The sequence below is a fragment of the Microcoleus vaginatus FACHB-2002 genome (genome assembly GCF_040004035.1).
GTDB classification, from domain to species: Bacteria; Cyanobacteriota; Cyanobacteriia; order Cyanobacteriales; family Microcoleaceae; genus Microcoleus; species Microcoleus vaginatus_C.
Map to the genome: position 1 here is coordinate 173015 of NZ_JAMPLN010000002.1, position 115343 is coordinate 288357.

The following is a 115343-nucleotide window of genomic DNA, read 5'->3' on the forward strand; positions in this document are numbered from 1 at the left end:
AATCAAATCAGCTTCGCCGTTGGCAGCAATCTGCATCACCTCTTCAACATTTTCCGTGTGTTTCACGGCTAAGCCCCCCCGCTTAGTCAGAATTTTGGAAAAAACCCGAGCATTAACCAAATCGTCCTCTACAATCAGAACGGTTTTCATAAATAAATATGGGAAGTATAGAAACTTTGTGACTTTAGTCCAAAGAGGAACACGACACGGGGAGTACATTCCCCGTCAAAAATGCAGAGTTTTTAGCGCCATTAGCCGGGAACCCTGCAAAACCCGTATGTATATCCTTGAGCCACTAGCTGTGAGAGGGTTTACAGATGCCTAGAAGCATCCAGTACCATCATTTAGACTACTACACACAGACAGTTTAGTTGTTTTTTATAACTAGACCTGGCACTGGTGAGAGTCTCAAGATTCTCCGGTAGCAGGTTTCTAGTACAATCCAGGACGCATGGACGACGCCTCGAAACCGGGTTTTTGCTCATTTTGGCGGGCTATAACGAACTATTGCTATGAAAAAACCCGGTTTCTGACTACCCGTGCGTCCTGGACTTATAGTATCCTCTCTTTCGGTTAAGCCTCCGGCTTCTACCATTTTAGATTTTAGATTTTAGATTTTATATGGGAACTGATTGACTGGATATCAGTTTGGAGCACGGGCCTACAGTTGCATTATTTTTGGAACTGGTATTAGAATCGGGAATGTGGGATAATTATTTCCTTCCTCGCGTCGCCACAGCAGTCGAAGTAGCGAATCTAGCGGGGATTGTTGGAGATTCCTAATTCTCAGTTTTAACCCATCAAAACGGCTTAAAATATCGACGCTTTCTTTGCTCAAGCGGATGCCAGACTAGGAGATATCGCCAGGAAAGCTCTTGAATGATGAATTCATCGATATCGGCATTTTTGACACTTTCAGCGAGGGGAGCATCTGATAATTTGTACAAACACTTCTTCTGGCTCCTTCCTTCTGACTCTTTCCTCCTGGCTCCTGTCTCCTGCCTCCAATTTTGGGCTTGGGTGCTTTCATTGAGATTCTCCCTCAGCGAGTCACGGCCACGCTCTATTGTTGAATAAGCCCAAAACTTGGACTTTACTCATAGTCCAGTCGCCTCTACACGATCAGAACAAGTACCACTACCAGGGGTATTCCAATTGCCCTTACTTTTCTTTTTTAATAGTTTCGGAGTCCATCACGCTTGCCAAAATACGGTAAGCTCGATCGTCTACCATTGCTGCTTGATCCACGCTACGACTGTACTGAGACCAGATCAATCTGGGGTTTCTCCTGAATAGAATATTTCTTCGTGTAGATGGTTATTCCTAATTGCAATTAAATTCTATCATAGATTGACGGGGACTCAAGTCCCTCGTGATGCTTTCCTAGGAAGAGCTACAGCCTCACTACGTTCTGAGTTTCTGGCATTCCGTGTTCTCTCTGTGAATCAACCTTCTCACGGCAGAAGGTAAATAGACAGGTAGGCGCAAATGAAGGCAACATAGAGGTTAGGGTAAGAGTGGAGAGTAAGAGGCAAGTGTTGCCCGTCTTCGGGACTCTGATTCTGCTTTCACAAGTTAAGTTTATTTTTATTCTTCAACTGGGCGGTTGGGTCGAACTTTCGGTTCGCCTGCGGCAAAGGCTTTTAAATCGAGACAGGGAACCTCGGCATTATTGACAGAGGCTGTTTTCACTCAGGAATTAACGGACACAAGGACTCATGGCTAAACAACTCAACCTACTTTCCGGGCAAGTAATTTCTACGCCTCTGCACGCCGAGATGCAGCAATCGTACCTCGAATATGCCATGAGTGTGATCGTCGGGCGAGCTTTGCCTGATGTCCGCGACGGTTTAAAACCAGTTCACCGTCGAATTTTATATGCGATGCACGAACTCGGTCTGACGCCAGACCGACCTTACCGTAAGTGCGCCCGGGTAGTTGGAGATGTTTTGGGAAAATATCATCCCCACGGCGACCAATCGGTTTACGACGCTCTGGTACGCATGGTTCAGGAGTTTTCGAGCCGCTATCCTTTACTGGCGGGTCACGGCAATTTCGGTTCGGTGGACAACGATCCGGCGGCTGCTATGCGCTATACGGAAACTAGGCTGGCACCGATCGCCCACGAAGCTATGCTAACCCAAGTCGGCGAGGCAACTGTTGATTTTACTGGTAACTTTGACAGTTCGCAGCAGGAACCGACGGCGCTGCCTGCTCAGTTGCCGTTTTTGTTACTCAACGGCTGTGCTGGCATTGCTGTGGGGATGGCAACTAATATCCCGCCGCACAATTTGGGGGAGGTGGTAGACGGTTTAATTGCTTTGATTGAAAACCCGGAACTATCCGACGAGAAGTTGATAGAACTGATTCCGGGCCCGGATTTTCCAACTGGAGGGGAAATCGTCGCTACAGAGGGCATTGTTGACGCCTACACTAAGGGTCGAGGCAGCATTGCGGTCAGGGGTGTGGCAGGGGTGGAAGAGGTGCCTGGTAATCGCAAGGTGCGTACTAAAACGGCGATCGTGGTGACGGAGTTTCCGTTTCAGGTAAATAAGGCGGCTTGGATTGAAAAGGTGGCGGAGTTGGTCAATGCTGGCCGCCTCGACGGTATTTCTGATTTGCGTGACGAGAGCGATCGCGAAGGGATTCGAGTTGTGATTGAACTCAAGCGGGAATTTACCCCAGAAGCGGTTCTCGCTCGCCTTTACCAACAAACTGACCTGCAAACCAATTTTGGGGCGATTTTGCTGGCAATTGTTAACGGTCAACCGCGACAGTTGACGCTCAGACAATTGTTGCAGGAATTTCTGGATTTCCGGGAAGTGACTCTTACCCGCCGCTACAATTACGAGTTGCAAGCTGCAGAACGCCGCTGTCATATTGTCCAAGGCTTAATGTTGGCTTTGACAAATCTCGATACAGCGATCGACATTCTCAGAAATTCTCCTGACGGCTCTACTGCTAAGCAAACTTTGCAAGTTCGCCTCAATTTGAGCGAAAGTCAAGCGGATGCGATTTTGGCGATGCCTATGCGTAGGCTGACGGGTTTGGAAAGGCAAAATTTGCAGTCTGAGTTTGATGAGTTGATGGCTAATATTCAAGAATTGCAGCGGTTGTTGAGCGACAGACGCGAACTTTTGAAGGCTTTAAAGAAGGAATTTCGATCGCTCAAACGCAAGTACGCCGACCCCCGCCGCACTAAATTCGCCAATGGAACTGCACGCGCAGCAAACGCCGAATCACAATTTTCTGGTAAGAAAAATGCTGGGGTGAAGCAATTGTCGCCAGCAACGATTCAGCCGAACTTATTGCCCGTTCTAGAGGCAGAGGAAACTATTGTTGAATTTTCGCACAAGCAGTACGTGCGGCGCTTGCCAACTGGGGAAAAGCCACGCTCGAAAAGTCGCGAAAAATCGGTTTCAGCTTTAGAAAAAAATGAAGATTTTATTGTGACGGCAAATCTGACGAAAACCGATCGCACTTTGGTCGTCTTAACTCCTAACGGCAAAGCTTACCCGCTGAAAGTGGCCGATATTCCTAGTAGTAGCGCCAAAGACCGGGGAACGCCGATCGTTAGTTTGTTGTCGCCGAGTGCTACTAAAGACAGTGCCGATCGCGCTTTGTCGGAAATCACAGTTGCACACTTTATTTTGCCGGAAAATTCGGAAGCCGCAGATTTAGTAACTCTGACTCAGCAAGGAAAAATTAAGCGCTTGGCGATGCAGGAATTTGCTGATTTGACTAATCGTGGCGTTACTGTTGTTAAACTCAAGGAGGACGATCGGCTGCGCTGTGCGAGTCTGGCTAAAGTCGGCGAGCAAGTGGCGATCGCAACTTCAGGAGGCCGAGTCCTCCGGTTTGAGATTGATGACGAACAACTGCCACCAATGGGCCGCGCGGCCCAGGGATCTCAAGTAACCAGGTTGCGGAAGCAGGAACAGTTGGTGGGCTGCATCACTCTCGACCCGAACGACAGTCTGGTGCTATTTTCCGAGTTGGGTTGGGCAAAACGAATGCCTGCAGGTTCTGTCAGACTTACTAACCGCGGCGAAATTGGCACTCAAGCTTTTCGTTTCTCAGAGCCTAAAGATGCTTTAGTTGGCTTGCTGCAGGCTGTTCCGGGTACGGATGTCAAACTTTTTACTAATTCTGGCCGCCTGCTGCGATCGGCTATGGATGCTATAGCTTTTTGGGGGAAAGATGCTGCGGGCGATCGAGTTTTTGACCTGAATCCAGGTGAAAGAATCATCAAAGTTATCAGCAGTCAATAGTCATTGGGCATTGGGCATTGGGCATTGGGCATTGGGCACTGGGCATTGGGCATTAATCTGATTTGTGACCTCTGACTTCTGACTTCAACATCCATCCGTTAAATCATTTAAATCCCGTATACTGCTGGTTGCCGAACTTCCTCCTTCCTTGAATACCCCAATTACCAATGCCCCATGCCCCATACCCCATACCCAATCTAAAATCTCAAATCTAAAATTGTTTGATGGCGAAAGTTGTATTAGAAAATATCTACAAAAGTTTTCCTCTCCGCCAAGGAGAACAGGAAAAAGAAGCAAACACCGTCGCAGAAAGTGTCTCGCCTGCGGCCGATCGCCCTTCGTCTAACAGCGTTTTGCGGCGCATTAACCTGACGGTCGAAGACGGGGAATTCATGGTGCTGGTGGGGCCTTCGGGCTGCGGAAAAAGCACTTTGCTGCGCTCGATCGCCGGTTTAGAAGTTTTGACTGCCGGTAATATTTGGGTTGGCGATCTGCTGGTTAACGATTTGCCTCCTAAAGACCGAGATATCGCTATGGTATTTCAAAATTATGCTCTCTATCCTCACTTAACAGTTTACGATAATCTCGCCTTTGGATTGCGTCGCTCGGAAAGGGAGAAAGCAGAAGGAAGAAGGAAGAAGGAAGAAGGAAGAGGGAAGAAGGAAGAAGGAAGAAGGGGGAAGATACAAGGAGAAGAAGGAAGCATCCAGAAGATAGAAAAAATTAGGAATAAGGTAGAAGAGGTTATTAATGATTTAGCTTCTAATTATTCTAAAGATCCTCTAAGTTATCCTTTGTTTGAGGACTTTTTAGGAGGAGCGACTCGCAAGTTGCCTCCGGGTTTGCGCTATTTGTCGGAACGGGAAAAGGCTGTAGGGAAACGAGTGCGGGAGGTAGCTGAATTATTGCAAATAGAATCTCTTTTAAATCGCTTGCCAAAACAACTTTCGGGAGGGCAAAAGCAGCGCGTAGCTTTGGGTAGGGCGATGGCTAGAAATCCGGAAGTTTTTTTGATGGACGAACCGCTATCGAATCTGGATGCGAAATTGAGGGCGGAAACTCGATCGCAAATTGTGCAGTTGCAGCGACAGTTGGGAACTACAACTATTTATGTAACTCACGACCAAACTGAGGCAATGACTATGGGCGATCGGATTGCTATTATGAAGGTCGGCCAGATTCAGCAAGTAGCTCGACCTCTAGAGCTTTACAACAAGCCGGCTAATCTGTTTGTTGCTGAGTTTATCGGTTCTCCGCCGATGAATTTCTTGTTGGTGGAATTTAGTGCTCCACTGTTGATTTCTCACCCGCAATTTCGCTTTACTTTACCCGATATTTGGGCAAAAAGTCTACAACAATATGACGGGCGAGGGCTAATTTTGGGCATTCGGCCGGAACATCTGAGCATTAACCCTCCGGCTACCAAAAATCTTTCGGTACAAGTGGAAATTGTAGAGGCTTTGGGACACGAAACTTATTTGGGGGTTTGTTTGACGGATGCTCCGGCGGTGCGGATGCAAGTGCGGGTTCCTCCTGAGCGCTCGATCCGAGTTGGCGAGGAGCTTTGGTTGGCCATCGCCCATGACAAAATTCACTTGTTCGACCCTGATACCGAGTTGGCTATTTTTCCTGTTAGGTAAAATCATCAAGGTCGAGCGACCGTTATGACCGATATCACTAATCACAAGCTTGCATTTTGATCAAGGAATGTTATATTTATTCACATAAGCCTTACACAAGTTAACGAAAGGAGTTCGCACTATGCAAGAACAAAAACGCAACGCTTGGAACTGGGGCTTCAGCGAAGGTGCCGAAAATTGGAACGGTCGTTTCGCTATGATTGGTTTTTCTGCCGCTGTCATCATCGAATTGGTTTCCGGTCAAGGCCTGCTTCACTTTTGGGGCTTGATGTAATTTTCTAGTTAAGACTTTTGTGACACTGCAAAGCTTGGGAGTTCGGTAACGGACTCCCTAAATTTTGGCAGCGCGATTTGGGCAGCAAATAGCCACTTGCTCCGGGCAGTTAGCAGCACAGAATTTAACAGCTATAGCCCAAACCGGGGCGGGGGGTCTCCCCCCCAAAAAAAAGAGTGCGAATCACTCTTTTGGGTGATGCTAGCAAATTACTCTAGCGGATATATTCTTTTAAGATGCTGTTGCGGTTGGGATGGCGCAACTTCCGCAGGGCTTTAGCCTCGATTTGGCGAATCCGCTCACGAGTGACGTTAAAGATTTGACCAATTTCCTCCAAGGTCTTCATCCGTCCGTCATCTAAGCCGTAACGCAGCCGCAGTACATCCCGTTCTCGGGGGCTGAGAGTATCCAAAACGCTTTCCAAGTCTTCCCTGAGCAAGTTTTTCGAGACTTGATCTTCTGGCGTTTCCCCGTCAGATTCAATAAAATCTCCCAGACGTGAGTCTTCCTCTTTGCCGATCGGAGTTTCTAGAGAGATGGGCAACTGTGCGGACTTAGCAATGAACCGCAACTTCTCGATCGTCATCTCCATGCGGGTAGCAATTTCTTCTTCCGTAGGCTTGCGACCCATTTCCTGAGACAGGAGCTTGGTAGTTTTCTTGATCCGCGAGATGGTTTCGTAAAGGTGAACGGGTAGGCGGATAGTGCGGGATTGGTCGGCGATTGCCCGGGTAATGGCTTGACGTATCCACCAAGTTGCGTAGGTAGAAAACTTGTAGCCTTTTTCGTGATCGAATTTTTCAGCGGCCCGGATCAGACCCAAAGAGCCTTCCTGAATCAAATCTTGGAAAGACAAACCGCGATTCATGTATTTTTTGGCGATCGACACCACCAAACGCAGGTTTGATTGCACCATTTTTTCCTTTGCCCGACGGCCGACGTGGAGTCGGTGACGGAATGCAGGAAGTGCCATATCTACAGCATTAGCCCATTCGCTGTCTTTAGGTTCGCGGTTATACTCTTCGAGCAGTTGTTCTCGAACTCGCTCTAATTCCAGCAAATCTGCAATCTTGCGTGCTAGTTCAATCTCTTCGTCAGCTCGCAGCAGTCGAATCCGACCGATTTCTTGCAGGTAAAGACGAATAGAGTCTTCAGTATAATGCTTTTTCTTTGCCTGTGCCCGACGGCGGGCTTTGGCGCCTTTGCCAGATTTAGGATCTTCCTCCGATTGAGAGTCTAAGAATTCTTCTCGATCGTCTTCTTCGTCGATAAAGAGTTCTAACTCGTTCTCAGGTAGAACGCTTTCGGCGCTGCGAAGCAACTCGATTGTTTCCATTTCCGGTGTAATTGTGGTTTCGAGTACGGTGTTAGCTGGGATCATGCCGTCTTCCTCATGCTCCTGAATTAAAGAATAAATAACAGTGGAATAGTGTCTGTTTGTAGTTTAGACAAGTTAGCCAGTATTGACATTCCCGCAGGAAGAAATAGTGGGATTTTTGGTCTGCTAGCTGAATTTGTTACCGAAACTGCACCTGTTTTATGAGTCACGGTTCGAGTTCTGGTTTGAAGCAGTCAGCGCATTCTATCGATCGCAGATTTTAACATCGCGACCTTAAATTGAGCTAGCGGCTTTTTCTTTCGGAGCGAGTTACCACATCATCTGCAATACCTTGCCCAGAGAAGCAAACCATGAAGTGCGATCGATCGCACTTCCAAAAATACTGGCTTTTTTACTCGGTACTTCGAGCTTTTACCCGTACAAGTTTTCCCGCACGGAACCCTCTAACTTTTGTATTGGAGGTGTCGAACTTTTGATTCGCCTTGCTTTCACTCTGGTTGTCAGACATGACAGTTGCACGGCAAGTTTTCGCCACCTTCGATGCCGGTCTGCTGCCTCAAATGCAACAGCAGAGGGTTGAAGCACCAAACGGGGAGAATCGGATCTTGCAAAGACCTTCCCGATTGTAGCCTTTCTCACAAAAAATGGAAGTTGTTTTCCATTGTTGGTCAAGAACTAGGAAAACTCTGTCAGCTTAGCTTGACAATACTAACTCATGTCCGGCTCTGCTAAATCCTGAGAACGGCCCGCAAAAACTTTGGCACGATCGAACGGCCCTGTTTTCTGCGTATATCTGGGTGAACGGCTGCGGCGTAGTTGGCCAGACAGTTAGCAGACAATTTTTGAGTTGCCCAAATTGGAACCAATACAATCCGTGTAGATACACCCATCATTACCCTGTTTCCCTGAATTGAATCATACGCAATCTGCGATTGAATAAAGCTCGTAGCTTTAGTTTTAAGTCGGTAACTCTGGATTAGAGACCGACTCTGACCCCCAATGAAGCGTTGCGGGTTGAGTAGTGCAACAGGGGCTTTCATTGTTAAGTTAGCTCAAATCTCAGAAATTGGGTTTAATTTTTACGTTAAATCACATTAAGTTCTTAACGTCACATTCTTATTTAAGCAGTTCGACACGAGTTTGTCGCGTCAATGGCAAAAACCACCAGGATAAATTCTACTGAGAGTTAACCCGCCGCGCAACTCTCGGCTGCGGATTTCTCTAATTTTTTTTTGCTTTCGGTTCGCACTTGCGCGATCGCACACTCTCACAAACAACACAATTCGCCATCTCCCGGAAGTATAACTTCACGATTCCTTTAAATATATCGTGACCGTGTGAAGATCCGATAAAGCCCCTCAATCAATTTTAGGTAGCATTCCCGAATTGTCTTGACAATTTCAAGCAGACGAAACAAAAGCCACAGCGGGCGTTGCTGCAACAGTCGGCCGACGATAACTCTGCCAGGGAAGAAAAAATTACCCAGTTAGCGATGTGCTTGTTATTGTTAGAGAAGGCATGAGCTGCAGGATGCACTTAAAGCAATCGAACGGTAGGACGTTGGTGCAATGCTCAAAATTTTGTTATTATTTACAGCGTGTCATCAGAAAGCACAGAGCCTTGCTTTATCCTCTACTCTGGTTTAAATTATGTGGCTTGACCTTTAGGGGATGAAGCTATCAAGAAAAATTTCAGATCCGTGTCTATACAGACAACCCAAAGAAGGTTTATTAGAAAGAATTCACCTTCTTGAGAGAAAGATTTAGTAATTAATCTGGCTGATATTACGATCTCTTTATAGCGCCTGTTTGTAGTCAGGACTTCAGTTTTTTGTATATTTGTGAATAAGCACTAAAGTCCTGACTGCGAACTTAATTTAACCGCGAGACAAATTACTGCTGATTCCGCAGGCGAGGGTTCACAAACTCGTTTAATCCTTCCCCCACCAAAGACAGTCCCACCACCATTAAAGTCATCGCCAAACCGGGAAACAAAGCCGTCCACCAAATGCCAGTAGGTAGCGCATCTAAAGCTAAACGCAAGTCGTGTCCCCATTCAGGAGTTGCTTCGGGAAGCCCTAATCCGAGAAATCCCAAACCTCCTAATGTTAAAATTGCATCGGCAGCGTTGAGCGCAAACAGCACAGGTACGCTCTGAATCACATTTAGAAACAGGTAGCGCGAAAGCACTGTCCAAGTGTCAGCCCCCATTGCTCGCGCGGCTTCAACAAACAATTCGGTTTTGACGCTGACGGTGTGATTCCTGACGACGCGGTAGTATTGAGGGATGTAGGAAATGCTCAGGGCGATCGCAGCATTCAAAACTCCTTTTCCCACTACAAACGCTAGCGTCAAAGAAAGCAGCAGCCCCGGCAAAGTATAAATTGTATCCATTAAAAATAACAACACTCGATCGAGCTTACCGCCCAAATAACCGCTAACCAAACCCAGCGGCACACCTATAAACAAACTCAAAGCAGTGGCTAAAATTACCACTTGCCAAGCCGCGCGAGAAGCAAACAGCGTGCGGGAAAAAACATCGTAGCCGCTGCGGCTAGTACCAAACCAATAATTCGCCGACGGTGGTTCGTGGATGGGGTTAATCAAAGCCTCGGTAGGATTTTGCAGCCATCCCCAAGCTTGCATAGCTGGAGACAAGATGGCTACCAATACAAACACGGCAGTTATTGTCAAACCTGCCCACATCATTTTCATTGACAGGCTTGAGGGCGAGGCACTGTTGAGAAATCGCGGCAGTCGGAGGCGGCTTTGAGCCATAATGACGATCGACCTATATAAGACTTTTCGATTTTAGTAGCACTCAGGCGAAAAAACCCGGAACAGTCAAAAATCCTCTTTCTCATTCGCCAAACACTCGCGACAAACCGGGTTTTTTCGCGCGATGGGGCTAAAAAAAAATCGGTTTCTTCCCTGCACGGGACTGGCGCGCAGGGGAGAAACCGGGTTTTTGGCAGGTGGGACGCAAGTCGAGTTTAGGTTAAATCTCTCTTGGCGAACCTCAAATCTAAAATCGATGGAATTCCTACAAATTACTGGCAATTAACTCGCGGTACTGGCTTTTCGGCTTAACTCCTTTGAGCTCAGCCACCAAATCTTTGTCTTTGAAATACTGAATCGTCGGCGTACCAATCACGCCTGCATTTTCAGCAATTTCTGGATCTTCTTCGATGTCAATTTCCACGTAGTGGATTTTGCCCTCGAACTCATCTACTACTTTGCTCAAAATCGGCTTGAGGCTGTGGCAAGGCCCACAACTCGGAGAGGCATATTTAACCACAATCAGTCGATCGCTATCGTGGAACAACTTCCGCAAAGCATAACCTCCTTCGTGGCGCGTGTCTTGGATATCAAAGTTCGCGCTGGTTTTGCGTACTTTTTGAGCTTCCGGCGCTGCGACGGGTTGCTCGGATTCCTCGGTTTGGCGGAATTCCTGAGCTAAACCATTGGACGACAACCACCTTTCTGCCAGCATCGCCCCCATACAACCGCTACCGGCGGCGGTGATGGCTTGGCGAAACTCGTGGTCTTGCACGTCGCCGACGGCGTAAACTCCATCAACGCTGGTTTCTACCGAACCGTGTTTGGTAACGATATAGCCTACTTCGTCGAGTTCTAACTGACCTTGGAACAGTTGAGTGTTGGGGGTGTGACCGATCGCGTAAAACAATCCTTTCACCAGCAAATCGCTTTCGGCGCCGGTCTCGATATTTCTAATTCTCACCCCGTCCATTTTGCCGCCCGCTTCGCCCAAGATATCCACTGCTTCGGTGTTCCAGTGCACGGTAATTTTGGGATTGCTCAGCACTCGGTCTTGCATGGCTTTGCTGGCGCGCATTTGATCGCGCCGCACCAGCATATGTACGTGAGAGCCGTATTTTGTCAAATAAATAGATTCTTCCGCTGCTGTGTCGCCTGCGCCGATTACAGCTAAGTCTACTCCTTTAAAAATTGGGGTAGCGCCGTCGCAAATCGCACAGGCCGAAATGCCGTGACTCCAAAATACGTGTTCGCTAGGCAGCCCCAGCCTTTTCGCCGTCGCGCCTGTAGCGATTACTATCGTGTGGGTTTTTATTTCTCGGTCTTCCGATCGCACTGTAAACGGACGCTTGGTCAAATCCACCGAAATTACATCTTCTGTGTATAATTCGGCACCCCAGCGCACTGCTTGAGCTTTCATCCGATCCATCAGTTGCGGCCCGGTGATGCCTTCGGGAAAGCCGGGGAAGTTTTCTACCTCTGTTGTGGTCATCAATTGACCGCCGGGGACGCCTCCGGCTTGGTAGCCTTCAAAGACTATGGGTTTCAGATTTGCCCGACCTGCGTAGATTGCTGCTGTGTAGCCTGCAGGGCCTGAGCCGATAATTACTAGGTTTTCTACGGTTTCGTTGGTCATAGTTATTTACTTAAACTCATAACGACTTCGTTTTACTAATTCTAGCAGAGTTCGATCGAGTTTGGTTGGATGCCATTGTGCGATCGAGCATCTGTATCTATTGTTGAGGGTCGATCGGTCTTAGGGGCAATTCCAACTTGTTTTATAAGCAAAAACAATCTAAAAGTTGATTTAGTTTTAAATGTTCGATCTATTTTGAGTCCTCAATTCTTAAGAAAATCTAAAGACAACTCAAATTATTGACTTCATTCTCAATTATTTTACCTATTTACTTGCTTTGAGGCTTGTGGTACGATTTTCACAATCCAGGGGCATTATGACTAATTTAAATTTTTGACGCTGAAAGCTTTTTAAATCGTAAAATTAACGAGCTCTGCAAATGTAACAAGTACAATTGTTTATGCAAAATTCGCATTTGATGGTTTAAGAATTGTAACGGAGATTGGGGTCAGTTTGACAAAGTACATGATTTGTGGTATGGAAGGTGCGATCGGGGGGAAATTTAGAAGGAAATTTTTAACCGATTCGGAAGCACAGGCGGGACGCCCGTGCCACGATTAACATAGCATTTGGTATTTGTGCCTGAATGGATAAAATCAAGATATTGTTTGTGTGCAGTCAGAATAAGTGGAGGAGTTTGACTGCCGAGAAAATATGCCAAAAAGTTAGCGGCTACAGTGTGCGATCGGCAGGAACGGAAAAAGGTGCAAGAATTAGAGTAACTGAGGGTCTTGTCGGTTGGGCAGATTTGATATTTGTGATGGAGAAGAAGCATGGCGATCGACTTCGCAGCAAATTTCCCGAAAGTCTCGAAGGCAAGAAAGTTATTTGTCTGCAAATCCCGGACAATTACCAATATATGGAACCGGAGTTAGTGGAGCTTTTGCAGGCAAAACTGAACCCCTATATGGAAATGCCAGAGAACGAGATAAATTTTATGCAGCGAGTTTTGGAACCGGAAGTGATGGATTCCTTGGAAGAGGCGATCGAATACGATTCGATGGACTTTACTGAGGTTAATGCTGCTTTTGCTCAAAGTGCTGCGGCGTTGGGACCGGTTTTTGGAAACGTTTTGGATGCGGGGACGGGTACTGCGAGAATTCCGATCGCCCTTTGTCAACTCCGGCCAGCATGGAAATTGACTGGCATCGATTTGTCGGCAAATATGCTGAAAGTCGGGGCCCAAAATGTGGAAAAGGCGGGCGTGCGATCGCAAATTAGTCTCGAATTAATCGATGCTAAAGCCATGCCTTACCCTGACAGTTATTTTGACATGGTGATTTCCAACAGCATTATCCACCATTTGCCCGATCCGCTGCCGTTTTTGCAGGAAGTCAAGCGGGTGTTGAAGCCGCAGGGAGCAATTTTTTTGCGGGATTTGCTGCGGCCGGAAAAAGCGGAAATCAGGGATAATTTAGTCAATCTGTATGCGGGAGATTGCAACGCGCATCAGAAACAGTTATTCAGCGATTCGTTGCAAGCAGCATTTACGCTGGATGAAGTTGAGGAGATGATCCAAAATGCCGGGTTGGATGGGTTGAGGATTTATGAATCTTCAGACAGACACTGGACGGCAGAACGTGCTTGGTGCGAGTCTTTTTAGGCACGGGACGATCGCCCGATAAAATTTTATAGGCAGTATTGCACACCTTCAAGCTAAATTCTTGTCCAAATCCGACCAATTGCGAAACCGACCCACGACGCTTTTATTGTCAATTGGGAAGCAGGCGAACAATAACCTAGGAATTTAGACGCTGGTGGTAAGGCATAATCGATTCATGCTCCTTTCCAAAATTGTCTAATCAATTTATGGTTTAGTCAAGATGTTTAAGCATTTTATCGAAAAAATGTGCGATCGAGGTTATGCCGAAAAAGCCCGTTCCGCGACCAGAAAATGAAGAGTCGCATTTGAAGAAGCTCAGGGAAGAACTGGAGATGAGTCAGGAAGATTTGGCGCGAGAGCTTGGCGTTTCGTCGCAAACCATCAGTCGTTGGGAGTTGGGGAAGAACGTACCCACGTTCACCGTCAAGCAGATGAAAGCTTTGGAGAAATTGCTGGCTAGCATCGGCAGGTCGATCGGCGACTTGCCAGATAATCTGTAATGGAAACCATTAAACAAGCCCACGGATAGATCCGTGGATCACTTTTTCCAATCTAAAATCTAAAATCTAAAATCTAAAATTACTCGATCGCGCCCTCGGTCTTTAGCTTGATAAAGCGAACGGTCTGCCGCTGCAAGTAGGTTTTCCTGAGAAGTTTCGGGCTGAGGAAACGTGCTCGCTACCCCCAAACTCAGCGTCACGAAAGAACACACCGCTGAATTAAGGTGTTCGATTTGTAGTTCTTTTACCCAAACTCGAATTTGCTCTGCAATCCAAACAGCTATTTCAGAAGAAGTGCGGGGTAAAATTACCGCAAATTCTTCACCTCCGTAACGAGCTACCAGAGTCTCAGCCGAAACTGCGCCTGCTGAGTAATGTACAGCCTCAACAATAGTTTTGGCTACCTGTTGCAAACAAGCATCTCCCGCCTGATGTCCGTAAGTATCGTTGTATGTCTTAAAAAAGTCAACATCGCATAAAATCAAAGATAGTTCTGCTGCTGCTTCTCCCAATTCTTGCCATTCTTTCTGTAAGTATTGGTTAAAACAGTGGCGGTTGGCAATCTGAGTTAAGCCATCTAAGTTAGCAAGGCGATACAATTCGGAATTAGCTGCTTTTAATTGAGAATTAGCTGCTTCTAACTCGGATTGCGTGAGCGATAAATTGTAATAAAGTTCGCTCATAGACCAAGTAGCTTGTTGGTGAATTTGGGATAAAGCTACCCAGAGTTGATGCACGTCTAAAAGTCGGTAAACTTGAGGTTCTAACTGCACAACAATCGGCTCGTAAAGCAGTTCCGGTGGTCGCTGCACGGAGCGCTGAGCTGCCATAACAATTAAGGCTACTCCTGGTAAAACCAAAATATCTGTTTGAGCTATTTGATACAAGGCTATAATCGGTCTGCAAGCAAATATATCTACTCCGTAAGGGCGGCTCATGCGTTCCATAAACCGCCGACGGGATATCATCCCTAAAAATTCCCCATTTACGGTCAAGATAACTCCCGGAAGCAGTGGGTGAGATTGAAACAACCGAGCTACTTCTTTGGCGAGATATGAGGAGTCAACCTGAAAATTGAATAGAGCCAGATCCTTAAGAGTAGACTCTAAAGATAAATTTTTGGGTGAGTTTTCTTGCGAGTTAGACGGCTCAATAAATTCAACAGACACAGCGCAGATCCGAATAAACAATAAACCAGCAACAAAGCTAGTGTCAGCTATTAAATTATATAATTATTTATTTATTACCAGTCGCTGTATTCTTTACTACACTATTTATTTAAGGGGATAAGCTGCTGCGTTAGTTTCGACCGTACCTGCATTGCATTGATTCATCCTCACTCAATTATAGATTTATTGAATTATTCTCAATTTTTTAGTAGGGGCTTTTTACGGCGTAAAAAAAAGGATTTCGGCGCCAGTCATCCGATGATTGACGGTGCACACAAACTCAAGAAACCTGGTTTTTAAACCTGGTTCGAGGCTGTAACGAGGTTTTGCATAAAAAAACGTGGTTTCTGCCCCTGTTCTCAACTCAAAATTCAAAACTCAACCTTCCCTCACCACCCCCAAGTTCCTGGCCCTCCCTTAAACGGGCCGACAATATCTTTGGTAATCCAGCCGCCGTAAAAATCCCCTGGTTGACATTGCACTAATTCCCCGTCCACATAACAGGCATCCATCTTGCTCGGATAAAAAGCTACATAATTTTTAATAGCTGCAAAAACCTGATTAGGATTGGGATAAAACCAAGCCGCATTTACTACTTCTTTCGACTCTACCGTCACAGTGTAATAACCGGCTTGTCCCTTCCACTCGCACCAAGAACCCCGTAAAGTTTTGTGCAAATATTCCATTTTGATGTCATCGGGGCAGATATAGTAGACAGGAGGGTGACTGGTCTCCAATACCCGCTGAGGACGGCGCGTGTCGGCGATCGTCACTCCATTAAAAATTATCTGTACGTGTTTGGTCGATTCCTCAAGTCGAGGGGGACGTGGGTAATCCCAAACAGACTCTTCACCAGGGCCGGGCTCTATTCGATCGAGGTTCATTCGCACCATCTCTCCTGCAAAAAAACACTTAGCGACTAGCATTACAATTTAATGTACCCTTAATCGAGTCGCTGCTTCAGAGCAAACCAGCTTTTCTCAACTCTTCGTAATATGAGTATTCGCGGTATAGATGTTTCCGACTACCAGCCCAATGTCAATTGGCAAGCAGTTGCCCGGGATGGTATTACCTTTAGTTTTGTCAAATCGACCGAGGGTGCAACGTTAGTTGCCCAAACTTTCGCTCGCAATTGGGCGGCGATGAAAGCGGCGGGGATTCAACGCGGTGCTTACCACTTTTTTCGACCTGCAAGCAGCATTCAAGGACAAATAGATTTGTTCTTGAAAACTGTAAAACTCGAACCGGGGGATTTGCCGCCAGTCTTGGATGTGGAAACTACAGGCGGTTTGAGTGCGGATCAATTGTGCGATCGAGCCGCAATTTGGCTAGAAGCAGTCGAAAAAGCCACGTTGATGCGGCCGATTATCTACACTTACCCCGGTTTCTGGGACAACCTGGGGACAAAACGGTTTGCCGATTACCCGCTGTGGATTGCTCACTATACCAGTGCTGAGAAACCTTGGGTGCCCGGTGGCTGGAAAACTTGGACTTTTTGGCAGTACAGCGACACCGGCAGCGTCTCCGGCGTCTCGGGCAATGTAGACACCAATATTTATGAAAGCGTCCGAGAAGGCGCCCAAAGTTATAAAGTTGCAGACATCCAGAGGGAATTAAGAATTAAAGGTTTCTATCAAGGCGCGATGGATGGTAAATTTGGAGCCACCACCACAGCGGCGCTCATCTCGTTTCAGAAATCTCAAGGTCTGAATGCAGACGGTATTGCCAGCCTCAAAACCTGGGCCGCTTTGATGCGAAAATCTCCCAAAGTAGTTGTCCCCCCTCCAGCGCCGACACCCGCCCCGCAGCCGACTCCTCCTCCCATCTCAGACGTGCGGCTGACTCAGATATTTTCGTCTTATCAAGCTAAGGCTAGCCAAGATACTGCCTTAATTTGGCTGCAAAGTCAGGTTCCTCCCTCTGTTTTAGGGGCATTTGCTCAAAAATGGCGGGCAACTGCCTTACCTCAAGACAGTAATTTGCGATTGATAGATGTGGGCAAATTTTATCGCGGTTTAGCACAACAAGACCAAGCTTTAGATTGGCTGCAAAAACAAATTTCTCCGGCTATTATTACCGAGTTTGCACAAAAATGGCGCTCTCAATCTATTGTCACTAATTCTCCGATTCGGCTGATAGATGCGTGCAAATTTTATCGGGCCGCACCCCAGCAAAACCAGGCTTTAGATTGGCTGGAAGGGCGAATTTCACCGGCCATTCTATCGGAGTTTTTTCGGAGGTGGCAGAATGCCACTCGATTATAGATTTTAGATTGACTCTACAGATGAATCTGGCGATTTGACGAATTTTGATGGGAACTCTACTCTAAAGATGAGTCTGGGGGCGATCGATTTGAGATGTGAGCTTTTTAATTGGAGATTGACTCCACAGATGAATCTGGGGTTGAAAGGCTCTATAATTAATGAAAAAGCTGGCAAATCTGGCTATTTGAGATTTGAGATTGACTCCCCATCAAAATTCGTCAAATCCTCTCCCTCTGTGCTCGCATCCCCATCCGACTCTCTAACATAACAGACAATCTCTCGCTGAGCTACAGCTTACTCCCATCTTTGACGCCAAGAGAATTATCTGATAAAGTTATAGCGACTATCAAGTTTTTTTAATCTTATTGGGAAAAATCCAGGGCCGTGCCGAGTTTGTAAGCTGCGCCGAAAATAGCGCCTGCACTCCAATTACCCGCGATCGAACATTTAAAACTAAGCGGGCAGCCTGTAACAATTATATCTATGGAAATCCCCTTTAACATCACCCTGTTGATGGTCATGACCGTCATCTGTGGCATCAGCGCTCAAGTTCTGGCCGCCTATCTGAAAGTTCCGGCGATCGTCTTTTTGCTGTTGTTTGGCATTTTAGCCGGCCCAGACTGCTTGGGAGTGCTGCACCCGAATCTGCTGGGCAGCGGTTTGGAAGTTATGGTATCCCTTTGCGTAGCGTTAATTCTGTTTGAAGGCGGCTTGAATTTGGAATTGCGAGATTTGGGCAAACTTTCCGGCAGCATCCGCAATTTAGTTACCGTAGGCACTTTAATTACCCTAATAGGCGGCGGAATGGCCGCCCACTGGTTGGGGGAATTTCCCTGGCCGATCGCATTTCTGTATGCTTCTCTAGTAGTCGTCACAGGCCCGACAGTAATCGGCCCTTTACTCAAACAAGTATCTGTTGACAAACAAGTCGCCGCTTTGCTAGAAGCTGAAGGCGTTTTAATCGATCCTGTCGGAGCAATTCTGGCGGTATTGGTGCTGAATATTATTTTAAACGGCAATGCTGATTTGCTGGTTTTGTTCCGAGATTTAATCGTGCGACTCTTCGTTGGCGCACTCGTCGGAGTTGTGGGAGGTTGGCTGCTGGGATTCATTCTCAAGCGATCGCAATTTCTATCAGAAGACCTCAAAAACTTAGTAGTGTTAGCCAGTTTGTGGGGATTTTTTGGCTTAGCAGAAGAAATCCGCAGCGAATCGGGACTGATGGCAACAGTCCTATCCGGCATCGTCCTCAGAGCCGCTGCTGTCCCGGAAGAAAGGCTGCTGAGGAGGTTTAAAGGTCAACTGACAGTCCTGGCTATTTCCATGCTGTTCGTGCTGCTGGCGGCCGATTTATCGCTCGCTAGTGTGGTCGCCCTCGGTTGGGGAAGTTTGTTTACAGTTTTAGCTTTAATGTGGGTAGTGCGGCCGATCAACGTTTGGGTGTGTACTTGGAACAGCGGACTGAATTGGCGGCAGAAATTATTTGTTTGTTGGGTAGCGCCGAGGGGAATTGTCTCAGCGTCGATCGCATCTTTATTTGCAATTTTGCTCACCCAGCGGGGAATCAACGGCGGCGACTCGATTAAAGCCTTAGTTTTCCTAACAATTATTATGACAGTTTTCGTCCAGGGACTAACGGCCGGACGGATGGCTCAACTTTTGGGCATCACCTCAAAATCGGCAACCGGTGCTGCAATTGTGGGGTCCAATGCTTTGAGCAGATTAATTGCTCGCTTGTTTCAAGAACGGGGAGAATCGGTGGCAATTATCGACACCAACCCGGAAGCTTGTGCACAAGCAGAACGAGAGGGTTTGCGGGTGTTTTTGAGCAGTGCTCTAGACCACAGCGTGTTAGAAGAAGCCGGACTGGAATCGATGGGAACTTTTTTGGCAATGACTAACAACGGCGAGGTAAACTTAGTGTTAGCTCAGCGAGCGGCCGAGGAGTTTGCACCGCCGAGGGTTTTGGCAATATTCCCCAAAGATCCGCAAGCAAATACGCCTGCAAATCAGACTAAAATCAATCAAGCCTTTGTGTCAGATTTGTCGCTGAAGGATTGGAACGAATATTTGAGCGACGGCGAAGTGAAATTGGGGGAAACTGAGTTAAAAAGTGAGGGATTGCAGTTTCAGATTGCTCACTTACAAGCTTTGGTTAAAGCCGGGGAGTTGGCGCCGCTGCTGGTGGAAAGGCAAGGATACTTGCAAGTAGTGTCGGCGACCCAGATTTGGCAAGCAGGCGATCGCATAATTTATTTGCTGTACGATCCGACACCGAAATTGTTGAAAAGATTGTCGGGTTCGTCGCAGTCTCGTTTGACTTTGGAAAAGCATCAGGTAGTTGAGAAAGTCCCGATTCCTTCTCCGGTTTTAGAGGAAGTTTTGGAGTCAGCGGAAATAGCAAAGGATGCTGAAATTTTGCAGCCGCCAGTTTCGCGATAGGAGCAGTATCCCCGATCGTACTCTGTAATCTGCTTGTCGCGATCGTCCTTACTCTGCCTCCCCAATCAAAGTAAATGCCGCCCAATTTCGCGGCTGGGGATGAGTTTTCATCGTGGTTAACATTGCCTGCCGTAATGCCTGTGCTTTGTCGGGATTATTTTGCAAATTTTGATAAAACGACTGCATCAATTCGGATGTCGGCGCATCGGGAACCGCCCATAAAGAAACAATCACACTCGGCACTCCTGCCGAAATCAAAGCGCGCGACAAACCAATCACCCCATCCCCAGTAATTCTTCCTTCTCCGGTGTTGCAGGCACTCAAAACGACTAAGCTTGCTTGCAGTTTCATATCGAAAATCTCTTCTGCGGTCAATAAGCCGTCATCGCTACCAGAAGGAGCAAGGGCGATCGCACTTCCCAATCCGCGCACATCATCCAGCAATCCATGCGTTGCTAAGTGAATAATCGATGCTTGGGGCATTTTTTGGACGATCGCAGCTTTTGTCCCTTGAGCGCCTAAGATCGCTTGAGTATTGAGCAGAGGCGCGATCGCTCTAGCTTCAGCTTCGGCCCCTGGTAGAGGAGACAATTGCCGTTTGGGAGCTCCGAGAGAGAGAGATACACTAGGCATCGTGGGATTGCCCAATACTAGACCCGTGCCGCTGTTGGATTGCTTCTGTGCTAGCTTCTGTCGTTGCTGTCGGGTTAAATCCAATACTTGAATCGAGGGGGCAGTGAGAATCGTGTGTTTTTGGATTAAGTAAGTGCCGCTGGCATCTTGCAGGGCGGGGAAGGGTACTTGAAAGAGCGAACCTTGGGGAATGAAAATGACATGGGCATTGGGATCTTTTGGCAAAAGCGTTTCAATTGGGTCAATCAGCAGTTGATGCAGTGTCGGTAAGTTGGGTTGCGGTTGAACAAAACCCGTACTGCTGCGACTGCGAACGGCAAGAAACTCCTGATTGCCAATAATTAGATCGGTTAGAGAGGCGTTGTGCTGTTGCCAGAGGGGTTTGAGGTCAACCTCGCGGAACGCGATCTCGCCTGTCGGTTGAATCACCCAGATGTAGAGCGCGGATTCTCGCCCTACTTCTCTGCCCTGAATCTGAAACCCTTCGTAGATGATGGAATACTGCACCAAAGTGGCATTCTGTGCTTTGGCAATTTGGCGGATTTGCTCCTGATCGGGAGCAGAGGCGATGACCGGATTGGCATTACCAGTTGATAAGCGCTCTGTCAGGAGATCGACAAAGGCACGAGCACGTCCCCGTTCCGCAATTTCTAAAGCGGCGATCGGGTTATTCTGAGCCACCCGGACTCTTTGCAGAAGGCGATAGGTGCGAGTTTGTTCTTCAAAGATGGAGACTTTATTCGCGTCGTTGGAGCCGAGCATTTGACGCATCGATTCCCAAACTGGAATCCCATTCACGAGCATTTTTTCAGCTTCTGTTGTGTTGCCAGCCTTTAAGAACGCCTCTCCGAGGTTGTTGAGTGCATTACCCTCTCCTTGGCGGTCTTTAATTTCGCGTGTGATCGCTAAATATTGCTGTAAATACTCAATGGCTTTGACCAAGTTGCCCAGATAGCGGTAAGCGTTTCCCAAAATGCCCAGGCTCATCCCTTCCCCTCGGCGGTCTTTAATTTCGCGGGCGATCGCTAAACTCTGCTGTATATACTCAATGGCTGTGGCCGAGTTGCCCAGCTTGATGTAAGCGGCACCCAAATTGCCCAGTGCTGTCGATTCCCCTTTGCGGTCTTTAATGGAGCGGGCGATGGCTAAATATTGCTGTGTATACTCAATGGCTTTGACCAAGTTGCCCAGCTTGATGTAAGTGGCACCCAAATCGCCCAGTGCTGCCGATTCCACTTTGCGGTCTTTAATGGAGCGGGCGATGGCTAAACTCTGCTGTATATAATCAATGGCTTGAGCCAAGTTGCCCAGAGAGCGGTAAGCGATTCCCAAATTGCCCAGTGCCATACTCTCGCTTTGGCGATTTTTGATTTCGCGGGCGATGGCTAAACTCTGCTGTATATACTCAATGGCTTTGGCATAGTTGCCCAAAGAGAGGTAAGCGAGTCCCAAACTGTTTAATACCGTACCTTCCCCTTCGCGGTTTTTGAGTTCGCGGGCGATGGCTAAACTCTGCTGCCCATACTCAATGGCTTTGGCCGAGTTGCCCAGAGATTTGTAAGCACCTCCCAAAATGACCAGTGCTGCCCGTTCCGATTCGCGGTTTTTGAGTTCGCGGGCGATCGCTAAACTCTGCTGTATATACTCAATGGCTTTGGCCGAGTTTCCCAGAGAGTCGTAAGCACCTCCCAAAGTGGCCAGTGCCACACCTTCTCCTAGACGGTCTTTAATGGAGCGGGCGATGGCTAACAGTTGCTGTGAATACTCAATGGCTTTGACCGAGTTGCCCAAAGAGAGGTAAGCGATTCCCAAAATGCCCAGTGCCCTACCTTCCAATTCGCGGTCTTTAATGGAGCGAGCGATGGCTAAACCCTGCTGTGAATACTCAATGGCTTTGGCCGAGTTGCCCAGAGAGTCGTAAGCGATCCCCAAATCGCGCAGTGCCATACCTTCAAGGTAGCGGTTTTTAATTTCGCGAGCGATAACTAAACTCTGCTGTGTATACTCAATGGCTTTGGCCGAGTTTCCCAGCTCGCGGTAAGCGATTCCCAAAATGCCCAGTGCCATACTCTCCCTCTGGCGGTCTTTGAGGGCGCGATAAATTTCCAGTGCCTGTTGCCAGGAATTCAGCGCTGCTCTTAATTGGCTAGTCTGAAGCTGTTTAAGCCCCTGCTGCATTAGCCGATCGCCCTCTACTTGACGAGCATCCGTAGTTTGAGCGATCGCTGGGAAGAGAGAGTCAGGAGTAGTTAATAGGGGGATAGTGGCAAGCAGGAACAGGGAAATGGAGGCTAGGAAAATATTAGTGAGCCTAGAGTTGGTTGATTTGAGTCGCTTAAATGGGGAATACAGCATAGAATTCTAGAGTTGGAATTTAGAGAATTAGCCCGATCGCTCTTTCTGCTGTCGTCGTGCGATCGCCTCAATCTGCCACAGACGATCGACCTTCATAGAAGTTTACTCTGCCCCCCCAATCTCGCCGGAGGGATGGGAACTCTAATCTGAATTAGACGACAATTTTAGCGATCGCCCGATCGGTTTGAATCAAACCATTACCCACTGGCATAGTCAAGTCCAAAATCAAAACCTGGGGTGTTTAGATCGTCCATATCCAGAGCCGTCTGCTCTAATGCTCGATTAATGTCCGCAGGACTTAAGTCGGGATTTGCAATGCTATCCTGTCAACCCATTCCGATTAGCTGTTGTCGTCAAAATTTGCTCAACTTGAGCTGGAGTTAAAGTAGGATTGGCATTCAAAACTAAAGCCGCTACACCCGCTACTTGTGGCGTTGCCATAGATGTGCCAGTTAGGGTGTCATAGGTGCTATAGGGAGTTGTAGAATAGATGTCTACTCCCGGAGCAACTACGTAATCCAAAGGTGTGGAACCCGCACGGTTCGAGGTGTCAGGCATCCTGCCGTTTATATCAATGCTGCCAACTGCAATTCCCAAGCGATCGGCATTACGAGCTGGGTAATCAGGTTGGTCAACACCCGAATTTCCCGCTGCTATCACCACAACAGAGCCTTTGTTATTTGCATACTCAATTGCGTCATTCACCAGGTTGGAAGGGTAAAACTCATTTCCCAAGCTGAGGTTAATTACATTGGCTCCATTATCAGCAGCATACCGGATTCCAGCAGCAACATTATTCAACTCGCCGTAACCAAAGGTGTCTAACACTCTGACAGGCATAATCTTAGCATTGGGCGCAACTCCTGTGATGCCAAAATCATTTCGTTGGGCCGCGATCGCACCTGCTATGTGAGTCCCGTGACCGTCGAAATCCTGATCCATTGGGTTGTTGTCGCTAGCCACAAAATCCCAACCCCGAATATCATCAATATATCCGTTGCGATCGTCATCGATGCCATTTCCAGCAATTTCACCAGCGTTCCGCCAAATATTGTCATTTAAGTCAGGATGGGTGTAGTCAACACCACTATCCACGACAGCTACAACAATCCCATTTCCTGTAATGTTTTGATTCCAAACTTCCGGTGCGTGTATGACATCTAGCGCCCAATTATTCTCGCCCAAATCGGGAAGGTCAGGGAAAGGAGTGGAGCGGTTTAAAGTAATGGAAACTGCTGCATTTGCATTCACCAAACCGTAGCCGTAATTACTATTAAAAGTGCCGCTAGGTGTGGGAATATTTAGTTCAGGAATAGAGGTTGCAGAAAGATTCAGGTTGTAATTGGTAGAGTTGTTTAAGAAGCTAGAGACTTGGACATAGTATGTTCCTGGAGCCAGATTGGATACATTAATGACATCGGGGACGATGCCACTCTCAAGAGAGTAGCCAAGAGTTTCCCCAAAATCAACTACACCGTTGCGGTTTCTATCTTGAATTAGCTTTACGTCAGCATCCGCTCTCAAACCGTCTAGACGCAGGCTAAAATTGCTTTTAGTGTTGATATCGAATCGATAGAAATGGTTGGAATCTCCAACTCCGACAAAATCAGTTAAGTTGATGCTACCATTTTCAACACCAACAATATTACGAGCTATCGAAAGAGAGTTCCCTGGATCGGCGAAATTCAACTGGGAAGCAGATATCGTTCCTGTTAGCGGATCTGCGTTTATATTCGCCGATTGTGACTGTGGTTTGAGTTGAGCATCGGCGACATCGCCACTAACTCGATCGCTCGCAGAGTAACTGAAGCCAGCGCCTGCATTAACTACAATAAAATCTGCTATCTGTGTGTGTTGGTCGAAGCTAGATGCTGTGGGATTAGTCAAGCTAGATTCAGCACTATAACCAGGAATATTCAATGGATCGATCGCTCGGCTGAGCAAGTCGCTGTTAGCCGGAAATGTGGATTGGGCTATCGCGTTTTGCTGTTGATTTAAATAAAGGCGATCGTTAGGATTTGTTGTGATGTCTAACATAATTTAAAACCTCAGATATTTAGATTCATTCTTGATTTAAATCTTACGCAGCACAGATCGAAAAATCATCCGTTCTACCCACAGACTTGATCGAGTACGGGGTGCAAAAGAGATTGCGGGAAAGTGCAATGTAGGTGAATATGTAGAGTAGATGGTTCACTTCCATCAGTTTTGAGATTGAGACGCGACAGCCAACAAAGATTCATTCCACAGTCCGCCAGGGAATTAATTCCCTGTCTCATAGCACAAGTCCTCTAAAAGAGGACTAAAGAATATAACTCATTAGTCCTCTTTTAGATATAAATTTCGCTTTTAGGCGCTGAAGTTTTCAAGAGCCATTTATGAGGAATTTATTCCTCGCTCCGAAGCTATAACAAGTGATTATAATCCCTGAGCCGAGATAATACTACCTTGAAGATCGGCCACTCTTACATTTGACACAAAGCCTACTATGTCGCCGGAATTCCTAACTTTAATTAGAGTGCCTTGACTCTGGATCGGTTGAAGATCGAATGAACCTGGCGGGGTAAGTATTTTGAAACTTTCTGGTGCATCATACCCAAATAAAACTGTGACGTTTGTCACGTATTGCAAGTCTACATCGCTAGCAGTCAAACCGCCTGCCAATCCAATTCGATCGAAAGCGGGTCGGAAACCTACAATCAAATCGGCATTATTGACATCTGTAACTCCGGGTTCTGCTTGGAGGACGTACAAATTGCTGCCCCCGATTTTGAGTGAACTATTATTATCATCCAAAGCTCCTAAAATGTCGCGACCCAAACCTCCCACCAGAGTGTCATTTCCGTTACCGCTGACTAAAAAATCATTGCCTCTACCGCCCAAGAGAATATCATTTCCCCCACCACCTATCAGAAGATCTGCATCTTGACCGCCGCTGAGAGAGTCATTTCCCTCATCTCCAGTCAGCAAGTCTTTACCTTTTCCTCCGAATAAAGAATCGTTGCCAAAATCCCCGCTGATAACATCTTCTCCTTCATTGCCATAAACCAAATCATTAGCTGTTGAGCCAGTGACGAAATCGTCACCTGCAAGCATCCAAGCTCCCAAAGGAAAATTAGTTGCATCTGCGATCGACAAAGTAACAAATTCGGATGTATTGTCGCCAATTAATCGTTGAGAGCCTGACGGATCGGGTTGTAAAGACATAAAAAAAATCCTCTTAACACTTGACTTAAATCTTAAGCAAGCCAGATGTGAAAATCATTCGTTATACCCACAGACTTGATTAAGTATGAGGTGCAAAATAGATTGCGGGAAAGTGCAAAGTATGTGAATCTGTAGAGCAGATGGTTCACTTCCATCAGGTTTGAGATTAAGAAGATCACTCGGCGTTTGAAACCGCGTCTACACAAACAAAGCCGGTCTGCGCGGACTAAAGAATAAAGATCGTTTCCGATATCATCGGAATTATTAGTATCCGAAATTAGGAGACGGCAGAGCCGTTTCCCTACAATGTTATTTTGGGTAGGGAAACGGCTCTGCCGTCTGCTCCATCATTCCGGTACAACCGGAATTGAGATAATTTAGGATAAAATTTAGGAAAAAAACATTGAGCCAATTCGCTATTAATAAAAACTTACTCTGCCTCCCCAACCAGAGTAAATGCCGCCCAATTTCGCGGCTGGGGATGAGTTTTCATCGTGGTTAACATTGCCTGCCGTAATGCCTGTGCTTTGTCAGGATTATTTTGCAAGTTTTGATAAAACGACTGCATCAATTCCGATGTCGGCGCATCAGGAACCGCCCATAAAGAAACAATCACACTCGGCACTCCGGCCGAAATCAAAGCGCGCGACAAACCAATCACCCCATCCCCGGTAATCCTCCCTTCTCCGGTGTTGCAAGCACTCAAAACAACTAAACTTGCTTGCAGTTTCATATCGAAAATCTCTTCTGCGGTCAATAAGCCGTCATCGCTACCAGAAGGAGCCATAGCGATCGCACTTCCCAATCCGCGCACATTATCCAGCAATCCATGCGTTGCCAGATGAATAATCGATGCTTGGGGCATTTTTTGGACGATCGCAGATTTTGTTCCTTGAGCGCCCGTAATGGCTTGGGTTTTGAGCAGAGGCGCAATCGCTCTAGCTTCGGCTTCGGCTCCCGGAAGAGGAGACAATTGCTGTTTGGGAGCTCCCAGATAGGCAGACACACTAGGCATGGTGGGATTGCCCAATACTAGAGCGCTGCCACTGTTGGATTGCTTCTGCGCTAGCTTCTGTCGTTGTTGTCGAGTCAAATCCAATACTTGAATCGAAGGGGCGGTGAGAATCGTGTGTTTTTCGATTAAGTAAGTGCCGCCTTCATCTTGGAGGGCGGGAAATGGCACCTGGAAAAGCGATCGTTGGGGAATGAAAATGACGTGGGCATTGGGGTCTTTGGGTAGGAGGCGGGCAATGGGATCGATCAGCAGTTGATGCAGTGTCGGTAAGTCGGGTTGGGGTTGGGTGGAGCCAAGACTGCTGCGACTGCGGACAGCTAGGAATTCTTGGTGGCCAACGATTAAGCTGGCTAGGGAGGCGTTGTGTTTTTGCCACAGGGGTTTGAGGTCTACTTCGCGGAACGCGATCTCGCTCGTAGGTTGAATCACCCAAATGTAGAGCGCGGATTCTCGCCCTACTTGTTTGCCCTCAATCTGAAAGTTGTCGTAGATGATGGAATACTGCACCAAAGTGGCATTCTGTGCTTTCGCGATTTGGCGAATTTGCTCGCCGTTGGGAGCAGAAGCGATGACCGAATTGGCATCACCAGTTGATAAGCGCTCTGTCAGGAGATCGACAAAGGCACGAGCGCGTCCCCGTTCCGCAATTTCTAACGCGGCATTGGGGTTATTCTGAGCCACCCGAACTTGTTGTAAAGTCCGATAGGTGCGAGCTTGTCCTTCAAAGATGGAGACTTTATTCGCGTCGTTAGAGCCGAGCATTTGACGCATCGATTCCCAAACTTGAATGGCATTCACGAGCATCTTTTCAGCTTCTGTTAGGCTGCCAGCCTTTAAGAACGCTTCTCCGAGGTTGTTGAGTGCCACACCTTCTTCTTGGCGGTCTTTAATTTCGCGCGCGATGGCTAAACTGAGCTGTGAATACTCAATCGCTTTGGTATAGTTGCCTAGATAGAGGTAAACGGCTCCCAAAATGCGCAGTGCCATACCCTCCCTCTGGCGGTTTTTAATTTCGCGAGTGATCGCTAAATATTGCTGTACATACTCAATGGCTTGGGCCGAGTTGCCCAGATTGAAGTAATCGACTCCCAAATTGCCCAGTGCCCTACCTTCACTTTGGCGGTCTTTAATGGAGCGGGCGATAGCTAAACCCTGCTGTGAATACTCAATGGCTTTGGCCGAGTTTCCCAGAGAGTGGTAAACTGCTCCCAAATTGCCCAGTGCATTCCCTTCCCTTTGGCGGTCTTTAATGGAGCGGGCGATAGCTAAACCCTGCTGTGAATACTCAATGGCTTTGGTATAGTTACCCAGATAGTAGTAAGCGACTCCCAAATTGCCCAGTGCCGCACCCTCCCCACTGCGGTCTTTAATTTCGCGGGCGATGACTAAACTGAGCTGTACATACTCAATGGCTTTGGCATAGTTGCCCAAAGAGCGGTAAGCGATTCCCAAATTGCCCAGTGCATTCCCTTCCCCACTGCGGTCTTTAATTTCGCGGGCGATGACTAAACTGAGCTGTGAATACTCAATGGCTTTGCCATAGTTGCCCAGATTGAGGTAAGCGATTCCGAAATTGCCCAGTACCATACCTTCACTTCGGCGGTCTTTAATTTCGCGGGCGATGACTAAACTGAGCTGTGAATACTCAATGGCTTTGCCATAGTTGCCCAGAGAGTTGTAAGCAACTCCCAAATTGCCCAGTGCTGCACCTTCACTTTGGCGGTTTTTAATGGAGCGAGCGATCGCTAACAGTTGCTGTGAATACTCAATGGCTTTGCCATAGTTGCCCAGATAGAGGTAAACGGCTCCCAAATTGCCCAGTGCCCTACCTTCACTTTGGCGGTCTTTAATGGAGCGGGCGATGGCTAAACTGAGCTGTGAATACTCAATGGCTTTGGTATAGTTACCCAGCTTGAGGTAAGCGACTCCCAAATCGCCCAGTGCATTCCCTTCCCCTTCGCGGTCTTTAATTTCGCGGGCGATGACTAAACTGAGCTGTGAATACTCAATTGCTTTGGCCGAGTTGCCCAAAGAGCGGTAAGCGACTCCCAAATTTCCCAGTGCATTCCCTTCCCCTTCGCGGTCTTTAATTTCGCGGGCGATGACTAAACTGAGCTGTGAATACTCAATTGCTTTGGCCGAGTTGCCCAAAGAGCGGTAAGCGATTCCCAAATTGCCCAGTACCCGACCCTCCCTCTGGCGGTCTTTAATTTCGCGGGCGATGACTAACCACTGCTGTGAATACTCAATGACTTTGCCATAGTCGCCCAGAGAGCGGTAAGCATCTACCAAAAAATCTAGTGCAATACCCTCCCCTTGGCGGTCTTTAATTTCACGGGTGATGACTAACCACTGCTGTGAATACTCAATGGCTTTGCCATGGTCGCCCAGAGAGCTGTAAGCGAGTCCCAAAAAGCCTAGTACCCGACCCTCCTCCTGACGGTTTTTAATTTCGCGGGCGATGACTAACAGTTGCTGTGAATATTCAATAACTTTGGCCCAGTTACCCAGCTTGAGGTAAGCGACTCCCAAAGCGGCTAGTGCCCCACCCTCCCCCCGGCGGTTTTTGAGGGCGCGATAAATTTGCAGTGCCTGCTGCCAGGAATTCAGCGCAGCTATTAATTGGTCAGTCTGAAACTGTTGAAGCCCCTGCTGCATTAGCCGATCGCCCTCTGCTTCACGAGCATCGGTAGTTTGAGCAGCAGCCGGGAGTGGGGAGTGCTCAGGAATATAAAAAGCAACAGATAAAAGGCAAAAGGCTAGGGGAAAGAGAAAGCCCGATCGCACTTTACAATTGCTGGATTTAAGCAGTTTTAGCGAGAAAGATTTCATAGGATTTAGTCTTTGGATGGCGAGGGTTAGCGCCGTCATTGTCGCTGTTGTTCGATCGCCCTAATTTGCCGCAATCGATCGCTCCAGTCTTTCAAAGGTTCGGCTTCCGAACTAGCCAGAGCATCTAGCAATTCCAGCACAGCCGCTTGGCTTTGAGAAGTCTCAGAGGCTTTCCGCGCTTCGGCGATCGCGTCATACCACAGCCCAGACTCCGCATACAGGTCGATCCGCTGTTGGGGAGTTGGCGCGGCTGCAAGTTTAGTCTGCAACGACGCCTCCGGCCCAACGACTTGGATTTCTGCCGCCGCCACCACATTGCTCGAAGGAACATTCGGATCGCAGACCAACACCACTTGCCACTGATAGGATTGTCCGATCGACAGTTGGGGCAGATTTGAGGGCAAAGCAACCGACATTATTCCTGGTTGACTCTGCATCTCGGTTCTGTAGAGCAGTTGTCCCGTGCGAGTAAACAGCCGGAATTGCAGCGGACGAGGAGTGCGATCGGGTACAAACCAGGTAAAGGTCGGATGCCCAGAAATCGTCTCTCCCACATGGCTAAACGGCACTAAGGCAGTCAATCTCGCCGATGAATTAGCTTCGCAACTGCCCCCGCGAGTGGTATTCGTCCCCGTTTCTTTCGGTTTAGAAGGGTTTTCAGGAGGAGTGTATTGTGCCAGCGCTACAGGAGCGATCCAGAACGAAACACTCAGCATTAAACTCGCAATGCCCGCAGAGTAAACGGTTCGACGCTTCAACTCGTGAGTCATCATCGCAATCCCCTCTGTAACTATTTCTACAGTAATCAACAATACACAAACACAATAGAGGACTGCCCGCAAGCGTTGTTTGCGGGAAGGTGCAAAGATATTGGTGTCAGCTTAAGGGCAAACCCTCAGTCCGGCAGTCCGGCAGGGGTTTAAACCCCTGCCTCAAAGCGAAAGTCGTCTTCAGACGACTAATGAGTTCTTCAGTCCTCTCAAAGATGACTAATGAGTTCTTCAGTCCTCTTTGAGAGGACTTTCGCTATGAGACAGGGAATTCATTCCCTGGCGGACTGCCGGGTGGGCGGGAGGACTGGGTGGACTGACAGCTTAAGTTGACACGCTTTGGGCATTGCCGTATCCAGAGTGGCCGTGTTGTCGATCGTTATACCTGAGCTCTTGGACCATTCTCAAGAACGGGCATCTTGCCCGTTCCACAAAGAGTGAATTTCTTGTGGAACGGGCATCTTGCCCGTTCATAAACGATTTGACAAGGGTGAACCCAACCAATTACCAGAACCACCGCCGTTTCGCTGACCAGGTTAACTCGCACACTGTCCCCTTCGGTTGATTCGGGTAGCGCCGAAATGCTCCGCCTAACTGTTTGGCTAAGTTCTTTGCAAGCTGGGTTCCTAATCCTGAAGATTGAAGTTTAGGGTTTGACTCTTCGGTTGTTTCCCTGTCTCGATCGATTTGGGCCAAGCTAAGCGTTTCTGACTGAGACGGTTTCCCCCTACCATTATCCGCCACCCGAATCACCTGTCGATCGCCTTCTTGAGTGCAAATTACGGTCAAGCGAGTGGCTTCGATCGCGTGTTTCCCCACATTGCAGAGCGCTTCTTCCAGAAAGCGGCAGAGTGCTCGCTTGTGTTCCAACCGCAGATGCGAGGTGTTCAAAGGATCGAACTGCACAATTTTGAACTTGATCGTTTTGAGGTAAGGCAGTTCTTGTTCGAGCGTGTTGGAATAGACCTTGTAGAGCAATTCATGCAATGGAGCCTGCAGGGCCAATTCGATCGCACTCCCCATGCGGAGATGCGGTTCATCTGCGATCGCATCTCGTTGCACAGAGCCGTAAACTGCCCGCAATTCTTGATTCAAACGTTGCAACTCCGGTAGAAATAACGGCGGTGTGGCTTGTTCTTGAGCAGTTCTCAAAATTCCAACCAATGTTTGTAACGGGCCGCTATGAATTGCATTAAAGGTCTGCTCGATCGCAAATTGACGTTCCTCCAACCGCAGTCGGAGTTCCTGTTCGTGGCGATAAAATAACGCTGCCGTCAACCCAGCCCCATTCAACACGAGTACGAGCAATACAGGTACGATCGGCACCCACCATCCCAAAAGAATCAGCCAGTAACAGAGCGCGATCGGGCTAATGCTGGCGACTAAGAGTCCGATCAAAATTTTCCAGGGCGATCGCAGAAATCGTCCCAAACTCATCCCCAAGAGTCCCCAGACCGCAATCCAGAGCGTTTCCCAGCCCTCCCCCCAAACCTGAAGCAACGGTCGCCGATCGAGTACCGCGCTAATCATCTGGCTGGTTTCGTGGGCTTGCATTTCGACTCCGTAAATCCGTCCGGGATTGATACCTGCGATCGCACCCGAACTTGCCAAATCCTTCGCGCTAAAAGACATCATCCCAATCAGCACAATTTTGCCTCGAATCGAGTTCGGATCTACTTGTCCTGCCTTGATTTGCTCCAGGGAAAGCACGCGAAATGGCATTGTCCCGCTGCGAACATTCAGTAAAATTTGGTTCCCGCCTGCATCCGCCCCCAAATATCCGCCAGAGTTTGACTGCACTCTGGTAAATTCAATGCTGCCAAAGCGCATCGCCTCCCGATCGCGAATTCCATTACCTAGCTTAATTCCTCGGGTTGCTAAATAGAGTTCTGCCAGCCGGAGCGCGAAAGAAAAACGGTATTCCTGTCGATCGTTGTTAGTGCCCAATAAACTGCGGCGCTGGTAGCCATCCGCATCGAGTACGAAATCTGCAAAGCCAACCTGTTCGGGTGGCAGCGCGGGCGGAGGTGCGACGGTAAAGCCACTGCGATCGGGCAGTGCAATCTCCACTCCGATCACATTCTTGCTGCTGCGAAACACCGATGCCAGTTCAGCATTACCCGGTTCAACCGGAATATCGCGGACAATATCCAGCCCGATCGCGATCGGTTGATAGGCCTGCAAGCGTTTGAGTAAATCGGCAATATCGCGATCGGGAATCGGATAAGTTCTAGCGCGTTGAATATCCTCCTCAGTGATGCCGACAATTACAATCCGTTCATCCATTGGCTCAGGAGGACGCAACCGCAAAAATCGATCGAACGCCACCAACTCCCAAAACTGAAGCGCACCGCTCAATCTAGCCATCGTCACAGCGACAATCACCATCACCCCTGGAAGCGCTCCTCGTCCCCAAGTCGTGACGCCCGATTTCACTGCTTGCCATCGATCGCGCTTCACTAATCAATCAATCCTTCTTCCCTAGCTCGCACTTCCGTTTGAATCCGCAGATTCTTATCATCGTCAGGATACACCTCTAGCACATCTCGAATCTTAGTCCAGTAATACTGCACAGTGCGTTCAGAAACATTCATCCGTTTGGCGATCGCAGTATCCTGTAAGCTCTCGTGAAAAGCAAATTGCAACACCTGCATCCAGGCGGGTTTGAGTTGCAGCCCATTGCGGATCTCTCTGGGTGTATAAATCCGCTCGTGCAGCGCCCAATCAACCATTGCCAGCAAGTCTTTCATCGGCTGGCTCTTATCGACAACTGTGAAGCCGCCCATGTGATTGTCGATCGACGGTTTCAGCCAAACTAAAGTCCGAACATGGGCACTCTGCACCACAATATTCAGACTCGGATACTGCTCCATCAAAGTTTTGAGGAGTTGAAGCCCTGAATTTGCTTGAGCTATTTCGCCACTCGTCTCCGGCATCACCAGATCCACAATCACCAAATCCGGGGTCGTCTGCGCTATTTGCTCAAGGGCTGCCTGAGCCGTCGGAGCCGTCAGAATGTCTGCCTCTGGATATTCTTGCTTCAGAATGTTAAGCGTGCCACCTAACACCATCGCATGGTCATCCACAAGTAAAAATGTTCGTTTCTGCGGTTGAGGTAAAGTCTGGGGCATAGTTGATTCGTTGCCACACAACATCGTCAGTTTACGTAATCCGTCAACCCATTTTAGATTTGGGATTTTCGATTTTCGATTTGTGACCTAGTTGAAACTAGGGGCTTTAAACCGCTGAAATTCTCATTCAAAATCCCAAATCCCCAATCTAAAATCGTCTCGGTCATCTTCTTACAATAGAGGAATTACCTGGCTCCCGTCCTGCATCTGTCCGCCAACTGGGGTTGTGGATGTCCGCCACGAGAATTGCGCTAAAGCGCAGTTCTATTATAATCTAGGTGTCGAAGCAGGGAAAAGGATGATTTTATGGCAGCCGAAGGTTCGTATCAAGCAAGTACGTTCAATCTGGAATTGGAGGGAGAAATTCAGCGGTTAAAAGCTCAAGTTCTCCTCAGTTGGGAAAAGGAAGCGCGCACTTTAAAGTGCTTCGGTTTAGCCGACGGGATGAAAGTTTTGGAAGCTGGTAGCGGGCCGGGATTTTTCACCGAAAAACTATTAGAATTGCTGCCAAACAGTTCGGTAACAGCGGTAGAAATTGACCCGCTACTGCACGAAAAAGCAGTAGCATATTTGCAGGACAAAGGGGGCGATCGAGTAGAGCGCATCCAAGCATCGGTTGCGGATACTGGTTTGGCGGCTAACACTTTCGATTTTGCGATCGCCCGTTTGCTGTTCGTTCACCTCCCAGATCCCGTCGCAGCAGCTAGAGAAATATTCCGCATCTTAAAGCCTGGGGGCAAACTGGTGATTATTGATAGCGATGCGGATCTGTTTTGGCTGACAAATCCACCTTGGTCAGTCGAGATTGTCAGGGAGAAATTCAAACAGGTGATAGCATCGCGGGGCGGCAATTTATGCGTCGGGCGAAATCTGTGCCACATTCTCAAAGAAGCTGGGTTTGTTAGCGTTGATTTAGAAGCGGTTGTCAGCCACAGCGATATCATGGGAATTGAAGCGTTTCAACCTTTACTTGACTCCGGGCCCATTTTGCAAATGGTCAAACAGGGGTTGATTTCAGAGTCGGAAATAGCCAGCTATCTGGTTTCGCGGGATGAGTTTGACGCTGCGGGCGATCGATCGATGATGAGTTTTTGGTTGATGGCGTGCGGGGAAAAAAATCAATAAAATTAAAACAAATTTTTCCCCCAACATTGATATTCAACCGCAAAACCTCTAGCACTCTCGCTAAATTTCCAGCTAACAAAGCAAATTTATCTAACAGTAAAATAGGAAAAAATTCAGCATAAATTATTCCCTCAGCATGAGGTTAAAGCTGCACGTATAGCTCTAGAATCGTATCAAATCAAATCCGGTAGCATCGTCGGGAGTTAAATCTAGTCAACAGGCAAAAATCACGGATTGTGCAACCGGACTTGAGATAATCCATCTGCGTTAATCTGTGTTTATCTGCCCTCATCTGCGGTTAAAAAAAGAGAATTTATCGGGCCGCAGATGACAAGAGATTGACGCAGATTCACGCCGATGAAGAGAATAGAGATAGGAATAATTCCGCTCCTAACAGATTTAATATCAAAGTTATAAATTTTCCTATTTTTGAGCTGAGTAAGTTTACACCTACAAGTCTAACCAATCGTTAGAGCCGATCGCGCAAAGGTTGCTTGTGAGAGCCAATGGTTGTCTGTCACATTTTAGCTTAACCAATCAAGCCGTTAGCGAAACACTCGTAGACGATCGCACTTTTTACCAACTCCTCAGCATTCAACCCACTTCCAGAACCCCATTAAGAAACTCTGTCCTTGCCTCAATTATTGAAGGCATTAAAACGCAGCGAACCAACAATTCTAAATCCAACTCCGGCAAAAACTCACTTCTTGAAATTTGCTCGTAATCATCCTCGCGCAGCCGATAAACAGCAAGCCGATTATTTTCCCAAAACCACACTTCAGCAATGCGAAGTCGCAGATATTTAGCTAGTTTATTTGTGCTACCGCTAGTAATCGTTACTTCCACGGCTAAATCGGGATGCTCTTTTCGGGAACCTATATAATAAGACTCATCTGGTTCAAAGGATACATCTCTTGCCCGGTCTCTGCGAGTTGCACTCCCTACAGGAAAGAATTCAATTCCAAGTTCAAAAAAGTATGCTTCCAGTAATATAGCGAGCGCTTTTTTAAAGCTTTCATGTTCTTCGCCCACTGTCATAAACTCGATCCACCCATCAAGATAAGTTATCCGTAAACCCGGAGAGTCGGCCATCAAAGATTCGAGATCCTCAAATTGCTCCCAAGTATAATAACCTGGGAGAATCAATCGCTGTTCTGCAAGCGTATCTATTTCTTCTAAAATTTTTGCTGTCATAGGTATCACCATCCTATTTTAAATATTACTAGCCCCTACCCAGCACAAACCAGGCAGGGGCATTCACTCACATTCTAACTTAATGAACTAGCTCGATCGCCCTTTTAGTCAAAGCCTCAGCAGTCAACCCATTAAACGCCATCAACTGACCAGCACTAGCAGTAGTTTCCCCCCGCTTCCAAGCGAAAGTATCCCGCTTGCAATTGCTCCGGAGCATCACAGGTTCCAACATCCCAGAAGCACCGCCTGTCACGCCAATTAAGGCATCTCCGCCAAACATTTCGGCAAATTTCTCATCGCTCAAAAAGCCGCCGTCAGCTTCCGAACAAGTATCCCAAGCAACATCGCTAGCACGATACAAACGCCGAGGATTCACAACAGAAACAATTCGCACTCCAATCCCTTCTGTTTCCAAAAATGCCGCCGCTTCAAACACTGGCATTAACGTCATGTCGCCGACAACTGCAAACACAACTTTCTTGCTCCCCCCTTGATTTTGGGAAGCTTGCGGGGAATCGACTTCGTGCAGCACTATTGCACCGTCTTGCAAAGCTTGGCGAGTCTGTTCAAGAGTAGTGCGAATTGGCAGTGGCGACTTGCTTGCAGTAATCACAACTCCCTTATTTTTAGCAGTCAAAGCCCACTCGTAACAAGCTTGAATGCTGTTAGCATCCGGTGGAAACAAAGGAAACACATTTCCGTTCCGCATCATCGCCGCAAAATAAGCCTCAATTTCCGGCCGCTGGTGCGTCCAACCGTTGCGGCCTTGTTCCAATGCACCCGCTGTAAATAAGGTGACAGTTGCCGGAGTTGGACGGCGCAATTCTGCCATTGCTTGGGTTACAGTTTGCCAAATTGGTAAACCGTTGATGGCAAAAGATTCGTAGGAACACCACAAACTCCGCGCTCCGAATAGCGATAAACCTACGGCTAAACCAGCGCAAGCATCTTCGCTCAAAGGTTCGTAAACTTGACCGTTTGGCGATTGATTGTACAGGTCATCTGTCGTCGGGTGAATAATCTTAAGAGCTTGGTTGATATTGGCAATTGCCGATGCTTCATTGCCGTCAGCATTAGTGACAAGAAAAGTACGATCGCGCTCGCCGACTTTCCCTACCAAACGTCCCATTGCTGTTGTCGAAATTTTCGGTTCTCCCCCAACTGCAAATTCTTCTAAAGGCAATTCGCCTAAATCTGCCAGCGGCAATGTAAACTCAGTAACAACTGTTTTCGCCGCCGGCCCGCCGCCCGCACGCTCGCAATTTGTCCGTACCAACTCCCAAGCAGCAGCAGTCAAAGCGCGCTCTTTTAAAGCGCTGATAATGTGCGGAGCATCCAGCGTATCTTTCGGATAAAGGTTGTGAGATTTTGCTCCGCGCGCGTGGACGCCGGCACCTTTCAACTGTTTGATAATAAACGCAGTTAATTTGCCGCCGAGAGCAGATTTTGCCGCTTTGTCAACTCCTTGTAAAACAGCTTTGGTAAATGCCATGCGCTGTTCGAGCGAAAAAGCAGTGCTGTCAACATAATCTTCCGGTTGATTTTTATCGTCAAATTCCTTAGCATCAACTAAGATAACTTCTTCAAAACCGTTGCCTTGCCAATAAGCAATCATTTCAGCATTAGTTTTAGTCGAAACCATGCTGTGATGTTCCTGAGAATATCCGTTCCAAACCAACACAGGCAAAAAGTTAGTAACGCTGGGATAAGCAGTGTGGAAATGCGCCATGCTGCTCATCGGATAGGGTTCGCCCATGCCGCCGTCGCCGATTGTGAAAGCAAACAGTTTTTCGCGGTGTAAAAGCGCTCCAGCCATTGCGAAATGCTGCCCTTGTCCGAGGGGGCCGGCCGGTGCTAAAAGGCCGGGAATGAAACCGGAAAGATGTCCTAACAAACCGTCTTTTTCTCGGAATTTATCGCGCACTTGCTGCACGTTAACAATTCCCATATCCTCCAAAGATCGATCGAGAAACATCGCACTGTAAAATCCCGGCGCGTGATGGCCGACTTCGGTGACAATGTTCTTGTGTCCGAGCATCACCAAAGCGGCATAAGCCTCAGCTTGGCTAGCAAAACCCCCTGGATGTCCCGATGCCTTGCTGGCGGTAACTTGCAGCGTCAGGTAGCGCAGGGCGTCTGCTCCCAGCATCGTTTGAAAGACGGCGACGGGATCGGCAGGATCGGCGATCGACTTGCTCCCCTCGGCGATCGCAGGTGTTTTCCCATAAGTATCAAAACCAGGGACTGTTTCAGAAAAATATTGAATGCCTTCGCAAAAAGCGGGCGTTGTTGACGTTGCCTGTGGGGTAGTTGCTGTCATGCTTGATACCGGAAAAATTTGAGTTGGATTAATGTAAGAGTAATTTTATAGCTTCCGTGTTCCAAAAAATCATGAGTTCTATTATGTCAGTGATAAATAAGTAAAATATCTCAAATTTTCAGCTAATAAGTAGTTGTTTGAGAACCCAGACTTTTTTAATAAGTCGGGGTTCTGTGTTTACCCATTACTAATCACTCTAAAATCTCAAATCGCCAATCTAAAATTGTTCCAGCCGTTCCCGGACATCGATATAAAGCGCAGTACCGCTTTCAGAAAGAGAAGGCACAGCCTTTTGATTCCCCAGCCAAACAAAAAAACTGCTAAGTGCAGGAGTGGGGTCTTGATCGCGGCGCAGCGTGTAGATCAAACCTTCGCAAGGCCCATTAACGCGGCTAGTCGTGCAAATCGCTTTCTGGTTATTTACAATACCCACCGTGACATAATTTAGCTGTTTATTTCGGTTATAATTTTCAAGGCGCTGAGTCACTTGTTGGCAGCGAGTTAGAGGATCGTAGCCAGAACTAGAAAAGAAATTAGAATTCCAGCGAATCCAAGGCTCCCTGAACCCTTGCGGGTTTTGATACACAGTCACCGGCTCGCCCGTCGAGGTATCGCAGACAAATCCTCCATAACCCCGATTCGGTTGGTTTTGACCAGAGTCGCTGGTGATAGAAATATTGCTGAGAATATCAAAGCCGTTATGCTTATTTTGTGATAGCAACTCCCTAAAAGCATCGATCGGGACTGCCGCATTCAACCCCGTTTTTATCTCCTCAATCTGACCGTTCCACTGGCTCCTAATTGTGCCAACAGTATCGCCCTGGCCGTGAATTCCTACCACCCTGCCATCAGCATCAAATACAGGCCCGCCGCTCATCCCGCGCCTGGTTACAGCTTGGTAGCGCAGACGATACCCCGATGAGGCGCTGCCCAAGCGAGAAGAGATGATACCAGCAGTAAACTCAAGTTTTCGTTCAAATCCCGAAATTGGCAGCGGATAGCCAGAAACGTAAATAGCAGAACCAACAACAGCACGTTCTGACTGGCCCATTGGTGCTACTGGATACTGTTCTCGGCTCTGAAACTGTATCAATGCCAAGTCTATATCCCTGTCATTTTTCGGTAGTCGCTGTATTCTAATCGCAGCATAGTCCTTCTCCAAATGAGTGCGAATGCTGTATTTTTGAGCGAGGCTTGCCACTACATGATTAGCTGTCAGAACAGTGTAAATATTACCCTGTTTGGCAATAATTACTCCCGATCCACTAGCAAAAAAACCCAGTGTATTGTTGACTTCCACAGTTGTCAACGTCGCTAGCTGGGCAATTTCTTCGGCTGTTTTGGCACAGGCAGCATATTGTTGGCTGACAACCGCCGTCACTGTTAATGCACCTGTCAAGATGATTGTCAGCGCGTCAAACCGCAAACTCCACACATTCATCGATAACTCCCTAGATGAGACGAGGCGAACTGCAAATATATACTAATCGGAATTCCCCAACTGGATTTAATTATTTTCTCCAATAATTCCGCTGTTGGTTCACTTCCATCTTCAAAAGCATAGACGCCAAAATTTGGATCTCGATACTTGCCCCTACCGTTAATCCCAACCAAGAAACCTTTGCCATTAAAAATCGGGTCGCCACTCCTACCGATTTTAACCTCATTTGTATAGCCCAACCTATAACCTTGAGGCAAAGATTTGGGTAGCAACACCGAAACGAAGCCAGCGTCACCGCCAAACCCCCAACCTCAGCACCCGCAGGAAAGCCGACTGTCAACACTGGCTCAGACACCGCTCCGGGTTCAAGGGTGAATAGTGCTATTTTATACTCGCTCGCGCTGCGAAACTGAACGATCGCCAGATCTATATCGCCCAGCCGCCTCGGAACTCCTAGCAGTGGGTGGAGGAGGCCGTCGTCGGTGACAATTATTTGATCGCTCGTGGGGGTCGCCACAACCTGCTAGTTAGTAAGCACTGTATAGGTTTAGCCATGCTGCCGGGACGATCGTCCCGGAACCAGAAGATTTCCCCGTCGGGATGCGTACCGCTGTTTGATGCGCCAAGTTTTCCACCTCAATCCTTGGAATTGGTGATGGGATGGAAAATTTGTCAATCTTTAAGGCTGTCCGAACGGTGGGGAAAAGGGGGCAGTTGCGCCTCATCATCCATGTTTTCCCCTAGCTTTTCGCTGACATCAATGTAAGGAATTTTACTGCTTTCATCAAAAGACGGCATCCCGACATATCCTTGGCGCCAAGCCAACAAATTATACAAAGAGCCGATCGGGTCTTGGCCGGGTCTGAGGGTATAAATTAAATTTTGACACAGCCCATTGACTTGATTCGCCGTGCAGATGACGTTCTGGCCGTTCATCTGACCTGCAGTAATGTACTTAAGCATTCGTCGCCGGCGATAGGTTTCGAGGCGTTGACTCACTAATTGACACCGAGTTGCCGGATCGTACCCAGAACCGGAGAAATAATCGGAAGTCCACTCAATCCAAGACTCTACGGCACCTTGAGCGTTTTGGTACACCGTCACCGGCGCACCGGTCGAGGTACTGCACCAAAATCCACTTTCCCCCTGTACTCGCCGACCGTAACTCGGTTGAGAAGCAACCGTCAGGCCGGTGAGGGCGATCGCGGTTGCCACCAAAACTTTTGTCAATAATTGCTGTTTCATGATATTTTCACTCTTTATTTAGAGGATTCGGGACAAAAATCACCGAATGCTGAGATAACCCTCTTGACGCGACTGTTCATTAAAGATCCGCTGACTTCGGAATAATGTTATTCGCGACTTGACCAGAAACCAGTTTTTTTACGCAAACACTTCGTTGCAGCCCTTATGCCTGGTTAAAAAACCCGGTTTTTTTGCTCTTGATGCGTAAGTTTTGATATTGTTCGCGACTTGCACGTTCCCTCTAACCGCGATTTCGGCGCTGTTAAAAAAGCGCTCCGAAGCCGAGCTTAAAATGCGCGCGCAAGTCGGGATTCTGTCCTCATTACTACTAATCAAACTCAGGCTTTTACCAACCGGAAAGAGGCTTTTCACCTCAGACCTTGGAAGGGATCGAGTTGCAACGGTACATCACACCACTGACAAGGTATTTGATATCACTTACGAGCTGGGTCGCGAGCTTGATCTGCTGAGACAGGTAAACTGCTGGGTTAAACCCCTGGGGGGTAACACCCCTCTTACCTGATCTAACACTAAAATCCAGGTATTAACAAGAACTCTTAACTTGTTTTCATCTCCGTACTTCGGGAAATACTTCTAAGTGAGTGTAATCAGGGTCTAAATGCTTTCTACCACCAAAATTTACCCTCCATACACTGACGTTTAGTAGAGTATTAAAAACTATGAACCGTATCTGCAAACAGTTAGGATATTTAGGCGTTTGGTTAATTTTGATAGGCGGTAGCAGTTGTTCTAGCTCAGATGCAGCTACCTCAACCGAAAACCAGAGGCAACTCTCAGCAAGCGCCCGTCAGTTCCAACACCTACAGCTAATGGGAAATCAAATTGAGGATCGAGCAAGTCAATTAACGCAGCCTTCTAACTCTGTTGCCTCAGTTTTAGGCAGTGCTACCCTCTCAGAAAATACTGCCACCGTTACGGTTTATAAGGTAGATAATTTGTGTCAAAATCTGAAGCCGGAAACAGTGACAGGCCCAGAAAACCAGTTAATGTCATCGGCTGTTAATGAAGTGTTAAAGCAGCAGATTTTCGATAGTCTTGGTTTGGCTGGTTATCGCCTCAAGATCGATCGCGACCTCGGAATAGCTACCGTGGATCTGCGAGCCTCCGGAAATTCGCGGCAGAAATTGCAAAATCTGTCCAGTTGTCAGATGTTAGGTTTGTTCGGGGGCGTGCGCCAAACTTTAACCAGTTATGCTCCTTGGCAAATCAAAACTGTTCGTTTTACAGAGCTTGGAGAGGATATTTTGAGCACCGTTCGAGAATAAGCTATTAAAATTATTGGATATGGGACTTACGCAATTCTCCCCTTAAAAACAAGGGTTGGGAGCGATTGAATAAACCTTCAAACTCTTTGAGATTTGTTGATACTGCTAAGTCCTGTGACCCAAACCCCGGTAATTCCTATGACACTACCTAACGGCCCCACAGCTCCACCCTTTGTGCAGCTAATTCAATGGATCGGCGATCCCCTGACATTCATGGATAAATGTGCCAAACAATACGGCGACATTTTCACAGCTCAAGTGAACAACGGGAAACCATTGGTGATGATCCACCACCCGCAAGCTGTCCAGGAGATGCTCAACAGCAACGCATTTCACGCTCCAGGCCGCCTGAACAGCATCCTAAAACCCTTGATGGGAGAACAATCCATGATTATGCTATCGGGAGAAAGGCACAAACGCCAGCGCCAATTATTGATGCCACCATTTCACGGGGAACGGATGCGGAATTACGGCCAACTAATTTGCGATATCGCTCAAGATGTTGCCAGCAAATGGTCGGTCGATCGACCTTTTGTGGCCCGCAGCGCGATGCAGGAAGTCACCATGCGAGTAATCTTGCAAGCTGTCTTCGGCATGGATGACGGGCCGCGATTGGAAGAGATCAGGCCCCTACTTGCCTCAGTCCTCGATATGACCAACTCTCCCCTGCGATCGAGCATACTGTTTTTCGGCTGGATGCAGCAAGATTGGGGCTCGTGGAGCCCTTGGGGACGCATGAAACAGCGGCAGCGGAAAATTGACGAACTAATCTATGCCGAAATTGAAGAACGCAGACAGCAACCAGACGCCAACCGCACCGACATTCTCAGCTTAATGATGGCCGCGCGCGACGAAAATGGGCAACCAATGACCAATGAAGAATTGCGCGACGAGTTGATGACGCTGCTGTTTGCAGGCCACGAAACCACAGCAACGGCCCTAGCTTGGGCGTTTTACTGGATTCACCACTTGCCCTCGGTACGGCAGAAGTTGCTGCAAGAATTGGACAGTTTGGGGGAAAATCCCGACCCGATGGAGATTTTCCGCTTACCTTACCTGAGTGCAGTTTGTCAGGAGACGCTGCGAATTTACCCCGTGGCAATGCTGACGTTTGCGCGAGAAGTTCTCACGCCCGTGGAACTGATGGGACATCAACTCGAACCGGGCACGGTTGTCATCGCCTCGATTTATTTGACCCACAGACGGGAGGATTTGTATCCAGAACCGCTGCAATTTAAACCGGAACGGTTTTTGGAGAGGCAATTCTCGCCTTATGAGTATTTGCCCTTTGGAGGCGGCAGCCGCCGCTGTATCGGCTTGGCGTTGGCGCAGTTGGAGATGAAACTCGTGCTGGCAACCATTTTGCGGGATTTCGACCTAGTATTGGCCGAGAAAAAGCCCGTACAGGCCAAACGCCGAGGGGTGACTTTAGGGCCGGCCGGCGGCGTGCGGATGGCCCTGCTGGGGCGGCGGATGCCGCAGCAGAAACCTGAACCTGTTGCTAGTGGGGTTTAAAGTCGCAGCAGTTGCAGGGGGCGATCGAACTTTCAGCTTTGAGTGCAAACAATTTAGCGAGAATGTGCGATCGTCCGCCAATGCCACCATTTTTTGTAGCACCCGCTACAGATAAATAGCTAGAATCCTTAACCTGTAAGCCTCCCCCCTCTCAATTTTCAAATTCTCAGTCTAAAATAATAGGAGCCTTGCAAACACAGCCTGAAAGCAAAAGTGGGTGATTGCAATAGTCCTCTTGATATTTCAAAAGCCTCCCTGCCATACTTTAAAAACATATGCATACCCTGTTATTCAGCAAGGTCGGAAGCGTGTTGGCATTGCCAGCAATCTTCCGGCCTCTTTATTTTTTGGGCTACTTAGGGCTTGCTGAATAATCGATTGCTTTCTGGCGATCGGGAGTGATCGATATATTCAAACCGAGTTAAATATGAGTTTTTTCTGCCTTATTTTTAGTGAAATATAAGCGCAGCTTATGTTAAGTCCAAAAACAGGCATTGTTTGATCCGCTCGACATAAAAACACATAAAAAACCCGGCGCCACCAGGTAGAAAGGTTCATGACTAAAAAAGTGATAGCAATAGTTGTTTGTGAAGTATTATCAAGTTTTGCCATGATACGATTGAGACCGAATCTTCGCTTACCTTCCCCGAATTTACCCTCAATCGCATTCCTAATTCTGTCATCTTCCAACGCTTGCCTCTTTTTTTCTTTGCTGACATTTGCTGGGGGTCTCCCTAGGGGTGGTCCACTGATTCTAATGCCTTTTTCATGACACCAAGCTCGGTTTGATCTTGTTCGATAAATCCGATCTGCATGAACTGACTCTGGATAATATCCTGTCAACCTCTGATATGCTTCTACTTGTGCTTTTAAGTCTCCTGATTCGTTAAAATTATCCCAGCTCATTCGGTTTAAAAATACATATCCTTCAAAACAACTGGCTGATAGTTTGGCTCCAAACTCTACAGTTTTTCCGGCTTTTCCTCTGACTATGGGACGGATATGGGGTTGGCTTAAACTTACTATTCTATCCTCAATGCTCTGTTTATTGTTATCAAATAACCATTGCTGTTGGCGATAGACCTCTGTGAGGACTAGCAAGGTTTTATATTGCTTTTTGCTCAGGCGTTCGAGGGTCGCACCTGACTCAATTAGCTGTTCAATATGAGCGAGGTTTCTTTTGATATATTGAAGTTGTTTTTTAATTGCCTGTCTTTTTTTGTTGCGGGATGGTCTTCTTTGTTTGGCTATTAATAAGTAATCTTTTCGGGCGATATTACGGTAGGTTCTTGGTTTTTTACTGGTTTGACCTTTGATCTGTTTGTATAGGATATCTATAATTTTTTCGGTATGAACTCTGGCTTTGTTTAATAGTCCTAAGTCAGTCGGATAGGTAATGTCGGCTGGGGCACAGGTAGCATCTATGATTAATTTTCCGCGATTGGCTGACTCATTCTTGGCGTCCGAATCCTTTTTTTTTTCTGGTTTAACTGGGGTGATGGAGCGGATTTTTTCAACCATTCGTTCGTTCACTTTATTAATTAGGTTCGGACTAATTTTTTGCCGAAAATGAACTAATAGAGATGGGTCAAAGGGTAGCTCGTTACTGTAGCTTGATTGACCAATAAAGTATTGTAGATAGGGGTTTTCCCTGATCTGTTCTACTGTTTCCCGATCGCTAACTCCCAGTTTTTCTTTGATGATTAATGCCCCCAATGCCATCCTAAACGATTTGGCGGGTGCCCCCATTTCTGTGGGGAAGTTTTTAGCATATTCTGATTCAAATTCATCCCACGGGATTAGTTGGGCCATTTTTACCCAACGGTTATCTGGTGACAACTTTCCACATGAGGGGAGTTCAAAGTCAGAGGGTGAGGGAGGAGCAAGCTCAGCTTTTCGGTACACGAGCGCACTGGGTGATGCAAAGGTTTTGTACTATTTTACCTGTTTATCTTGCACACTTTTCTCGCTCGCACGATCACATAACCAGGCTGTGTAACCTTTCTGCACTTATCCAGCAAGCCCTACTTAAGGCATTGGAGACAAGATGCAGAAGGCAAGGCAAAAGTATAAATTCTCCCCCTGTCCTCGTTTCCCCCTGTCCCCAATCTAGAGATTCTGCCTCTAATTCCAATAGAATCCGACAGCAAGTTTAAGGAATCACTAAGGAATAATTAATAACTTGTTAAATTATCTCCTTCTGCCCTTCTCTCAATCTTCTGTTTTCAGAAATTCCGATACCGAGACAGACTTCGGGAGACTCTCCAGATCTTGAATTTCGCTTTCGTGGGCAAAAAACTCGACTTCTTTGTCGTCAATCTGGATCTGATAGCTAGCGGTAGCTGTCACAACCCGTCGCTTTTTTTTATCTTCTATTAAAACCCAACACACGACAGGTCTTACCCATCTCTCAACGTGCTGGCTTTGCTTCGTACTCCCAAAGGCATACCAGCCTTTAGCTTCAATAATTTGAAGCACTTTAAAATCGTTATTTGCCATATATCTCTATCGCGTTAACTTCAGTATTGTTCTTAGATAAAAAGGCTAGCTTGCTAAGCACGGCAAAGGTTTGAACATTCCCAGCCGCACTTGATAACCTGATTTTTCGTCAGGAGAAGCGGGTTGACAGGGCCTTGTCTGCGTTGTTGCCTGCTAAATTTAGTGGGTTCTTTTTGTACTCTCCCACAATTACCGTAAAGTATCTATACCGCATCCTCAAAAATTATTCTCGCATTAGCCTCAACAGCAGCCAACTAGACCTTAGCTAGCTGCATCTAAGTGGATGCCAACTGCTTCTAACGCCTGGTTGGTGAGAGCGATCGGCATACAATCCTGTTAAGAGTTTTTGCTGCAATCAACTATCATCTTTACCCGATGGGGTAAAACTTAACTAGAGGTTGCCGCTTTCAATTCTAAGGCTCGGCGCGCCTAATTCCTAATTAATTGTATGGTGTAGTTGATAATTGCCAAACCGTCGATCGCACTCAACAGCCGTGTCTAACTCTTCAATTACCGTCACAGTTAAACTGTTCGCCGCCTTCGGTGAAGCCTACGGCGTTTCGGAACTTACATTAGAACTTCCTCCCGAAACCCCAGTGTCTCAAGTGCTCGAAAGCTCGATCGCCCAATATCCTCAATTAGAACAATGGCGATCGCGCACCCGCTTCGGCGTCAACATGGAATTCGTCTCCCCCGACACCATCCTCCAAGACGGCGACGAAGTTGTCCTCATCCCTCCAGTCAGCGGCGGCTAGGCTAAGTTGGTTAATCTGAAATGTTGCACCATTCTCAATAAGCTTTTTATGAACAGGCTTTCCGGCCTGTTCCACAAGAAAATTCTTTGTGGAACAGGCCGGAAAGCCTGTTAAGCGAGAATGGTGCAATATCTCAGTTAATCAAAAATTCGACGTTTTGTAGTTGTGTTCGATCGCACGACTACCCAAATTGTTAGCCCAAAAAAGATTTATTAAGTTTTGTAACAATTTCGTCGGCAAATCATCCTTGAGCTCGATAGGGCTCGCGTGCGGGCCTGACAATCTGGATTCCCAGCCAGATCCTGAAAACAAGTCAAATCCTTGTGGGGTGAGCGTCCCGCCCGCCCAAATATCCCAGTTAAATACACCACTGTTTAACTGAAAAATCAATCCCGACTAAAAAAATCGGGTATGGTTGACGCACTAATTTGAGCGTGGTATTCTGCGAAAAGAATTAACAAACATCGCAAAACTAGAGAGTTGAGCTATGACCCAGGCGACCAGAACCCAATCCACAGCAGCAACCTTCACAGCCCTCAAATGTAAAGAATGCGGCGAAGAGTACGAACTCCAAGCCAAGCACGTCTGCGATTGCTGTTTTGGCCCGCTTGAAGTCAAGTACGACTACGACGCCATCCGCCGCAGCGTCACTCGCCAAACCATCGCAGCCGGCCCCAACTCGATCTGGCGCTACCGCGCATTTTTACCAGTCGCTACAGATAACGTCATCGATGTCGGCACCGGGATGACTCCTCTATTAAAATCCCACCGCTTGGCGCGCCGCCTCGGTCTAAAAAATCTTTATATTAAAAACGATGCCGTCAATATGCCCACTCTCAGCTTTAAAGACAGAGTGGTGTCAGTCGCCCTCAGCAGAGCGAGAGAATTGGGTTTCACAACGGTATCCTGTGCCAGCACCGGCAATTTAGCTAACTCTACGGCTGCGATCGCCGCCCACGCCGGACTCGACTGCGTAGTCTTCATCCCCTCCGACTTAGAAGCAGGCAAAGTCCTCGGCACTCTGATTTACAATCCAACTGTCATGGCAGTTCACGGCAACTACGATCAAGTGAACCGCCTCTGTTGCGAAGTCGCCAATACACATGGCTGGGGATTTGTCAATATCAACTTGCGTCCCTACTATTCCGAAGGCTCAAAAACCCTCGGCTACGAAGTTGCCGAACAGCTAGGCTGGCAATTGCCCGATCACATCGTCGCTCCCCTCGCCTCCGGCTCTTTGTTCACAAAAATTTACAAAGGTTTTCAAGAATTCATCGAAGTCGGTTTAGTTGATGAAAAGAAAGTCCGGTTCAGCGGCGCCCAAGCTGACGGCTGTTCCCCCATCGCCCAAGCATTCCGCGAAGAACGTGATTTCGTGAAACCGGTGAAACCGAATACAATTGCTAAGTCGATCGCGATCGGCAATCCAGCCGACGGTATGTACGCCTTGGAAATCGCCCGCAAAACCAACGGCAACATTGAATCCGTCAGCGACACCGAAATCATCGAAGGCATGAAACTGCTAGCAGAAACTGAAGGCATATTCACAGAAACTGCAGGTGGCACGACCATCGCAGTCTTGAAGAAACTCGTAGAAGCAGGTAAAATCAATCCCGATGAAACCACCGTCGCTTACATTACCGGCAACGGTTTGAAAACGCAGGAAGCTGTTCAAGGCTACATCGGCGAACCCATCACCCTCGAACCGAAACTAGAAGCCTTCGAGCGCGCCCTAGAACGCGCCCGCACGCTCGAACGCTTAGAATGGCAACAAGTTTCGGTTTAATAAATAGTCATTAGTCATCAGTCATGAGTCATTAGTTATTAGTTATTAAGCTGTTGACTAATGACTGAGGACTACTGATTAATAGTCATCAGTCATTAGTCATTAGTTATTAGTTATTAAGCTGCTGACTACTGACTAAGGACTACTGACTACTGACTACTGACTACTGACTACTGACTACTGACTACTGACTAAGGACTAAGGACTAAAAAAATGACCGTCAAAGTTTTAATTCCCACTCCCCTGCAAAAATTTACCAACAATCAAGCCACCATCGAATGCGCCGGCGATAACATTTCCGAACTAATTGAATCGCTGGAAACCAATTGTCCCGGCATCAAAAAAAGCCTGTGCGACGAAAAGGGAGAACCCCGCAGATTTCTCAACTTCTACGTCAACAGCGAAGACATCCGCTTTTTGGATGGCTCAAAAACAGCCCTCCAAGATGGCGATGAAGTCAGCATTGTTCCTGCTGTTGCTGGTGGCTGATTAATTTTAAAATAAACGTAAGTGAACGCAGATAGTTATTTAAATCTATCTGCGTTCACTTGCGTTTATTTACGGTTAAAAAACAACTCCCTCGCTACCCCAGAAAATCCTACCAAATCCCGGATTTGGTAAGTAGCTGTCAGGCGGTGTAATCATTCCAATACAACCGGAATTCATATCAGGAGTTATATCATTTCCGGTTACACCGGAAGGATGTTGACTGTTGACGGTTGACTGTTGACGCCGTGAACAGTGAACACTCAACAGTGAACAGTTAACTCGAATTTACTATTCCGATGCTAACGGATTTGATATTACATCGATCTATACTGACGTTTTTTGAGGGGGAGCTAGTGATGAAATCAAATCTAGGTTTGTAGTTGCGTTTGGGTACTCAAGCGCAACTACAAACCTAAAACTTATTTCTTTGTTCTCAGTGCGTCAGGGAATTATCGCCCTAAGAAGCTGCCCTTGCAGCAGTCCGGGGACGGCGCCGCCCCGTCACCTGATTGGCAGGAGATGGCACGGGTGGCGATGATGGCGATGATGGCGATGATGGCGATGATGACGATGATAATAGCTTAGGTGCTTCCAGGGAACCCGGAGATACTGCTGCTTTTTCCGATCGCACTGCTTCTTCAGGAATCTGCATCAGGAATACCAGCAACGGATTGCTTTGCAGTTCCCGGCGCATTACCCGCTGAATTGCTTTTTCTATTTGGGTTTGGACTCCTACCCAGTCAATGTCAACTTGCGAGTCAGCAGTGGCGGGTTTGACAAATTCTGACCACCGATCGCTCAAAACTGTTTCAATCGTTTGAGTGATTAATTTGATCACCTCCGCGCGATCGGCTGATGTCACTACACCTTTCAAGTGAACTTCTGGTTTGGCAACTAATTTGCCTTCCCAATTCAAAGCCGCCGCTACAGTTACAACGCCATCTCCGGCCAACTGCTGACGTTCCTTGAGGACGCTGGCTTTGACAACGCCCGATCGAGAAGCATCTACCAATTCAATTCCTGAAGGCACTTGGCCAGCAACTCGTATCGAATTTTCGGTCAATTCTACAACATCGCCGTTATCAATAACCACCATATTGCTAGCGGGAATGCCCATGCTTTGAGCCGTCTTGGAGTGCTGGATCAGCATCCGGTGTTCCCCGTGCACTGGCAAGAAGAACTTGGGACGAGTCATGTTAATCATTAACTTTTGGTCTTCTTGACAACCGTGACCGGAAACGTGAATGCCTTTGTCGCGGCCGTAAACCACGTGGGCTCCCAGCATCATCAGTTTATCGATCGTGTTTACCACTGCGATCGTATTTCCCGGAATCGGATTAGCTGAGAAAATGACTGTATCGCCCTTTCTGATTTTCAGTTCGTGATGTTCGCCGTTAGCAATGCGAGTCATCGCCGCCATCGGTTCGCCTTGGGAACCTGTAGTTAAAATCAGCACCTTGTCTTCAGCCAAATTGCGGATTTCTTTGAGCGGTTTGAAAATACTATCTTCGCATTTGATGTAGCCGAGATTGCGGCAGTGAGCGATGACGTTAAGCATCGACCGGCCAACCACTCCCACATACCGATTGTTTTTCTTAGCCAAGTCCAAAACAATTTGCAATCGGTGTACCGACGAAGCAAAAGTCGTCAGCATTACCCGTCCCGGTGCTTGAGCGATAATTCGGTCTAAATTCGGCGCCACAGAACTTTCCGAAGCGGTAAAACCGGGAACTTCCGAGTTAGTAGAATCGCTGATCAAGCACAGCACGCCTTTCTCGCCGTACTCGGCCAGCTTTTGCAAATCAAAATGCTCGCCGTCTACAGGAGTGTGGTCAATTTTAAAGTCTCCGGTGTGGATCACAATTCCGACGGGAGTGTGAATTGCCACCGTAAAACTGTCGGCCATCGAGTGAGTGTTGCGAATGTATTCGACTAAGAAATTCTTGCCAATTCTGACAGTATCCCTGGGTCGAACCGTCCTCAATTCAGTGCGGTGAGACACTCCCGCTTCTTCTAATTTTCCGGCTAGCAAAGCCATCGCCAAACGGGGGCCGTAAATGACCGGAATTTCAAATTGTTTGAGGTGATAAGGGATACCTCCGATGTGGTCTTCGTGACCGTGAGTCACGATCATACCTTTAATTTTGTGGCTGTTTTCCCGCAGGTAAGTCATGTCTGGAAGGACAATATTTACCCCGTGCATTCCATCTGTCGGGAAGGCTAAACCGGCATCTAAAAGAATGATTTCGTCGCCGTACTCGAACACACAAGTGTTTTTACCGATTTCGTGCAGCCCGCCGAGGGGAATAACTTTTAGAGCAGATGCAGTTGTATTTTTGATCATGCGTATCCTTTGTTAGTTATTTTTGTTATTGGTCTGTGGTCTGTGGTCTGTGGTCTTTCGTCTTTCGTCTACTGTTCGTTGGTAGGGCGATATTTTTCCAAATATTTATGGAAAAATCCCTGGCGGGTTTTACTATCCCGTACAGTCAGTTGTCTTGGGTCTTCATTCTTCTATCTTCAGTCTTTAATCCTTGACTGTTAGCTACTTACTAACACTTAATTACTAATGACTGATGATTCAGAACTAATGACTGATAACAACCAATATTCAGTTGTCTGAAAACTCGTTCTCGCTCGTCTTGCTAGCTGATACTGCTGCTAGCTGACTCAGTACGTCCTTTAACTTTTGAGTTACCTCAACGGGCGGATCGCACAGGGGCGAACGGGTGGAGCCTACATCCCAGCCTTGAAGTTTGAGAGCTGTCTTGACGGGAATGGGATTTGTGGTGAGAAAAAGAGCTTTAAACAGGTCAAAAAGTTGCAAGTGAATCTGGGTAGCGACTTGAACTTGACCGGCCTCGAAAGCTTTGATCATCTGTTGCAGTTGCTCTCCTACCAGATGGCTGGCTACGCTAACTACACCAGATCCTCCTACCGCCAACATTGGCAAAGTTAGGGAATCATCTCCAGAATAGATGGCAAATTCAGGGGATGTCAAGCACCGAATTTGACTTGCTTGATCCAAGTTGCCACTTGCTTCTTTTACGGCCACAATATTGGGGATTTGGGCCAATCGAGCCACCGTCTCCGGCAACATATTCTGACCAGTGCGACCGGGGATGTTATATAACATTATAGGCAATTCTGGAGCAGATTGCGCGATCGCCCGAAAATGATTATATAAACCTTCTTGCGGGGGTTTGTTGTAATAAGGAACCACCTGCAAACAACCATCTAACCCGAGTTTAGCTGCTTTTTGGGTAGCTGCTACTGCTTCTGAAGTAGAATTCGATCCGGCTCCTGCGATTACCAACGCCTTACCGGCCACCGCCTTTTGTACCACCTGAAATAATTCGTACTCTTCATCCCAGGTCATAGTGGGAGATTCGCCAGTAGTGCCGCACACTACCAAGCTATCTGTACCGCGATCGGCTAAATGAACTGCCAATTGTTCTGCTACCGCATAGTTAACACTGCCGTCTTCCTTAAACGGCGTAATCATTGCAGTCAGAACCCGTCCAAACTTTACCACACTTTCTCCGATTTTAGACTGTTGATTTTTGATTTTAAATTTTTGATTTCAGATGAAAGGTTTATCTAAAATCCCCAATTTCAATTTCCAAATTGCCAGGGTTCCCCCTATTTAGAAGCCGCCGCCACTTGGGTTCGCAACAAATCTTTTTGGGCCAGCAACTCAGCTATCTGCACCGCATTTAAAGCCGCCCCTTTGCGGATTTGATCGCCAGACAGCCACATCTCCAACCCGCAGGGGTGAGAAATATCTTGGCGAATCCTGCCAACTAACACCTCATCCTTACCGCTGGCTTCTGCGGGCATCGGGAAATAATTAGCTTGCCAGTCTTCTACCAGCTTAACCCCGCTTGCCTGCTTTAAGATTTCCCTGGCCTCGATCGCGCTAAAAGGCTCTGCAAACTCTAGATTAATCGCTTCCGAATGAGCCCGCAGTACGGGAACCCGCACACAAGTTGCCGTAATTTTAATCTCGTCCGTACCAAATATCTTCCGAGTTTCGTTTACCATTTTCATCTCTTCTTCACAATACCCCAAATCGTTAATCGGGGTGTTGTGCGGAAACAAATTAAATGCTAAAGGGTATGGAAATATATCTGTTTTGGGCGTTTCCCCCTGCAAAATTGCTCTTGCTTGAGCTTTCATTTCCTCCATTGCCCTTGCCCCCGCCCCGCTGGCGGACTGGTAAGTCGCTACAACTATGCGCTGTATCGGCCTAACTTTGTGAAGTGGCCAAACGGCAACCGCCATCAAAATAGTCGTGCAGTTGGGATTAGCAATTATACCTCGGTGAGCTGCTGCTGCTTGGGGATTGACTTCGGGAACCACTAGCGGTACCGTCGCATCCATGCGGAAAGCGCTAGAATTGTCAATTACCACTGCCCCGGCTGCCACAGCTTGCGGAGCCCATAACTTAGAAGTAGAGCCGCCGGCAGAGGCGAGCACCATATCTACATTATCAAAAGATCGCGCCGAAACTGCTTCGACCGGCAGCATCTCACCGCCAAAAGGCAAAGTTGTGCCTGCTGAACGTTCCGAAGCTAGCAGCTTCAAGTTAGAAATCGGAAAACTCCGGCTGTGCAATAGTTCTAGCAACTCGGCACCGACTGCGCCGGTAGCTCCTAAAATGGCAACTCGATAGGATTGAGACAAATTAGTTTCCTCCACAAATTAAAGTCTAAACGATCGAAATCAAAAATTTAAATAACTGCAATTCTCAATATCAAACTTAATTAATGTTATGCGATATCAGGAGCATGAGAGGATAGCAATGGTGCAGTTAACCTAAAAGGGCGATCCAACTTCCCGATTGATCCGTGCGATCGTACCCAATGCCAGTTTAGCATCTTTTGCCGCTCGCCCACGCCCAATCCGCATCCGGTTAAGTTTTGCGATATATCTGCATTTTCGCAGGCGCATCCATTGACCTTAACTAGCCGCAGAGGCCGGCAAGATTGACATCACAGGGCGATATGTGCTATGGTGCATCGGCAATTAGTGGACTTAACCTCCACATTCCTAGCAGCAAAAGCTAGTATCCTCAAACCAAAACTATTTGGCAAGAGCCAAAAAAGTAGCCGGCAATGACTTACAGTCTCATCCGGTAAAGGTGTTGTAGTTGTGCCGTTACGAGTCAAAGCGTACAAAATTAAAATGCAGGCAAAGTCAGATTTGTATGTATTTTATGACACTATTGTTAAATATCACAAAAGCCGATGAAAGTAACCCAGGAAAAACTTCCAGCTAGCCAAATTGGTCTGGAAATCGAAGTACCGTCAGAAAAGTCAAAACAAGCTTACGAGCAAGTAATTAAACAATTTGCTCGCGAGGTTAATATTCCTGGGTTCCGCAAAGGCAAAGTTCCCCGTCAAGTTTTGCTACAGCGCCTAGGCCAGACTCGCTTGAAGGCGACGGCTTTGGAAAATTTGATTAATGATTCCCTGCAAAAAGCCCTCGAACAAGAAAAAATTGCCGCAATTGGCAGTTTTGAACTTCGCACCGAGTTTGAAGAATTACTAGCTAAGTTCGATCCAGAACAGCCTCTGATTTTTTCGGCGAAGGTTGATGTACAACCCGAAGTGAAAATGGGTCAGTACACAGGTTTGCAGCTTCAAGCAGAAGAAGCTAAGTATGATGAGGCTCAGGTAGATGAGGTTCTGGCAAAATATCGATCGGACAAAGCTACTTTAATCCCCGTAGAAGGCCGGCCGGCTCAGTTGGGAGACGTGGCTTTGGTGGATTTCTCCGGTAGATTTGCGGAAGCAGCCGAAGGCGAAACTCCCGCAGAAATTCCTGGTGGCGAAGCAGAAGACTTCCAAGTAGAATTATCGGAAAATCAGTTTGTACCGGGCTTTATCCAAGGCATGATCGGGATGAATCCGGGAGAAACTAGAGAAGTTTCGGTGCAGTTCCCAGATGAGTATAGCAGTGAAGAACTAGCAGGAAAACCGGCTGTCTTTACGATTACCCTCAAAGAACTTAAGGAAAAAGAATTGCCGGAGTTGGACGACGACTTCGCCCAAGAAGTCAGTGAGTTTGAAACTTTAGCAGAACTGCGCGAATCGCTCGAAACTCGGTTTAAAGCAGACCAAGAAAACAAGACATCAGCTAATAAGGAAAAAGCTATATCAGCAGCCCTCGTGCAGCTAATAGATGTGGAAATTCCTGAAACAATGGTCGATCGCGAAATCGATTATTTGTTGAATCAACAAGCCGTCCAATTGAAAAATTACGGCATAGATATCAACCAACTGTTTACCGAAGAAAATATGGGCCCGATGCGGGAACGCTCGCGCCCGGAAGCAATCGAGCGCCTCAAGCAGAATTTAGCTCTGGCAGAAGTAGCCAAGCTGGAATCCTTATCTGTTGAACCAGCAGAAGTAGCAGCCGAAGTAGCAAAAATCAGAAAGCAGTTTCCCAAAGGAGATTTTGACCCCCAAAGGTTGCAGGAATTTGTAGCAGAAGACTTGCTCAAACAAAAAACCCTGAAATGGTTGGAAGAAAAAGGAACAATCGAACTCCTACCTGAAGGCTCACTGACTCCGGCAGCAGCAGAATCAGAAGAATCGGACGCTGAAGATTCAGCAGAAGCAGCCACGAGCGTTGAAGTGGAAGTCGTAGGCGAAGAATAGAACTTAATGTCTTCAAATGTCCTAATGGCGGGCATGAAATCAACCGTGATTTTAACGGCGCACCTGATCCTTAACTACAAGCTCCGGGTGCGCCTGATCCTTAACTAAAAGCTCGGGGTGTCCACTAGAAGCAGCGATGATTGATAAGTGAGTATTTTAACTCATTCACCCCGCGAGCCTTGCGAGTCACGCCCGTGTTACGCCGAACACAGAAAGCAATCTCACACAATCAAAACTCCCCATTCCCCCGATATCCGTTCAGAAGAGGCATAATAGTTAAAAGCTGGCGGCTTAATTTAAAGCTTTCATCAGCAGCAGCAAATTGTCTAGAATCCTTGACTGGTGTCTTATGGTTGTATCTCAATCTTCCAATTACCTAATTACAAGCTATAACGATTTTGATGTCAGTTCCAGCCCCAGCAATGTAGTGCCGATGGTACTAGAACAGTCGGGGATGGGCGAGCGGGCTTTTGACATTTACTCGCGCTTGCTGCGGGAGCGAATTGTGTTTTTAGGAACTCCCGTAACCGACGAAGTTGCTGACTCGATAGTGGCTCAGCTATTGTATCTAGATGCCGAAGACCCAGAAAAAGATGTCCAAATGTACATAAATTCCCCCGGCGGCTCGGTGACGGCCGGCATGGCAATTTATGACACAATGCAGCAAATCCGCCCGGATGTGGTGACGATTTGTTACGGTTTGGCAGCGAGTATGGGCGCATTTCTGCTGACAGCAGGAGCCCACGGTAAGCGGATGTCTCTTCCGAGTTCCCGGATTATGATTCACCAGCCGCTTGGAGGCGCTCAAGGTCAAGCAGTTGATATTGAGATTCAAGCCAAAGAAATCCTTTATCATAAGCGTAAGCTGAATCAACTGCTAGCGCACCACACGGGTCAACCGATCGAGAAATTAGAGGCTGATACAGAGCGCGACTTTTTTATGTCAGCCGAGGAAGCCAAAAATTACGGTTTGGTCGATCGAGTTATCGCTAAAGAAAACCTTCCGGCGGCGGGAGAGAATGTCACTGCACTGAATTAAGAGGCTGTTATGTCTAAGTACGACTCCCATCTAAAATGTTCGTTTTGTGGCAAGTCTCAAGAGCAAGTACGCAAGTTGATCGCAGGGCCCGGGGTGTATATCTGCGACGAATGCGTGGACTTGTGCAATGAAATTTTAGATGAGGAGTTGTTTGATTCGAGTGCAGTGCCCGCAGCGGCGGTGGCCCCGAAGCAGGAAACGACGCCAAAGCGCCGTGCTAGCTCGGGCAAAAGTATGTTGATGAGCCAAATTCCGAAGCCGAGGGAAATTAAAAATTACCTCGACGAAAATGCGATCGGGCAAGATGAGGCGAAAAAGGTACTCTCGGTGGCTGTTTACAACCACTACAAGCGCCTCAGCTTTATCCATGCCAAAAATAGTGGCAAGCACCCACCGGAAGAAGTAGAACTGCAAAAATCGAATATTTTGTTAATCGGGCCGACGGGCTGCGGAAAAACTCTGCTGGCTCAGACTTTGGCGGATATGCTAGACGTGCCGTTTGCGGTGGCTGACGCGACGACGCTGACGGAAGCGGGCTATGTCGGGGAAGATGTGGAAAATATTTTGCTGCGGCTGCTGCAAGTGGCAGATATGGACGTGGAAGAGGCGCAGCGCGGGATTATTTATATTGATGAAATTGACAAAATTGCCCGCAAGAGCGAAAATCCTTCAATTACGCGGGATGTGTCGGGAGAAGGCGTGCAGCAGGCGCTGTTGAAAATGCTGGAGGGGACGATCGCGAACGTACCTCCCCAAGGCGGCCGCAAGCATCCCTACCAAGACTGCATCCAAATTGATACCAGCAATATCATGTTTATTTGCGGCGGGGCTTTTGTCGGTTTGGAAAAAGTGATAGAGCAGAGAACTGGCAAAAAGTCAATGGGTTTTATTCAGCCCGGAGAAGCTCAGCCGAAGGAAAAGCGGGCTGCTGATGTACTCAAGCAACTGGAACCGGATGATTTGGTGAAGTTTGGGATGATTCCTGAGTTTATTGGGCGGGTGCCGGTGGCGGCGGTGTTGGAACCGCTGGATGAGGAAACGCTGATGGCGATTTTGACTGAACCGCGCAATGCTTTGGTTAAGCAGTATCAAAAGCTGCTGAAGATGGATAATGTGCAGTTGGACTTTAAGCCGGAGGCGATTCGGGCGATCGCCCAGGAAGCATACCGCCGCAAAACTGGAGCGCGGGCGCTGCGGGGAATTGTCGAAGAATTGATGTTGGATGTGATGTACGAGTTGCCGTCGCGCAAGGATGTTGCCCGGTGTACGATTACTAAGGAAATGGTCGAGAAGCGATCGACGGCTGAGTTGTTGGTACTTCCCTCTTCTTTACCTAAGCCAGAGTCAGCTTAAAAGTAGATATTCACAATTACTAGGTGACTCTAATTCAACCTAAAACTTTTAGGGTATTAAAAAACCTGGAAGGGCGGCCACTCTTAGCAGCGCCCCTACTAAAAAAAACCGGGTTTCTCGGTTTTTTTAGTGATCTACTTACCAATCTATAAAATCATCCTCATTTAACTCAGAAGATAACTCGGAAAAATCCGGTTCAGATTCCAATCTAAAAGTTTCCGACTCCCAAATCTCCAAGTCATCGGACAAATCGACTACTTCTCCCTCAAACATATCAGCCAACTTCCTAGCCGAATTTGCGACATCTCGCGCGTCCTCACGCACCGCTACAGCCTGAGCTTTAGAGTCATTCTGAGAGTCTGTAGAGCCGTTTGGCTGCGATCGCGCTTCGGAAATTAGGGGCACGTTAACGGCGGTATTTTCAGCCGCTGGCGGGTGTTTTTGTTCTTCTCCACCCTTCCCCAAAAAATCATCTGTAATCTCAGAATCCGCCGACTTCTGCACCTGTTGGCCCGCATCACTCGCAGGATGAGAATTCCGGGGATTTTCGCCAACACGTCCGTTAGAACTAGGCAAATCCTTGGCGCGGGAACTATTAGTTTCAGCGGGATTTGTCAAGCCCACTTTTACTGTTACTCGACGGTTAAAAATTTGCAAAAAAGCTTCTTCAATATTAGCTACTTTGTCTTTAACCATATTGAGCAACGGCTGCGAACTAATCTTAACATGAGCAGTATTATTGCTAAAAATTACTAGCTGTCCATGTTGGCGAAGCAGCGATTGAGTTCCATGCGGTCGCACGCGCTCAAGTACCTGTTCCCACACTCGATTTAAATCGATTTCATCGCCTGAATTAGTCGGGGAATAATGTGTTTGATTCGTTTCAGTAGTTGGTACAGGTGCGGGAATCGGTGCAGGAGGTGTGCTTTCTATTCGATTAGCCACAGGCGGCGACTGAGGCGGAGGATTTTGCGAATGGGGAACTGAAGATTGTTCAATATTAGATATCTGGCTTCCCCCCGATTGTAGGGGCGGTGCCCCCGTGCCCGCCCTGGGTTGGGGGGGGTGAATTTGTGATGGAGCAATATTTTTAGCTGGTTCGGCTGTTGGTTGCTGCTGAGTTCTAATTGCTGAGGGCAGCAATCCCAACAGCGTTACTTCCAGCCACAAACGCGGCTGAGTAGTGTTTTTAATTTGCACTTCGTGGGTTTGCAAATGTTTCTGACCTGCCAAAATCAACTCGGCATCCCAATGGCGGGCAAAATCCCCCAGTTTTTCCCAAGTTGCAGAGGTTAAAGCTACTAAATCTGACCGTTTCGGTGCAGATTTAGCTATTAGCAAATCTCGGTAAAAGCTCGCGAGACTTTGCAGCACGATTAGCGGTTCCCGACCGCGATCCATGAGGTGGCGGGTCATGTCTATTAGTGCTGTAGCGTTATCTGTATCAATAGCTTGTAGCAAATCCATTAAATCATTTTCAGGGACTGCACCGACTAAATCCCAAACTTTTTCGACTGTTACTTCACCCTGAAATAAGCTCAGTTGGTCGAGCAAACTTTCGGCATCTCGCAGACCTCCTTGGGCAATTTGAGCAACCATTTGTACTGCATCACTGGCAATATTGATATTTTCTAATTGGGCAATTTTGTGCAAGTGAGCAATCATTGCTTCGAGGGGGATGCGGCGAAAGTCGAACTTTTGGCAGCGAGAAATAATAGTTGGTAATACTCTTTGTGGATCGGTTGTGGCGAGGACGAATACAACGCGATCGGGCGGTTCTTCTAGGGTTTTGAGTAAAGAGTTGAATGCCTGGGTGCTTAGCATATGGCAATTATGAACCAGAAGACCGTTAGCGACAAAATTGTGGTTGTCTTCTACTTCAATATCATAAACTCTCTCGACCCCAGCGACTTTTACAGATTCGACTGTCTCCAAACTTGTAATCCATTGAAGGGATTGAATACTGTTTAAAGTTTGCAACCCATTAGTGTTTTTTTGTCCGAGTTTTGTGAATGACGGTGCCGCACCCACATTCACAGGGGATAGTATCTTCACTCCTTCTTTTACGTCTTTTGCTCGTATCCATCCCTGTTCTGTCCTGATTGGATGATTGCCCGTACATCTGATTTCTCGGTTGGCGGTCTTAATCACCAGTGTTTGTTTTTCCCCTCTGTCTAACCACCTCAAAACTTTTTTAAATTCCCAAACTTCTGAGGTTTCGTTATAGCTGAGAACTTGTTTTCCTTTGATGTTGGGATTGTCGATCCGCATCAGACCTTCGCTAGTTTTTACCTGAGAATCACCGATCAAACACTCGTCGATTACATATACTTTATAGCGGCACTGTACGGGGGAAAATTGAGCTCGTTCGATCAAATCCCGAATGTTATCTACTCCGGTGTTGCTGGCGGCGTCGATTTCTATGACATCTAGTGTCGAACCTCGGGCAATTTCTTGGCAAACGTTGCATTTGCCGCAGGGTGTGGGGGTGGGGGCAACCGTAGAAATACAGTTGAGAGATTTGGCGAAAATTCTCGCACTGGAGGTTTTACCGGTGCCTCTGGGGCCGGTGAATAGATATGCTGGTGCTATGCGCTCTTGTAGGATGGCGCTGGTGAGGGTTTGGGCGATCGCCTCTTGACCGACTAATTCGGCAAATGTCTGAGGGCGATATTTGTGGTGCAGGGGTTCGTAGGTCACGATCGAATATTGGTGGTATTAGCTGTAATCTTAGCTAAGGAGACGTTGTTCGATCGCACCACAGCTCGACTTTCACAGCAAGCCGCCCGGTGGGCTTACACGCCGTCCGTGAGCCAACAGTAGGAATTAGCGCTCTCCAACGTCCGCCGCTCGATCGTCCGGGCGATCAACTGTTCTGCTTGATGTTTTCCGCTGCTCGCTCCCAGAGTTACTATTAATTTATGTGTATTTCTTTTTATTTTTCTAGAAACGGAGACCGCCGAACAAACATTTTTTTTAGGTATATTGGTATAATATATTACAGACAATTCACCATTTCTATTGGCCAGTACCAGCACGCGATTTTCCGATATTTCGGAAACCGGCTTGCAGTTAAAGATAAAGTATTAATTAGAGGGTGCGTGCTCCAGTTGCAGAAATCCAGTTGTACCAAGATGATGGTGGAATGATGTCAATGTTGGTTGATCCAGTTGCACTACCAGCTCTACTCTGGAGTCCTGTATAAATATAGCGTCAAATTTTACCCTTTAAAAGCCCATGTCAACCCAAATAATCCTTGTAGAACCAAGGTTGGCAGTAGCCTCTCCCAAACCTAAACAGGCTAAACCCGGAGATCCGTCCTCAGACCAACTCTTCATGGGAGCGTCGGGATTACTGTTGTTATTGCTTATCGGTTTAGCAGTGTTTACCAAGCTAAAACTCGACGATTTGAGCAAAAAGCTCAAATTTGAGGAGTTTAGAAATCGAGAACTCCAGAAAAAATACAAAATGGCTCTGGAAACCATGTTAAAGATGGAAAAGAATCCCGACCTTATCCACTCGCGAGACTTTAATTTAGACTACCTGAGAATGCGAATGGCGGAAGAAGTATTTCACTTTGCCATTGTGAACCAGATTAAGGTAAAAGTCAAAGAGAAAATTAGTATTGCCCTGCGTCCGACTCAGGGTGCAGTGGGAGATAAAAACGGGAATGCCGGCAGCGGCAGGCAAGTGGATTCGATGTTTGATATCGAATACGAAACTGGCGATCCGGCAATAAAAATAGAAAAACGTGTGCTGTTTCGGATTCAAATTAAGCTGATGAAACTGCCGACTCAGGCAACATCAGCAACAATTAATCAAATTATTGACTGTTTGGAAACTTATCTGAGTCCTTCAGACGACCACGACAGTTGGCAGCCGACAATTCAAGGTCGCATCGTTCATATTGAGTGGGATCAAAAAGCCAAGCCGACGCCGATGTTGGTGTTGGAACAGTCGAATGAAGGGGTGAATGTTACCTTTAGGACTACGAGAACGCCTGCCGGCAGACCTACAAATGCCAATGATAGCCAATTAGTAGGAGCTAAGGGTCAAAAAAGTGGCAAAAGTAGTTCTAAAACTCCAGCCAAAGGTGCAACGAAAAGTCCTGCCAAGGTAGGAGCAAAGCGTCCCGGTTCTCGGAAATAAGTTTAGGTGGGTTAATATTATTTTCCCGAAAGAACGCCGGTTGCCGCCGTTGTTGATGTATCTTGTGCGAGGTAGCCGTCTTCCATGTGAATAATGCGATCGGCTATATCTAAAATGCGGTTGTCGTGGGTGACAAGCAAAATAGTACAGTGCTGTTCTTTGGCCAAACCTCGCATAATTTCTACCACATCTCGACCTGATTTACTGTCTAGGGCTGCGGTGGGTTCGTCTGCTAATACTAATTTCGGCTGGCTGACTAATGCCCGGGCGATCGCAACTCTTTGTTTCTGGCCACCAGAAAGACTGTCCGGGTAATAATCTATTCTTTCTCCCAAGCCTACAGCTTGCAGCATTCCCTCTATTTTATCATTAGTTTCTTGGGGAGAAAGATGGCTGTGCAGTTCTAAAGACATTTGCACATTTTGCCTAGCACTCAAGCATTTGAGCAAATTGTGAGCTTGGAAAATATAGCCGATGTCGCGGCGGACTTTAACTAATTTATTTTTCGGCGTTCCCCGCAATTCTTGGTCGAGAATTTTCAGACTACCTTCTTGGATCGATCGCAAAGCTCCAATCAAGGTTAACAATGTTGTTTTACCAGACCCCGAAGGCCCTGTCATCAGTACGATTTCGCCCGGATAAATTTCGAGGTTGATGTCAAATAATGTCTGTTTGCGAAGTTGTCCTTCGCCGAAGGAATGATTGAGATTTTTAATTGAGACAACTGGTAAAGTATTCATGGGTAATTTGTACTTGGTAATTGGTAATTCCTTCTTCCTTCTTCCTTCTTTCTTCTTCCTTCTTCCTTCCTTAAAAAATATCCGCTGGGTCAGCCGCCTGCAACTTCCTAACTGCGATCGCCCCCGACACAGAACACATGACAACTGTCATTACAAAAACAGTTCCAGCTTTCATCAAAGTCATGTACATCGGCAAACTCGTAGCACTTCTCCCTAAATGGTACAGCAGCAGAGAAACCCCAAATCCCGGCAAATAACCAAGAATTGCCAAAATCAAAGCCTCTTGAAACACCACACCCAAAAAGTAAATGTCCTTATATCCCATCGCCTTTAGCGTAGCGTATTCTGGTAAATGATCGGTAACATCAGTATAAAGAATTTGATAAACAATCACTATTCCAACGATAAATCCCATTGCCGCGCCGAGAGTGAAAACAAATCCGATTGAGGTACTTTCCTGCCAATATTTTTTTTCAAAATCTACAAACTCTTCTTTAGAAGAAATTCTCACATCATTCGGCAAAGTTGCCCTCATTTTATCAACAACAGCCTTAACATCTGTTCCCGGCTGCAAGTGAACAATACCTATATCGATTAAACCTCTTGTTCTCCGCGTCGAAAAAATCCGCATAAAGTTCAAATCGCTGGTGACAAGATTTCCGTCGGCACCGAAAGAGGCCCCTATAGTAAATAAACCATCTACCCTAACGCGGCGATTGTCAACTTCAGTTTCAACAACTTTTCCCTGTTTGAAATCTTCTGCTACCGGCCCAAACTCCGGGCGGGAAGCTTGGTCAAATAAAACCACATCCGAAATTTTGATTTTGTCCAAATTATTTTGGATTTCAGGCATATCAAAGATGGGATGAGCGGGGTCAAAACCGATTACCATCAATTGGCGGGTATTGCGCTGGTTGGGGTCGGGGTTTTTCCACAATCCAAAGCCTAAATATACGGGACTAATTGATGTAACGCCATTAAAGCTCAAGGCTTGATACAAGCGACGCTGGGGAAAACTTTTCATGGCTATTAAAGCCGTAGATTGAGTGCTGGTGATAAAAATATCCCCTTTTAACTTCGAGTGAAAGGTAATGGAGCTTTCAAAGAGCGCGTCTCTAAATCCGAACTGCATAAACATTAGCAAGTCGGCAAATCCAATACCGGCTAGCGCGATTACTAATCGCATTCTTTCGCGGGTTAACTGTGCCCAAGCTAGCGGAATTTTTGCCATAAGAGTCTATTTTAGATTTTAGATTTTAGATTTTAGATTTGGGATTTTAGATTTGGGATTTGGGAGTAAATAATTTTAGGACTTAAGAACGGGTGTTGAGAAACCTGGTTTTTTACCCTTATATTTGATTCACACCCTTAATCTCGGTTAAAAACCCGGTTGCTTGAGTCCCCATGCGTAAGTCCTGTCAATGTAAAATTTAGATATCTATTTTAACTTCAACCTGCAAGTTTGTTAGGGTTGCAACTTTCTTGCTCGATTCCGGGTCGAGGCGAATTCTTACTTCGATAACTCTCGCGTCGGTGTCGGCGGCGGGGTCTGTATTAAGGACATCTTTTTTGCTGATTTGTTTGCCGATGCGATCGACTGTTCCTTCCAAAGTGCCTGCAAAAACAGGGCTGGTGACTGTTGCGCGCTGACCGTTTCGCACTTTGGCGATGTCGGTTTCGTAAACTTCTGCTACGGCGTACATTTGATCGGTGCCGCCTAGTTCTACGATGCCGTCTTGAGTGTTGACACCTTCTCCTTGTCGGCTGTGAACTTTGAGGATGTAGCCGGGTACGGGTGCTTTGACGTAGCTTAAGTTTAAGTCTACTTGAGCTTTTTGTTTGGTGGCGATCGCACTTTCAATTGCGGCTTGGGCGGCTTGCACGTCTTCGGGACGGACTTCGGCAATTTGGTCGAGATTTGCTTTGGCTTGATTGATTTCTTCTTGGCCGGTTTCTGCTTTCTGTTTGAGTATTGCTTCGGCTTGATTGATTTCTTCTATACCCGTTTCTCTCTTTTGATTTAAGGTGGCTCTAGCTTGGTTAATTTCCTCCCTGCCTGTTTCTAACTTGCGTCTGAGATTGGCTCTAACTTGGTTAATTTCCTGCTTGCCCGTTTCTACTGTTTGTTTGATTGTTGCTTGAGTTTCAACTATCTGCTCTTCTAAAGTTTGTACGGTTTTATTTAATACAGCTTGCGCTTCTTTGACTCTCTGGCGAGCCGTCTCTGCTGCTAAGCGTTTGGTGTCGTAGGCGGAAGCAGAAATTGCGCCTGTTTCGGAGAGTTCTTTATTGCGTTGTTCCTCCGCTTCGGCGTTGGTTAATTCGGCTTTTAGCCGATCGACTGTAGCGTTTTGAGAGGCAATTTCGCCGCGCAATTGAGCTTCTAGCCTAGCCAATTTGGATTGCTGCACCTCTGTTTCTCTTTGGAGTTGTGCCTCAAATTTGGCAAGATTAGCTTGTTCAGCTTCGGTTTCTCTTTGCAGCGCGGCCTCGAATTTGGCGACGTTAGCTTGTTCGGCTTCGGTTTCTCTTCGCAGTTGAGCTTCTAAGCGGGCGACATTCGCTGCTTCGCCTTCGGTTTCCCTTTGCACTTGTGCTTCAAACTTGGCAACTTCTGCTTTTTGAGCGCCGACAACGCCTGTTTTTGCCCCTGCTTGAATTTTCGCTAATTCTGCTTGTTTGACTTTGACTTCTTTGTCGGCTTGTTGGAGGATTGCTTGGAGCCGATCGCGCGTATCGAGAACTGCTATGATTTGTCCTTGACTGACTCGATCGCCCTCTTCCACCTGCAACTGTTCAATTCTTGCTCCCTCCGACGCCGAAGGGGCTGACAATTTGATAACTTCCCCCTGCGGAGTCAACCTACCCAAAGCGGTAACGCTGTTGCGGGTGGCGACGGAAGTTGCAGCAGCCGTTGCAGCCGCCGCCTTTAACTCTTCGGCTTTTCTAATTTGAGATACTTGCCAAAAACCGACTGCTGTGGTAACGACAGTGGCGGCGATCGCTAAACCGATGATTCCTCGTCCTGGGGGTTTTAAAAATGATTTATCCTTGACCCGTGATTCCTTTCCCATGACTTATAAAGTAGGTGATTTCCTGATTAAGTTTTTTTCACCCACTGTGAAGTATTGTAAACCAATTTCAGCTATTTAGGGATATCAAAAAGCACCTCGGTCATGTAATGTTCGGCCCAATCTTGACCGAAAGCTTTTTCAAGTACGCGACGGGTTTTGTCGTTTTGCTGCTGCTGGGTGCAGTAGTAAATTTGAGCCTCTAGAATTTTTGATGCTTCGGCTGCTGAGACTGGTTCGGAAGCGACTGCCTGTTTGCAGTGAATTTCAACGTAGGATTCAACAATATCCAAAAACCGACTGTTTTCTTCGATCGACTCTGGCCGCACAAACAGACAAAATTCTGAGAAAATATCCCCCCATTCGGGAATTTGGCGGGGACAAGAAAATTGCTTGAGTGGCAAAATTTCCAGTTGGGTTCGGTAGGTTTCCGACAAAGTTCGATCTCGATTGAGGGGAGAAAGGTCTGCGATCGCGGCGCTAACTTGGCCTTTGCCTGCTACGATATCCGTACCGAACATCGGCAAAGCATAATTCGGTCTGGGAAACATCACGCAGTGCAGAATGTCAAGCACCGGCCCAACTTTAGCGAGTTCGAGGTGTATTTTGCGGAACTGGGGCGTTTGATAGCAGCGGTTTTCAATGATCAGTTTTTCTCCTTCCAAGCGGCCTTCTACGTATCCCAACTCAGCGGGCAGGTGGTAGGGTTCGAGGTCGAGATAGCGGTGCCATACTGCTTCCATCCGGTCTGCTAAATCGCGGATGAGATGGTGCTGTTGGTCGCGCAGAGAAGGCTTGGATGTTTCTAACATTCTTATTTATCGGGGGATAGCTTAATAAAACTTGATTCTACTGTTGCAGGATGCAGGAAAAAAGGTAGATACTTTAACAATATCAGTAGATTGACTTACGATCGAGCAAGTTTTACAGGAGATTTTGTATGTTTGGTCTGGGATTGCCCGAAATGGGCATTGTTGCGGTGGTGGCCATACTAATTTTCGGCCCCAAGAAGATTCCTGAGTTAGGAAATGCTTTGGGCAAAACGCTGCGGAGTTTTAAGGAAGGGGTTGGTCAATCTGATGATGAAGCTGTTGAGAAGCATAAAGAGGAAGAGGGCCAGCCGAAAGTGTAAATTAGGTTTGTAGTGAGGATTTTAGTTTTCATTTTTAAGGACTCAAGTCCTCACTACGAACCTATTCGGGAAATTTGCCTTCTCTCACTTCAATGGAATAATCTTTCACAGCATGGGTAATTGTTTCTCGCAAATTGGCGTAAGCTTTCGCAAAAGGCGGCTGTTTTTCGGAAAGTCCCAACAAATCGGAAGTAACTAAAACTTGACCGTCGCAGTGCGGCCCGGCCCCGATACCAATGGTGGGAATAGTTAATTTTTGGGTAATTTGAGCGGCTAAGTCTGCGGGAATGTGTTCTAGCACGATCGCAAAGGCACCGGCTTCTTGAAGGGCGATCGACTCTGCTAGGATGCGATCGGCTGCTTCGGCCGTTTTTCCTTGTTTTTTGTAGCCGAGTTGGTGTACCGACTGCGGAGTTAAACCGACGTGTCCCATCACCGGAATTCCAGCGGATGTTAGCTGCGAAACTGTGGCGGCCATTGCTGGATATCCACCTTCCAATTTTACAGCTTGAGCGCCGGTTTCTTTCAAAGCTCTCCCGGCCGAGTGCATGGCTTGCTGGGGACTTTCTTGGTAAGTCAAAAACGGCAAATCGACCACAATTAATCCTTGTTTAACTCCGCGACGCACAGCTTTAGCGTGGTGCAGCATTTCATCGAGGGTTATGGGTAGGGTTGTGTCGTAGCCTAAGACTGTCATGGCCAGGGAATCGCCGACTAGGATGATATCTACGCCTGCTTGATCGATGAGTTGGGCGATCGCATAATCATAAGCTGTCAGGGCAACAATTGACCGCCCTTGTTGTTTCCACTGAATTAATTGATGAGTAGTGACTGACATTTTAGTGCAAAATTATAATATTATCTCCTGCTATTACTTATAATATCAAATATAACAAATTATATACAATCCATATTGTAGGGTGTATGAGGCGCGGCGATTAAGAATTGTCACAAAAAAATGAGCAAATTAATTCAGCGCCTCACGCACCAGCAAAAACTCAATGCACGCCTGCAATGATGCGCCTCAGCACTAGGTATAAGCGGCGAGCGATCAACTTAATAATCTACAATTTATGCTGCATATTGTATATTTTAACCATATTTGTAACTAAAAGCGATATTTTTATTTATTCCTGAATTTCTGCTAATAACTGTTCCCCGAAAGGATGTTTTTGCAATTGCTCAAATGTCAAATCTCCTTTACTTATTCCTTCACGCCACAGCCCAACATAATTTTCCCACACAACCTGAATGTTGGGGTGGTTTGCGGGCAACTTGCTGCGTAAAATTTCCACAGCTTGCAAAAACAGCGGTTCCGCTTCCCAGTACCTGCCTTGGGATTCATAAAGTCCAGCTAAATTGTTGAGGTCAATGGCTAAATTGGGATGGTCTTCTGGGAGCGCTCGCCTGTCTATTTCCAATGCTTGCAAATACAGCGGTTCCGCTTCCCAGTACCTTCCTTGAGATTGATAAAGTAGGGCTAAATTGTTGAGGTGATTAGCTAAACTGGGATGGTCTTCAGGAAGCGCTCGCCTACCTATTTCTAATGCTTGCAAAAACAACGGTTCCGCTTCCGAGTACCTGCCTTGGGATTGATAAAGTCCGGCTAAATTGTTGATGTGAGTAGCTAAACTGGGATGGTCTTCAGGAAGCGCTCGCCTGTCTATTTCCACAGCTTGCAAAAACAGCGGTTCCGCTTCCGAGTACCTGCCTTGGGATTGATAAAGTCCGGCTAAATTGTTGATGTGATTAGCTAAACTGGGATGGTCTTCAGGAAGCGCTCGCCTGTCTATTTCCACAGCTTGCAAAAACAGCGGTTCCGCTTCCGAGTACCTGCCTTGGGATTGATAAAGTCCGGCTAAATTGTTGAGGTCAATAGCTAAACTGGGATGGTCTTCAGGAAGCGCTCGCCTGTCTATTTCCACAACTTGCAAATACAGGGGTTCCCCTTCCGAGTACCTGCCTTGGGATTGATAAAGTCCGGCTAAATTGTTGAGGTGAGTAGCTAAACGGGGATGGTCTTCAGGAAGCGCTCGCCTGTCTATTTCCACAGCTTGCAAAAACAGCGGTTCCGCTTCCGAGTACCTTCCTTGGGATTTATAAAGTTGGGCGAGGTAATTCAAGCTACTTGATAATTCCGCTTCCATCTCTAACTCTTGCTGCAGCCCGATCGCCTTTTTAAAATACTCGATCGCCAATTCATACTCATCCTGAAAATTTTCGCACTCTCCCGACTCGATCCTTCTGTAATAAATCTTCCCCATACTCGCATAAAGACTTGCCAAACTGGGGTCTTGGAGTCCTTTTTTCTGTTCGGTTCGCGCGATTAAATCCTGCAAATCTTCCAGCGGTATCAAACTCGGCGGTTCGCGATCGTCCTCTTCAACTAGGGATCGAAACGGTTCAAATTCCGTTTTGGGAACAGCCGCAGTTTTTTTCGTATCAAAGCGAAACACACCTTTCCGCCAACTCCAAAAATCAGGAGACTCATTACTAATCAGAATTTCAATTTGTCGCGTCACCCACAAGACAATCGAAAACGGAAACTCCCGCAATGCTTCCCGCGTCCATTGCAAATATCCAAAAAACACTTCTTGTTCCGATCGACTTTCGCCAAATTGTTTAAAAAACCGCAGTTTCTCCACACCCGTCACGGTGATCACGGCTTTTCCCCGCTGCTGCAAATATGCTTCTTGTTCGACTAAATTGGCGATCGCCGATCGCAAACTCGGTTCACCCCTCGCCAATTCTACGCGATAGCGGCGGATATCCGGTTCGAGTTCTGCTTCATAATCCGAAATCAGGCGATCGCGACAGTCGCTATCATCGCAAACTGCGATTAGCAAGTTGAGAATATCTTTACCCGCTTCAATTGACACGAGTAAATCTTCATAATTATCTTGGTTTTGACTGTTGAGATTCGACATATAGTCACATCGTTACAGCATGGGCCGGGGCGGGTTTACAAGATAGTTAGTTTTCCCCAGAGATGGCTGGTAAAACCCGCCCCTACGAGAACGAAAATTATACAATAACAAATTTCTTGGCTAGCGGTTTCAACCGCCGAGTTTATTTGTTGAGTATAAAAGAAATTATTCACGCGGAAAATCATCTCGCTGCTTTAACAATTCTAGCACGATCGGGTGAATGTCGTACCACAAAACACCATTGCGATATTCCAAAACATATAACCCATGCAGCAAGTCCAAAAACCCTTGTGCTTTCGGGTCGGCAGGTTTAAAATCTCTGTAAGTTGCCATCAACATCTCATAATCAGTGGTTCCTAAACGGGTATCAAAATCGATCCGCAATTTATTAATCGCTTCCTCAAACACCTCAGCATTAATTTTAACCGCAGCTTCTGGATTCCGTCGCACCAACCGCAAACAAATGCGGCAGCATTCGTTAGCAATTCTAATCAATTCTCGCAATACTCCACCGCTGTATGCGACAAGGCGATCGAGTGTTTCCGGTTCGATCAATTCGCTTCCCAAGCGTTTAGCTAAAATCTCTTTCAATCTCGCCGCCGGTTCCGCCATTGCAACAGCATCAGCATTCCGGCTTTCTCCGCGTTTAAACAGCTTAGTGACTGGCATAAACACGACTTGATTGTTAGTTTCCGTTTCCACGGTAGCGGCCAAAGAGACATCTCGCAGCGCTGAAATAGGAGTTGTTAAAATTATCCTAAAATTTGGCAAGAAAAGCGCTTTAATATGTTCTTGATAAACTTGGCGAACTACACCTAAATCCAACTTATCCAGGTCATCAATCACCACGATTATATCTTTTTTCGCGCCTTCTCGAACTACCGCAGCAATCTCGTTAATTGTTGCAACCAAATCAGAAACTTTGCGAATAAACTCTTGTTTGATTTCCTCGCGAATCGTCGCATCAGCTTTTAACTTGCCTTGAATCATCTTAAACAAGTTAAACCCCACCGATCCGCTGGCGCTCAATTCGTCAATTGTTGTTTTAGTTTTAGTGGCAAACCACTTCTCAAATGATTCTTTAGTGGATTTTTTGATGGGAATTTGCTGTTTTTCGGCTGCATCCATCAACTGAACTGCGATCGCAAACAAAATATTAATATGATTAACATCCGACATTTCGATCAAGTCGGAAATCGAGAAAAAGACTGTAAAATAGCGATCGTCCATCTGGCGGCAAAACTCAGCCAACAGTGTAGACTTACCGCAACCGCGATGTCCCGTAAAAATAATTTTACCGCTACCGGAAGGGTCATCTTCGACTAATTGCTCTAATTCTTCCAGCACTTCTGTCCCGTATTCTACTCGGAAGTTCTCGACTTCTTTCGGAGTTATCAGCGGCGATAACTCCATATTTGCATAGGCTGTCCGAAAGGATTCTAGTAATATTTTGGACATGGCACTCTGAGGCTATTATTTAATGTTCTTCATGATTATAAGCTGTCTAGCATCTAACTTGTAGATTTTTTTGCGACCTCTCCGGCCCGCCCCACAATAGTTTTCAAAGCCGGAGAGCGCGCCTATATCCCCTTAACAAGGGGGGGACAAGATTACCCAAAGTGAATATTTTTAAGAAAGATTTAGGGGAAGATGAATCTGAGGTGAAATGTTTAATGTTTAATTAATTCCTACTTCCAGCCCAACCACCGCAACAAAGGCACAACTAAATAATGACTAACTCCCAAACAAAGCCCGATCGCACTTCCCAACAAACCAAAAAACATAATCGAGCCCCAAATTTGCAGCCAGCCGAAGGTAACGTTAGACAGTGACAAAATCCCAAAGAAACTCCCCGGAAAAATGTTCCAAGCATTCAGCAACAGAAACATTCCCGTAGAGAAAACAGCCACTACCAAAGCGTGAACTAATTGATGGCTCCGCAAACCCATTCCCACAGTCAAAGAGGCGATCGCAAAAGCTCCCAAAATAACCCCCTGCACACCGCTAGAAGCTGTTGCTTCCATCCAGCACAAACCTGCCAACAAATAGCCCTGAGCTCCCATCAATCCAGACAGCCAATACTGTTTTTGCTGGCGAAAACTCCCCGCATCCGTCAAACCGATCGCAGTTCCGAACCCCGCCAACCCAAACAGCAGCACTTCCGGTCCGACAGCGAAAGTGATGTTAGGAATTAATTGCTGCAAACCTTGATTCAGAAAACTGGCAACTTCCTGGCCAATAGGCGAAGCATAACCCAAAACCAAACCACCGATCGCCCCCGCACTTCCACCAACGCCACCCAGCACCATTTCCCAGCCCGTATCCAGAGAAGCTACCACGATTTGGGCGATCGCGCCGAACAGCACAACCATCAAACTTCCCGTTTTTTGCGCCCCCGCCACCACTACTTGCCGGCAGAATTCTACAATAGCTTGACCCATTGGGGTGATCGCGATTTTGCCCTTACTCCTAGCATAAATCTCCTGCAAACGCGCCCGAACATCGCCAGCCGTCGCCGGACGTTCCCGCACATTCGATCGCACCATATCGTCCAACAAATTAGCCAAAGGCGGACTCACAGATACAATGTGGCGCCACCGCAACTCTCCAGTCATCGGATCTTCAATTTCCGCCGGATACTTCCCCGTCAGCAAATGAATACAAGTTCGCCCCAGCGCATAAAAATCCGTTGCCGGCACCACACCGCCTCCCACAATTTGTTCCGGCGGACTGTACCCAGGCGAAATCAATCGCGTCGAACTCGGAGAATCTTTCCCCACCGGTTCGACACCGCCCATATGTTTAACTCCCCCAAAGTCGATCGTCACCAATTGCAGTCCGCCTAAACCCTTGCTAAGCAAAACTTGGGGCGATTCCGGGTCGCGCAGCATCAAATTTGAGGGTTTAATGTCGCGGTGAATAATCTGACTCCTGTGCAACTCCTCTAAAATTTCCACAGCTTGACTCAGCCAACTAAACACCCATTCCTGCGGACAGCCTTGAGGGTGCTCGTCGAGAACCTCTTCTAAAGTTTTGCCGTGAATCTTTTCCATTACCAAACAAGGCAGCCGCTTCGCCGCAGGATTTCCCTCGCCGCCTGCAAAATTTTGCGTTTGGACGTGAAAATAACCGTCAGGATCGACTCTCGGGACGCCCGGGTGCCGCAAACGTGCCAAAACCCAAGCTTCTTGCTCGAACAGTTTCAGCGCTTTCGGGGCAGTTTCGAGCAACACTTTCAGGACGCGCTCGGTTTGAGTTTCTTTGTCCCAAACTGTGAAAATCGCTGCAAAACCCCCGGAAGCGAGGCTTTCTAGAGGCACATAGCGATTTTTTAGCTGCAGCGGAGCCCCGCAACTATGACAAAAATTGTTGCCCCAAGTCTGAGGGTAGGGCCTTGGGCAATCTGGATTGATGCAGTGGACGGCTTTTGAAGGGGGGTGAGGCACAACCAGAGTAAAAATGGGGCTAAATATCCATAGTAGACTTACGCGCCGCTAACGCAGAAACCCGGTTTTCAGCGAGGTTAAATGGCTGTAACGACGGATTTGGTTTGAGAGCACAAGTCCTGTCCATATTATGTGCTATGCTGTCGATTTTTGAGTTGGCGGTCTGGAAGTCACGGGATTTTAGATTTTGGATTTTGGATTTTGGATTTTAGATTGCATACTGGATTGCAGTTGAGATCGATCTTAACTGCCCACCCCAACTTTAGGTATTTCTAACTACTTAGCCCAGATCCATTACCCCTTACCAATTCTGATTTTTAAGTATTAAATTCTTTACATAAACCGTATTGATTCGCTGTTCGGCTCGCTGCACCATATCTTTCTGTCCAGCGAAATTCCTCCCCCCTCTGCGATCCCCAGCCTTTCCTCCTGCATCCTTCGCCGCTGGCTTTTCATAAGAAATGTTACAAATATTTGCCTAATGTAAAGCAAAATAAATAATACTTATGATGATTAAAAGAATATTAAAATTTGAGAGCGCCATTTTATTGATATATTTTTAACAGCCTGCGATCGGGCAAAAAAATTAAGCGAATACTAGGAAGCGAGATATGGCTTACGCGCAAACCCAAACTCAATCAAAGGCTGGGTATAAAGCCGGAGTTCAAGACTATAAACTAACGTATTACACGCCGGACTACACCCCAAAGGATACAGATGTTTTGGCGGCTTTCCGGGTAACACCGCAGCCGGGAGTACCCCCTGAAGAAGCCGGCGCTGCTGTAGCTGCTGAATCTTCCACAGGTACATGGACAACTGTGTGGACTGACCTCCTGACCGACCTCGACCGCTACAAAGGTCGCTGCTACGACATCGAGCCAGTTCCCGGTGAAGACAACCAGTACATCTGCTTCATTGCTTATCCTTTGGATTTGTTTGAAGAAGGTTCCGTCACCAACTTGCTGACCTCTTTGGTCGGTAACGTGTTCGGTTTCAAAGCTCTGCGCGCTCTGCGGTTGGAAGACTTGCGGATTCCCATTGCTTACTTGAAAACTTTCCAAGGCCCTCCTCACGGTATTACCGTTGAGCGGGACAAATTGAACAAGTACGGTCGTCCTTTGCTGGGCTGTACAATTAAACCCAAATTGGGTCTGTCTGCTAAGAACTACGGCCGTGCCGTTTACGAAGTTCTGCGCGGCGGTTTGGACTTCACCAAAGACGACGAAAACATCAACTCGCAACCGTTTATGCGCTGGCGCGATCGTTTCTTGTTCGTTCAAGAAGCTATTGAAAAAGCTCAAGCAGAAACCGGCGAAGTCAAGGGCCACTACCTCAACGTAACCGCCCCCACCTGCGAAGAAATGATGGAGCGGGCTGAGTTCGCTAAGGAAATCAAAACCCCCATCATCATGCACGACTACCTGACCGGTGGTTTCACTGCTAACACAACCTTGGCTAAATGGTGCCGCCGCAATGGTATTTTGCTGCACATCCACCGCGCCATGCACGCAGTTATCGACCGTCAGAAAAACCACGGTATCCACTTCCGCGTGCTTGCCAAGTGCTTGCGGATGTCCGGCGGCGACCACCTGCACTCCGGTACAGTTGTGGGTAAACTCGAAGGCGAAAAAGGCATCACGATGGGCTTCGTAGACTTGATGCGCGAAGACCACATCGAAGAAGACCGCAGCCGCGGTATTTACTTCACCCAAGATTGGGCCTCCATGCCCGGTGTCATGCCGGTTGCTTCTGGTGGTATCCACATCTGGCACATGCCGGCTTTGGTGGAAATCTTCGGCGACGACTCCTGCTTGCAGTTCGGCGGCGGCACCTTGGGCCACCCTTGGGGTAATGCACCTGGTGCAACTGCTAACCGCGTTGCTTTGGAAGCTTGCGTCCAAGCTCGTAACGAAGGCCGCAACTTGATGCGCGAAGGCGGCGACGTGATCCGCGAAGCTTGCAAATGGTCTCCTGAACTGGCTGTTGCTTGCGAACTCTGGAAAGAAATCAAGTTTGAGTTCGAGGCAATGGATACCCTTTAAGGATTTTTGGTTGGAGATTTTAGGTTTTAGGTCGCAAACTTGCTAGGAAGTCTTTATCTTTGAAGAAGATTTACAAGTAAGTTTGCATCCAAAATCTAAAATCCAAAATCTAAAATTTGAGGGGGCTGGGGTCAAAATGGATCTCAAACAAGTTGCGAAAGACACCGCTAAGGTGCTGGCAAGTTACCTAACCTATCAATCCGTGCGGATGGTGGTCGCTCAGTTGAGCGAAACCAATCCTCCTCTGGCAATCTGGTTGAACGACTTTTCCACGAAGGCCAAAATCCAAGATGGAGAAGCATACATTCAAGAGTTGCTGAGGGAAAATCAAGATTTAGGATTTCGGATCATGACTGTGCGAGAGTATCTGGCTCACGATGTGACAGAATATTTGCCAGAAATGGTTTGTACTGGCATTCAACAGGCGAATATGGAACACAGACGCCAGCATTTAGAGCGAACTACGCAACTTAATTGGTCTGTTCCTAGCAGTAATCCTGAAACATCAATAGATTCTGAACCGAATCTGGATAATTTGTCGAGTTAATCGATCGACAAGTGCGATCGAACACACACCTTAGAGATACAAAAATGAAGACTTTACCTAAAGAGCGTCGTTACGAAACTCTGTCCTATTTGCCCCCGCTGACAGACGCGCAAATTGCCAAGCAACTCCAATACATCTTGGATCAAGGCTACATTCCCGGCGTAGAATTCAACGAAACCTCTGCCGCTGAAATGCGCTACTGGACTCTGTGGAAGTTGCCTTTGTTTGGTGCTCGCAGCGTCCAAGAAATCATGACAGAAGTTCAAGCTTGCCGTCAAGACAATCCTAGCTGCTACATCCGCGTCATGGGTTTTGACAACGTGAAGCAGTGCCAAGTGCTGAGCTTCATCGTCCACAAGCCTAACACCAGAGGCTACTAAAAAGTATTGGCTGGGTAATCTAACCTTTAGGTTAACAGTCATGGCAGATTGGAGGCGGGGAATTTTCTCTGCCTCTTTTTTTATAGTTTGCAAATAGCTTTTAACACTTGCAGCAACAAAATTGAAGAGTCGGACTCCATTAGGTTTAGCAAAGGCATTAGGTGATAGGTTGGGTTATTGCCCCCCTGAATATTGACGAACTGATAGTGCATTCCGTTTGTTGTCAAGCCCCAGATTGTGTCCTGATATTTTAAATTTTGATAAGCATAGGTGAGCAATTGGGATAAACCCATCAATGCGTTGATTCCAGAATTTTTACTTTCAATCACCAAAACCCAAAAATATGTATCGCTTCTGATAGGTTTTATTTTGTTGACAGCTAAGATATCAAACCGTCCTTTAATGATAGTATCTTCATCTTCAATGCTAATTTCGGCGATGTCTTGTTCTAAACTAATTTTAATCGGGCGACGGTAGAAGCCAGCCAATCGCATTAGGGGAAAGGTAGTCAGAGCTTTTACCAACCCTTCAGAAACTCGATCCGTTGAAATGTAGTCATCGAAGTCATCCCTAATTTGTATAAGTTCCTGCTGTTCGTGTTCTGTTATATCTTCAAGGGATAACAGAGAGGTAAACGAGTTAGTGTACTGCTTTTGAAAGCCGAACAGACGCTGTACTTCTGCTAATGTTAGGTTTTTGGCATTAATAGTTGTCGTCATATTTTAATAGTTATTTAATTTTTAGTTATAATTATAACATAGACAGTGCGGTAGTCCACTTGCACCATTCTTAGGAACAGGCAAGATGCCTGTTTCACAACATATCAAGTTTCTTGTGGGGTATGCTGGAGAGCCTGCCCATATTCTTAGGAACAGGCATCTTGCCTGTTCCACAACATATCAAGTTTCTTGTGGAGTGGGTCTCTTGCCTGCCGATGAAAGTAGACGCGATTTCAATCGTCGGGTGACAACAAACCTAATCTATCCTTTCCATCACACTCCCATCAACTATTTCATAACCCCAATTAAAATGTCGATTGGCCAACTGCTCAGCCATGTCATATTCCCCCAAATTGCAGAGTTCAACTAACTTTTGATATCCTTCATCTCTTTCTCGCTGCCACCTCTCCCGCCGCAGTTTTTCTCTCTCTTCCTCAGACGGATTTGGTCGCTCTTCTCCCAGCGGATTGATATCGCTAATTCGTTTCATATCCGTCTCTTTAAAAAGGGATTGATTCGACTATTTCACCGTCAACTATTTCGTAGCCCCATTCTGGGTTGGCAGCGATTTGTTTTTCTACTAGACTTCGACCCAGAGGAGTTTGGTAAGCTTTTTGCAAAGAGGAAATACTGGGGATTTCGGCGGGGGCTGGCAGCTCTTTTTGTTCGTTTTTTGGCGGTTCAGCAATTGTTTCAGATGTGGAGTGATTTAAGGCCGATTGAGGCGCGATCGCCCCTAACTTCCGCATAACGCTATCCTTGGTGATTTGCGGTTTTTCGTTGAAGGAAGACGGCAGATATGGTGTGTCAACGCCCTGCTGTTTTGCTTTGAGTGCATCATCAGCAAGGCGATCGCACTTTCGCAAAAATCCCTCCCACAAATCTTTGCCCAAAACCGGGTTTCTCAAGTCAGCACGGGCTTTAGATACTGCTGCTTCCAGCGGTTCTCCTTTGTGGACGTAATACTGAATTCGCTCCTCTTCAAAAGCAGGATAAGGCACTTCCGGCTCGATTTCCCAATCTCGCTGGACTTTCTGACTTTCTCCTAAAGGGATTCCGGCGATAAATTCCTCCCAAAAAGGCGAGGTTAAGCCTTTTGTCATGCTGTCAATAATTTTAAATGCCCATCCAGAAGGATTGCCAAATCCTAAATTACGCTCTTGAGCATATGCTTCTAAAGCTCGCTGAAAGTTGTGCAGTTGTTCTTGAGAATTCCAAGGGCCGCTAAATCGGTAATGAGGCGTGACAGCAACGGCTATTTGCTGGCGGGGTTGCCCGAAATATTTGTCGGTTTTAACTACATGATTTGGGGGTGATGTTTTGCGGAATATTTCTACAGGGCGATTGGTGCTTTCGCGGGTTGTCTGTGGTATAATTCCGCCAGGATTGGATGTCCAAAAGTTATTGAGTTTTTCCTCGAAAGCGTCAATGTCCGCCCAGAGTTCTAGGGTGTCGGTGTTGGGATTTTGTAGTTTTTCTTTCAGGAGCGATCGCACTTTGAGCAGGCTTCTCGCGAGTTCTTGTTCTTCGTGATTTAAACCGGTGGCTTTTTCAATTTCGCTGCTGTTGGTTTTTACCCATTCGCCGGAGTTGGACTTTTGTGATTGCCATTGTAATAATTGGCAAAGAAAAATGCTCGCCGCGACTCCGCCGGTAATTGGGGCGAGTTTGGGATAGTAGATGGCGGGGTTTCCTAGATTGCCTAAAAATATTCCTATTTTCATTTTGTATATTCTTAATTCCCTTGAATCTTAGGGTTATTATTGGCGCAGCTTAGCTTGCATTCTAGGGGGCGCAGCGGGGCAGCTTACCTCGACTAAACTACCATGGAGAAACTTAAGATTTTCTTTAAGCTTCTGTCTATTCCTGACTGAATGGAGTTTCTAGAGTAAAAACGGGGATCGCTTATTCGATCGCCTGATTGACAGGACTGAGTTAAACGTAATAATAAATTATTTACTGTACAGCTTCTGCCAAAATGAATCCAGAACGCCAAGAGGCTTATTTGAACTTGATCGAGCGAGTGCTTACGTGTCCCAACGGCCAAGAACCAGAGGTTTTGAGTTCGCGTTCCGATTTAATTGATGCGGGATTTGTGCAAATGCTAATCCAGATATCGGCTTCAATGGCCCGCGAAGGTGACGAAGATACTGCTAATTTTTTAGTGCAACTTGCTCGTTTGCTGGGGAAATCTTTGGGTTTGTCGCCGGATTTGAAGCCTGCTGGGTACAGTAGTGCAAAGGGGTAGAGAACAGTTGCGATCGCCTCGTTGTATCATGTTTTGAAAAATGAGGGCGATTCCCTACCCTTCGGGATAGCTTTGCTTCACCTAATTTTTAAATGCAGCTATGGCTTTACAGTTTATATTCGAGAGGCTCGCAAAACTCATTCACCCCAGTTTTAAAGACATAAATAATCACTGAAGTCACCAAAATATCAGGGCAAATTTTTGCTGCAACTAAATCTCTAAATGCTGCATTCAATTGTCCGTTTGTCAACTCTTCTTTAACCTCGGATTTGCAGATAGCAACCCGGCATCTTTTGGCCAATCCGTCTAACCAATTTTCTGATATATTCGGTTCTTGTCCGGCTTGAATTGCTAGAGATATCGCTGCATCTTCGATGTTGCCTTCGCAATCTTCGATTGCGTCTAGGGCTTTTAAGGCTTCGGGATATTCGGCTAATTGTGAGCGAAATTGGGCAATTTGTTGGGAGGTAATAATCACCATATTATTTTCTTGTGTTCTCTGCTGGCGGGATAAGTTTAGCAATTAAAGTTGATATTATAGCATTTTTTTGAGCGAGGGTGGAATTGGGCGCTCGAACTTAATTAAATTTTCAACTAATATTTGGCACTTCGCAATAATCCGCCTGGGGTTTAAACAGGTGTCAAAGCTTAAGTATTCTTGCAGAGGATTAATGTTAAATGCGATCGATCTCTGGCATTTGCGCCCTCGTCCGCCTGGGGTTTAAATCCCTCTCAAAGCTTAAGTGCTCTTGCAGAGAACTGATGTTAAATTCGATTAGTTTCGTCGGTCATTGACAAAAAGTGTCGCTAAAATAGGTTTACAGAACTCATATTTCTAGGGAATTAGAAAAAATGACAATCGTTACTTTAAACTTAGATACTGTCGAACTAACAGACGAACAGTTTTACCGTTTATGCCAGATGAATCGAGATTGGCAATTTGAACGGACACCTAAAGGAGAAATCATTATTATGTCACCCGTAGGCGGAGTTAACGCCAATCGAGAAGCCTATTTAATTACAGATTTGGGCTTGTGGAACCGTAAAACGCAGCTAGGGAGAGTGTTTAGTTCATCTACAATTTTTCGCTTGCCTAATAATGGCTATCGATCGCCTGATGCCTCTTGGGTTATGTTAGAAAAATGGTCGGCTTTAACAGCAGAAGAACAAGAGAAATTTCCGCCAATTTGTCCTGATTTTGCCATTGAATTGCGATCGCCCCCAGACCCGTTGCGGCCGCTTCAGGAGAAAATGCAGGAGTATCTAAACAGTGGTTTACGCTTGGGTTGGCTGATTAATCCTCTAGACGAACAAGTGGAGATTTATCGCCCTTCTCGCGAAGTAGAGATTGTACAATTTCCTGTAAGTTTATCGGGAGAAGATGTCTTGCCCGGATTTGTGCTTAATTTGCCGATGATTTGATATTGCATCAAACTTTTTCTGTTTCCAACTGTATTTTTTTCGGACAAATATCATCATCGTACCAACCCGTCAAAGCCACCGCCAAAGCATCCGCCGCATCGTCGGGTTTCGGAATATAACCTAACTCCAATTCCCGCGCCACGGCCTCTTGCACTTCGGACTTATCCGCATTACCGCGCCCGGTCAAAGCTTGCTTAATTTGAGCCGGCGTAAACTCGAATAACGGCACTCCACACTGCGCCAATACTAGCGTCAAAACGCCCCGCGCTTGCGCTACCAGTATGGTATTTCCCATCTTGTAAAAGAACAGTTTTTCGGCAATTGCTACATCAGGCTTAATCTGTTCAATTACCTCGTGCAAATCATCGTAAATTGTTTTCAACCGCTGTCCCATTTCCTGTTTAGGCGTTGTTTGTATGACGCCGCAATCAATCATGGAAACCAAGTTTTCATCTTGTTTGCCGGGGACAACTTGACAGCAAATTGCCCCGTAGCCGAGATTTGCTAAGCCGGGATCTAATCCTAAAATTCGTTTTTCCATTGCCAGAATTAGTAATTGGAACTGGGGAAGGAGGCATTAAAAATTTGGGAAATGTTTCCTCACCACCCATTACCAATTACCAATTATTAATTACCCCTCAGTTGTTTCTAGCCCGAATACCCGATCAAACACTTTAGTCACTTTATACCCCGAATCTATTGATTCTAGCGGGTCTTTCCGCAACCTGTGCCGCAAACACAGAGTCATAACCCGGCGAATATCGTCCACAGTCACCTCTGTGCGGCATTCCAAAGCCGTGAAAGCTTTCGCAGCCCGATTCGTCACCAAATCGCCCCGCAGCCCGTCAACGTCCAATTCGGCGCAAACTTGGGAGATTTTCACCCGCAACTCTCGATCGATAGTTACCGATTTCAATCTTTCCTGGGCTTCCACCAACTTCTGCTGCATTTCATCTTGTTCGCGCTGGTATTTCGCGAGAAACTCCACTGGATTTTGGTCAAAACTCGATCGCTGTTCGACAATTTCCACTCTTAAATTCGGGTCTTTTACAGTCCGAATTTCTGCGTGCATCCCGAATCTGTCGAGCAACTGCGGCCGCAATTCTCCTTCTTCTGGGTTGCCGGAACCGATTAAAATAAACTTAGCCGGGTGGCGGATCGAAATGCCTTCTCTTTCAACAGTATTCCAACCGCTAGCGGCCGAGTCGAGCAAAACATCGACTAAATGATCGTCGAGCAAATTGACTTCATCAACGTACAGAATGCCGCGGTTAGCTTTAGCTAAAAGGCCGGGTTCAAAAGCTTTAACACCTTCCGACAAAGCTTTCTCGATGTCGATCGTACCGCAAACTCGGTCTTCGGTAGCGCCCAGAGGCAAGTCTACCATTTGAACTTTCTTGCGCGCGATTTTAATGTCAGTTTGAGATAAAGTGCGATCGCGCACCTCATCGCTCATCAAATCTGGATCGCTGGGATGACTGTTAAAAGGATCGTCAGCCACCACCTCAATTTCCGGCAGCAAATCAGTGAGGGCGCGGATTGTGGTAGATTTACCAGTACCTCGATCGCCCATAATCATCACCCCCCCAATTTTGGGATCGATGACATTCAACAGCAGCGCCAGTTTCATCTCCTCCTGGCCAACAATCGCAGTGAAGGGAAAAACAGCGCGGCGGGCTGGAGTAGCGGTAACGGTTGGTAGAGCGCCCGCATTTAGGGTATTGCTGACTTCGGCAGTAGGACTCACAGGATAACTCAAAATATAATAATTGCTTGTTTATTGTGACATACAAGCGGACAACAGTCGATCGGCAGCCTGGAAATCCAAGTGCAGAGTTGGTCTGATTCCTCTCAAAACGCCACCAAAAACCGACTATTTCTGAGACACAGAACGCGCAAACTCTAAAATTTGTTGCTGACGTTCATCAGACCAACGTTCAACCATCGTAGCTAATAGCTCAGATACAGACAACCAACGCCTTTCTTTCGACTTCCAAACAACTAAAAACTGCTCGGTAGACAGAGTACACAAAGCTATCGTTTCGCCAGAGCGATCGCTAAATTATACCTCGTATTTTACCTCATCATAACAATCTACAATTGCCCCTCTAACACCCAAGTGTAAATTAGATTCAGGCAATGTTACTAACAATTCGATTACATCAAATAATTCTGGCACGATCGTGCTTTAGTCCGAACGAATTATGAAGAGATTCAATGTATTGCTCAATTTCCTCATCCGTGCAACTGACTCCATTCTGCCAAAGTTCATATTCACTGATATCGATATCTTCATTCCAAACCAGTGCATAACCACCAGGTTCAATTTTAAAATTTCTGAAAAATCCAGGATTGCTTAACATCGCGAACATCCGATTGTCTAATAACTTAGAGATGTTATATGTCTTGATTTCAAGATTGGCAAACTTGACCATCAAGGTGTTATCGTCAATAGCTTTAGCAGAAACAATGCGCTCAGGTTTCATAAAACAATCACAGTTATTTTAATGGCGGAAGTTTACTAAACTCTTGACTATTCCACATATCCAGCAGTTCTTTCTAATACAAGGTAGCCCATTCTATTACCAGGTTTTGAGCCCGATTCGGTAAATCTCCTTCAATAATTTCTAAAGATTCAATGCCGCTCAAAGCATTATACTCACCGTAAACTGCGTGAAAATGAGGCGGTGGATGATCTCCAAAGAAAATTTTGATAATTATTCCGTAAAATCGTGCAACTTCTGGCATAAAGCTTTTCTAAACGACGATATGTATAGAACCACGAAGAAGAATGACCAATAACTCATCACTACCACTGCGGCTCGGAAGCCATCAAAGCAGTCGCAGCCTCGCTCGGTAACGGCTTAGCAAAAAAATAACCCTGACCATATTCGCAGCCGATCGCCCTTAACCTAGCTAATTGTGCCGCCGTCTCCACACCCTCAGCAATCACATCCATCCCCAAAGCATGAGCCAGCGCCACAATCGTCCGCACAATCGCCACATTCTCCCCCTCGCTTTCGATTTCCATCCGCCCCACAAACGACTTATCAACCTTCAAAGTATCCGTAGGAAACCGACTCAAATAACTCAACGACGAATAACCAGTGCCAAAATCATCAATTCCCAACTTGACATTTAACGCTTTCATCTGCTTCAAAACCGCGATCGCGGACTCCACATCATCCATCACCACACTCTCAGTAATCTCCAACTTCAAACTCTCGGCACTCAAACCAGTTGTTTCCAAAATCACCTGAATGCGATCGACCAAATCCGGCTGAGCAAACTGCTTCCCAGATAAATTTACACTCATAATCAAAGGTTGATCGAAATCAAACATTCCCTCCCAAAGCTCCAACTGCCGGCAAGCCTCCTCCAACACCCACTCACCCAGCGGCACAATTGCCCCCGTTTCCTCAGCCACCGGAATAAACTTCATCGGCGAAATCAAACCCTGCAGCGGGTGTTGCCAACGTACCAAAGCCTCAAAGCCAATAATCCTCCCGCTTGCCAAAGATACAAACGGTTGGTAGTGCAGCAAAAACTCTTGACGCTTGAGGGCCATCCGCAAATCAGTTTCCAACTGCAACCTCTCCACCGCCAAAGCGTGCATCGAAGCATTAAACACCTGATACCTTCCCGTTCCCAAAGCCTTCGCCCGGTACATCGCCGTGTGGGCGTCCCGCAGCAAGTGTTCGGGCTGTTCCCTGACAGTAGCAGCGGGTTCGCCGCCCAGGGCAATCCCGATGCTTGCAGTCACAAACACCTCCTGCCCCTTCAACTCAAAAGGCACAATTAAAGCTTTGTGAATTCGATCGGCCAAATCCACAGCACTCTCAACATCAATATTCCTCACCAAAATCGCAAAATCGTCGCCCCCCACCCGCGCCACAGTATCCCCGGAGCCAATAATCGCCCTCAACCGCAGCACCACCGCCATCAGCAGTTCATCCCCCACCAAATGACCCAAAGAATCATTAATCACCTTAAACCTGTCTAAATCCAGAAACAGCACCGCAAACAGATAGCTGCGACGGCCCCTAGTATTGGCGATCGCCCGCCCCAGGCAATCCACGAACAAATCCCGGTTGGGCAAACCCGTTAGAGAATCGTGAAAAGCATCGTAAAGCTTCCTGTAAGCACTGACACCCAAACCAGTCACCACCAAACCCAAAGTCGGCGACACTAACGGTACCCACCCACCCCCAGTAAAAATCGCAAAAGTAATCCCCAACAAACCCATCAACGCCGCACCCCCAGCCAATCCCGCCCTCGCAGGATGCTGAATCCGCCAAGCCAAAACCCCGCCAACCATCGCCCAAGCACCGTTCCACAAAATTTCCGCCCATTCCGGCCACACCCAAAATAGCGATCGTCCATCCAAAACCGCACTCAATATTTGGCTGAGCATTTGCGCGTGCAGCAACACCCCCGGCATTTTCGGACTTTGCTTTTTAACCGGGCTGTAAGGCGTCAAAAACAAATCTCTGGTACTCGGTGCAGTCGTCCCGATCAACACAATCTTGCCCTTAACCCAGCTTGGGTCAATTTCCCCGTTCAATACCTGCCTGATACTGACTTGTCGCGCCACCTCCTTACCAGAACGGTATTTGAGCAGAATTTGGTAGCCTGTGGTGTCAATATTTGCATAGCCGCCGCTGTCAGAAGTTAAAGGCACAAATTCTGCCTTTCCCCAGTTGATTTGGTGGGGATGAACAGGGCTATTTTCCGGCTGCACTCTGTCTTTGAGATACAACAAAGCCACTTGCACAGAAAACGAGAAAGCAGTATTCTTTTCTGGTTGCGAGACTGAGAGCAAATTGCGGCGTACCACGCCATCAGGGTCGAGTACGAAGTCGTTAAAACCAACTCGATCGGGCGGTATCCCCGGAGGCGCAGGCACTCCCGGACTTTCTGAATCGCTCAATTGGTTGATCGCCACAACATTCGGTGCTTTCAGCGCGGCCAGCAATTCTTGGTGTCCCGGCGCTTGAGGCAAATCCCGGTACAAATCCAAACCGATGACTTTTGGCTGATACTTTTGCAGTTTTGTCAAGGTTTGAGCGATCGCACCGTCGGAAATCGGAAATCTCCCCAAAGCTTGAATATCGGCCTCAGAAATTCCCACTACCAGCAGTCGCGGATCGGGGCCCGAATCTGGCTGCAACCGCACTAACGAGTCAAAACTCGCCAATTCCAAGCTCTGCAGGCCTCCCAAATGCCGAACTCCCATATTCAGCAGCGTTACAGTCACGCCCGCAAGCATTGCAGGCAAAATCCTGACCCGTCGGTTTTGAGAACTCAGGTTGAGACCAGTTGCGACAGACATGACATATCGAAGATTTCGAGAGAATTTGGCAGTCACAGAAAAAATATGTCGGTGCAAATTAGCTTTGCACAAGTCTGTTCTTACAGAATTGAGCTTAATATGAGATTGAATGTAATTTTTTCAGAACTTGTGCCGCAACCAAGTTTCTTTAAGCTAATTACTCGATTTGGCAAAGTATTTCTCGAATGGGAACCGGGTTTTTGAAGATTTGCCGACAAATCCTGTCTTTCATTGCTTGTTTCCCCAAATTCGTACAAGCGTTAAAATTTAGTCGATCAAACTTTCAGGATATTTTTGAGATGATGGCGAATCAACTTCCGATTCCGGTGATTGTTAACGGTGCTGCAGGCAAAATGGGCCGCGAAGTAATTAAGGCGATCGCCCATGCTAGTGACATGACGTTATTTGGGGCTGTAGACCGCTCTCCTGAGTGCCTCAACGCCGATGCCGGCGAATTAGCCGGATGCGGCCCGTTAGAAGTTCCCATCACAGACGACTTGCAAGGAATGCTGGTATTAGCAGCTCAGGAAAAGCAGTTAGGCGTGATGGTAGATTTTACGCACCCTTCGTCTGTTTATGAAAACGTGCGATCGGCCATAGCTTACGGCATTCGCCCGGTAGTCGGCACTACTGGCTTGAGCAGCGAGCAAATTGAAAACTTAGCTGAATTTGCTGACAAAGCTAGCACTGGGTGTTTAATCATACCCAATTTCTCGATCGGCATGGTGTTGCTCCAACAAGCCGCCGTCACGGCATCTCAGTATTTTGAACACGTAGAAATTATCGAGCTGCACCACAATCAAAAAGCCGACGCCCCCAGCGGTACGGCAATTCAAACTGCCCAAATGTTAGCAGAAATGGGAAAAACTTTCAATCCGCCAGAAGTTGAGGAAACCGAAAAATTAGCCGGAGCTCGAGGTTCACTGGCTGATGAAGGGATTCGCATTCACAGCATCCGTTTACCCGGTTTAATTGCCCACCAAGAGGTAATTTTTGGTGGCGCCGGTCAAGTTTATACTTTACGACACGATACGAGCGATCGAGCTTGTTATATGCCAGGAGTCTTGCTGTCTATACGCAAAGTCCTTGAATTGCGATCGCTCGTTTACGGCCTGGAAAAAATCTTGTAGTCATTAATCATTAGTCATTAGTCATTAGTCATAAGTAATGTGGAATTAATCTAACTTCTAACTTTTGACTTCTAACTTCTGATTTTTGACTTCAAAATCAATCAGTTCAATCTGTTAAATCCCTTAATATAATCCGCTTCCGAACAGACAGCCGTTGCATCCCGTACATTGCTCGTTGCCGAACTTCTTATGCTAATTCCCTTAACCCGCGAAACCTTTCAAGAACTAATTCCCGCCGTCGCCACGGGAGCGCAATACAAATATATCTGGGGAAAACCGCCCGATTTTTTGAGGCGAATGTTAATCTCTGCAGTCAGCGTAGTTTTCCTCCTGGTAGTCTACAACTTCGCCGGTTCCGATGTCGGACCGCTAGTTTTAATCACCGGATTGATAGCTGGTTTGTACTGGCTGTGGGGGCCGATTTTGTGGGCGAGTTTGCGGAATGCAGAATGCCGCAAATATCAATACTGCGGTTTTTGGCAAGGACGAGTTTTGGATATATATATTACAGATGAAGTCACAAGTCAAGAAGAAACAGTCAATCAAAAAGGACAACTCGTAATAGTTGACAACCTAGAACCGCGAATTAATTTAGAAGTCGGCGACAAAACCGGATTTACTACTACACTGCGAGCTCCCTTGCGGAAAGATCATCAAGGAATTGCCCCCGGCCAAGCTGCTTTAATGTTAATTATGTCAAATCAAGAAGATTTGGGACGGATTGCCAAAGTTTCAGATATTTACATTCCCAGTCGCGACGTGTGGGTGAGCGACTATCCTTATCTGCGTAGAGATTTGTTTGTCGAGATGAGCCAGCAAATTAAAAAAGGCAGAAAAAAAGACCGCGATCGCACAAATCAAAGCAGAGATGTAAAAAGGCGATCGCCCGCTGATTATTAATATTGATAGTAGCGACAAATTTAAGAGCGATCGCAAGTTGAAACAGGGCAAAAACTTAATTTCTGGAGATGTCTAATAATAGTTAAGCGTTATTGCGAGATTTTCAAGAAATACACCAATTTTGAGAAGCCGATCAAGCGAGCTTTTTCGTCATAAACACGCTATTCGGGTCATCAATGTATTCAGCGAAGGGGCCTCGGTACTTAAACCCATACCGTATATACAAGGCTCGTGCCGGGGCGAACTCAGGCAAAGCCCCTGTTTCCAAATTCAGGCAATCGTAAGCACGCCGTTGGGCTTCTTTTATGATGTGTTCAAGAATCTCCCCGGCGATACCTTGACGGCGGTGAGCCTTGGCGGTACGCATTGATTTGACTTCACCACTTCTTGAATCTAGTTCTTTTAGTGCTCCGCATCCGAGTAATTCATCACCCTCCCAAGCCGTCCAGAAAGTAATATCGGGCGAGCGCAATGCTTCCAAATCAAGAGCATGAATGCTTTCAGGTGGTGTAATCTCATTCATATTTTCGAGATGTTCGCGAAGAAAGTCAGCTATCTTTCTACCTCTGAGGTCATCTTCGCGAATTTGCAATCGACTCATTTCCTTAACTTGCTAGAGAATTCTACTCTATCAAGACTTACGCACTCCGACAAAGAAACCGTGTTTTTTACCGAATCTGTGGCTGCAACCTGTGTATTTTCGTAAAAAAAACAGGTTTCTGGACTCTCATGCGTCCAGGACTATCTATGATGGTTCACAGAATCCCGCATTATAAAAAGTAACTTAATTTGTTCACAAAATTCCGAAAAGACCGATTGTGACAGTAGAGGGTGCCGAAAGCGGGATCTAAAATCTAAAATCCCATGACTCCTGACAATTAACTTCTCGATCAACTGTTCCCCTCTTGGCCGTAAGCTTGCCAAGCCAAATCCACCAGCCCGTTAACAATAGCCACAGCCACCACCGCAGAGCCCTTGCGGCCCTCAATCCGTATGTGAGGAATCATCGAATCGTGCAGCCGCGACTTAGCCACGTCCACCCCCACAAACCCAGAAGGCGTCCCAATCACCAAAGCCGGCCGAATTTCCTCAGATTCAATCAAATCTACGATCGCCGACAAAGCAGTTTGAGCCTGGCCCACCACAAAAATCCCTTCAGGATAGCGTCTTGCCAAAGTTTCAATCCCCCAAGCCGCCCGCGTCCTTTCCTTTTGGGGGCGTGTCAAAGCCTCCATCGAACAGTAAACCGGATTCGCAAAGGTACTTTGGATTAGGGGCGTAATGCCCACCTGCACCATCGGCACATCTACCACGATCGTAGTCCGAGCAGCCAAAGCCGCCGCCCCAGCCTGCAAAGCCTGATCGGAAAAACTAATTAAAGACTTGTACTCAAAATCAGCAGTCGCATAAATCACGCGGCGGACTATTTCGTACTCCGCCGCTGAAAAACCGTGGTCGCCAATTTCGTTATCGATTAATCCCAGACTCTGGGCATCGCTTACGTGCCATTCCATTTGTTGGATAGCTGTCGCCTGTGAGTTGTCAGGTATCAGCTTACCAGCTTTTAGTCATTCGTTGACTGTTGAGTAAAATCTGCTTTCCTGTCAACTGACAACTAAGTTTCCGACGATGAAGAAGATTTGCCCAACACCGGAGTCAGGAATGCCACCAAAACTCCGATCGCAAAACCGGCCACATTCCGAACCAAAGGCAACCAGTCAGAAGTCCGAGTCACCACTGGCCCAAGTCCGAAAGCGAAAAACAGAATGCCCCACAGCGGCGAAAAAATCAGCGCCCACTGCCAAGCCACAACCTGTCCCGGCTTCCGAGGCTGAGCCGCAAACCCGCAGATGACGCCGCCAACCACCGACGTAATTAACGTCAGAACCCACTGTTCCCTCGGCAAACCGGGAACCACGCGACAGCCGCCCTGACGCAAACAGCCTTCTATCGACTCCAAAGATTCAATAATCGCTCGGTCTTCGCCATTGTCCCGCACAAAAAATTGATTACCGTAGCGGGTTTGCAGTTCCACCCAAAAAGTGCGCGGCAGCAGCGGATACAGCGAGTCGCCCACATTAAAATTGAGCAAATTGCCCCCTCGGGGGTCAGCAACTAGCAACACACTCTTGTCATCTAGCCCCCAATAACTTTTGACAGCTAAACCGGGCGTGCGATCGTACTGAGTCAGGACTCGCAGTTTCCAGCCGGTTTCGGCTTCAAAGGCGTTTAAATTTTTTGCCAAACCCTCTTCTTCAATATCCGTGAGGGCTTTAGCTAAATCAATGATCGGCGTCTGAGTTGACGGCAACAAATCGGGATTATTGAAAGCGTGGGCTGCTGGTGCGATCGCCCACACGGACAAAGCCAGAAAAAATGCGGCAACAGAGGCTAAAAATTTTCGCGGGAAAAGCTGTGACATAGGAACTTATAATCCGGGTCTTAATTGTGAATGCTAGCTGGCGGTCTTAACCAGAGGATAAGAGAAAACTCATATTTCTTTACAATTATTTACTTTACAGGAAGGGGAGACCAAGGGGAAGAGTTCGAGTAAGGAAAGTTTTGAACAGTCAACCGTCAACAGTCAACAGTCAACCGTCCAATGACTAAAACTAAGGTTTTGCCGCAACCCCGTCACAGAGACGCCGATCGCGATCGCTCACATTAGGATTAGTTCTCAGATAATCTCCCACCCAGTCACAGCCTCTCACCAGCAAATCGTCAAGATCCAAATTCCACAAAACCACCCGATTATCCCGACCCGCAGAAGCCAGAACCTTCCCATCCGGGCTAAAACTCACGCTCATCACGCTATCCTTGTGACCCGTCAAAGTTTTCAGCAAAGTCCCGCTGCGACTCCACAGCTTCACCTTATGGTCATAACTGCCCGAAGCCACCAACAAACCATCCGGGCTAAAACCAACGCTAGTTACGCTGTCGCTAGAACCCTTCAGCAGCGTCGCCACCAAAGTCCCGTCCACCTTCCACAATTTCACCGAATTGTCGTAACCAGCCGAAGCCAGCATTTTGCCATCAGGGCTAAAAGCCACCCCCAACACAAAACTGTTGTGAGCTCCTTCAAAAGTTCTCAGCAAACGACCGTCCCGATTCCAGAGTTTGAGAGTACCATCATCGCTGGCAGAAGCCAGCATCGAGCCGTCGGGACTGAAAGTCACCCCAGTCACCCAGCCTGTGTGTCCCGTCAAAGTCTTAATCAGCCTGCCGTTTCTAGTCCAGAGTTTCACAGTCTTATCTTTGCTCGCCGAAGCCAAAACCTCGCTGTCGGGGCTAAAACTCACGCTCATCACGCTGTCGGCGTGGCCGTCGAGAGTGAACAGCACAGAAGGCGAACACGGGAATAGCGGAGCCGAAGGACAAGGGAGAATATTATTCATGCCATCTTCTGTCAAACTCCAGACTTTCACTGTTTTGTCGTAACTCCCAGAAGCAAGTAGCTGGCCGTCGGGGCTGAAACTGACGCTGGCGACTCTCTGAGTGTGTCCTTCCAAGGTTTCCAGCAAAACTCCCGTGCGACTCCAGAGTTTGATAGTTTTGTCGGTAGAAGCAGAAGCCAGCCTTTGGCCGTCTGGGCTAAAAGTAACGCCTTGCACGCGGTTTTGGTGTCCGTCGAGGGTTTTGAGCGGCACGTCATCAAGTCGCCACAGCCTGATAGTTTTGTCAAAACTTGCCGAAGCCAAGGTTTTGCCTTCCGGGCTAAAACTCACCTGAGTAACTCGATCGGCGTGTCCCTCAAAAGTTCTCAGTAAGCGACTCTCTGGTTTAATGTTGCTAGCATCGGTTGGGCGTTTGTCGCCAACACCAGCCAGACTCCAGAGTTTGACACTCCCGTCTGCACTTCCCGAAGCAAGCGTTTGACCGTCGGGGGAGAAACTGACACCAAATACCCACTTGCTGTGTCCCCGCAAAGTTGTTAGCAGTTCACCTTTTTTTGCTTGTGTTGAATTTTCTGTTGCTGGGTGTTTGAGTGCAGCGATGCTCCAGATTTTCACCGTTTTATCTTCACCCGCACTGGCGATCGTTTCACCATCGGGGGAGAAACTGACGGTGTAAATTTTCGAGGGTTGTCTGTTTTCGCTGTGCCATAAATTAGCGATTAACCGGCCGTCAGAACTCCACAGTTTCACAGTACCGTCATCGCTCGCCACAGCGATTATTTGGCCGTCGCGGCTGAAGCTTAGCCAATTTACGGGAGCAAATTGTTCGATCGTCCGCAGCAGCGTGCCGTCGGTTTTCCAAAGTTTGATAGTTTTATCTGTAGAGCCACTGGCGATCGTTTGACCGTCAGGGCTAAAAGCAACGCTGGTAACGCTATTAGTATGCCCTTTGAAAGTAGCCAGCAAACTGCCATCTGTTTGCCAAATTTTGACAGTTTTATCTAAACTTGCCGATGCTATGGTTTTGTTGTCGGGACTGAACGCCACACAGGAGACACTGTTAGTATGGCCTTTGAAAGTGGTCAACAAACTGCCGTCGCGCCGCCAAAGTTTGACTGTTTTATCTACACTGGAAGAAGCTATTGTTTCGCCGTCTGGACTGAAACTAAGACCCCAAACTACATCGCCGTGTCCTTCCAAGCGGTTGCGTTCTTTGACTCCATAAACTGCCTGCTGGAGAGCAGCAGAAATCAGAATTTCGGTGTCTTTGAGAGTATACATTTGTTGGGAGTGTTCCATCTGTTTCCACTTTTTACCAGCTCTCAAACTTTCCATCATGGCGTCAAATTTGTTGTTTGAGAAATAAAGTGCTTCAGAAGCTGCAGTCAGGGTACTGATTTCAGCTCGCTGAGTTTGAGCGACAGCTAGCTGTTTTTGACCCACAGCCCGCCACCAAAAGTTTACGGCGGCGATCGTGGAACTGGTTAGCAGCATGACGCCGATCACTGCTACTCCCAGCAGTTGTTTGAGAAAAGTATTGGCTCGGTAGAGCTGTGCTTGACTCATTTTTTTGTCTGCTTCTGCTTTGTGCAGTCTGGCTTCTAAGCCGAATCTTTGGCGAATCGGTCGCACTAAATAGTCGTGTACCAATTGATAGCGGTCTTCAGGCGCTTCCCGTAGGAGAAATAGCAAACCGTGACCGACTAAAATGTCTAAAATTAAGTCGAGGTTGTCGGTTTTCTTTTGTGGGCTTTCAGGGTCTTTTGCGAACTGTCGCTGTAGGGAAATTCTGTTTCTGCCGATCGCCGATAATTCTTTTTCTGCCGCATCTGCTGGCTGTTGGCCTGTCACTAACGAGAGTTCGTGTTTGGTTTTTATCAGGCGAACGCCTCTTTCATCTGTCAGGGAAAACAAGATTTTCCAAGCTGCGTCTTCATTAACCAGACCACAGTCAGAGATGACTCTTTCGAGCGATCGTTTCACTAATTCCGCTTTGGGATTGTCCCCCAATTGCTGGTATTGTGCTAGGCTGGTAATACCTTCTTCTTGCAGTTGCGCTCCTACTACCTGCAATTCGATCGGTCGCACTTCTTGAAGTTCGTCTGCTAAATCTTCTACGAAGGCATCGATCAGTGCCGGCTCTAAATAAAATTCTGCCCGTTCCGTTAAGTGTCCGATGACAGCCCGCGCGTCTTTGATAGAAAAACTCCGCAGTTGGTAGCGGATGCTTTTGTCGAGAATATTATTGTTAATAGCGTCAAGATTTGGGAAGCGATCGCAATCTAGTAAGTAGTGCAAATAATCTTCGCGCAAGCACAGAATTATCTTGACATAAGGCAAATTCAAAAACAACCGCAAAAAATTATAAAAAAGTTGTCTTTGTGCCACTGAAGTCGAAACAAAGAAAAACTCTTCAAATTGATCGAAAATCAGCACAGTCAACAAATTATTTGTGGCATTTTCGCGCAACTGATCTATAATAAAAGAAGAGACTTCCGAGCTGCGAGCAGGAATAACCGAGCAACTTTTTTTGTGGATTTCCTGTAGTCCTTTCGAGATTAATTTACTTTCCTCTTCGGCTTGTTTGTCGTACAGTGCGCTGTTCAAAGCATTTTCTAACTCCACCAGCCAGTCGGTGTAAACTTTGACTACTACGGGCAATGTATCCCGCGCGCCCGGAGTAATATTTTTCAAAGCTGGTACTAAGCCGGCATTGACTAGAGAACTTTTCCCGACTCCGCTGGGCCCATGAATAATAGTTAATTTATGGTCGTCCCTGCTAATTCTTTCTAGCAAGCTATTGATATCTTTTTGGCGCGAGTAAGCTGTCATGGACGCTGCGATGGCAGCTTGGTTTTGAGCTGAGGGACCCGAAGGATTGACCGCTTGTCGCTGCTGCTGCAATTGGCTGGCTCCGATAAAAGCTCTAAATCCGTATTGATATTCGATCGAACGCTGGGTTTTTTTAATCCGAAACGCTTTAAGATACTCTCCCTGCTCGAAATAAACCGCTTGCAGTTCAGTCAAAATATCGATGTAAAGTCGGGGGTCGTACTTCGGCTCGCTTTGAGATTGAGCCAACTCCAAAGAATGAACCGCCGCCTCCCACTGCCCTAGCTGTCGCAAACTTCTGGCTAAAAGTAAAAGATACGAACTCCTGTCAGATTTAGGATGTTGAATTTTAGATTTGGGTTCGTTACTTAACTCGTTAGAGCCCACAATTTCTGGATAATTTCCCTCAAACCCCAATCTCAAATCTTCAATCAGCAATCTCAAATCATTAGGCGTTTGATCCAAAATCGCCAAAGCCAACTCCGCTAGCTGGCGGGCTTGACTCCACCTCGACTCTTGGAGGGCAACTTCAGCCAAAAAGCCGTAATCTTGAGCTAGTTGGCTGGGAGTACCGTAAGTGAAGTGCAACTGCAAAGAATTTTCAGCTAATGCTTGCAACTCTCCCCAAGCTTTCAGGCGCTGCAGCACTTCTCCGAGGTGTGCTGTCACCTCCGCAACCAATTCCGGGCGTGAGGCAAGGGAGAAAGCGTTTCTAGATTGTTCCAGGCTAATCCAAGCTTGTTCCCAGTGCTGGCGGTTGGCTACCGGGTTTCTGGCTGCTTGCAATCGGTGACACAGGGCTATGTGAAACAGCACTATGCCTTCTCTCTCTAAAAATAAAATTTTGGGAACAGGATTCGACAACGAGGATAAGGTTTCTGGGTTTTCGGAATGTTCCAAGTTTGCCAGTTCCCAGTTGCCGGTTTTCTGCTGCCAAAATACTAAACTTTCTTGGTAGTGAATTAAGGCTGTTTCGGTTTGGTCGCTGACATAGTAATCTCGACCGAGAACGAATTGCAGGCTGGCTTTGAGGGCGGGATCTAATTCTTCACCGCGATTTTGTAAATCTCTTAAAGCTAATTCGAGTTCTCGGCGTGGCAAAGAGCCGATCGCCAAATCGAAGGTATTGCCCGGACTCAATGGCGAATACGAGTGGACATCTGATTGTCGTCGGTTTTGGGGCCCTGAGTTAAAAGTTAGAAAGCGTTCTCCAGGGCTGATTTCCCGATCCAGGGCGCTTTTTTCGCACTGGCTTTCGCAGGTCTCACAATTAGCTATGGTGCTGACATTGCTGCTGGCGAGTTCTTGATTGAGTTCGCCTATTTTAAATATAGTATCGGCCCGCCTAGCGAGGAAATTAATTAATTCGTCAACGCCCATTTCAAATTTAATTGTGGCGGCGGCCCAACTTTTGAAATCCGGGGCCAGACGAATCATTTTGGTCACGATATCATCTGTTACCCACAAAATCACCGGGCAGGAAAAATTTTTGCGAAATTCGTCTCGCACTTGATTGGTAGAAGCCATGAGTTCGTCGATCGCTACTACTGTTTCTAAACCGAAGACCATCAAAGCCGAGGCGGCAGCGACAGGCGAGTACCCTTCCTGGAAAGTGCTTGCCTGCAGAGTAGTGTAAAGGGTTTTGACTGAAGCTGGCAGGACGAGATCTTTAATTGGAACTGGGGACACTTCTCGCAGCCGCTGCGCTATTTGCTGTCGCAACTGCTCGTAGTTGCAGCGCACCAAAATTAGCGAGAATTGGTGTTGAGACATTGTGATGGACCTGACCAGAGTTTTGAGCGAGCGCTCGTTGTAGTTGGCAGTTTCTTGTACCTTAATTAGATCGGTCATGCGTGCACCTCTTTTGCATTAATCAATTACCTAACGCTCGCCAATCGTGACTGAAAGCGTATCTACTTAGACATAGCCGTCTCTGTTTGACGCTTTATCTCTGTATAAATACGTAGTTTTCCGTACTTGTCCTATCAATACTTACATAGTTATTAGAGCCAATGTAAAGATATCATACCTCCCAATCTCAGAGAATGCTAGACTTCCCAATAAAAATTTAAGGTCACTTTAGATTTTTTGATTCAGCTATATATAAAGGACTACAGATCATAAATAGCCAACCGCTAAGTTCACGATTATACCGAGGACTAGCTATTAGTAAACAACTCCGATATATCTGTAGCAGGCATTTAACACACCCGCAAAAAAAAATGTCGTCCGGGATGGAATTAGTTGAAATTAAGAGCAACAGGTAAAAACAGACATAGGGGGTCTGACAGTGCAGATATGAGAGTTGAGAGTGGGCAAAGTCCTTAGTGGCGGCAAAGTTTTACACGACAATAACATTCACTGCCTATAGCCAGCATTCAACAGAAATCAGCCAGTGGCAAAAACCGCTGACTGATTTCTGTATTGGATTGTAAGATTTCGGAGTTGTGAGCGATCAATTTTCAGTTAAATACTTTCTAAGTCCCTGGTAGTCAAGGGTTCTTAGAGTCACGAAGCTATCTCAAAAATCCCAACTATTTTGCTTCAGTGCGCTGCTGCCACTCCTTATATTTTCTGGTTTCTGCTAGGGCTGGATTAATCCCAAACCAACGACCTTCTTGATCGCGGTATTCAAAGACAAACATACTTCGCAACAAGATTTGAGACTCTTCTTCGCCGGTTACACTTTGTCGCTTGACGACTTGAAACAACAATTCCCATTCCAGGTCATTGATGGCTCCCAAAAGGTCATCGCGATATTCTTGAATGACGCTTTCGAGGCATTCGCGAGAAAAGGGAGGGTCTTCGTGCTGCAAACAGCTATATAAAAGCATCAGTAGATTGCGAACGTGACCGCCACTAATCCGACAAAGCCGATCTAAAGTTTCGGGAGAGTCAAACACCTGGGAAATCAAATCAATGCGTTGATCGGGAGCAACTTTCGGGAAAGCTCTAGCTAATACTAGCTGCCGCAGCAGTGCCATTCCTTCAATGTGGTCTTCGCCCGATCGCATTTGCACCGGTACCATCGGCATCACCTTGGGCTTGACTCCAAATCGACTGGCGAGGCGGCCGAAGTCGTTGGAAAAAATCAACGTCAGGGGAATCGTGTAGACAACATGGCAATTGAGTTTTTTCAACTGTTCGCCGCGGTCTAAAAACAGATATTCTGGCTGTGTGCGTCCGCTGGGTTTGAGGGAGGCGTCGAGGCGATCGAGGTTGTCAACGATGACTGCGAGCCCTTTTTTTCCTTGCTGCTTAAGTTCAGCGTTAGCTTTGTTGAGGAGTTCTTCGTTGATCGACTGCAAAATGCTGTTGGTGCGGGGTTCGAGATATTGCCTGAGTTGCGATCGCAGTTTGGGAGAGTCTTTAGTTTTAGCCGTAACTTTAGCAATGCCTATAGATAACTCCGCTTCCGCTGACAAATCTATGGGAGTCTGCAAAAATTCTGCCACTTCTGCAAACAGATTTGTAAAATAGCTCGGTCTGAGTTTGATTTTAGCGGATTCCATAGTTTCGCTGACTTGGCGGGCAATGCTCAGCAAAATATCGCTGATGTCTACATCCCCCATGTCTAAGTCTTGGGAAGACTCGAAGTAGACTACGCAAAAATCCTCTTGCTCTAACTCCGCTTTCAGTCGAAACAATTCGGTAGATTTGCCACACCCGATATGTCCTGTAAATAGCTGACAGGTTGGCTGGTCAGGGGAGATGCGGGTAATGGTTCGCTGTAAAGATTCAATGATTTTCCCGCCACGCACGGAACCAAAATCAATGTAGTATTGATAATCTCCTGGGTCTCCCGCAACCAGGGTCTTGCTCGGGTTGCAGGCTTTATAGAATCTGTCTAATTCGAGTGCGATCACAATAGAAGCCGAATAAAAGTTAAAAAAGTTAATCGAAAGTCTCAACTTTCTTTGCCTGAGTTTAGTTTGATTTGTAACCTTTTGCACTGTGGGGTAATGCCCTAAATACCCAAAGAACCTTTATCTGGCAAGGGGTTTTCCCGGCGTTGGAATTGGGAATTCTTAATTAAAATTTTTTGATTACCTAGCGGGATCAGTGATATTACGGATCTTGGCAGGAGTCAGGGTAAATTTGTGGGGATCTGGTTAAATGGTAGGGGAAAACAGGGTTCAAGAAAGAGAGATTAAACAGTTTTGAATTTGTGCTAATCCTTAATTACTATATTGTCAAGAGGTAGATGGCTAGTTTTGGAGCGGTTTCTCAAACAGAGTTAGGGCGCAGGCGCCAAAAGTTGCGGCAGCAGAGGCGCGCTCGATTGGCGGCTGTTGTGTGGCAAATGCTGGCAGCGAGCGCAATGGCTGGAGGTTTGCTGTGGTGGATTGCTCAGCCGGCTTGGTTGATTGCCCGATCGGAACAAGTGAAGGTGGAGGGCAATCAGTGGCTATCGGATAAGGCGGTGCGGTCTTTGGTGCCGCTGTCTTACCCGCAGTCGCTGTGGGGGATTCAACCGCAAGCCCTGGCCGAAAAGCTGGAGTCCACGGGGCCCATCGCCAAAGCGAAGGTGACTCGTAACTTGTTTCCGCCGAGTTTGACTATAGAAGTGGCAGAACGCCTGCCGGTGGCGGTGGCGCAGCCGAATACGGTGTTGAGATCGAACAGTGACAAGGAAAAAGTGGGGTGGCTGGACGCTCGCGGAGGTTGGATGCCGTCGGATAGTTATACTGCTGTACGATCGCACAATAGTTTGATCGGGCCCGGCAGCATTCCGGGAACGCAGCCTCAGCGTTCTTTGCCCACTTTAAAAGTCATCGGGCCTTTGGAACAGTATCGCGCCTATTGGCCGAAGTTTTACCAAGGACTCAGCGGCTTGACGGTGAAAGTGTTTGAGATTAATTGGCAAAACCCGAACAACTTGATCTTGAAAACAGAGATCGGTACCGTACACTTAGGGCCCTACAGTTCCAAGACTGCAGAGCAACTTAAGGTTTTAGACCGAATGCGACAATTGCCAAAACAGATAGATTCAAGCAAAATAGCCTACATTGACTTGAGAAATCCTGCTTCGCCGATCGTCCATTTGCCAGAACTCCCCCCCAGTTTGGAGAGTTCCACCCCCGCACCCACTCGCGCCCAGAATTGATTCTGTGTCAACAGAAGGTAGAAGGTATCGATCGATAGGCCGGGCTTGCAATCAGCACAGTTTTTGGATAGCGCCCCGCGTCTGGGGCTAGTATCCATTTTTTTTCCTTCTGCCTTGCTTACAACTGCCTTAATCCGGTCAAGTACCTGGAGGGCGTCAAGCGAGGTCTGGGCTAGCGAGGTCGGCCAAATCCGAGATTGCTAACATTAAGCATCGATCAGTGTTAGTTTTTCGCGCAACTTAGCCTATAGTTGATTGTGAATTGGCGTTTAGTTAACAAGCTGTAATCTACTATCCCCGACTCTAATGAAGCTTAATAATAGACAGGGGTCTGACCAAGACAGTCCCCCTTCGGAAGAAGTAAAAAATTTTCCGGTGGCTGCAGATTCCGCCAATCCCTTTAGACGCAAGTCTGGTTATGTAAATGTAGATAGTATTGATATCGATCCTATGGTCAATCCCAAAGACATAATGCCCAGCAGCGCTGCCAAAATCAAAGTAATTGGCGTCGGCGGTGGTGGGGGCAACGCCGTTAACCGGATGATTGCTAGCGAGGTTTCTGGTGTCGAGTTTTGGTGTGTGAATACGGATTCCCAAGCTCTGGTTCTCTCAAATGCTCCGAAACGCTTGCAAGTCGGACAGAAGTTGACGCGCGGTTTGGGGGCGGGGGGCAATCCGGCGATCGGTCAAAAGGCTGCGGAGGAATCTCGCGACGAGGTTGCTAATGCTTTGAATCACGCGGATTTGGTATTTATCACGGCCGGCATGGGCGGCGGTACGGGCACGGGCGCGGCTCCGATTGTGGCTGAGGTCGCTAAGGAAATGGGCGCCTTGACTGTGGGCATAGTGACGCGGCCTTTTACGTTTGAGGGACGGCGGCGCACCAGCCAAGCTGAGGAAGGAATCGCGGCTTTGCAAACCCGCGTTGATACGCTGATCGTAATTCCTAACGACAAGCTGCTGTCTGTGATTTCGGAACAAATGCCCGTACAAGAGGCTTTTCGAGTTGCTGATGATATCCTGCGCCAAGGGGTTCAGGGTATTTCTGACATTATTACTATTCCCGGTTTGGTGAATGTTGACTTTGCTGACGTGCGGGCAGTAATGGCTGATGCGGGTTCGGCTTTGATGGGCATCGGCGTGGGTTCTGGCAAGTCACGGGCTAGGGAGGCTGCGATGCAGGCTATTTCTTCGCCTCTGCTGGAAGCTTCGTCTATTGAGGGCGCTAGAGGTGTGGTGTTTAACATCACTGGCGGTACTGACATGACTCTGCACGAGGTGAATGCGGCGGCTGAGACGATTTACGAGGTTGTCGATCCGAATGCCAATATTATTTTTGGAGCGGTGATTGACGAGCGGCTTCAGGGCGAAATTAAGATTACTGTGATCGCTACTGGTTTTTCGGGAGAAATTCCGGCACCTCCGACTCCGGGGCGGACGCAAAATGTTAATGCTCCTTGGCGGGCTGCAACTGTGCCGACGACTCCTGCTCAACAGACGCCCGATCCGAAAGCGAAACCGCCGCAGGATTTGGGATTGGATATTCCTGAGTTTTTGCGTAACCGTCGCCCACCAAGATGATTTTAGATTTTAGATTTTAGATTTTAGATTGGGGATTTGGCGATTTTGGATTTTAGATTTTGGATTTTAGATTGGGGATTTGGCATTGAATCTCCAATCTCCCATCTAAAAAATCTAAAAAATCGAGCATCTCAAATCAAAATCTAAAAAATCGAAAATCTAAAATCTAAAATCTAAAATTTCCAAGGTTTGACCAGGTTCGGGTTCGAGGAGTTGGGTGGATAGTCCCGATTTTGCTAGTAAATCGCGAAATTCGGGGATGCTGCCGATCGATCGCACTAACATTGGTAAAAGGCCTGTGGATCGGATGTCTCCCGCCGCTGTAGGCAGGAAAAACCTAGGTTTCAGTGTTTGGGCGAGGCCGAGGGCTTCCGAAGGGCCGATGATGACTTGTCCGAGGAAGGGGAAAATTTGACCGATGACTGGGGCGATCGCTACGTCTACTGTGTCTATTTTCTGTTTAACTTTGTCTAATGGGGGTAAGTGCGGTTCGTAATAAAGTGTCTCGCCGCTGCTTAAATCTTTGAGCAAGTAGCCGTTTTCTTCTTGTCCCGGCCCGATTTCGGCTCCGGGTACGGCTGTAATTTGTAACTTTTCTTTAAAATTTAACTCTTGCCAATTTGCTAAAGATGTGATATTAGTATACCCTAAACTGCTGAGGACTTTGGCGGCGGTGGGTGAGGCGATCGCGGGAATTGTGCGATCGAGCTGTTCGAGTGTTGGTCTGTGACAGTGGTCGTCTAATCCTTGGGAAATCAGGATGAGGTCGATCGGGGGTAAGCTGCAGGGAGTGAAGGCGACGGGGGTGTTGTGGTAGGCGGTGAACAGCCAGGGTTGACCGTAAAATACGAGCGGATCGACCAGCCAGGGATCGACGAGGATGGTTTGGCCACAGATGTGGAAGATCCAAGAGTTGAGGTCGATTCGGGTGATTTTCACAGTTGTTTGCAATAATTCTTTACATTTGGTTTAATCATAGCTAATTTTGTTTGGGAATTTTAACCCCTTCGGAAGCACAGGCGGGACGCCCGTGCCACGATGAACCCAGATATTATTGGGATGTGTCTGTGTTTATCTGCGGTTGAAAAAAGATGATTAAATCGAAGATTCCTGTGGCTTTGACTGTGGCGGGTTCCGATAGCGGTGGCGGGGCCGGAATTCAGGCGGATTTGCGGACTTTTGCGTTTCACTGCGTGCACGGTACGAGTGCTTTGACTTGCGTGACGGCTCAAAATACTTTGGGGGTGATGCGAGTTGATGCTTTGTCTGCGGAGGCTGTGGCCGCTCAAATTGAGGCGGTGGCTGGGGATATTGGGGTGCACGCTGTGAAAACTGGGATGCTGCTGAATCGGGAAATTATGGCGGCGGTGGCTTTACAGGTGGAAGCTTTGCGAATAGGGAATTTGGTTGTCGATCCGGTGATGGTTTCACGATCGGGCGATCGATTGATTGATGACGGGGCGATCGCGTTTTTGCGGGATGTTTTGATTCCAATGGCTGCTGTCGTGACTCCGAATCGGTTTGAGGCTCAGATTTTGAGCGGTTTGGAGATTTTTTCTCTAGAGGATATGCGGGTGGCGGCGCAGCAGATTTACCGTTTGGGTGCGAAAGCTGTTTTGGTGAAAGGCGGCGGGATGGCGGGAGATTTGCGGGGAATTGATGTTTGGTTTGACGGTACGCGGTTGGATGTGTTGAAGACTGAGACTGTTGATACTGGGAATACTCACGGGACTGGTTGTACTTTGAGTGCTGCGATCGCTGCTAATTTGGCTTTGGGTAAAGATTTGTTTACAGCGGTGACATTGGCTAAGGATTATGTTACTACTGCTCTCAAATATGCTTTGGATATTGGGGAAGGCCAAGGGCCAGTAGGTCATTTTTTCCCGCTTTTACTGAAGTAAATTGTGAACTCATCCCTTCTCTTCCTTTCTTCCTTCGCGTCCTTTGCGCCTTCGCGGTTCGTTTAATTTCTTAATTTTTCAGGCGATAAAGCGATCGCCACCAAGTCTTCGATTTTCTTAATATTTGGATCGCCGGCCAAATAACCAATCCCTCGGTGCAAGTGCAGGCGAAACTGTTTGGCTAGAGTTTCTTTTTCTGTGCCTAAATTGTCTTGGTGACACCGCTGCTTGAGGGCAATTATCAAGATATCGGCCATGTCGCCGCCGAAGACATCCCAGCTTAATTCGACGTTGCTGTCGCTGGGAATTGGTACTGATGGGATGCTGGGTTCGGCGAGCGATCGGCAAAATCCCCACCTGCATAAAATATTCCACTGATCGATTTTTGTCGATCGTTTCAGTTTTGATAGTTGGTCTTTGCCTGTTTGGGATAGGCGGATGCGATCGACTGGTGGTTCCATGAGTTTGAGAGTGTTTGGTATATTGTAAAAAGTGCTAATATTGGGGAAGCAAAGCCTGTAGATAACGAGAAATAATTAACATTTTTTTACACGCCGCGACTTGATAAAAAGGTTGTTTTTTGGGATTCTGATTGTAGTAGGATTTATCCTTAATAATGGAATGGTGGGAAAAATAAAATTTTCGCAACCATCCCATTATCCTATATATACTACCGCAACCCCAGGGCAAAGTCAAGGGGTTGCGGCTATTTTTTAGGCCGAATTTTTATTCCCAGAAGTAACCTTTTTCGACGGTGGTTTGGTGTTTGGCGGAGTCGTATTTGAGGAGGTAGCTGTGGGCGATCGCCTCTAATTCTTGGAGTTTTTCGTATTCTACTTTTCTAATTTCCGTGTCGGTAGAAAGCAGGATGACTTGGTGGCTGGCAGAGGGGAAATAGCGTTCCACTAGGTTGTTTCTGTGGGAGGAGTCGAGGCGGCCCAAGGGAGTGTCGATCGCCACTGGCAATTGTCTCCCGGATACTCTAGCCAATCCCCACAAAAAGGCGATCGCCAGCAATTGTTTTTCCCCGGCTGAAAGTCGGTGTTTGGGTACCGGTTTGCCTTCTGGATCGTAAATGGAGAGGCTAAATGTTTGAGTGTGGAGCGCAACTCTGTGCACGAGATCGGTTTTGTGCAACAGGTAGCGGAAACAGTCGGTAATTTCTATTTCGAGTTTGTTGAGTTTTTTGAGGGTGAGTCTTTCTTTAAAGAGTTTCAGGGTAGCTTGGGCTTTGGCGATCGAAGCGATGACGTGTTGGCTGTTTCTGATGGTGATGTATTCGCTGCTGTATTTTTCTAGTTCTTTTTGGTTTTTGGCTAATTCTCTCTCTAATTCATCGAGGCGGCGGTTGGCTGATTCCAAGGCGGCCGCTGCGATAGCGACTGCTTTTTGGGCTTTCCTGACCTCATCTTCTAGTTTTTCGTAGGCTTCGGGGGAAGCTGCGGCTGCGAGTTCTCTGTCTTTAGAGTCGATTTCTGCTTCGATGTTTTTGATTTGTTCTATTTGGTCGCGGGCTAGAACTTGCTGGGCTTTGATTTGGTAGCTAAGGAGGTTTTCTAGTTGCTGGATACTGTTGTTGTCGGCGTTCATCCAGGGCGGGGCGTCTGTTCCCGCTTGCTGTTCGAGTTCTTGGTTTTCTTGGCGGATGAAGTCTTGAATTTTATCTAGCTGTTGGGGATTTAAGGAGATTTCCGCGATATAGTTGAGAAGGCGATCGCTTCTTTGTTTGATAACATTTTGGGCAATCTTTGCTTGCTGCTGGCTGGCTTCTGTTTCTGCTTGAATTTTGGCTTCAGTTAGCAAAGGCGAAATTAAGGCTAGTGGTAGCGTATTTGATGCCAATTCCATCATGGCTTGACGGGTTTTGTCTGCCTGATTTCTGTAGTCGTTTAGCTTGCTGTCTAGCTGACTGCGATCGGCGGCAATTTTTCCGCCTTCAGAAATAAACTTGTCTGAGGCTTGTTGCTGTTTTTTTTGAGTTTTTTCTAATTCGTTTTTCAAGCTTGCTTGTTTTTCTGTTGCTAATTCTTTCTTCTTAGTAATTTCCTGAAAAGTTTGTTCTATTTTCTCTAAAGCAGCCAAGTCTTTTTTGCCAGCAATTTCTTTCCGCTTGCGGCCCGCTAAAATTTCTAAATCGACGGCGAGGCGTTCTGCTAATTCTAAACCTAAAAGAGATTTAATCGCCCCGACGACAAACTCTGGCGGTGTTTCGAGTTCGGCGAGTTCTTTTACTTGTTCTCCGTCAAACAAAAATAGGTTGGATATTCCGACGGGCAAAAGGGTTTCAATGTATTCGTCCCAGGTGTTAGTAATTGCTTTGTCCGGCCACCAATACTCGCTGCCAATCTCGCTGTAGGTGAGAATGCTTAACTTGTCTTTGATGTCTGGTTTTTTCCAGTATCTAACTATTTTGAATTGAGCTAATTTGTCATCTTGGACTTGTTCAAATGTTAGTTCGACGCGGGTATCTTCTGATGGGGGAGTGTGGCGGTTGACGCATTGATTGAGAAAGTCGCTGTAGCTTAAATTGCCTCTGGTGGAACATTGGGCGCGGCCGCCGTAGAGGGCGAGGCGAATGGCGTCCATGAGGGTGGTTTTGCCGCCCCCATTCATGCCGCCAAATAGGATAACTGGGCAGGGATTTCCGTCTTTTTCGGGGCGGAGATTGATGGTTTGGGTGCCTGCATAGGGGCCGAAGTTTTGGAGGACGAGTTCGAGGAATTGCATTGTAGATGTTGTCGGTGGTTGCTGATTTGTTTGGTAGGTACGTCAGCGATTGGGCTATTCATTATGGAGATAATAATGATAGCTGACGCACCTTACGCAGGGGAAATTTTGATTTAACAGATTTAATCTTTGCTATTTTTATCTCCTACATCGGGAGTAGAATATTTGATGTCTGCCCAAGATAGCTGTCTGCTTTGATTGCTGTTGCTTTCGAGTTCTTCTTTAAGTTTGGCAATATCAACGGTATCGTTTTTGGCGGAACTGTTGGTTTGGGCGATCGCATCTTTGAATTGCTGAATTTTTTCCGTCGGATTTGCTTTAATATCTTCCACCGCTTTTTTTAAATTGCGTTGATAGTGGGCGTTGCCAATCGCTTCTTCCTTCGATCGCGAACTGGTTTCAAAGCATTTGTCCAAATCAGGGTAAATGCCTGTACGGCGGGGTTTTGTGTAGTATTGGCGTTCTGTATCAAGGAGTTTTGCCATCAATTCGAGGTGCATTTTGTCCTCGCAGCAAATCTCTTCGATCACAGTCCATTCATCGCTACCTAGGAGTTTTCTTTCGGCGGCGGGACGGGAATCTTTAAAAGGTTCGCCCGTGACTTCTTCGTAAATCCGGGGCAAGCTGTCGTCAAATTCGTGCTTTTGTTCCAGCCAAATTCGGCGGATTTCGCTAAGTTCTTCTGGGGTAATTAAGGTGATATCGCGCATTTCTAGGGGTGCGGTTTTGCGGATCTGGGTTTGTGCTTCCAAGACTCGTCTTAGCCAGTGTTCTCGCCAGAATTTGGTGTAGGGGCCTGGGATATGTTCGACGGAGGTTTTTTCGTCGCCCATGTTGCGTTCAAACAGTTCTACTCTACCGTAAATGCGCCGGAAGTCTCTTTTATCGTGATCGTTTTGAATGTCTAATTCGTTGCGAAGATCGAGGAGAGGCTGCATCCATTCTTTTTCTTCATCATTCAAAATCATTGCCTGCATAGATTTATCTTGGTCTACCATTGTACAAACCCAGCAGCCAAAGCGAGAATCTCCACAGCTAGGGGTGGAAGTATCAACGACTAGAGGGCATTCGTTATCTGCTGTCGCACCGCGATACATGGTAAACAAGTCTTTATTGTCACCTCCCCAAGGGTTAGGATACTGCATTAGATAAAGCCAAACTTCATCATCCCGCCAGTCTTCCACAGGAGTGTAAATTAGAGAGTTAATTAAACGAGAATTAGGACTCAAGCGCTCGCGCACTCTACCTGCTTCATGTCTTTTCATTGTTGCAGCGCGTTTGCTGCTCTCCGCCTTTCGAGTGCCTAAAACAACAATAGTTTCCCCGTGAGACCTAACCATTTCACGGATAAAATGGTTAACAGGTTGAATTTTCATGCGATCGGTACACCAGCGAAATCCATTTCGAGGTGCTGGATAGCCTCTACCAATTAAACATACCCAGAATGTTTCTTGAACGGAAGGATGAAGCAAATGGGGTTCAACAGGCATTTTTTGCTGCTTAGCTGCTAACTTAACCTGTTTAATACAATTGCGAACCCAGGTAGAAATTATCGGATTTTCAACCAGCGTATCTGTTGTAATTAAATGAATTGTTTTTGTGCGCTTTTCCGCTGGTAGTGCTGAGATCGCATTCCAGATTAACTGCAATACGGCGCTCGAATCTTTCCCAAAAGATACACCTAAAATCCATGGAATTTCATCGCTACAATACAACTCCTGAATTTCTAGAGTTAAATTTTCTACATCATTGATTAACTTAGGAACAGTACGTTGAGGAAATAGTGAGCCTTGAATTTCTGTCATGATTAACAATCCCTAAAAAAGCAAGAAAGAGGGCAGGAAACCCAGTTTCTGCCCAAAATCTTCAACCGAGTGGATCGAATCCCAGAAATTAAGTCTTAGGAACGACCCTGCGGAAGTTTTGAATTCTTAGATTATTATAGAACACCAGCAGTCCACACTTATTTTAATTTCAGCCCCGTCTGAGCTTCAACCTCACGTAGAGCAATTTTAAAACCCTTATCTACTGCTGCCATCTGAGCAATTATTTTCTTGTTGCCATCGCCGTCATCCATTACCAAACTGTTTTGCCACAGTTGTGAGGTGCGGTGATAGTCAAGTTTCGCTAGTGCCTCAACAAGTAAATTTCGCTGCTCTTCACTGAATTCATTCCCAAAGAAGATAAAATAGCCGACTCTACTGATGACTATAAAACCAGCAGAGTTAAAATCTATTCTCTCTTGTCGTAATTTATAGAGATCCAGATTCACTGTTTTTGAGGCTGGTTGCAATAAAGATTGCCAAGCCTCGTTAATCTGAGCAAATTGCGTGTAGAATGTTTTTGCCTTATCCAAAAGCGTTTTAAACTCACTCTTTTGCTGATTAGATCGAGATTCAATTACTTGTTTGCGAGAGGAGCCGACTAAAAATTCAGCCATACCCACCCGTAGCTGACTCATAGTAAAAATATAAGAAGGGTCTTTAGCCACAGTTTTTGATATTTTATCAATCCGACCATCAAAAATGACTAGCTCCTTAGAGATGCTACGAGTTAGTCTTGATAAGACATTCGTAACATCAAAAGCTGCTAGAAGCGCAGGTGGAATAGGCTTGTTTTTAGCACAGTCTGCAAAATCTTGGTGAATCTGATCGATATCATCTTCTTGGACAACTAAAACTGTCACGCTGTCATCTCGCAATTCCGGTCGTTCTGGAATTGCCTTCTCAATAGCTTTGAGTCGATGTTGACCATCAGTGACATAAAGCTCAATATTTGCAGGGATGACAGCATATCCAAATTTAACTGGTCCCGTACCAAAAGCAAAAACTTTAATGGGTGTATTTGAGTTAAAGATAAAAGGAGGAATGATGTAGTTTTCTGTTTCGAGCAAGTATTTGGCAATCTCATCAACGTGCGATCGAATCAGGGGGCGATTAATCAATTCCTCCGCATTAGATTTGTTTTTCTTGGTGTCAGCAGTTTGCAGCCTCGCCATTTCCTGCAGCAGGTTAAAAGGCAAAGAAAAGGTGAGATGACTTCTTTTGCCTTGCTCGTATAAGTGACACAGGAAGACTCTAGCACCGCAAGTTGATGCGTCTGCATATGCCTGACTTTGTGCATCTTGCTGGGTGAGCAGCAAAACAATATTGGCGCTGGAACGCTTGCCGTTATTGATATTGACGGCAAAAGATGTCTGGTAAGCAGCATCGGTCATAATATTTGCCTCTAGGTTTACTGATATCGCAAATTTAGCGCATAAATTGTTTGGTGTCAAGCTTTGCAGCCCAAATATAGACTGCAAATCCATAAATCCATCTATAAATGGGCTGAATGTCTTCTAAAAACCTATAAATTACACTCATATCTGTAATACAGCTATCAGACAACACACGCGATTAGAGCCGACTCTACCGGATAGAGGCAATCTGAGAGCGCACATGGCACGGGTGTCCCGCCTGTGCTGCATCTACGGGCGTCCCGCCTGTGCTGCCTCTGCGGTTTCCAAACCCAACCGCTTTTTCAAATAATCAGTCATCCAACTAACACTCGCCCTCGATCGCGAAATCCCCCCTTTCAACACAATCCCATTCTCCCAATCAGGATTAGAAATCGACCAATCAACCTGCTGCAAAAGGCTCAAACGTTCCTCCCAACTCTCAGGAAAAACCGACAGCAAAGCGGCCCCAACTTCCCCCAAACTCTCAAGCACAACACTGTGACAGTGTACGCAATCCCGGCGCATTTCCCCCGCCGCCACTTGCTTGTGCAGAACTAATTGCCAATCTGGAATAAAACTGCAAACCGCATTCCAATAACTAACCGCCAGTTGTATTTTTTGACCAAGTTCTTCCTCTTTCTGTTCTTTTTTGGTGCGAGAACCAGAGGGTTTTGCCTGTTCGCTGCTGTGAATATTAGACAGCAAAGCCATGATAGCACGATCGATCGCACTCAGCGTAAACAATTTGTGCGATCGCCCGTTCAAACTCCCCTTCTCCATCTCAGTCAAACACCGGAAAACCTCAACCTGCTTAACAACCGCCTTCACCACAAAAGCGCCATCGTCCCGGTGGTTGTAAAGTAGACTTAGTGACGCCTCCAAAGGAACTTGAAAATTATTCAAATCAGCAAACATCTGCTGCGATTTTTCCAATCCAATATCGAGAAACAAAATCAGCGCCACCGTCTCATATCCCAACTGCGGATTTTCCCTCAAAGCCATCTCAAAAGCCGCCCGGCGATGCTGTCCGTCATTAATAGTAAACTTAGCATCCATCGGCACTCGCAAGCGACCGATTTTCCGTTCTTCGGCCTCATTTCCCACTGCTTCAAAAGTAATATCCGCATCAATCGAAGCAGCAATAGCCCCACAAGTATAATTTGTAGGATTCTTAACAAAATAATCAGCAATTTCGGGAATCCTAGCTTTATTAAGCGCGCGTTTCGCCCGCATCGAGGGCGGCAAATCTTCAGATTCAAAGGGAAACAATTTCGGCAAAAAACGCACCGGACACATCGACACGTAATATTCGCGGCCCGCTTGAATTCCCCGGATCACCGGCAAAATGTATTCAAAAGAAGGAGTAGACATATTTTAGAATGGGGCATTGGGAATGGGGCATGGGGCATGGGGCATGGGGCATGGGGCATGGGGCATGGGGCATGGGGCATGGGGCATAAAGTTAAGCATTAATAACTATTGACTTTTAGCAAAACTTATGAAAAATGGGGGGCGAGTAGGGCATAACTTAAGTATTTCACAATGTTTTTTTAAAAACAAGCGTTGACATAAAGTTTAAATGATGATATTTTTGAAAAATAGCCTAATTATATAAAAAATGCCAATGAATACCAACCCAGCGGATGACCTCGCTAGCAAAATTTTAGAAAAAGAAAATAGCGACAGACAGGAAATCGCACTTTTATTAGATAAATATTTAGGAAAGGGCGATCGCATTTTCGTACAAAAAACCCAGATGGGAAACAGCGAAGCATACATCGGTTCAGTCACCCTAGAATGGTTAGACTCTCGCGTCCGTTTCGCCTCCCAAATGCCGCTTTTCCGCCAAAAATTCGACCTCCAAACCAACAACATCGTGCGCGACGACGAAACCATTGACGAAATTATCCAGCGTCCCTTAGATTGGTCGCGCCAAGCCGCCCTCACTCAATACTTAGCCGCCCGAAAATCGCACAAATTCCCCGCAGTTTTAGTAGTCGTCAGTCCCCCGTGGGTAGATAATCCTCTAGCCGAGGAATGGGATAAAAATGGCGTAGCAACCAAATCCGCGACTGAATTTACATCCTTTGACAAAAACGAGAACTTAGGGCTTTTGAATGTCTCTCAAGAAGTCTCAATTTTTGCCTTAGACGGCCAGCATCGGCTGATGGGAGTTCAAGGTTTAATGAGTTTAATTAAAACCGGAATCATGCAAAGATACAACAAAAATAAAAAACCTGTCGGCGCTGCAATTACTCTGGAAGATTTAGCAGAAGAGTATCAAATCGACCCCGAAACAGTGTATAAATTAGCTCACGAAAAAATCGGGATTGAGTTTATCCCGGCGGCGGTAGCGGGGGAAACGCGACAGCAAGCACAACGGCGCGTGCGATCGATCTTTGTGCACGTTAACCTAATGGCGGTAACGCTGAGTCAGGGCCAGCTAGCATTATTGAACGAGGACAACGGATTTGCGATCGCAGCCCGAAAAATTGCCGTCACCCATCCCTTATTAAAAGAACAAGATGACAGAAACCCCCGCGTCAATTGGGACAGCGCCACAGTCGCAGCCAAATCAACAGTCTTAACCACATTGCAAGCGCTGCAAGATATGTCCGAACGGTATTTAGAATACAAATTCCCCCATTGGAAGCCGGAACGAAAAGGTTTAATTCCTATGCGTCCCGAAGATGAAGAACTAAAAGAGGGAATTGAAGAGTTTAAAAAATTGTTCGATCATTTAGCAACTTTACCCAGCTATCAAAGAATTGAAAGCGGCGAAGAAACGGCGGAATTGCGCCGATTTAGTTTTGAAAAGCCAGGGGGCGAGGGAAATATTTTGTTCCGTCCAGTCGGTCAAATTGCTTTAGCTAATGCTTTGGGAATTCTAGTATTTAGGAAGAAACTTTCCCTGAAATCTATTTTCGACAAACTCCGCAGATTCGATGTCGATGAAGGATTTAGCCACATGGACAATCCTGAGTCGGCGTGGTACGGGATTTTGTACGATCCGAACAAAAAGCGAATGCTAGTTTCTGGAAAGGATTTAGCAACAAAGTTAATTGTATATTTGGTGGGGGGAATTCAGGACGATATGGATAGAGCTCATTTGCGGCAAGCGGTGGCGGAAGCAAGGACTTTTGAGGATAAAGCTATTAGTTTTAACGGCCGGTTTGTGCAGCCGCAAGAGGTAGGATTGCCGCCAGTGCTGAGCTAAGTTTTTCTTGGGCAAAATCCACAGCGACGAAGACTGATAAAGCAGGAAGCAAATTGGTTTTGTATAATTGAATCGGCACCTTACTTAGAGCCAGATTATGACCATCGCTGAACAGATTTACGCAATCGTCAAAACCCTTCCCAAAGACCAAGCCAGCGAAATTCTCACTTTCGCTGAATTCGTTTGTGCCAAGCACCTGAGCGCAAACCAACCAACAGACACCGTAGACTCTGCGATTCCTTGGACTGAACTTGTTTTTTCCCTTGCTGGAACTTGGGAAAAAGATTTTCCATCCCTGGAAGATATTCGTGCTGAATCTGGACAAGACATCCTGCGGGAGAGTCTGTAAATGTACGTTTTGGATACCAACACTTTGATCTATTATTTCAAAGGTCAAGGACAAGTTGCTCAAAACCTTGCTAATGTTTCTCCCCAGGAAATAGTCGTTTCTACGATCGTCCTTTTTGAGTTGCAAGTCGGCATTGCTAAATCCAATTCGCCGGCAAAACGCACCCAACAACTTCAGCAATTTTTGAGCAGAGTTAACGTTATTGCTTTCGATCGCGATGCTGCTCTTGCGGCTGCTACAATTCGCGCCCAGTTGGAGCAACAAGGTACTCCCATCGGCCCGATGGATGTTTTGATTGCAGGGACAGCCGTAGCCCTCCAAGCGACTCTCGTCACCCACAATGTCAACGAATTTTCTAGAGTTTCGGAACTCGCAATCGTAGACTGGTATTGACTAAAAAAATTCTCACAATCTGGCTTCATTTAACAAAACAAGTTCGGCTCCTACAGGCAAATGATCCGACTCAGTTGCCTCCAAAACCGAACTAGATTTAGCACCCCAATGCTTTGAATACCAAATATAATCAATCCGGAAAACCGGATAATTTAATCTCCAATTCGACCTTTTCACCAAGAATTTAAGTTCCCAACCGTGAGGCCAGGTAAAACCAAACCCAAATCCAGATTTTCGGAAAGAATCTTGCAAGACTTTCTGCACGCTGTCATAGTCTTGAGTTTCGTCTGTCATATTAAAATCGCCCGCGACAATTACTGGCAGAGTTTCTCGCTCAACTCGCTGCACTAAGTCTTGAATTTCAGGCAAACGTTTGTCATATTTGTAAACTGGAATTTTGAGAAAACGCCATTTTTTAGAGAGTTTCAACCACGGCCCGGTAGCTTGCATATTATAAATCACTACTTCTTGTTCGTTAAATTTAATAATGGCCCGCTGCTGCGTTTCTGGATGGCCGGCTAAATGCAGTATTTCGCTAGATACAATTGGATATTTACTTAAAATTCCTACAGAGTGAGTGCCAATTTGATAGGGGTAGTCTGCTTTCAACCAGGAAAAAGCTCTTTCGGTATGTTTTTGAACCATTTCTTGTAAAAAGATAATATCGGGTTTTTGCTGGTCAATCAGTTTAAATAAAGTAGGTGACTGAGTTTTATGCCAACTGAGGTTATGGGAGAAAACTTTGATGCTATGCTGCGAATTTGTGATGTTTATTGGTTTGGGGCTAAAGTATTTAATGTGCAGCCAACTTATTAGGATAATACAGGCGATCGCAGAAATAACAGTGAACCATCTTTTTTTGATGATTAACAATCCGAGGATGGGAAGCAGGAAAGTAGGGAAGAAAATTAAGGGGCTAAAAGTGCTAATTAAGGCAATTATTCCTATTCTATCCCAAAAGATTAGTTTGAGAATGAAATAGCCGATAATAAATGCTGAGTAACTGTAAGCAATAAATTTTGCAGATTTCTTTAAGCATCTCTTGATTATATCTTTTGGGATGTGCTTCATTGGAAACCTATTAAAATAAAAACTTGCTTAAATCGAATTCTTCATTTGACCGATGTTGGTTATCTCTTTCGGAAATCAAAACCAACAAAAGGCGATCGGTATAATCCGCCGCACCCCGCAACTCTTCTCGCAAAATTTCCAGTCCACCATTAGCATATTCTTCAAAAATTTGCAAGCGTTCTGCTTCCAATTTTTCGTCAAGATGGGAGAGAATTTGAGGATTTTTGGTTTCGGCGATCGCAATTAATTTAATCGCCATATCGTAGCCCCTCGATACAAAAATATCAACATCGATCGCACCCGGTTCTCGTTTAGAAATTTCCCCCAAAGGCGATCGTTTTTTCCGCTGCTTTCCCAAGGATGCGGCGAAAGCGATGACATCGGCGTAAGTCTGGAAAGGGCCAGTGTTGTTATCCGATAAAGTTAATGATTTGACTAACTCCGCTTTATCTTTAGCAATTCTAATTTTGTTAGCAGCCATTGCCATAATATTTAGTTTCTAACTATAATACATCTCGCAAATATCCAACAGTCCGCACAGGCGCACTTTACCATGTCCGCAACAACATAATTTTTTGTGCAAAACCTCCTCTTGCTTCCCGCCGCTTCATTTGTTCCGCCAAAAGTCGATCGCCCGAAATGCCAAAACTCACCATCACCGCATCTATCACCTCATACAAATCCGCCAATTCCGCCACCAAATCTTCCTCATCAGCCTCCGCCGCTTCCCCCGCTTCTTCAATCAATTTCTGCAGCAAAGCTTGACGGTATTCTGCCTCCGACAAAATTACAAAC

At 46.8% G+C, this 115343-nt stretch carries 89 protein-coding genes (2 of these 89 running past the window's edge); 32 read left to right on the top strand and 57 right to left on the bottom strand.

Annotated features, from left to right (window positions below; genetic code table 11):
- Positions 1 to 150: the 5' portion of a response regulator gene (locus NDI35_RS02335; protein ID WP_445311321.1), read on the bottom strand. It extends 246 nt beyond the left edge of the window; the window shows 150 of its 396 coding nt (coding positions 1-150); its start codon is at positions 148 to 150; the stop codon falls past the left edge of the window.
- Positions 151 to 1718: 1568 nt separating this feature from the next.
- Here NDI35_RS02335 and gyrA point away from each other — a divergent pair.
- The 3 genes from gyrA (at position 1719) to NDI35_RS02350 (ending at position 6185) form a co-directional block, all read left to right on the top strand.
- A complete protein-coding gene (gyrA, locus tag NDI35_RS02340; RefSeq protein ID WP_445311322.1) occupies positions 1719 to 4271 on the top strand; it encodes a DNA topoisomerase (ATP-hydrolyzing) subunit A in 2553 nt (850 codons plus the stop codon).
- Between the two features lie 224 nt (positions 4272 to 4495).
- Positions 4496 to 5911, top strand: a complete 1416-nt coding sequence (locus NDI35_RS02345) for an ABC transporter ATP-binding protein (RefSeq protein WP_445311323.1) — start codon at positions 4496 to 4498, stop codon at positions 5909 to 5911.
- A gap of 121 nt (positions 5912 to 6032) precedes the next feature.
- The gene (locus NDI35_RS02350) at positions 6033 to 6185 is read left to right on the top strand and encodes a CAB/ELIP/HLIP family chlorophyll-binding protein (RefSeq protein WP_445311324.1); all 153 of its coding nucleotides are present in this window, start codon (positions 6033 to 6035) and stop codon (positions 6183 to 6185) included.
- Positions 6186 to 6399: 214 nt separating this feature from the next.
- On the opposite strand, the gene rpoD is transcribed toward NDI35_RS02350, so the two are convergent.
- Positions 6400 to 7566: an RNA polymerase sigma factor RpoD gene (rpoD, locus tag NDI35_RS02355; protein WP_445311325.1), complete on the bottom strand. Its 1167-nt coding sequence runs from the start codon at positions 7564 to 7566 to the stop codon at positions 6400 to 6402.
- 289 nt (positions 7567 to 7855) lie between these two features.
- On the opposite strand from rpoD, the gene NDI35_RS02360 reads away from it, so the two are divergent.
- Complete coding sequence (locus tag NDI35_RS02360) at positions 7856 to 8104, top strand: hypothetical protein (protein ID WP_445311326.1); 249 nt, start codon at positions 7856 to 7858, stop codon at positions 8102 to 8104.
- 148 nt (positions 8105 to 8252) lie between these two features.
- Here NDI35_RS02360 and NDI35_RS02365 read toward each other — a convergent pair whose 3' ends face one another.
- The 3 genes from NDI35_RS02365 to trxB all read right to left on the bottom strand — a co-directional run bounded on the left by NDI35_RS02365 (position 8253) and on the right by trxB (position 11937).
- Entirely contained in the window at positions 8253 to 8414 is a 162-nt protein-coding gene (locus tag NDI35_RS02365) for a hypothetical protein (RefSeq protein ID WP_445311327.1), read from the bottom strand.
- 1002 nt (positions 8415 to 9416) lie between these two features.
- On the bottom strand, positions 9417 to 10301 hold the full coding sequence (locus tag NDI35_RS02370) for an ABC transporter permease (protein ID WP_190660478.1): 885 nt from the start codon (positions 10299 to 10301) through the stop codon (positions 9417 to 9419).
- A gap of 265 nt (positions 10302 to 10566) precedes the next feature.
- Positions 10567 to 11937, bottom strand: a complete 1371-nt coding sequence (trxB, locus tag NDI35_RS02375) for a thioredoxin-disulfide reductase (RefSeq protein ID WP_445311328.1) — start codon at positions 11935 to 11937, stop codon at positions 10567 to 10569.
- 586 nt (positions 11938 to 12523) lie between these two features.
- Here trxB and NDI35_RS02380 point away from each other — a divergent pair.
- A complete protein-coding gene (locus NDI35_RS02380) occupies positions 12524 to 13540 on the top strand; it encodes a methyltransferase domain-containing protein (protein WP_445311329.1) in 1017 nt (338 codons plus the stop codon).
- A gap of 260 nt (positions 13541 to 13800) precedes the next feature.
- A complete protein-coding gene (locus NDI35_RS02385) occupies positions 13801 to 14040 on the top strand; it encodes a helix-turn-helix transcriptional regulator (protein WP_190735342.1) in 240 nt (79 codons plus the stop codon).
- A gap of 59 nt (positions 14041 to 14099) precedes the next feature.
- Here the strand turns inward: NDI35_RS02385 and NDI35_RS02390 are convergent, their stop codons facing one another.
- A complete protein-coding gene (locus NDI35_RS02390) occupies positions 14100 to 15209 on the bottom strand; it encodes a GGDEF domain-containing protein (protein WP_445311330.1) in 1110 nt (369 codons plus the stop codon).
- A 389-nt stretch (positions 15210 to 15598) separates the two neighbouring features.
- A complete protein-coding gene (locus tag NDI35_RS02395) occupies positions 15599 to 16093 on the bottom strand; it encodes a DUF427 domain-containing protein (protein WP_445311444.1) in 495 nt (164 codons plus the stop codon).
- Positions 16094 to 16204: 111 nt separating this feature from the next.
- Here NDI35_RS02395 and NDI35_RS02400 point away from each other — a divergent pair, with 111 nt between their 5' ends.
- A complete protein-coding gene (locus NDI35_RS02400; protein WP_445311331.1) occupies positions 16205 to 17473 on the top strand; it encodes a GH25 family lysozyme in 1269 nt (422 codons plus the stop codon).
- A 483-nt stretch (positions 17474 to 17956) separates the two neighbouring features.
- The gene (locus NDI35_RS02405; protein WP_445311332.1) at positions 17957 to 19915 is read left to right on the top strand and encodes a cation:proton antiporter; all 1959 of its coding nucleotides are present in this window, start codon (positions 17957 to 17959) and stop codon (positions 19913 to 19915) included.
- Between the two features lie 48 nt (positions 19916 to 19963).
- On the opposite strand, the gene NDI35_RS02410 is transcribed toward NDI35_RS02405, so the two are convergent.
- The 7 genes from NDI35_RS02410 to NDI35_RS02440 form a co-directional block, all read right to left on the bottom strand.
- Positions 19964 to 22903: a CHAT domain-containing protein gene (locus NDI35_RS02410; RefSeq protein WP_445311333.1), complete on the bottom strand. Its 2940-nt coding sequence runs from the start codon at positions 22901 to 22903 to the stop codon at positions 19964 to 19966.
- Between the two features lie 318 nt (positions 22904 to 23221).
- Positions 23222 to 24940: a S8 family peptidase gene (locus NDI35_RS02415; protein WP_445311334.1), complete on the bottom strand. Its 1719-nt coding sequence runs from the start codon at positions 24938 to 24940 to the stop codon at positions 23222 to 23224.
- Between the two features lie 381 nt (positions 24941 to 25321).
- Positions 25322 to 26110 carry a calcium-binding protein gene (locus NDI35_RS02420; protein ID WP_445311335.1) on the bottom strand — a complete coding sequence of 263 codons (789 nt, stop codon included), beginning with the start codon at positions 26108 to 26110 and terminating at the stop codon, positions 25322 to 25324.
- Positions 26111 to 26540: 430 nt separating this feature from the next.
- Positions 26541 to 29957: a CHAT domain-containing tetratricopeptide repeat protein gene (locus NDI35_RS02425; RefSeq protein WP_445311336.1), complete on the bottom strand. Its 3417-nt coding sequence runs from the start codon at positions 29955 to 29957 to the stop codon at positions 26541 to 26543.
- Positions 29958 to 29992: 35 nt separating this feature from the next.
- Positions 29993 to 30766 (bottom strand): DUF928 domain-containing protein, encoded by a 774-nt coding sequence (locus NDI35_RS02430; RefSeq protein ID WP_445311337.1) that lies wholly within the window; start codon positions 30764 to 30766, stop codon positions 29993 to 29995.
- 465 nt (positions 30767 to 31231) lie between these two features.
- On the bottom strand, positions 31232 to 33187 hold the full coding sequence (locus tag NDI35_RS02435) for a sensor histidine kinase (RefSeq protein WP_445311338.1): 1956 nt from the start codon (positions 33185 to 33187) through the stop codon (positions 31232 to 31234).
- A complete protein-coding gene (locus tag NDI35_RS02440; RefSeq protein WP_445311339.1) occupies positions 33187 to 33858 on the bottom strand; it encodes a response regulator in 672 nt (223 codons plus the stop codon). The genes NDI35_RS02435 and NDI35_RS02440 overlap by 1 nt, the downstream gene beginning before the upstream one ends.
- Before the next feature lie 306 nt (positions 33859 to 34164).
- Here NDI35_RS02440 and NDI35_RS02445 point away from each other — a divergent pair, with 306 nt between their 5' ends.
- Positions 34165 to 34983: a class I SAM-dependent methyltransferase gene (locus NDI35_RS02445; RefSeq protein WP_445311340.1), complete on the top strand. Its 819-nt coding sequence runs from the start codon at positions 34165 to 34167 to the stop codon at positions 34981 to 34983.
- Positions 34984 to 35577: 594 nt separating this feature from the next.
- On the opposite strand, the gene NDI35_RS02450 is transcribed toward NDI35_RS02445, so the two are convergent.
- From NDI35_RS02450 to NDI35_RS02470, 5 genes are all read right to left on the bottom strand, one after another.
- Positions 35578 to 36177: a Uma2 family endonuclease gene (locus NDI35_RS02450; protein ID WP_445311341.1), complete on the bottom strand. Its 600-nt coding sequence runs from the start codon at positions 36175 to 36177 to the stop codon at positions 35578 to 35580.
- A 79-nt stretch (positions 36178 to 36256) separates the two neighbouring features.
- Positions 36257 to 38497 carry a phosphoketolase family protein gene (locus NDI35_RS02455; protein WP_445311342.1) on the bottom strand — a complete coding sequence of 747 codons (2241 nt, stop codon included), beginning with the start codon at positions 38495 to 38497 and terminating at the stop codon, positions 36257 to 36259.
- A gap of 217 nt (positions 38498 to 38714) precedes the next feature.
- Positions 38715 to 39938, bottom strand: a complete 1224-nt coding sequence (locus NDI35_RS02460) for a COP23 domain-containing protein (protein ID WP_445311343.1) — start codon at positions 39936 to 39938, stop codon at positions 38715 to 38717.
- Between the two features lie 70 nt (positions 39939 to 40008).
- Complete coding sequence (locus tag NDI35_RS02465; protein WP_445311344.1) at positions 40009 to 40455, bottom strand: hypothetical protein; 447 nt, start codon at positions 40453 to 40455, stop codon at positions 40009 to 40011.
- Between the two features lie 155 nt (positions 40456 to 40610).
- Positions 40611 to 41183: a COP23 domain-containing protein gene (locus tag NDI35_RS02470; protein ID WP_445311345.1), complete on the bottom strand. Its 573-nt coding sequence runs from the start codon at positions 41181 to 41183 to the stop codon at positions 40611 to 40613.
- A 680-nt stretch (positions 41184 to 41863) separates the two neighbouring features.
- Here NDI35_RS02470 and NDI35_RS02475 point away from each other — a divergent pair.
- Both NDI35_RS02475 and NDI35_RS02480 read left to right on the top strand, forming a co-directional pair.
- On the top strand, positions 41864 to 42469 hold the full coding sequence (locus NDI35_RS02475; RefSeq protein WP_445311346.1) for a hypothetical protein: 606 nt from the start codon (positions 41864 to 41866) through the stop codon (positions 42467 to 42469).
- A 138-nt stretch (positions 42470 to 42607) separates the two neighbouring features.
- On the top strand, positions 42608 to 43984 hold the full coding sequence (locus NDI35_RS02480; RefSeq protein WP_445311347.1) for a cytochrome P450: 1377 nt from the start codon (positions 42608 to 42610) through the stop codon (positions 43982 to 43984).
- 411 nt (positions 43985 to 44395) lie between these two features.
- Here the strand turns inward: NDI35_RS02480 and NDI35_RS02485 are convergent, their stop codons facing one another.
- On the bottom strand, positions 44396 to 45889 hold the full coding sequence (locus NDI35_RS02485; RefSeq protein WP_445311348.1) for an IS5 family transposase: 1494 nt from the start codon (positions 45887 to 45889) through the stop codon (positions 44396 to 44398).
- Positions 45890 to 46195: 306 nt separating this feature from the next.
- Positions 46196 to 46483, bottom strand: a complete 288-nt coding sequence (locus tag NDI35_RS02490) for a hypothetical protein (protein WP_006632921.1) — start codon at positions 46481 to 46483, stop codon at positions 46196 to 46198.
- Positions 46484 to 46977: 494 nt separating this feature from the next.
- On the opposite strand from NDI35_RS02490, the gene NDI35_RS02495 reads away from it, so the two are divergent.
- The 3 genes from NDI35_RS02495 (at position 46978) to NDI35_RS02505 (ending at position 49513) form a co-directional block, all read left to right on the top strand.
- A complete protein-coding gene (locus NDI35_RS02495) occupies positions 46978 to 47238 on the top strand; it encodes a MoaD/ThiS family protein (RefSeq protein WP_445311349.1) in 261 nt (86 codons plus the stop codon).
- Positions 47239 to 47725: 487 nt separating this feature from the next.
- Complete coding sequence (gene thrC / locus NDI35_RS02500; RefSeq protein ID WP_445311350.1) at positions 47726 to 49024, top strand: threonine synthase; 1299 nt, start codon at positions 47726 to 47728, stop codon at positions 49022 to 49024.
- Positions 49025 to 49237: 213 nt separating this feature from the next.
- Complete coding sequence (locus NDI35_RS02505; RefSeq protein WP_006632924.1) at positions 49238 to 49513, top strand: MoaD/ThiS family protein; 276 nt, start codon at positions 49238 to 49240, stop codon at positions 49511 to 49513.
- Between the two features lie 457 nt (positions 49514 to 49970).
- Here NDI35_RS02505 and NDI35_RS02510 read toward each other — a convergent pair whose 3' ends face one another.
- The 3 genes from NDI35_RS02510 to NDI35_RS02520 all read right to left on the bottom strand — a co-directional run bounded on the left by NDI35_RS02510 (position 49971) and on the right by NDI35_RS02520 (position 54199).
- The gene (locus NDI35_RS02510) at positions 49971 to 51857 is read right to left on the bottom strand and encodes a ribonuclease J (RefSeq protein WP_445311351.1); all 1887 of its coding nucleotides are present in this window, start codon (positions 51855 to 51857) and stop codon (positions 49971 to 49973) included.
- Positions 51858 to 52124: 267 nt separating this feature from the next.
- A complete protein-coding gene (gene dapA / locus NDI35_RS02515) occupies positions 52125 to 53048 on the bottom strand; it encodes a 4-hydroxy-tetrahydrodipicolinate synthase (protein ID WP_445311352.1) in 924 nt (307 codons plus the stop codon).
- Positions 53049 to 53155: 107 nt separating this feature from the next.
- Positions 53156 to 54199, bottom strand: a complete 1044-nt coding sequence (locus NDI35_RS02520; RefSeq protein ID WP_445311353.1) for an aspartate-semialdehyde dehydrogenase — start codon at positions 54197 to 54199, stop codon at positions 53156 to 53158.
- Positions 54200 to 54762: 563 nt separating this feature from the next.
- Between NDI35_RS02520 and tig the strand changes: the two genes are divergently transcribed.
- The 3 genes from tig (at position 54763) to clpX (ending at position 58570) form a co-directional block, all read left to right on the top strand.
- Positions 54763 to 56178 carry a trigger factor gene (gene tig / locus NDI35_RS02525; protein ID WP_445311354.1) on the top strand — a complete coding sequence of 472 codons (1416 nt, stop codon included), beginning with the start codon at positions 54763 to 54765 and terminating at the stop codon, positions 56176 to 56178.
- Between the two features lie 349 nt (positions 56179 to 56527).
- Complete coding sequence (gene clpP / locus NDI35_RS02530) at positions 56528 to 57217, top strand: ATP-dependent Clp endopeptidase proteolytic subunit ClpP (RefSeq protein WP_015179195.1); 690 nt, start codon at positions 56528 to 56530, stop codon at positions 57215 to 57217.
- A 9-nt stretch (positions 57218 to 57226) separates the two neighbouring features.
- Positions 57227 to 58570 (top strand): ATP-dependent protease ATP-binding subunit ClpX, encoded by a 1344-nt coding sequence (gene clpX, locus NDI35_RS02535; protein WP_445311355.1) that lies wholly within the window; start codon positions 57227 to 57229, stop codon positions 58568 to 58570.
- Positions 58571 to 58708: 138 nt separating this feature from the next.
- Here clpX and dnaX read toward each other — a convergent pair whose 3' ends face one another.
- The gene (gene dnaX, locus NDI35_RS02540) at positions 58709 to 61270 is read right to left on the bottom strand and encodes a DNA polymerase III subunit gamma/tau (RefSeq protein WP_445311356.1); all 2562 of its coding nucleotides are present in this window, start codon (positions 61268 to 61270) and stop codon (positions 58709 to 58711) included.
- 537 nt (positions 61271 to 61807) lie between these two features.
- Between dnaX and NDI35_RS02545 the strand changes: the two genes are divergently transcribed.
- Complete coding sequence (locus NDI35_RS02545; RefSeq protein ID WP_445311357.1) at positions 61808 to 62719, top strand: hypothetical protein; 912 nt, start codon at positions 61808 to 61810, stop codon at positions 62717 to 62719.
- A 17-nt stretch (positions 62720 to 62736) separates the two neighbouring features.
- On the opposite strand, the gene NDI35_RS02550 is transcribed toward NDI35_RS02545, so the two are convergent.
- The 4 genes from NDI35_RS02550 to NDI35_RS02565 all read right to left on the bottom strand — a co-directional run bounded on the left by NDI35_RS02550 (position 62737) and on the right by NDI35_RS02565 (position 67342).
- On the bottom strand, positions 62737 to 63459 hold the full coding sequence (locus NDI35_RS02550) for a DevA family ABC transporter ATP-binding protein (RefSeq protein WP_445311445.1): 723 nt from the start codon (positions 63457 to 63459) through the stop codon (positions 62737 to 62739).
- Positions 63460 to 63529: 70 nt separating this feature from the next.
- Positions 63530 to 64690, bottom strand: a complete 1161-nt coding sequence (gene devC, locus NDI35_RS02555) for an ABC transporter permease DevC (RefSeq protein ID WP_445311358.1) — start codon at positions 64688 to 64690, stop codon at positions 63530 to 63532.
- Positions 64691 to 64889: 199 nt separating this feature from the next.
- Entirely contained in the window at positions 64890 to 66533 is a 1644-nt protein-coding gene (locus NDI35_RS02560) for an HlyD family efflux transporter periplasmic adaptor subunit (protein ID WP_445311359.1), read from the bottom strand.
- A gap of 71 nt (positions 66534 to 66604) precedes the next feature.
- Positions 66605 to 67342, bottom strand: coding sequence for a phycocyanobilin:ferredoxin oxidoreductase (locus tag NDI35_RS02565; RefSeq protein WP_445311360.1), 738 nt, complete (start codon positions 67340 to 67342; stop codon positions 66605 to 66607).
- A 128-nt stretch (positions 67343 to 67470) separates the two neighbouring features.
- Between NDI35_RS02565 and tatA the strand changes: the two genes are divergently transcribed.
- Complete coding sequence (tatA, locus tag NDI35_RS02570) at positions 67471 to 67662, top strand: twin-arginine translocase TatA/TatE family subunit (protein ID WP_445311361.1); 192 nt, start codon at positions 67471 to 67473, stop codon at positions 67660 to 67662.
- A 61-nt stretch (positions 67663 to 67723) separates the two neighbouring features.
- Here tatA and panB read toward each other — a convergent pair whose 3' ends face one another.
- The 4 genes from panB to NDI35_RS02590 form a co-directional block, all read right to left on the bottom strand.
- The gene (gene panB, locus NDI35_RS02575) at positions 67724 to 68500 is read right to left on the bottom strand and encodes a 3-methyl-2-oxobutanoate hydroxymethyltransferase (protein WP_445311362.1); all 777 of its coding nucleotides are present in this window, start codon (positions 68498 to 68500) and stop codon (positions 67724 to 67726) included.
- A 289-nt stretch (positions 68501 to 68789) separates the two neighbouring features.
- A complete protein-coding gene (locus NDI35_RS02580) occupies positions 68790 to 70589 on the bottom strand; it encodes a tetratricopeptide repeat protein (protein WP_445311363.1) in 1800 nt (599 codons plus the stop codon).
- A 165-nt stretch (positions 70590 to 70754) separates the two neighbouring features.
- Positions 70755 to 72047, bottom strand: a complete 1293-nt coding sequence (locus NDI35_RS02585) for an AAA family ATPase (protein ID WP_445311364.1) — start codon at positions 72045 to 72047, stop codon at positions 70755 to 70757.
- Between the two features lie 230 nt (positions 72048 to 72277).
- Positions 72278 to 74035 carry a serine/threonine protein kinase gene (locus NDI35_RS02590; RefSeq protein WP_445311365.1) on the bottom strand — a complete coding sequence of 586 codons (1758 nt, stop codon included), beginning with the start codon at positions 74033 to 74035 and terminating at the stop codon, positions 72278 to 72280.
- A 611-nt stretch (positions 74036 to 74646) separates the two neighbouring features.
- Here NDI35_RS02590 and NDI35_RS02595 point away from each other — a divergent pair.
- The 3 genes from NDI35_RS02595 (at position 74647) to NDI35_RS02605 (ending at position 77004) form a co-directional block, all read left to right on the top strand.
- A complete protein-coding gene (locus NDI35_RS02595) occupies positions 74647 to 76077 on the top strand; it encodes a form I ribulose bisphosphate carboxylase large subunit (RefSeq protein WP_190660564.1) in 1431 nt (476 codons plus the stop codon).
- A gap of 136 nt (positions 76078 to 76213) precedes the next feature.
- Positions 76214 to 76624, top strand: coding sequence for a RuBisCO chaperone RbcX (rcbX, locus tag NDI35_RS02600; RefSeq protein ID WP_445311366.1), 411 nt, complete (start codon positions 76214 to 76216; stop codon positions 76622 to 76624).
- A 44-nt stretch (positions 76625 to 76668) separates the two neighbouring features.
- Positions 76669 to 77004 (top strand): ribulose bisphosphate carboxylase small subunit, encoded by a 336-nt coding sequence (locus NDI35_RS02605; RefSeq protein ID WP_006632945.1) that lies wholly within the window; start codon positions 76669 to 76671, stop codon positions 77002 to 77004.
- 80 nt (positions 77005 to 77084) lie between these two features.
- On the opposite strand, the gene NDI35_RS02610 is transcribed toward NDI35_RS02605, so the two are convergent.
- The 3 genes from NDI35_RS02610 to NDI35_RS02620 form a co-directional block, all read right to left on the bottom strand.
- The gene (locus NDI35_RS02610; protein ID WP_445311367.1) at positions 77085 to 77723 is read right to left on the bottom strand and encodes a restriction endonuclease subunit R; all 639 of its coding nucleotides are present in this window, start codon (positions 77721 to 77723) and stop codon (positions 77085 to 77087) included.
- Positions 77724 to 77979: 256 nt separating this feature from the next.
- A complete protein-coding gene (locus tag NDI35_RS02615) occupies positions 77980 to 78213 on the bottom strand; it encodes a hypothetical protein (protein ID WP_445311368.1) in 234 nt (77 codons plus the stop codon).
- Between the two features lie 10 nt (positions 78214 to 78223).
- On the bottom strand, positions 78224 to 79447 hold the full coding sequence (locus NDI35_RS02620) for a hypothetical protein (protein ID WP_445311369.1): 1224 nt from the start codon (positions 79445 to 79447) through the stop codon (positions 78224 to 78226).
- Between the two features lie 254 nt (positions 79448 to 79701).
- On the opposite strand from NDI35_RS02620, the gene NDI35_RS02625 reads away from it, so the two are divergent.
- Positions 79702 to 79971 (top strand): hypothetical protein, encoded by a 270-nt coding sequence (locus NDI35_RS02625; protein ID WP_445311370.1) that lies wholly within the window; start codon positions 79702 to 79704, stop codon positions 79969 to 79971.
- Positions 79972 to 80077: 106 nt separating this feature from the next.
- On the opposite strand, the gene NDI35_RS02630 is transcribed toward NDI35_RS02625, so the two are convergent.
- A complete protein-coding gene (locus NDI35_RS02630) occupies positions 80078 to 80452 on the bottom strand; it encodes a hypothetical protein (RefSeq protein ID WP_006632950.1) in 375 nt (124 codons plus the stop codon).
- A gap of 371 nt (positions 80453 to 80823) precedes the next feature.
- Between NDI35_RS02630 and NDI35_RS02635 the strand changes: the two genes are divergently transcribed.
- A complete protein-coding gene (locus tag NDI35_RS02635) occupies positions 80824 to 81393 on the top strand; it encodes a Uma2 family endonuclease (RefSeq protein ID WP_445311371.1) in 570 nt (189 codons plus the stop codon).
- A 7-nt stretch (positions 81394 to 81400) separates the two neighbouring features.
- Here NDI35_RS02635 and ruvC read toward each other — a convergent pair whose 3' ends face one another.
- From ruvC to NDI35_RS02665, 6 genes are all read right to left on the bottom strand, one after another.
- Positions 81401 to 81934, bottom strand: coding sequence for a crossover junction endodeoxyribonuclease RuvC (gene ruvC, locus NDI35_RS02640; protein ID WP_333438634.1), 534 nt, complete (start codon positions 81932 to 81934; stop codon positions 81401 to 81403).
- Positions 81935 to 82024: 90 nt separating this feature from the next.
- A complete protein-coding gene (gene bchI / locus NDI35_RS02645; RefSeq protein WP_445311372.1) occupies positions 82025 to 83140 on the bottom strand; it encodes a magnesium chelatase ATPase subunit I in 1116 nt (371 codons plus the stop codon).
- A gap of 315 nt (positions 83141 to 83455) precedes the next feature.
- On the bottom strand, positions 83456 to 83572 hold the full coding sequence (locus NDI35_RS02650) for a DUF4926 domain-containing protein (RefSeq protein ID WP_445311373.1): 117 nt from the start codon (positions 83570 to 83572) through the stop codon (positions 83456 to 83458).
- The gene (locus NDI35_RS02655) at positions 83556 to 83879 is read right to left on the bottom strand and encodes a DUF2442 domain-containing protein (RefSeq protein ID WP_445311374.1); all 324 of its coding nucleotides are present in this window, start codon (positions 83877 to 83879) and stop codon (positions 83556 to 83558) included. Before NDI35_RS02655 ends, NDI35_RS02650 begins: the two co-directional genes overlap by 17 nt.
- Before the next feature lie 73 nt (positions 83880 to 83952).
- Positions 83953 to 84141 (bottom strand): DUF4160 domain-containing protein, encoded by a 189-nt coding sequence (locus NDI35_RS02660; protein WP_445311375.1) that lies wholly within the window; start codon positions 84139 to 84141, stop codon positions 83953 to 83955.
- Positions 84142 to 84202: 61 nt separating this feature from the next.
- The gene (locus tag NDI35_RS02665; RefSeq protein ID WP_445311376.1) at positions 84203 to 86725 is read right to left on the bottom strand and encodes an EAL domain-containing protein; all 2523 of its coding nucleotides are present in this window, start codon (positions 86723 to 86725) and stop codon (positions 84203 to 84205) included.
- 302 nt (positions 86726 to 87027) lie between these two features.
- Here NDI35_RS02665 and dapB point away from each other — a divergent pair, with 302 nt between their 5' ends.
- Together dapB and NDI35_RS02675 are read left to right on the top strand one after the other, a co-directional pair.
- Entirely contained in the window at positions 87028 to 87855 is an 828-nt protein-coding gene (gene dapB / locus NDI35_RS02670; protein ID WP_445311446.1) for a 4-hydroxy-tetrahydrodipicolinate reductase, read from the top strand.
- Positions 87856 to 88044: 189 nt separating this feature from the next.
- A complete protein-coding gene (locus NDI35_RS02675; RefSeq protein WP_445311377.1) occupies positions 88045 to 88755 on the top strand; it encodes a DUF8619 family protein in 711 nt (236 codons plus the stop codon).
- 133 nt (positions 88756 to 88888) lie between these two features.
- Here the strand turns inward: NDI35_RS02675 and NDI35_RS02680 are convergent, their stop codons facing one another.
- From NDI35_RS02680 to NDI35_RS02700, 5 genes are all read right to left on the bottom strand, one after another.
- Complete coding sequence (locus tag NDI35_RS02680) at positions 88889 to 89356, bottom strand: GNAT family N-acetyltransferase (protein WP_445311378.1); 468 nt, start codon at positions 89354 to 89356, stop codon at positions 88889 to 88891.
- A gap of 289 nt (positions 89357 to 89645) precedes the next feature.
- The gene (locus tag NDI35_RS02685) at positions 89646 to 90269 is read right to left on the bottom strand and encodes a precorrin-8X methylmutase (RefSeq protein ID WP_015179019.1); all 624 of its coding nucleotides are present in this window, start codon (positions 90267 to 90269) and stop codon (positions 89646 to 89648) included.
- A 101-nt stretch (positions 90270 to 90370) separates the two neighbouring features.
- On the bottom strand, positions 90371 to 91177 hold the full coding sequence (locus NDI35_RS02690) for a TPM domain-containing protein (protein ID WP_445311379.1): 807 nt from the start codon (positions 91175 to 91177) through the stop codon (positions 90371 to 90373).
- 190 nt (positions 91178 to 91367) lie between these two features.
- Complete coding sequence (locus NDI35_RS02695) at positions 91368 to 96833, bottom strand: WD40 domain-containing protein (RefSeq protein ID WP_445311380.1); 5466 nt, start codon at positions 96831 to 96833, stop codon at positions 91368 to 91370.
- A 683-nt stretch (positions 96834 to 97516) separates the two neighbouring features.
- A complete protein-coding gene (locus NDI35_RS02700; protein WP_445311447.1) occupies positions 97517 to 98848 on the bottom strand; it encodes a P-loop NTPase fold protein in 1332 nt (443 codons plus the stop codon).
- Positions 98849 to 99186: 338 nt separating this feature from the next.
- On the opposite strand from NDI35_RS02700, the gene NDI35_RS02705 reads away from it, so the two are divergent.
- Positions 99187 to 100089 carry a cell division protein FtsQ/DivIB gene (locus NDI35_RS02705; RefSeq protein WP_445311381.1) on the top strand — a complete coding sequence of 301 codons (903 nt, stop codon included), beginning with the start codon at positions 99187 to 99189 and terminating at the stop codon, positions 100087 to 100089.
- 306 nt (positions 100090 to 100395) lie between these two features.
- Positions 100396 to 101670 (top strand): cell division protein FtsZ, encoded by a 1275-nt coding sequence (gene ftsZ / locus NDI35_RS02710; protein WP_333293498.1) that lies wholly within the window; start codon positions 100396 to 100398, stop codon positions 101668 to 101670.
- Between the two features lie 159 nt (positions 101671 to 101829).
- On the opposite strand, the gene NDI35_RS02715 is transcribed toward ftsZ, so the two are convergent.
- Entirely contained in the window at positions 101830 to 102609 is a 780-nt protein-coding gene (locus NDI35_RS02715) for an MBL fold metallo-hydrolase (protein ID WP_445311382.1), read from the bottom strand.
- A gap of 152 nt (positions 102610 to 102761) precedes the next feature.
- Here NDI35_RS02715 and thiD point away from each other — a divergent pair, with 152 nt between their 5' ends.
- Positions 102762 to 103571 (top strand): bifunctional hydroxymethylpyrimidine kinase/phosphomethylpyrimidine kinase, encoded by an 810-nt coding sequence (gene thiD, locus NDI35_RS02720; protein WP_445311383.1) that lies wholly within the window; start codon positions 102762 to 102764, stop codon positions 103569 to 103571.
- Positions 103572 to 103633: 62 nt separating this feature from the next.
- Here thiD and dndE read toward each other — a convergent pair whose 3' ends face one another.
- The 5 genes from dndE to dndB form a co-directional block, all read right to left on the bottom strand.
- The gene (gene dndE / locus NDI35_RS02725) at positions 103634 to 104032 is read right to left on the bottom strand and encodes a DNA sulfur modification protein DndE (protein ID WP_445311384.1); all 399 of its coding nucleotides are present in this window, start codon (positions 104030 to 104032) and stop codon (positions 103634 to 103636) included.
- Between the two features lie 265 nt (positions 104033 to 104297).
- Positions 104298 to 106298 carry a DNA sulfur modification protein DndD gene (dndD, locus tag NDI35_RS02730; RefSeq protein ID WP_445311385.1) on the bottom strand — a complete coding sequence of 667 codons (2001 nt, stop codon included), beginning with the start codon at positions 106296 to 106298 and terminating at the stop codon, positions 104298 to 104300.
- A gap of 122 nt (positions 106299 to 106420) precedes the next feature.
- Positions 106421 to 108103: a DNA phosphorothioation system sulfurtransferase DndC gene (dndC, locus tag NDI35_RS02735; RefSeq protein ID WP_445311386.1), complete on the bottom strand. Its 1683-nt coding sequence runs from the start codon at positions 108101 to 108103 to the stop codon at positions 106421 to 106423.
- A gap of 158 nt (positions 108104 to 108261) precedes the next feature.
- Positions 108262 to 109608, bottom strand: a complete 1347-nt coding sequence (locus NDI35_RS02740) for a DNA sulfur modification protein DndB (RefSeq protein WP_445311387.1) — start codon at positions 109606 to 109608, stop codon at positions 108262 to 108264.
- Positions 109609 to 109767: 159 nt separating this feature from the next.
- Positions 109768 to 110889, bottom strand: a complete 1122-nt coding sequence (gene dndB / locus NDI35_RS02745) for a DNA sulfur modification protein DndB (RefSeq protein WP_445311388.1) — start codon at positions 110887 to 110889, stop codon at positions 109768 to 109770.
- A 253-nt stretch (positions 110890 to 111142) separates the two neighbouring features.
- On the opposite strand from dndB, the gene NDI35_RS02750 reads away from it, so the two are divergent.
- The 3 genes from NDI35_RS02750 (at position 111143) to NDI35_RS02760 (ending at position 113477) form a co-directional block, all read left to right on the top strand.
- The gene (locus NDI35_RS02750; protein ID WP_445311389.1) at positions 111143 to 112735 is read left to right on the top strand and encodes a DGQHR domain-containing protein; all 1593 of its coding nucleotides are present in this window, start codon (positions 111143 to 111145) and stop codon (positions 112733 to 112735) included.
- Positions 112736 to 112832: 97 nt separating this feature from the next.
- Positions 112833 to 113084 (top strand): DUF2281 domain-containing protein, encoded by a 252-nt coding sequence (locus NDI35_RS02755; RefSeq protein ID WP_445311390.1) that lies wholly within the window; start codon positions 112833 to 112835, stop codon positions 113082 to 113084.
- Positions 113085 to 113477: a type II toxin-antitoxin system VapC family toxin gene (locus tag NDI35_RS02760; protein WP_445311391.1), complete on the top strand. Its 393-nt coding sequence runs from the start codon at positions 113085 to 113087 to the stop codon at positions 113475 to 113477.
- A gap of 12 nt (positions 113478 to 113489) precedes the next feature.
- On the opposite strand, the gene NDI35_RS02765 is transcribed toward NDI35_RS02760, so the two are convergent.
- The 3 genes from NDI35_RS02765 to NDI35_RS02775 all read right to left on the bottom strand — a co-directional run.
- Positions 113490 to 114548, bottom strand: coding sequence for an endonuclease/exonuclease/phosphatase family protein (locus tag NDI35_RS02765; protein WP_445311392.1), 1059 nt, complete (start codon positions 114546 to 114548; stop codon positions 113490 to 113492).
- A gap of 10 nt (positions 114549 to 114558) precedes the next feature.
- Positions 114559 to 115029, bottom strand: coding sequence for a DNA phosphorothioation-associated protein 4 (locus NDI35_RS02770; protein ID WP_445311393.1), 471 nt, complete (start codon positions 115027 to 115029; stop codon positions 114559 to 114561).
- A gap of 67 nt (positions 115030 to 115096) precedes the next feature.
- A protein-coding gene (locus NDI35_RS02775; RefSeq protein ID WP_445311394.1) for a nucleoside triphosphate pyrophosphohydrolase crosses the window boundary here: on the bottom strand, positions 115097 to 115343 show its 3' portion. The gene runs 74 nt beyond the window's last position; only the last 247 of its 321 coding nucleotides appear in the window; its start codon lies off the right edge, out of view; it ends in the stop codon at positions 115097 to 115099.

Coding starts and splice junctions, on each gene's coding strand:
- gyrA (WP_445311322.1), top strand. CDS start 1,719: ATGGCTAAACAACTCAACCTACTTTCCGGGCAAGTAATTTCTACGCCT.
- NDI35_RS02345 (WP_445311323.1), top strand. CDS start 4,496: ATGGCGAAAGTTGTATTAGAAAATATCTACAAAAGTTTTCCTCTCCGC.
- NDI35_RS02350 (WP_445311324.1), top strand. CDS start 6,033: ATGCAAGAACAAAAACGCAACGCTTGGAACTGGGGCTTCAGCGAAGGT.
- rpoD (WP_445311325.1), bottom strand. CDS start 7,566: ATGATCCCAGCTAACACCGTACTCGAAACCACAATTACACCGGAAATG.
- NDI35_RS02365 (WP_445311327.1), bottom strand. CDS start 8,414: ATGGGTGTATCTACACGGATTGTATTGGTTCCAATTTGGGCAACTCAA.
- NDI35_RS02370 (WP_190660478.1), bottom strand. CDS start 10,301: ATGGCTCAAAGCCGCCTCCGACTGCCGCGATTTCTCAACAGTGCCTCG.
- trxB (WP_445311328.1), bottom strand. CDS start 11,937: ATGACCAACGAAACCGTAGAAAACCTAGTAATTATCGGCTCAGGCCCT.
- NDI35_RS02380 (WP_445311329.1), top strand. CDS start 12,524: ATGGATAAAATCAAGATATTGTTTGTGTGCAGTCAGAATAAGTGGAGG.
- NDI35_RS02385 (WP_190735342.1), top strand. CDS start 13,801: ATGCCGAAAAAGCCCGTTCCGCGACCAGAAAATGAAGAGTCGCATTTG.
- NDI35_RS02395 (WP_445311444.1), bottom strand. CDS start 16,093: ATGAACCTCGATCGAATAGAGCCCGGCCCTGGTGAAGAGTCTGTTTGG.
- NDI35_RS02400 (WP_445311331.1), top strand. CDS start 16,205: ATGAGTATTCGCGGTATAGATGTTTCCGACTACCAGCCCAATGTCAAT.
- NDI35_RS02405 (WP_445311332.1), top strand. CDS start 17,957: ATGGAAATCCCCTTTAACATCACCCTGTTGATGGTCATGACCGTCATC.
- NDI35_RS02410 (WP_445311333.1), bottom strand. CDS start 22,903: ATGCTGTATTCCCCATTTAAGCGACTCAAATCAACCAACTCTAGGCTC.
- NDI35_RS02415 (WP_445311334.1), bottom strand. CDS start 24,940: ATGTTAGACATCACAACAAATCCTAACGATCGCCTTTATTTAAATCAA.
- NDI35_RS02420 (WP_445311335.1), bottom strand. CDS start 26,110: ATGTCTTTACAACCCGATCCGTCAGGCTCTCAACGATTAATTGGCGAC.
- NDI35_RS02425 (WP_445311336.1), bottom strand. CDS start 29,957: ATGAAATCTTTCTCGCTAAAACTGCTTAAATCCAGCAATTGTAAAGTG.
- NDI35_RS02440 (WP_445311339.1), bottom strand. CDS start 33,858: ATGCCCCAGACTTTACCTCAACCGCAGAAACGAACATTTTTACTTGTG.
- NDI35_RS02445 (WP_445311340.1), top strand. CDS start 34,165: ATGGCAGCCGAAGGTTCGTATCAAGCAAGTACGTTCAATCTGGAATTG.
- NDI35_RS02450 (WP_445311341.1), bottom strand. CDS start 36,177: ATGACAGCAAAAATTTTAGAAGAAATAGATACGCTTGCAGAACAGCGA.
- NDI35_RS02455 (WP_445311342.1), bottom strand. CDS start 38,497: ATGACAGCAACTACCCCACAGGCAACGTCAACAACGCCCGCTTTTTGC.
- NDI35_RS02460 (WP_445311343.1), bottom strand. CDS start 39,938: ATGAATGTGTGGAGTTTGCGGTTTGACGCGCTGACAATCATCTTGACA.
- NDI35_RS02470 (WP_445311345.1), bottom strand. CDS start 41,183: ATGAAACAGCAATTATTGACAAAAGTTTTGGTGGCAACCGCGATCGCC.
- NDI35_RS02475 (WP_445311346.1), top strand. CDS start 41,864: ATGAACCGTATCTGCAAACAGTTAGGATATTTAGGCGTTTGGTTAATT.
- NDI35_RS02480 (WP_445311347.1), top strand. CDS start 42,608: ATGACACTACCTAACGGCCCCACAGCTCCACCCTTTGTGCAGCTAATT.
- NDI35_RS02490 (WP_006632921.1), bottom strand. CDS start 46,483: ATGGCAAATAACGATTTTAAAGTGCTTCAAATTATTGAAGCTAAAGGC.
- thrC (WP_445311350.1), top strand. CDS start 47,726: ATGACCCAGGCGACCAGAACCCAATCCACAGCAGCAACCTTCACAGCC.
- NDI35_RS02505 (WP_006632924.1), top strand. CDS start 49,238: ATGACCGTCAAAGTTTTAATTCCCACTCCCCTGCAAAAATTTACCAAC.
- NDI35_RS02510 (WP_445311351.1), bottom strand. CDS start 51,857: ATGATCAAAAATACAACTGCATCTGCTCTAAAAGTTATTCCCCTCGGC.
- tig (WP_445311354.1), top strand. CDS start 54,763: ATGAAAGTAACCCAGGAAAAACTTCCAGCTAGCCAAATTGGTCTGGAA.
- clpP (WP_015179195.1), top strand. CDS start 56,528: ATGGTTGTATCTCAATCTTCCAATTACCTAATTACAAGCTATAACGAT.
- clpX (WP_445311355.1), top strand. CDS start 57,227: ATGTCTAAGTACGACTCCCATCTAAAATGTTCGTTTTGTGGCAAGTCT.
- NDI35_RS02545 (WP_445311357.1), top strand. CDS start 61,808: ATGTCAACCCAAATAATCCTTGTAGAACCAAGGTTGGCAGTAGCCTCT.
- NDI35_RS02550 (WP_445311445.1), bottom strand. CDS start 63,459: ATGAATACTTTACCAGTTGTCTCAATTAAAAATCTCAATCATTCCTTC.
- devC (WP_445311358.1), bottom strand. CDS start 64,690: ATGGCAAAAATTCCGCTAGCTTGGGCACAGTTAACCCGCGAAAGAATG.
- NDI35_RS02560 (WP_445311359.1), bottom strand. CDS start 66,533: ATGGGAAAGGAATCACGGGTCAAGGATAAATCATTTTTAAAACCCCCA.
- NDI35_RS02565 (WP_445311360.1), bottom strand. CDS start 67,342: ATGTTAGAAACATCCAAGCCTTCTCTGCGCGACCAACAGCACCATCTC.
- tatA (WP_445311361.1), top strand. CDS start 67,471: ATGTTTGGTCTGGGATTGCCCGAAATGGGCATTGTTGCGGTGGTGGCC.
- panB (WP_445311362.1), bottom strand. CDS start 68,500: ATGTCAGTCACTACTCATCAATTAATTCAGTGGAAACAACAAGGGCGG.
- NDI35_RS02580 (WP_445311363.1), bottom strand. CDS start 70,589: ATGTCGAATCTCAACAGTCAAAACCAAGATAATTATGAAGATTTACTC.
- NDI35_RS02585 (WP_445311364.1), bottom strand. CDS start 72,047: ATGTCCAAAATATTACTAGAATCCTTTCGGACAGCCTATGCAAATATG.
- NDI35_RS02595 (WP_190660564.1), top strand. CDS start 74,647: ATGGCTTACGCGCAAACCCAAACTCAATCAAAGGCTGGGTATAAAGCC.
- rcbX (WP_445311366.1), top strand. CDS start 76,214: ATGGATCTCAAACAAGTTGCGAAAGACACCGCTAAGGTGCTGGCAAGT.
- NDI35_RS02605 (WP_006632945.1), top strand. CDS start 76,669: ATGAAGACTTTACCTAAAGAGCGTCGTTACGAAACTCTGTCCTATTTG.
- NDI35_RS02610 (WP_445311367.1), bottom strand. CDS start 77,723: ATGACGACAACTATTAATGCCAAAAACCTAACATTAGCAGAAGTACAG.
- NDI35_RS02615 (WP_445311368.1), bottom strand. CDS start 78,213: ATGAAACGAATTAGCGATATCAATCCGCTGGGAGAAGAGCGACCAAAT.
- NDI35_RS02620 (WP_445311369.1), bottom strand. CDS start 79,447: ATGAAAATAGGAATATTTTTAGGCAATCTAGGAAACCCCGCCATCTAC.
- NDI35_RS02625 (WP_445311370.1), top strand. CDS start 79,702: ATGAATCCAGAACGCCAAGAGGCTTATTTGAACTTGATCGAGCGAGTG.
- NDI35_RS02630 (WP_006632950.1), bottom strand. CDS start 80,452: ATGGTGATTATTACCTCCCAACAAATTGCCCAATTTCGCTCACAATTA.
- NDI35_RS02635 (WP_445311371.1), top strand. CDS start 80,824: ATGACAATCGTTACTTTAAACTTAGATACTGTCGAACTAACAGACGAA.
- ruvC (WP_333438634.1), bottom strand. CDS start 81,934: ATGGAAAAACGAATTTTAGGATTAGATCCCGGCTTAGCAAATCTCGGC.
- NDI35_RS02655 (WP_445311374.1), bottom strand. CDS start 83,879: ATGAAACCTGAGCGCATTGTTTCTGCTAAAGCTATTGACGATAACACC.
- NDI35_RS02660 (WP_445311375.1), bottom strand. CDS start 84,141: ATGCCAGAAGTTGCACGATTTTACGGAATAATTATCAAAATTTTCTTT.
- NDI35_RS02665 (WP_445311376.1), bottom strand. CDS start 86,725: ATGTCTGTCGCAACTGGTCTCAACCTGAGTTCTCAAAACCGACGGGTC.
- dapB (WP_445311446.1), top strand. CDS start 87,028: ATGGCGAATCAACTTCCGATTCCGGTGATTGTTAACGGTGCTGCAGGC.
- NDI35_RS02675 (WP_445311377.1), top strand. CDS start 88,045: ATGCTAATTCCCTTAACCCGCGAAACCTTTCAAGAACTAATTCCCGCC.
- NDI35_RS02680 (WP_445311378.1), bottom strand. CDS start 89,356: ATGAGTCGATTGCAAATTCGCGAAGATGACCTCAGAGGTAGAAAGATA.
- NDI35_RS02685 (WP_015179019.1), bottom strand. CDS start 90,269: ATGGAATGGCACGTAAGCGATGCCCAGAGTCTGGGATTAATCGATAAC.
- NDI35_RS02690 (WP_445311379.1), bottom strand. CDS start 91,177: ATGTCACAGCTTTTCCCGCGAAAATTTTTAGCCTCTGTTGCCGCATTT.
- NDI35_RS02695 (WP_445311380.1), bottom strand. CDS start 96,833: ATGACCGATCTAATTAAGGTACAAGAAACTGCCAACTACAACGAGCGC.
- NDI35_RS02705 (WP_445311381.1), top strand. CDS start 99,187: ATGGCTAGTTTTGGAGCGGTTTCTCAAACAGAGTTAGGGCGCAGGCGC.
- ftsZ (WP_333293498.1), top strand. CDS start 100,396: ATGAAGCTTAATAATAGACAGGGGTCTGACCAAGACAGTCCCCCTTCG.
- thiD (WP_445311383.1), top strand. CDS start 102,762: ATGATTAAATCGAAGATTCCTGTGGCTTTGACTGTGGCGGGTTCCGAT.
- dndE (WP_445311384.1), bottom strand. CDS start 104,032: ATGGAACCACCAGTCGATCGCATCCGCCTATCCCAAACAGGCAAAGAC.
- dndD (WP_445311385.1), bottom strand. CDS start 106,298: ATGCAATTCCTCGAACTCGTCCTCCAAAACTTCGGCCCCTATGCAGGC.
- dndC (WP_445311386.1), bottom strand. CDS start 108,103: ATGACAGAAATTCAAGGCTCACTATTTCCTCAACGTACTGTTCCTAAG.
- NDI35_RS02740 (WP_445311387.1), bottom strand. CDS start 109,608: ATGGATTTGCAGTCTATATTTGGGCTGCAAAGCTTGACACCAAACAAT.
- dndB (WP_445311388.1), bottom strand. CDS start 110,889: ATGTCTACTCCTTCTTTTGAATACATTTTGCCGGTGATCCGGGGAATT.
- NDI35_RS02750 (WP_445311389.1), top strand. CDS start 111,143: ATGAATACCAACCCAGCGGATGACCTCGCTAGCAAAATTTTAGAAAAA.
- NDI35_RS02755 (WP_445311390.1), top strand. CDS start 112,833: ATGACCATCGCTGAACAGATTTACGCAATCGTCAAAACCCTTCCCAAA.
- NDI35_RS02760 (WP_445311391.1), top strand. CDS start 113,085: ATGTACGTTTTGGATACCAACACTTTGATCTATTATTTCAAAGGTCAA.
- NDI35_RS02765 (WP_445311392.1), bottom strand. CDS start 114,548: ATGAAGCACATCCCAAAAGATATAATCAAGAGATGCTTAAAGAAATCT.
- NDI35_RS02770 (WP_445311393.1), bottom strand. CDS start 115,029: ATGGCTGCTAACAAAATTAGAATTGCTAAAGATAAAGCGGAGTTAGTC.